The sequence below is a fragment of the Streptomyces malachitofuscus genome (assembly GCF_055571035.1).
Map to the genome: position 1 here is coordinate 135,361 of NZ_JBVIGA010000004.1, position 113,182 is coordinate 248,542.

The following is a 113,182-nucleotide window of genomic DNA, read 5'->3' on the forward strand; positions in this document are numbered from 1 at the left end:
AAGGGGGGGGGGGGGGGGGGGGGGGGGGGGGGGGGGGGGGGGGAGGGGGGGGGGGGGGGGGGGGTGTGGGTGTGGGGGGGGGGTGGGGGGGGGTTTGTTTTCCCCCCCCCCCCCCCCCCGCGGCCGTTCCGCCCCGCGGAACGGCCGCGCACGGCCGCCTGGGCTACTTCTCGGTCACCCCGGCCGAATCGAAGGTCGCCACCTCGTGCATGGCCCGTGCCGTGCTCTGCACGAGCGGGAGGGCCAGCAACGCGCCCGTGCCCTCGCCGAGGCGGAGGTCGAGGTCGACCAGCGGGCGCAGGCCCAGCTTGTTGAGGGCGGCGACATGGCCGGGCTCCGCACTGCGGTGGCCCGCGATGCAGGCGGCCAGGACCTCGGGGGCGATGGCCCGGGCCACCAGCGCGGCGGCACCGGCGCTGACGCCGTCCAGGATCACCGGCGTACGCAGCGAGGCCCCGCCGAGGAGCAGGCCGACCATGGCCGCGTGCTCGAAGCCTCCGACGGCGGCGAGGACGCCGAGCGGGTCGGCCGGGTCCGGCTGGTGGAGTTCGAGGGCGCGGCGGACGACCTCGGTCTTGCGGGCGAGGGTCTCGTCGTTGATGCCGGTGCCGCGGCCGGTGACCTCGGCCGGGTCGGCGCCGGTGAAGACGGAGATGAGGGCGGCGGACGCGGTGGTGTTGGCGATGCCCATCTCGCCGGTGAGCAGCGCCTTGTTGCCGGCCGCCACCAGGTCCCGGGCGGTCTCGATGCCGACCTCGATGGCCTGCTTGGCCTCCTCGCGCGTCATCGCGGGGCCGGTGGTCATGTCGGACGTGCCGGCACGGATCTTGCGCGGCAGCAGTCCGGGCGTGGCCGGGAGGTCGGAGGACACACCGACGTCGACGACGCAGACCTCGGCGCCCACCTGTGCGGCGAAGGCGTTGCAGACCGCTCCCCCGCCGAGGAAGTTGGCCACCATCTGGGCGGTGACCTCCTGCGGCCAGGGGGTGACGCCCTGGGCGTGCACGCCGTGGTCGCCGGCGAAGATCGCGACGGCCGCGGGCTCCGGGATGGGCGGCGGGCACTGGCGGGACAGGCCGGACAGCTGGGCGGAGATGATCTCCAGCATGCCGAGCGCCCCGGCCGGCTTGGTCATACGCTTCTGACGCTCCCATGCCTCGCCGAGGGCCTTGGCGTCGAGCGGGCGGATCTGCGCGACGGTCTCGGCGAGCAGGTCGTGGGGGTCCTCTCCGGGCAGGGCGCGTCGGCCGTACGTCTCCTCGTGCACGACCCAGGACAGGGGGCGGCGCTTGGACCAGCCGGCCTGCATCAGCTCGGGCTCGGCCGGAAATTCGTCGACGTAGCCGACGCACAGGTAGGCGACGACCTCCAGGTGCTCGGGCAGCTCCAGTGCGCGGACCATCTCGCGCTCGTCGAAGAAGCTGACCCAGCCGACGCCGAGGCCCTCGGCGCGGGCGGCGAGCCAGAGGTTCTCCACGGCGAGCGCGGAGGAGTAGGGCGCCATCTGCGGCTGGGTGTGGCGGCCGAGGGTGTGTCGTCCGCCGCGGGTGGGGTCGGCGGTGACGACGATGTTGACCGGGGTGTCGAGGATGGCCTCGATCTTCAGTTCCTTGAACTGCTTCGCCCTGCCCTTGGGGAGGGACTTGGCGTAGGCGTCGCGCTGGCGCATGGCCAGTTCGTGCATCGCGCGCCGGGTCTCGGCGGAGCGGATGACGACGAAGTCCCAGGGCTGCGAGTGGCCCACGGAGGGTGCGGTGTGGGCGGCCTCCAGGACGCGCAGCAGCACCTCGTGCGGGATGGGGTCGCTGCGGAAGCCGTTGCGGATGTCCCGGCGCTCGCGCATGACCTTGAGCACGGCCTCGCGCTCGGCGTCGTCGTAGCCGGGGGCGGCCGGGCCGGCGGGCGGTGCCGCCTCCGGCTCCACGCCGGCGCCCTGGGTGTCCAGGTCGTCGGGATCCTGGGCGAGTTCGGGGTCGGGCGTGGCCGGTGCGGCGTCGGCGCCGGCCTCGTGGGGCTCCTCCGCGGGGACGGTCACGCCCTGCGGCGGGGTCGGCGCGAGCTGCGGTGCGGTGGGCACCGTGCCGTCCACGGGGACGAACCGGCCGAGGGGCTGGTCCGGCCCGGGCACGAGGGGGACGGTGCCGGGGAGGGGGGTGTCGGGGTTCTGCTGGGGGCCCTGCACCGCATCGGGAACGGGGGCGGCGGGAGCGTCCGGGAGGTCGGCCACGGGCGCGGGAGCCTCGGCGGTGGGCGGGGCGACGGCTTCGTCGGCCGTCGTTCCGGGGACGGCTTCGACGGGCTCCGGTGCGGCCGGGGCCGCCTCCGCCGCGGCCGCCGCCGCGGCCGCCGGCTCCGGCCCCGTCTCGGCCGCGGGTGCGGTGGTGACGTCCGGCACGGCGACGAAAGCTCCGGGGGGCACGGCGGTGTCGGCGAGGGCCGCGTGGACGGGCTGCGGTGCGGCGGTGTCCGGGGAAGGTGCGCTCCCGGGGGCCGGTGCCTGCGGTACGTCGTCGGCGTGGGCGTACTCCGCCGCGGCGGTCTCGGCGACGGTGTCCGCGTCCGGCACCTGGGCAGCCCCGGGCTCCTCGGCCACCGGCTCCCCGGCCACCGGGGCGGGCTCCGGCGCGCCGGGCACGTGAGCGGCGTGCGGCTCCTCCGTCACCGGGGCGGTCTCGGGCACCGTCGCCTCGACGGGTACCTCCGGCTGCTGGACGGCGGGCTCCGCTCCCGGTACCTGAGCGGCGACGGGCTCCTCGGGCACCTGGGCGGCCTCCGCGACCCCGGTCCCGTCCGGCGTCGGCAGAGCCGCGCCCGGTACCTCGGCGTCCTGGGGGGCTTCGGCGGCAGCGACCGCGTCGGCCGCGGCTTCCGCCGGCCGGCCGGAGTCCGGCGTCCCGACCGCTCGGACCTGCTCCGGCGCCACCGACTGGACTGGCTCCGGCGCCGCATCAGCCGCGGACGGAACCTCGCCCGTGCCGGGCGCCTCGGCGGCCCCGGAACCCTGCGCGTACTCCGCCACGGCGGCCTCCGCCGCAACCCCGGCGGCCGGGACGGCCCCCGCAACCGGCTCTTCGGACCCCGCACCCGGCACCTCGCCGGCCCCCGGCGCCCCGGAACCCTGCGCGTACTCCGCCACAGCGGCCTCCGCCGCAACCCCGGCGGCCGGAACGCCCTCCGCACCCGGCACCTCGGCGGCCGGAGGCGCCGGTGGCACCTCCGCGTACTGCGCCGCGGGCTCGGTGACCGCGACGCCCGCGCCCTCCGTGTCCTGTGCCGCGACCGCCTCCGTCGCGACGCGGGTGACGACCGCCTGGGCCGCGTCGACCGGCTCCACCTGCGGAACAACCGTTTCGGCAGCCGGCGCCCCCGCACTCACCGTGGCCTGCGTGCCCCAGGGCGCCGCCGCCTGCGGTGCGGCCGCCTCCCGCGCGCGCGGGATGTCGAGGTACTCGGGGCCGAGGGTCGGCGGGCCCGCCTGGCGGGTCGGCAGGTCCGCGGGGCCGCGGTCGGCGAGGGAGCGGACCGGGCTGGCGGAGACGTCGGGGATCGGCGGGCCGAGGTGCAGCGGGCGGCGCGGCGCGGCCGGCGCGGTCTGCTGCCGGTCCGGTTCGGGAAGCCGGACGCCGCCGAGGTCGACCGAGCCGCTGTCGCGGCCGGCTGTCTCGTGCGGGCCCGGTTCGTGCACGGTCTCCACGACCGGCTCGGGTGCGGGCGGGGCGATCTCGTTGCCCCACGCGCCCTGGGCGCCGGGCAGCAACAGATCCTCGTCCTCGGCGGGACTGTCGGAGAGGTAGGTGTACGCGTCGGGCGCGGGGACGCCCGGCTGCTCCACCATGCCTGCGTTCTCCGGCAGTCCCTCGCCCGGGACCTGGCCGGTGTCGGTCATGCGTACCCCTCGCCCATCGGTTAGTGCTCCTACGACCAGCTCACCCGGAACGGCGCACCCGACCGCCCCACACTGAAGAACGAGCGTGCGTCCCCAGCGGCACGAACGGCCCGCCCGAAAAAGGCGACAAAGCCATTCACTGGCATTGTCGCGGTCGCACGGCCGTCGCGTCAGCTTGATCGGCGACGGTTCCGCTGTGGACTGCGCCACGTTGCGCGTCCTCCGGTTCCCGCCGTACCACGACCCACCCCAAAACGGGCGCGTTTTCCGGACATTGGCCGACGAAGCGTCGGGCGTCCGGCGCGGTACAACGATCGGCCAGCCTACCCCGCGCGGTACGACATTCCGATCACGGGGACCGTCATCGGATCAGTCGCCGCGGGCGGGCAGCACCCCGCTGAGCAGGAACGCGACACTCCGTTCCTTCTCCGTCCAGGCGCGGGTGTCGAGTTCGACGGACTGCAGCAGGGCGCACTCGACCTGGTAACCGTGTTCCGTCAGGTTCCGGCCGATGAGTTCGGCCTCGTCCCGGGTGGCGGCGTGGGCGACGATGCGCTGCGGGCGGCGGTCCGCCACGGCGGAGACCACGGCCGCTCCCCCGCCGCCGACCCGGACCACGTCGGGCTCCGGGAGGTTCTCCAGTACGTGCGGAGCGGTGCCGTGGACGATCTGGAGCTGGACTCCCTGCCGGCGGGCGGTCGAGTCGGTGCGGGCGCAGGCGTGCGGGTCGCTGTCGACGGCGATGACGGCGGCGCCGGCCCGGGCGGCGTCGGTGGCGAAGGCGCCGCTGCCGCAGCCGATGTCCCAGACGAGGTCGCCGAGGCGCGGACCCAGCCGGGCGAGTTGGGAGGTGCGCAGGGGTTCCCGTTCGCCTTCGCCGAGTTCACCGCCGTACTCCTCGTCGGGCAGCGTCCAGCCGCGCGGGCCGCGCGAGGGGTCGCGTCCGGCGATCCAGCCGCCGGATTCGCCGGCTCCCGCCCGGCCGCCGATGACGATGACGACGTTGGGGTCGCGCCAGGTGTGGTCGGCGGCCTTGTCGGAGGTCACGACGCTGACCTGCTCGCGCGGGGTGCCGAGTTCCTCGCAGATGACGAAGGTGCGGTGGATCCCCTCCATGAGGAGGCCCAGCTCGGCGGGGCCGGCGCCGGGTGAGGTGAGGACCGCCACTTTGGTGTGGGCCCGGCAGACGTTCACCGCGCGGCGCAGGGTGCGCGGGTGTGCGACCACCACGTGGGCGTCGTCCCAGGGCATCCCGGCGCGGGCGAAGGCGGCGGCGACGGAGGAGACGGCGGGCACGACCTCGACCTCCAGGCCGAACTCCGGTGCGCGCAGGGTCCGTACGACACCGAAGAAGCCGGGGTCGCCGTCGGCGAGGACGACGGCCGTGCCGCGGTGCGCCGCGATACGTCGGGCGGCGAGGGCGACGGACCCGAGCCGGATGCGTTCGGCGCCGGCGGGCACTTCGGGAAGAGCCAGATGGTGGGCGGCGCCGGCCACCAGCGTGGCGGCGCCCAGCGCGGCGCGGGCCGCGTCGGTCAGCGGCGAACCGTCCCAGCCGATCACCGTGACCCGGTCGGCCATCGTCGTCAGTCTCCTGAGGTCTGCGCAGGTCGTCGTCGGCTGTCCCGCCCGGGGGCGGTCGCTTGAGATTACCTGGTACGGCCACGAACCGCTTCGGCGGAGGCGCCGGCAGCGGGTCCCCGGGATGTCAGTTCCAGTCCGTGTAGGTGGTGAACCCGCCGGTGTCGGCCAGTTGACCGTCCGCACCCTCGATGTCCTCGGGCAGCAGGCTCCACACGATGTAGTCGGTCCGTACGTCGCTCCAGCCGCCGTCTTCGGTGCGGACACGGGCTATGCAGGCGTTGCGCAGCACGCCCTCGCTGATGCAGCCGATCCTCTGGGCCACCTGCTGGGCCGCGGTGTTGTCGGCGGCGGTGCGCAGTTCGATCCGTTCGAGTTTCTGGTCGCCGAAGAGCCACTGTGCGGTGGCGAGCGCGGCCTCGGAGGCATAGCCCTCGCCGCGCGCCCACGGGGCGACGATGTACGACAGTTCGGTCGACCGCACCTGCCAGTTCGTCCTGGTGAGCCGGATGACGCCGACCAGGCGCTGGGTGAGGAACTCGGTGACGGCGAGGTCGAGCCCGTGGCCGGCCGCGCGCCGGGCGGGGGCGTCCTCGGTGATCCAGGTGCGGGCGGTCCGTTCGTCGAAGGGCTGGGGAACGGCGGTCCAGGCGGCGACCTGTTCGTCGTTCATCATCGCGGCGAGGGCGGGGACGTCGTCCGTGTCGAGGGGACGCAGCACCAACCGCTCCGTGCTGATGGAGATGTCGGGGAAGGTGCTCGTCATGCGCCGCTCCGTAACCTGAGGAACCGTCGGGTGCTGCTGAACTGCCCAGCATGCAGCATGAAAGCACCGAACCGCACCATGGGGCCCGCTCCCTGCGCAGGGAGGGGCCCCGACGGGCGGCGGGTGGGCCGGATCAGAAGGACGCGAGGACGGAACCGGCGTACTTGTCCTCGATGAACTTCTTCACCTCGGGGGAGGTGAGGAGCTTCGCGAGCTTCTTCACGCGCGGGTCGTCCTCCTGGCCCTCCTTGACGGCGAGGAGGTTGCTGTTCGGGTTGTCCTTGGCCTCCTCGAGGACGAGGGCGTCCTCCGCGGGCTTGAGGTCGGCCTCGATGGCGTAGTTGCCGTTGACGACCGCCGCGTCGACGTCCTCCAGGGAGCGGGGCGTCTGGGCCGCCTCCAGCTCCTTGAAGGTGAGGTCCTTGGGGTTCTTGGTGATGTCGGCGGGGGTCGCGGCGGTGCCGACGCCGTCCTTGAGGGTGATCAGCCCGTTGGCGGCGAGCAGCTGCAGGGCACGCCCCTCGTTGACCGTGTCGTTCGGGATCGCGACGGTCGCGCCCTTCTTCAGCCCGTCGGCCTTGTCGACCTTGTGGGAGTAGAGGCCGAGCGGCTCCAGGTGGACGTCGACGACGGACACGATGTGGGTGCCGTTCTTCTTGTTGAAGTCGTCGAGGTACGGCTGGGTCTGGAAGAAGTTGGCGCCCACGGAGCCGTCCTCGGTGGCCGTGTTCGGCGTGACGTAGTCGGTGAACTCCTTGACCTCGAGGTCGAGGCCGGCCTCCTTGGCCAGGTTGTCCTTGACGAAGGTGAGGATCTCGGCGTGCGGCACGGGGCTCGCGGCGACGATCAGCGGGCCGGAGGTGTCGGAGGCGGCGTCCTGGCCGGATCCGCAGGCGGTGAGCCCGAGGGTGAGGGCTCCGGTGGCGAGGACGGCGGTGGTGATCTTGGCGGTGTTACGCACGAAAAGTGCCTTTCCTTGGGTGGTGCGGTGGTGCGACCCCGGGGTGCGGGGAGTCTGGGGGAGTTACGCGACCTTGCCCACGTCGGCCGCGGCGGGCTCCTCGGCCTTGAGGAACCGCAGCTTCGGGCCGGGGCCGGAGCGGGCGCCGCGGCGGTGCCGGGCGCGGGCCGCGAGGTCGCCGGCGAACTGGATGACGGAGATGACCACGGCGAGGATCGCGACGGTGATCCACATCAGTTCGCTGTCGAAGCGCTGGTAGCCGTAGCGGACGGCGAAGTCGCCGAGACCGCCGCCGCCGACGGCACCGGCCATGGCCGAGTAGCCGATGAGGGCGATGACCGTGGTGGTGGTGCCGGCGATCAGGGAGGGCAGCGACTCGGGGACGAGGACCTTGCGGACGATGGTCCAGGTGTTGCCGCCCATGGCCTGCACGGCCTCGACGAGCCCGTGGTCGACTTCCCGCACGGCCGTCTCCACGAGGCGGGCGAAGAAGGGGATGCCGCTGATGGCGAGCGGCACGATCGCGGCCTCGCTGCCGATGGACGTGCCCGTGACCCAGCGGGTGAAGCTCGTCAGGGCGACCATGAGGATGATGAACGGCATCGAGCGGCCGATGTTCACGATCTGCCCGATGACCTTGTTCACGACGGTGTTCTGCAGCAGTCCGCTCTTGTCGGTGAGGACGAGCAGGATGCCGAGCGGGAGGCCGCCGGCGACGGCGATCAGGGTGGACCAGCCGACCATGATCAGCGTCTCGATACACGCCTGTTCGAGCAGCGGCTGCATCTCGGACCAGGTCACTTGGCCCCCTCCTTCACCAGCGCGGGCCGGTCACTGTGCACGATGTCGATCTGCAGGCCCTGTTCGCGCAGGAAGCCGACGGGTACGACGTTGTCCTCGTAGCGGCCGGGCAGTTCGATCCGCATCCGGCCGACCTGGAGGCCGCCGACGGTGTCGATGGCGGCGCCGAGGATCGATATGTCGATGTTGTAGGTGCGCGACAGCTGGGAGATGACCGGCTGGGTCGCGCTGTCGCCGTGGAAGGTGACGTCGAGGACGGTGCGGTCGTCGCCGGAGGCCTCGCCGCCGACCGGGAAGAGCGCGGAGGCCAGCTCCGAACCGGGGGTGGCGAGCAGGTCGCTGACCGTGCCGGACTCGACGATGCGGCCCCGGTCCATGAGGGCGGCCGAGTCGCAGACCTGCTTGACGACGTCCATCTCGTGGGTGATGAGCAGGACGGTGAGGCCGAGCCGGCGGTTCAGGTCGCGCAGGAGCTGCAGGATCGAGCGGGTGGTCTCCGGGTCGAGGGCGCTGGTGGCCTCGTCGGAGAGCAGCACCTCGGGGTCGCCGGCGAGGGCGCGGGCGATGCCGACGCGCTGCTTCTGTCCGCCGGAGAGCTGGGCGGGGTAGGCCTTGGCCTTGTCGGCGAGGCCGACCAGGTCGAGCAGTTCCAGCGCCTTGCGGGAACGTTCCTTCCCCGAGGTGCCGAGGATCTCCAGGGGCAGTTCGACGTTGTCCTGCACGGTGCGCGAGGACAGCAGGTTGAAGTGCTGGAAGACCATGCCGATCCGGCTGCGTGCCTGCCGCAGTTCCCGGCCGGCGCGCGGACCACGCCCGGCGAGGGCGGTGAGGTCCTGGCCGGCCACGGTCACGGTGCCCGAGGTGGGGCGTTCCAGCAGGTTGACGCAGCGGATGAGAGAGGACTTGCCGGCGCCGGACTGGCCGATGACGCCGTAGACCTCGCCTTCGCGGACGTGCAGGTCGACGCCGTCCAGGGCGGTGACCTCGCGGCCGCGTGAGCGGTAGACCTTGGTCAGGCCCGAGGTGGTGATCACGTGGGTATCCGTCACTGTCGAGTGCGCGGCGCGTCGTGGGCGCCGGGCACGAGGCATTCAGGGTCGAAAGCAGCCGGGCGGGCACGGCTCTCGCGGGACACGGCGGAGGGAACCGTGGCGGAACGTGCGCGCGGGGGGCGTGGGCCGGTCACGCATGCGGGCCATGCGGACGGGCGCGAGCGGGCTCTCGCTTCGGGGCGCGAGGCTCAGATGGTGCGGGGGCCCTCTAGAAGGCGCACATTCGGCACTGGCACATACAACGAGCACCGGGCGTCATGGTCGCCTCGGTCGCAGGAATGCGGTCGCTCGTCGTGGTCATGCGATCAGTAAAGCAGACGTTTGGTCCTTACCTGTCCCGGCTGTCCGGATGCTGGACAGCCGTGGACAGCAGTGCGCGCACGTCAGGGACGTACGGAGATCTCCACTCCCCCGTCCGTGACCAGTACGGACAAGGCCGAGAGGTCCCCGACCACCAGGTCGGCGGTCAGCTCGTGCGCCGGGTGGGTTGTGGCCAAGGCCACGGTGGTCATGCCGGCGGCGCGGCCGGCCTGCAGTCCGGCGGGGGCGTCCTCGAAGACGACGCAGTCGGCGGGGTCGACGCCCAGGGTGCGGGCGGCCAGGAGGTAGGGCTCGGGGTCGGGCTTGCCGCGGGTGATGTCGTCGGCGGCGACGAGGGTCTTGGGCAGGATGCCGACGGCGTCCAGGCGGGCATCGGCCAGCCGCCGGGTGGCGGAGGTCACCACGGCCCAGCGCTCGGCAGGCAGGGCGTCGAGGAAGTCCCGGGTGCCCGGCAGCAGGTGCACTCCCCCGTGGCGGACGTCCTCCACCTCCAGGTCCTCGATCCGCGCGACGGCCTCCGGCACGACATGGGCGGGCAGCAGGTCGGCGGCTATCTCGGCGGCCGGCCGGCCGTGCAGCTCGATCCGCCCGAACTGCTCGGCCGTGATGCCGTACTCGACGGCCCACCGTGTCCAGCACCGGTTGACGGACTCGATGGAGGACACGAGGGTTCCGTCGTTGTCGAACAGCAGGGCACGCGCATGAATGGTCATGCCATCGACCCTACGGGGCCGCGGGACCGCCCGCGCAAGGCGTCGGCCCGTGCCGTCCCGGGGGCGGGCGCACCGGGGCTTTTCCTGCGTAATAAGGTCGCTGGCATGCTTGATGTCCTGACGGTGGTGACCGGTGTCGCCGCGTTGTTGCTCGCCGCCTGGTGCGGGTGGGCCGCCTACCGTGATCAGCCGACGAAGGACTGGCACTTCATCGGGATGGCCGTGGTCACGCTGCTGGCGCTGGTCCAGCTGATCGTCGGGATCGTGCAGCTGGCCCGGGGCGAGAAGCCGGAGCAGGGCACGACGATCTTCGTGGCGTATCTGCTCGGCTCGTTCGCGTGCGTCCCGGCGGCGGGTTTCCTGTCGCTGGGCGAGCGCTCGCGCTGGGGATCGCTGACGGTCTCCGCGAGCGGAGTCGTGCTGGCCGTGCTCGAGGTGCGGCTGTACGACATCTGGGGAGGCTGAGATGGCCGCGACGCAGGACAAGCCGCAGCGGACACGGCTGATCGGCGGGCCCGGACTGCTGCTGGTGTGGCTGTACGGGGTGATGGTCGTCGGCGCGGTGTCGCGCTCCGCGTACCAGATCGCCACCGAGTTCGACCGGGCGCCACTGGCGTACACGCTCTCCGCGCTGGCCGGAGTGGTCTACGGCTTCATCACGTACACCCTGGTCCGCGGCGGGGAGACGGCCCGCAGGGCGGCGCTGGTGTGCTGCGCCGCCGAGCTCGTGGGCGTACTGACCGTCGGCACCTGGACGCTGGTGGAGCCGTCCGCCTTCCCCGACGCGACCGTGTGGTCGGACTACGGGATGGGGTACCTCTTCATTCCCGTGCTGCTGCCCCTGACCGCCGTGTACTGGCTGCGCAAGGCGCGGCCGCGGCCCGGGGTCTGATCAGGCGGTCGTCGCGTACGCCTCCGCCTTCTTCTCCAGGACGATCATCGGCACGCCGTCCGCGCCCTGGGACGTGCCCACCCGCTGGTAGCCGACCCTGCTGTACAGGCGCAGGTTGCTCTCGCTGCGGTGCCCGGCGTGCAGCCGGAACGTCCGGGCTCCGCGCTCGCCGGCGAGGGCGGCTTCGGCCGCCTTCAGCAGACGGGCGCCGATGCCGTGCCCCTGGAGGCGGGGGTGGACGCAGAGCTTGCCGATCGCGGCGGCGCCGTCCTCGGTGATCCTGCCGTGCACCGAGCCGACGATCTCGTCGCCGAGCCGGGCGACGAAGACGCAGTCGCCGGCGACCTCCTCGCGCACCGAGTCGAGGGTCTGGACGAGGGGGTCGATGCGGTAGTTGCCGTAGAGGGCCGCTTCGCTCTGGAAGCACAGGTACTGCAACCTGAAAATCTGCTCCGCGTCCTGCCCGGCCGCCGCAGAGATGGTCACGCTCATGCCCATGTGCGCACGCCTCCCGCTCACCTGATCACCTGTCGTCCCTCACTCCTATCCCCGTCCTCAGCGCGCCGCAACCTCCGGTGTGAGCAAACGACGCAGACATCCCAGGCATCTGGAACGTTCCGGACCGAGACTGCCTTGTGAGATACCCAACTCCCCTGCGATTTCCCGGTATGTCGGATCTCCCGGGGACAGCAGCGCCTCCATCAGCCGCGGGCAGCGGCCGGGCAGCCGGCGGACGGCGTCCCGCAGGGCGTGGCGGCGGGCGGCGGCGAGTGCGAGGCGTTCGGGATCGTGCCGGCCGGCGTCCGGGGGCTCGCCGGTCAGCGCCGTTTCCCGGCGGGCGGTACGGCGGGTGCGACGGGCCTCGGTACGGACGGCCCGGCGCAGCCAGCCCGGCGGGTCCGGCGGCGGGCCGTCCGTACCGAGGCGCTCCATCAGGCGCAGCCAGACCGCCTGTTCCAGGTCGCCCGGTTCGGCCCCGCAGCCGGGCGCCTCGGCCGCGGCCTCCGCGCTGAGCAGCGGGCGGAGGGAGTGGACCAGCTCGTACGCCAGGACCGGCTCGTGTGTCATACGCGCAACGACTCGGCCGCCCCGGGCGGGGTTGCCCGGGGCGGCCGGTGGTTCACCCCTACCGGGGCGGAGCGCCTCAGCCGTTGACGAAGTCCTCCCGGGCCAGCAGGCCGGTGTCCGGGTGGTCGGTGAAGACGCCGTCGATGCCGGTGGAGAAGTAGGTCCGGTAGGCGCCGAAGACGTCACCGTAGGCGTCGGGGTCGGTGCCCTTGCGGAAGTCGGCGGGCAGGAAGGGGTTCTCGTTGCGCATCGTGTAGGGGTGCAGGATCAGACCGGCCCGGTGGGCGTCGCGGACCAGGGTGGTCGGTTCGGTGAGCCTGCCGCCCGCGTCGCGCGGGATGACCAGGTCGAGGGTGGGGCCGATGCCCTGCGCGTAGGAGGCGATCTCCCGCAGGCCCTTGGGGGTGATGAGGTCGGCGACGGTGCGCGGGTCGCCCGACTCGACGAAGTCCCAGGGGCGGCTGTCGGCGCCGGACAGCAGGACCACGAGCGGGTTGTCCACGAGCCTGCTGAGCCGCTGGACTCCGGTCGGCTCGAACGACTGGAGGATGACCGGCGAGTTCCTGCGGTGCTTTCCGTGCTTGCGCAGGATTCCGGCGACCCGCTCCTCCAGACCGAGGCCGAGGCCACGGAAGTAGGTGGGGTGCTTGGTCTCGGGGTAGATCCAGACCTGCCTGCCGCGCTTGCGGGTCTGCTCGTCCTGCCAGCGCAGCACCTCCTCGAAGGTGGGGATCTCCCAGCGGCCGTTGTAGAGGGTGTTGTGCGGGCGGTTGGCGGGGATGCGCTCGACGGCGCGCAGCCGCTTCAGCTCCGCGAGGGTGAAGTCCTCGGTGAACCAGCCGGTGACGGAGACGCCGTCCAGCGTCTTGGTGGTCCGCCGGCCGGCGAACTCGGGGTGGTCGGCGACGTCGGTGGTGCCGCCGATCTCCGGTTCGTGCCGGCAGACGAGGTGACCGTCCTTGGTGGGCACCAGGTCGCCGGCCTCGACGACGTCCGCGCCCATGTCGAGGGCGAGCTGGTACGAGCCGAGGGTGTGCTCGGGCCGGTACCCGCTGGCCCCGCGGTGGCCGATGATCGTCGGGACGGGAAGGCTCCGCAGCCCTCTGCCGCCGCCGTGCCGGGCGTCGGCGGCCCTCGCCGTGCCGCCCAGACCGAGGACCGTTCCGGAGGCGCCCAGGACCGCCGCGCCGAGCAGGGCACGCCGCCCGGTCCCGCCCGTCTGTTCGTTCGACTCCCGCGTTGCCATGAGTGTCCTCCTGGTGTCGGCTCGTCCGGTGCGGGCCGATCGTAGGTGGGTGTCGATGACCTTCGGGAGACCCCGGGCCGAACACACGGGTGACGTTGAATGGCGTACGCCCCTCATGCGTATGACGTACGTCTGTCGTATTCCTGCGGGGATGTGACGGCTCGTCCGGTTGGGCCGGCCGAGGGCGGGCACGCGTGCGGGGTGCCGGTCCGGCGAGGTGCGTCACAGCGTGACGGCCGTGTTGCGCGCCGCCGCCGGACAGGGCACCGCAGGTGAACCCGGGTCAAGAGTGAGTAAGACCTCGGTGAACTCCCCTGCGCCCGATGTGCGCAACCCCCCGGGCCGCGAGTAATGTCCTCACCTGCACAGACTCATACGGCATTCGTCGACGTCCGCTTCCCACCGGAGGGCCCGTTGTCCCGCTTCGCGCTCATCAAGGCAGTGCTCGGTCCGATCATGCGCCTGATGTTCCGCCCACGGGTGGAGGGCGCGGAGAACATCCCCGGCGATGGTCCGGTGATCCTGGCCGGCAACCATCTCACCTTCATCGACTCGATGATCCTTCCGCTCGTCTGCGACCGCCAGGTCTTCTTCATCGGCAAGGACGAGTACGTCACCGGCAAGGGCCTCAAGGGGCGGCTGATGGCGTGGTTCTTCACCGGGGTCGGCATGATCCCCGTCGACCGCGACGGCGGCCGGGGCGGGGTGGCGGCGCTGATGACGGGGCGCCGGGTGCTGGAGCAGGGCAACGTCTTCGGCATCTACCCGGAGGGCACCCGCTCCCCCGACGGCCGGCTGTACCGGGGCCGTACCGGCATCGCGCGGCTCACCCTGATGACCGGCGCCCCCGTGGTGCCGTTCGCCATGATCGGCACGGACAAGCTCCAGCCCGGTGGCGCGGGCCTGCCCCGGCCCGGCAAGGTCACGGTCCGCTTCGGCGAGGCGATGGAGTTCTCCCGCTACGAGGGCATGGACCGCGACCGCTACGTCCTGCGTGCGGTGACCGACTCGGTGATGGCCGAGGTGATGCGGCTGTCCGGGCAGGAGTACGTCGACATGTACGCGAGCAAGGCGAAGGCGGCGTAGCGCCTGCTCGGCACGGGGTACGGAAGGGCTTGGGTTGCCTGTCGGGTGCGGGTGATCTGTGGTTGATCGCGCAGTTCCCCGCGCCCCTTGGGTTCGTGGTCCAGACGTTGCCTTCAGGTGCCCGCTTCTAGATCCGCTGGTCGCGGAGCATGAACCAAGAGGCGACCGACGCTGCCAGCAGGACCGTTGCCCCCACGCCCGCGGCGAGGGTGAGGCCCTCGACGAAGGACTGGCGGGCCGCGTCCAGCATCGGCTCGGCGACGCCCGCGGGCAGCCGGGACGCCGCCTCCACCGCGCCGCCCAGCGACTCGTGGGCCTCCGCCGGGGTGCCCGGCGGTCCGCCGAAGCCGCGGTACACACCGGTCACGATGGAGCCGAGTACGGCGATGCCGAGGGCCGCGCCCAGTTCGTACGCCGTCTCGGAGACGGCGGAGGCCGCGCCCGCCTGTTCCTGGGGCACGCTGGAGAGGATCACGTCGGCGGTCACCGTGAAGGAGAAGCCGGCGCCCGCACCGACCACCAGCAGGGCCGCCCCGAGCAGGGGGTAGCCGGTGGACTGTCCGATCACCGTCAGCGCGGCCAGCGCCAGACCGATGGCGGCCAGTCCCCCGGCGACGACCGAGCGCACCGAGAACCGCCGCGCGACCCGCCCCGCGACCAGTCCGGCCGCCACCGCGCCGATCGCGGCGGGCAGTTCGGCCAGCCCCGCCTCGAACGGGCGTCGTCCCTGGACAAGTTGCAGGTACTGCGACAGGAAGAACACGAGCCCGGACAGGCCGAGAATGGTGAGCAGATCGGCCAGTACGGCACCGCTGAACCCGCGATGGCGGAACAGCCGCATGTCCAGCAGCGGGGCCGGCAGGCTGAGCTGACGACGGACGAATCCGTGGAGCGCGGCCGCGCCCAGCAGCCCGGCGGCCGGTACGGACCAGCCGAAGCCATGGCTCGCGGCCTCCTTCACCGCGTAGACGACGCCGACCATGCCGACCAGGGACAGGACCACGCTGATCAGGTCCCACGGTCCGGGGTCCGGGGTGCGGGACTCGGGGAGCAGCTTGATGCCGACGGCCACCAGGACGGCCATCACCGGCAGGTTGATCAGGAAGACCGAGCCCCACCAGAAGTGCTCGAGGAGGAAGCCGCCAAGGATCGGCCCGACGGCGGTGCCCGCGGAGGCGGTCGCGCCCCAGATGCCGATGGCGAGGCTGCGCTCGCGGGGGTCGTGGAAGAGGTTGCGGATCAGCGCCAGGGTGGCCGGCATCAGGGTCGCTCCGGCGACACCGAGCAGGGCCCGGGCGAAGATCATCAGTTCGGGCGTGTGGGCGTAGGCGTTGAGCACGGATATCGCGCCGAAGGCGGTGGCGCCGTAGAGCAGGATCCGCTTGCGGCCGATGCGGTCGCCGAGGCTGCCCATGGAGACGAGCAGGCCGGCGATGACGAACGAGTAGACGTCACCGATCCACAGCAACTGGCTGCCGGTGGGAGCGAGGTCCTCGCTGATGTACGGGGTGGCCAGACCGAGGACGGTGGCGTCGACGGCCACCAGCAGCACGGCGAGCACCAGGACGGAGAGCGCGAGCCACCGGCCCGGGCGCTTCGTCTCCTCGGCCGGTGTCCCGGGCCGCAGGACGCTGGTCATGATTCCTTCCTTCGCGCCGGGTCGCCCTGGCGTCGTACACCGCCGAGCAGCAGCTCGACGATCATGTGGGTGAAGTCCTTGGGGGCGACACGGCCCTCGGCGACCGCCCAGGCGGCGGAGGCGAGCAGTCCGTAGAGGGCCTCGGTGAGCCACGCCGGGGTGAGGTCGATGCGGAACTCGCCGCTCGCCTGGCCGCGCCGGAACAGGTCGGCGATGCGCTCGTCGATCGCGGCCCAGCCCTGGTTCTGTTCCTCGCCCTCGAACAGCTGGTTCTCGCTGTAGAGGAAGGCGAGCAGACCGGCGTGCGGTTCGACCTCGGCGACCAGGCGGCGCACGGCATCGGTGGCGGGTCCCTCGTCGGGCCGGGCCGCCTCCAGGGCGGCTTCGCACTCCGCGATGCCGAGCGCCTCCAGCGCCCGTACCAGCGCGTCCCGCCCGGCGAACTGCCGGTGCAGGGTGGCGCGGCTGATCCCGGCGGCCCTGGCGACCTCGTCCATGGTCGCGGTGGATTTGCGGGTCAGCAGGGCGGCGGCGCTGCGCAGCACGTGGTCACGATCGACAGCCATGAGACGACAGTACCGCATATGAGACATCAACGTCTCATGCACGTCTCACATGTCTCATGAAGGTGGTGCTTCCGTGGTGCGGTGGCTCAGTGCCAGGGCAACTGTCCGCGCCGCTCCCAGTAGGCCTCCGGCTCCTCGGACAGGGCGGCGAGGCGCGACGTCTGCTCCTCGGTGAGGTCGACGACGGCGGCGTGCAGGTTGCCGGCGAGCTGGGTGGTGGTCGCCGCTCCCGAGAGGACGACGCCGGCCCACTGCTGCCGCAGGATCACCGCGAGGGCGACGGCGTCGGGGCCCAGGCCGGTCTCGTCGGCGACGGCGCGCAGGGCCTCGGGGGCGTTCGGCGAGGACAGCCGGCCGTTGGCCATGCCCTCCTTGACGATCACCGTGAGTCCGGCGTCGTGTGCCTCGGCCAGCGCGGGTCCGGCAGAGGTCTCCAGCACGTTGTAGGTGGACTGCACGGTACGGAAGAGGGGTTCGCCGTCGACCGTGACGGCGAGGGCGGCGCGGATGGCGTCCGCCTGGGCCGGGCCGCTGGTGGAGAAGCCGACGGTGAGTCCCCGGTCCGCGGCCTCCGCGAGGCGGGCGTGCAGCTCCTTGTCGGTGAGGGCCGGGCTGTCCGGGGTCACCGAGTGGATCTGGTAGAGGTCGAGCCGGTCCCCGAGCAGCGCCTCGGACTCGGCGCGCTGACGCTCGAACGCGGCGAGCGAGTGGTCCTTGACCTCGTGCCGCTCGGCGTCGGTGGACCAGTCGGCGGTGTAGGTGTAGCCCCATTTGCTGCCGATGACGACGTCGTCGGCGTCGGTCCGCTTCTTCAGCCAGTCGGCCAGGAACTCCTCGGAGCGGCCGTAGGAGCGGGCGGCGTCGAAGTAGCGCACGCCCTGGGCGTAGGCGGCGTCGAGGAGTTCGTGGGTGCGGGTGCGCAGCGCCTCGACGCTGCGGTTGTCTCCGAGGTCGTCGTCCCGGCCGAGGTTGATGTAGCCGGGGCGGCCGACCGCGGCGAGGCCGAGGCCGATGTGGCAGGTGGGGGTCGTCGCTGTTGCCAGTCGGGCGAAGGGCATCGCGGGCTCCGTTGGTCGGGACCGGATCTGCGTTCCGACCAACGTAACCCGTGGTGCGCTCGGGTCCGCCCAAGGGCTCGGTTCGTTCGGTTGTTTCGCGAGCGCGGGTGCCCTGCGGCCTGTCGCGCCCACGCGGCGGAGCCGCACATCGACACAGCCCCGCGCCCCTGCGGTCGGCTGCCCCTGAGGGAGTTCGTCAGCTCTGGTTCTTCGCCCTTGCCCAGGCGTGCTGGGCCGCCACGTCCGCCTTCACCTCGGCCAGCTGGACCGCGACCGCGCTCGGGGCCGTACCGCCCCTGCCGTCGCGGGAGGCGAGGGCACCCGGGACGTTGAGGACCGTGCGCACCTCCGGGGTCAGGTGGGCGGAGATCTTGGCGAACTGCTCGTCGGTCAGGTCGTCCAGTTCCTTGCCCTCGGACTCGGCGACCTTGACGCACTCGCCGGCCACCTCGTGGGCGACGCGGAACGGCACGCCCTGCTTGACCAGCCACTCGGCGATGTCGGTGGCGAGGGAGAAGCCGGCCGGGGCCAGTTCCTCCATCCGCTCGCGGTGCACGGTGAGGGTGGCCATCATGCCGGTGAAGGCCGGGAGCAGGATCTCCAGCTGGTCGATGGAGTCGAAGACCGGCTCCTTGTCCTCCTGGAGGTCGCGGTTGTACGCGAGCGGAAGCGCCTTGAGCGTCGCCATCAGGCCGGTCAGGTTGCCGATGAGCCGGCCGGACTTGCCGCGCGCCAGCTCGGCGATGTCCGGGTTCTTCTTCTGCGGCATGATCGACGAGCCGGTGGAGAAGGCGTCGTGCAGGGTCACGAAGGAGAACTCCTTCGTGTTCCAGATGATGACCTCCTCGGCGATCCGGGAGACGTTCACGCCGATCATCGCGGTGATGAAGGCGAACTCGGCGACGAAGTCCCGGGAGGCGGTGCCGTCGATGGAGTTGGCGGCACTGCCGTGCTCGAAGCCGAGGTCCTTGGCGACCGCCTCCGGGTCCAGGCCGAGGCTGCTGCCCGCGAGCGCCCCGGAACCGTACGGCGACACCGCCGTGCGCTCGTCCCACTGGCGCAGCCGCTCGGCGTCCCGGGACAGCGCCTGGACGTGGGCGAGCACATGGTGGGCGAAGAGCACCGGCTGGGCGTGTTGGAGGTGGGTGCGGCCGGGCATGGCCGCGTCCGGGTGCGCCTCGGCGAGGCCGGTCAGCGCGTCCTGGAGGTCGGCGATCAGGCCGCCGATGACGCGGGCGTGGTCCCGCAGGTACATGCGGAAGAGAGTGGCCACCTGGTCGTTGCGGGACCGGCCGGCGCGCAGCTTGCCGCCGAGGTCGGGTCCGAGCCGCTCCAGCAGGCCGCGCTCGAGGGCGGTGTGGACGTCCTCGTCGGCGATGGTGCCGGTGAAGGAGCCGTCGGCGACGTCCGCTTCGAGCCGGTCGAGACCGTCGATCATGCGGGTGAGCTCGTCCTCGGTGAGCAGGCCCGCCTGGTGCAGCACGCGGGCGTGGGCTCGCGAGCCGGCGATGTCGTAGGGCGCGAGCCGCCAGTCGAAGTGGACGGACGCGGACAGCTTCGCCAGGGCCTCGGCGGGACCGTCGGCGAAACGGCCGCCCCAGAGCCGTACGTCACCGCTGTTGCTGCTCACTACCTGTGCTCCTCGAAGATGGTGATGTAAGCGCCCCGGAGGGGGCGCGGGGAACTGCGCGACCGGCCACAGCCGCCCCGCACCGCTCCACCGCGCCGCGATCGGAACGCTCAGCCCAGATCCCGCTTCGCGGCGATCTTCGCCGACAGACTGTAGATGTCGATGAACCCCTTGGCGGCGGCCTGGTCGAACGTGTCGCCCGTGTCGTACGTCGCCAGGTTGAAGTCGTACAGCGACGACTCGGAACGCCGGCCGGTGACGACGGCGCGGCCGCCGTGCAGGGTCATCCGGATGTCGCCGTTGACGTGCTGGTTCGCCTCGGCGATGAAGCCGTCCAGGGCGCGCTTGAGCGGGGAGAACCACTGGCCGTCGTAGACCAGTTCGCCCCAGCGCTGCTCGACCTGCCGCTTGTAGCGGGCGAGCTCGCGCTCGACGGTGACGTTCTCCAGCTCCTGGTGGGCCGTGATCAGGGCGATGGCGCCGGGCGCCTCGTACACCTCGCGGGACTTGATGCCGACGAGGCGGTCCTCGACCATGTCGATCCGGCCGATGCCCTGGGCGCCGGCGCGCTCGTTGAGCTGCTGGATCGCCTGGAGGACGGTGACGGGCTTGCCGTCGATGGCGACCGGCACACCTTCCTTGAAGGTGATGACGACCTCGTCGGGCTCACGCGCCACGGCGGGGTTCTGCGTGTACTCGTACACGTCCTCGATCGGCGCGTTCCAGATGTCCTCGAGGAAGCCGGTCTCGACGGCGCGTCCGAAGACGTTCTGGTCGATGGAGTACGGGGACTTCTTGGTGGTCGCGATCGGCAGGCCCTTGGCCTCGCAGAAGGCGATGGCCTTGTCACGGGTCATCGCGTAGTCGCGGACCGGGGCGATGCACTTGAGGTCGGGCGCGAGGGCCACGATGCCGGCCTCGAAGCGGACCTGGTCGTTGCCCTTGCCGGTGCAGCCGTGGGCGACGGTGGTGGCGCCGTGCTTCTGCGCGGCGGCGACGAGGTGCTTGACGATCGTCGGCCGGGACAGCGCGGAGACCAGCGGATAGCGGTCCATGTAGAGGGCGTTGGCCTTGATCGCCGGGAGGCAGTACTCGTCGGCGAACTCGTCCTTGGCGTCCGCGACCTCGGCCTCGACGGCGCCGCATGCGAGGGCGCGCTTGCGGATGACGTCCAGGTCCTCGCCGCCCTGGCCGACGTCGACCGCAACGGCGATGACCTCGGCGCCCGTCTCCTCGGCGATCCAGCCGATGGCGACGGAGGTGTCCAGACCGCCTGAGTAGGCGAGTACGACGCGCTCGGTCACGGGTTTCTCCTCACAGTGCATTCGCTGATATGCATGAGTATGCAGGAGTCCGCATGATTCGTCAATTCACCCGCGCGGGAGCCGCGGTTTCGGCCACGGAGCGGGGGAATCACGCCGGCCTTGAACGGATGAAACCGCTTTCCCGTACCCCTCACCAGACGCAGGCGCCGCGTCGATCCAGTCGAGACACCCCCGACCGAGTGAGGCTTTCGCATGTCCAGGGCTCTTCCGAAGTACAACAAGCGCCGCGTCGGCCTCGTCGGCGGTGCCGCCGCGGTGGCGCTGACCGGCGCGGTGATCGCCGGCACGGCACTCGCCGGCGAGTCCTCCGGCGACGGCGCCGACCCGGACGCCCGGACGCTCGCGGGACCGGGCACGATCTCCTGCCCCGAGGTGGCACCGCGGCTTCCCGACGTCCCCGCCTCCGCCCGCGCCGAGGTCGACCGCAACCTCGGCGACCTCGACCGGCAGATCACCGAGGCCAACCGGCGACTCGTCGACACCGTCGGCCAAGGCGGACCCAACTTCGTCCAGAACGCCATCCTCGGCCCCCTGGAGGACAAACGCGTCGCCGCCATCAACCGCATCGCCACCGCCATCGGCCGCACCGCCGAACGCCCCGCGGGCCTGGACTCCCTGGCCGCCTGCACGCTCACCAAGTGAGCTGACAGGCGCTGTGGCCGCCCCGTGCATGCGCCGGCCGGGGCGGCCACGCTTTCCGCGCGGCCCGTGGCCGGGAGTCCGCGCGGACAATTCCTTAGACAAACGAAAGGCCTACGCCCATAATCGTCGTACATGGGAAAGACCTATGAGCGCATCGACGGCCGCCTCCGCACGTTCATCGAGGAACAGCCGGTCTTCTTCACCGCCACCGCCCCCCTGTCCGCCGACGGCACGGTCAATCTCTCCCCCAAAGGGCTGAAGGGATCCTTCGTGGTCCTCGACGAGCTCACCGTGGCCTACCTCGACTTCGCCGGCTCCAACGCCGAGACCATCGCCCATCTGCGCGAGAACGGCCGCATCACCCTGATGTGGTGCGCCTTCCAGGGACCCCCCAACATCGTGCGCGTCCACGGCCGCGGCGAGCCCGTCTTCCGGGACGACCCCCGCTTCGCCGGGCTGGTCGCCCGCTTCCCCGACATCGACCACACCCCGCACGGCCTGCGCGCCGTCGTCGTCGTGACGGCCGAGCTGATCCGCGACACCTGCGGGTACGCCGTGCCCTTCATGGCGTACGAGAAGGAACGCGACCTGCACGAGAAGCGGTTCGCGCGGGAGGACGACGCCTCGCTCGACGCGTACTTCACCAAGAAGGAGCACATCGCGACCAGCCTGGACGGACTGCCCGGGTTGCCGTTGCCGCTCCCCCCGTCCACCGTCTGAGCCATGAGCCCCGGTGTCGCCCCCGCAGCCCTCCTCCTCTCCCTGTCCCTGCTGCCGAGCGGCGCCGGCGGCCCGTCGGCGCCGCTGCCGGACCGGATGGCGGACACCGGGGGCGGCACCCAGCTCATCACCGCCGTGGCGCCGGCGACCGGCTCGACGTCCGGCACCCTCACCTGGTGGGACCGCAGGGACGGACGCTGGGTGGCGGCCGGTTCCGCACCGGCCCGCTTCGGGGCGAACGGGCTGGCCGAGGGCGCGACGCGGCGGCAGGGTACGCACACCACACCCACCGGGCTGTACGGCCTGCCCTACGCCTTCGGCATCGAGGCGGCCCCGCGCGGAACGACGTACACCTACCGTCCCGTCCGCCCGAACTCCTGGTGGTGCCAGGACAACGGCTCACGCTCCTACAACCGCTGGACCGAGCCCCGGGCCGCCGACTGCCGCGCCACCGAGGCCGAGCACCTGATCGCCTACCGCGCGCAGTACGCCCACGCCCTCGTCGTCGACTTCAACTACCGCCGTCCGGTGCGCGGCCGGGGCGCCGGAATCTTCCTGCACGTCAACGGGCGCGGGGCGACGGCGGGGTGCGTGTCCGTGCCCAGGGAGACGATGCGCACGATCCTGCGCTGGGCCGATCCGGGGCGGGCCCCGCACCTCGCGATCGGCACGACGGACGGACGCACGGCGATCACCCGGTACTGAACCTGGAATTCCTCTGAACGCGCAGGCGGTGCGGCACGTATCTGTGGGCCAAGGGTCAAGTCCACGGAGGAACCGTGACCACCACGCTCGCCGGCGGCCGTGCCGCCCGCCGCCAGACGATGCGCCGCATCCGTCCGCGCCGCTCCCCCGCCGTCCCCCTGCTGCTCGCCGTGGGCGCGGGTGCGGTGGCCGTGCTGTGGTTGTGGTGGACCAACACACCGTCCATCGCGGACACCACCGGGAAGATCATCGCCGCGGGCCGGATCACCGGGCTGCTCGCCGGCTATCTGATGGCCCTGGTGGTGCTGCAGATGGCGCGGGTGCCCGCCCTGGAGCGGCGGGTGGGCTCGGACCGGGTCGCCCGCTGGCACGCGATGAGCGGCCGCTACACCGTCAGCCTGGTCATCGCGCATGTCTTCCTCATCATGTGGGGCTACGCCCGTCAGGCGGGCAGGAGCCTCGGCGACATCGTCGGGCAGACCATCACCTCCGTCAACACGCTGCCGGACATGGGCAAGGCCGCCATCGGCACCGGTCTGCTGTTCCTGATCGCCTTCCTCTCCGTCGGCCCGGTCCGGCGCCGGCTGCCGTACGACGGCTGGTACCACGTGCACCTGCTGACCTACGCGGCGGTGTTCCTGACGTTCTGGCACCAGATCACCACCGGCAACGAGTTCGCCGTCGAGCCCGCCGCGAAGACGTTCTGGTACGGGCTCTACGGCGTCGTGACCGCGCTGGTCCTGTGGTACCGGATCATCACGCCGGTGCGGCTCAACCTGCGGCACCGGATGCGGGTCGCGGCGGTCATCGAGGAGACGCCGGGCATCGTGTCGGTGCTGATCAGCGGGCGCAGGCTGCACCGGATGGGTGCGGAGGCCGGGCAGTTCTTCCGCTGGCGGTTCCTGGCGCCCGGGATGCGGTTCAGCTCCCACCCGTACTCGCTGTCGGCGGCACCCCGCCCCGACATGCTGCGGATCACCGTGAAGGCGATCGGCGACCACAGCTCCCGGCTGCGCGAGCTGGAGCCCGGCACCCGGGTGTGGGCCGAGGGCCCCTACGGGGCGCTGACCGCGCAGCGCCGCAGCCGCGGCAAGGTGCTGCTGGTCGCGGGCGGGGTCGGCATCACCCCGATGCGCGCACTGTTCGAGACGCTGCCCGGCGCCGCCGGTGACATCACCCTGCTCTACCGGGCCAACAGCACCCAGGACCTGGCGCTGTGGAGCGAGCTGGCCAAGATCGCCGACGAGCGGGGCGCGCGGCTGATGTACGCGGTGAACAGCCCCGACGGGGAACGCCCCGACATCTCGGCGGAGAGCCTGCAACGGAAGATCCCGGACGTCGACCGCCACGACGTCTTCATGTGCGGGCCGCCCGGGTTCGCCCAGTCCGTGTACGACGCACTGCGCGGCGCCGGGGTCCCCGCCCGCCGTATCCACCACGAGTCGTTCGAGATGTGAGCGACGGGTCATCCACCCGGGTCATCCACACCCATCAGGAGCTTGAGAAGCGATGAGGAAGAGTCACCCCGTCCGGCGCGCCGTGCTCGCGACCGCCGCCACCGTGTCCGGGATCGTGCTGCTGCTGTCGCTCAAGCCGGCGTCCGATCCGGGCTCGGCCGAGGCGGCGGGCGGCGCGGCCCCGCCCGCGGCGGCCCAGTCGCCGCAGGGTGGTTCCCAGCCCATCGGCGACGGCACGGTCACCGGAGACGCGGCGAGCACCCAGTACGGCGCGGTGCAGGTCCGGCTGACGGTGAGCGGCGGGAAGATCACCAAGGCCGAGGCCGTGCAGGCCCCCAAGGGCGGACAGAGCGACCAGGTCACCTCCAACGCCGTACCCAGGCTCAACCAGGCGGCCGTGGCGGCGCAGAGCGCGGAGATCGACGCGGTGTCCGGGGCGACCTACACGAGCGCGGGGTACAAGAAGTCGCTCCAGTCGGCGCTGGACAAGGCGCGGGCGGCCGGGACACCGGAATCCGGCGCGGGTGACGGCGGGGGCGGCGGCAACGCCGGTGAGGCGCAGGCGCGCACCGTCACCGGGGACGCGGCGCAGACGCAGTACGGGCCGGTGCAGGTCCGGGTCACCGTCAGCGGCGGGAAGATCACCAAGGCCGAGGCCGTACAGGCCCCCAAGGGCGGACAGAGCGACCAGGTCACCTCCAACGCCGTACCGAAGCTCAACCAGGCGGCGGTGGCGGCCGGCAGCGCGGAGATCGACGCGGTGTCGGGTGCCACGTACACGAGCGCCGGGTACAAGCAGTCGCTCCAGTCGGCACTGGACAAGGCCGGTGGCTGACACGGTGGCCGAGCCGGCCGAGGCTCCCGCCGCGGTACGTCATGCGGAGGAGACGATGGGGACCGTCTTCTCCCTCGACGTCCGCGGCGGGGAACCGGATGTGGTCCGCGCGGCCCTGGAGGAGGCGGTCGCGGGGCTGCACCGGGTCGACGAGGTGTTCAGCACGTACCGCGACGACAGCCAGGTCTCCCGGCTGGCGCGCGGTGAACTGCACGTCGGGGAGTGCGATCCCGAGGTCGCCGAGGTGCTGGAGCTGGCGGCGGAGGCGGAGCGGGTGAGCGACGGCTGGTTCAGCGCGCGCTACCGGGGGAGGCTCGACCCGACCGGGATCGTCAAGGGCTGGGCCACGGAGCGGGCCGCGCGGCGGCTCGCCGCGGCGGGGGCGACGGGGGTGAGTGTCAACGGCGGCGGCGACGTGCAGCTGTTGGGGGCGCCGGGAGCGGGGCGGCCGTGGCGGGTGGGGGTGTCGGATCCACTGCGGCCGGGCGGGCTGGCGGCGGTCGTCTCGGCGGCCGGGGCGGACGAACTGGCCGTGGCGACGTCCGGGACCGCCGAACGGGGGGATCACATCGTCGATCCCCGTACGGGGCGGTCGGCAGTGACGGATCTGGTGGCGGTGACGGTGGTGGCGCCACGGCTGACGTGGGCGGACTGCTGGGCGACGGCGGCGTTCGCGATGGGGGCGCGGGACGGGTTGCGGTGGCTGGAGTCGTTGCCGGACGTCGAGGGGCTGCTGATCACCGCGGGTGACGAGGTGCGGTGTACGGGGGGCCTGGCGGGTTGGCTGGGCTGACCGGCACGGTTGGCTGACCGGTGCTTCAGCCGAGGGAGGGGCGTTTCACTCGGCGGCGTTCGCCGGGCGCCTCCCCCACTCTCGACTTCTCCCCCACCCTCGGCTGCGCTCGGGCGGGGGTACCCCCATCGCCCTGGGGGTACCTCCCAGGCCCTCAAGGCACTGGGGGAGGCACGGCTGCCCGCAGCTCAGCGTCCTGGGGGCGCGGGGAACTGCGCGATCGGCCACCGACGGGCCGCGGCCGCGCTGCCACCCCTCCCCGCCCCCGCGGAGCGCTCAGTGGCCGTTCTGTGACGCCAGTCGCAGCAAGTGGTCGGCCAGGGCCTGACCCCCCGTCGGCTCGCGGCTGATCAGCAGCAGCGTGTCGTCACCGGCGATCGTGCCGAGGATGTCGTGGAGTTCCGCCTGGTCGATGGCCGAGGCCAGGAACTGGGCCGCACCCGGCGGGGTGCGCAGCACGACCAGGTTCGCCGAGGCCTCCGCGGAGATCAGCAGCTCCTGCGAGAGCCGCCGCATCCGCTCCTCCTTCGCCGACTCCCCCAGCGGCGCCCGGGGGGTGCGGAAACCCCCCTCGCTCGGCACCGCGTAGATCAGGTCGCCGTCGTTGTTGCGGATCTTCACCGCGTTCAGCTCGTCGAGGTCCCGCGACAGCGTCGCCTGCGTGACGCTCAGCCCGTCGTCGGCGAGCAGCTTGGCCAGCTGGCTCTGCGACCGCACCGGCTGCCGGTTGAGGATGTCCACGATCCTGCGGTGGCGTGCGGTGCGCGTCTGCGGCACGGCAGGTCCGGCGTGCTGGCCCTGGTCCTGCTCCTGGCTCATCGTCGTCTCATTCTCCGGATCGTCCTTCCCCGCCCGCCGTACCGGCCTCGTCCAGGATGCCGGGCAGCGCCCCGAGGAAGGCGTCCACCGCGTCGTCCCCGAGGGTCAGCGGCGGCATGAGCCGTACGACATCGGGGGCCGGCGCGTTCACGAGGAAACCGGCGTCCTGGGCCGCCTGTTGCACCTGGGGTGCGAGCGGCTCGGTGAGCACGATACCCAGGAGGAGGCCCGCGCCCCGGACATGGTCGATCAAGGCGTGGCCGAACGCCTCGATCCCGTCGCGCAGCTTCTCCCCCTGCCGCTTGACGTTCTCCAGCAGCCCGTCGTTCTCGATGGTGTCGAGAACGGCGAGTCCGGCGGCGCAGGCGACCGGGTTGCCGCCGAAGGTCGTGCCGTGGTGGCCGGGTGCCAACAGGTCCGCGGCCCGGCCGAAGGCGACCGTCGCGCCCAGCGGCAGTCCGCCGCCGAGGCCCTTGGCCAGCGTGACGACGTCGGGCAGCACGCCCTCGTGCGCCTGGTACTCGAACCAGTTGCCGGTGCGGCCGATGCCGGTCTGCACCTCGTCCAGCACGAGCAGCGCTCCGGTGGCCGCCGTGATCGCGCGGGCCGCCTTCAGGTACCCGGGCGGGGGCACCACCACGCCGTTCTCGCCCTGGACCGGCTCGATGATCACCAGCGCCGTGTCCTCGGTGACCGCGGCGGCCAGCGCCTGCGCGTCGCCGTACGGGACGTGGGTGACGTCCCCGGGCAGCGGCAGGAAGGGTTCCCGCTTGGCGGGCTGGCCGGTGAGGGCGAGGGCGCCCATGGTGCGGCCGTGGAAGCCGCCGTCGGTGGCGACCATGTGGCTCCGCCCGGTCAGCCGGCCGATCTTGAAGGCGGCCTCGTTCGCCTCGGCTCCGGAGTTGCAGAAGTAGACCCTGCCGTCCCGGCCGAAGAGCTGCACGAGCCGTTCGGCGAGCGCGACGGGCGGTTCGGCGACGAACAGGTTGGAGACATGGCCGAGGGAGGCGATCTGACGGCTCACGGCCTCGACGACCGCCGGGTGGGCGTGGCCGAGCGCGTTGACCGCGATGCCGCCCACGAAGTCGGCGTACTCCTTGCCGTCGGCGTCCCACACCCGCGCGCCCTCGCCGCGCACCAGCGGCAGTCGCGGGGTGCCGTAGTTGTTCATGAGCGCGCCCTGCCACCGCTGCGTCAGCTGTTCGTTGCTCACGACTTCCCCTGTTCGTCGGGCATGACCATGGTGCCGATGCCCTCGTCCGTGAAGATCTCCAGCAGGATCGAGTGCTGGACCCGGCCGTCGATGACGCGGGCGGTGGTCACGCCGTTGCGTACGGCGTGCAGACAGCCCTCCATCTTCGGCACCATGCCGGACGACAGCTCCGGCAGGAGTTTCTCGAGCTGGGACGCGGTGAGGCGGCTGATCACCTCGTCGCTGTCCGGCCAGTCCTCGTAGAGTCCCTCGACGTCCGTGAGGACCATGAGGGTTTCGGCGCCCAGTGCCGCAGCGAGTGCCGCAGCCGCCGTATCAGCATTGACGTTGTAGACATGGTGGTCGTCCTGGCTGCGGGCGATCGAGGAGACGACCGGGATGCGGCCGTCGGCGAGCAGCGCCTCGATCGCGCCCGTGTCGATCTCGGTGATCTCGCCCACCCGCCCGATGTCGACCGACTCGCCGTCGATCCGGGGCCGGTGCTTGGTGGCGGTGAGGGTGTGCGCGTCCTCGCCGGTGAGGCCGACGGCGAGCGGTCCGTGCCGGTTGAGCAGCCCGACCAGTTCCCGCTGCACCTGTCCGGCGAGCACCATGCGCACGACGTCCATGGCGTCCTCGGTGGTGACGCGCAGGCCCGCCTTGAACTCGCTGACGATGCCGTGCCGGTCGAGCGCGCGGCTGATCTGCGGGCCGCCGCCGTGCACGACGACCGGCTTGAGGCCGGCGTGCCGCAGGAAGACGACGTCCTGGGCGAAGGCGGCCTTCAGCTCCTCGTCGACCATGGCGTTGCCGCCGAACTTGATGACGACGGTCTTGCCGTGGTGCCGGGTCAGCCAGGGCAGCGCCTCGATGAGGATCTGCGCCTTGGGCAGCGCGGTGTGCTTGCGTGTGGCGGTCATGAGGAATAGGCGCTGTTCTCGTGGACGTAGTCGGCGGTGAGGTCGTTGGTCCAGATGGTGGCGGTGGCGTCGCCGGCGGCGAGGTCGGCGACGATGTGCACCTCGCGGTAGCGCATGTCGACCTTGTCGCGGTCCTCGCCGACGCCGCCGTTCTTGCACACCCAGACGCCGTTGATGGCGACGTCGATCGCGTCGGGCTCGAAGGCTGCCTGCGTGGTGCCGATCGCGGAGAGCACCCGGCCCCAGTTGGGGTCCTCGCCGTGGAGGGCGCACTTGAGGAGGTTGTTGCGGGCGATGGAGCGGCCCACCTCGACGGCGTCGTCCTCGGTCGCGGCGTTGACGACCTCGACCTTGATGTCCTTGCTGGCGCCCTCGGCGTCGCGGATGAGCTGCTGTCCGAGGTCGTCGCAGACGGCGCGGACGGCCTCGGCGAACTCCTCGTACGGCGGGGTGGTGCCGGAGGCGCCGGAGGCGAGCAGCAGCACGGTGTCGTTGGTGGACATGCAGCCGTCGGAGTCGACGCGGTCGAAGGTGACCCTGGTCGCCGCGCGGAGGGCTTTGTCCAGGGTTTCGCTGTCGACGTCGGCGTCGGTGGTGAGGACGACGAGCATGGTGGCGAGACCGGGGGCGAGCATGCCCGCGCCCTTCGCCATGCCGCCGACGGTCCAGCCGTCCTTGCTCACCACCGACGTCTTGTGGACGGTGTCGGTGGTCTTGATGGCGATGGCGGCCTTCTCACCGCCGTGCTCGGAGAGCCGGCCGGCGGCCGTCTCGACTCCGGGAAGCAGCTTGTCCATGGGGAGCAGGACGCCGATGAGCCCCGTCGAGCAGACGGCGACCTCGCCCGCGCCGACCCCCAGCACCCCGGCCGCCTTCTCGGCGGTGGCGTGGGTGTCCTGGAAGCCCTTCGGTCCGGTGCAGGCGTTGGCGCCCCCGGAGTTGAGGACGACGGCGGCCAGCCGGCCGCTCTTGAGCACCTGCTCGGACCAGAGGACGGGGGCGGCCTTGACGCGGTTGGAGGTGAAGACGCCGGCGGCGGCGCGGCGGGGGCCGTTGTTGACCACGAGGGCCAGGTCGGGGTTGCCGTTCTCCTTGATCCCGGCGGCGATGCCCGCCGCCGTGAATCCCTTTGCTGCCGTCACACTCACGGCGCAACTCCGATCGTCGTCAGCCCGGTGGTCTCGTCGAGACCCAGGGCGATGTTCATGCTCTGGACGGCACCGCCCGCGGTGCCCTTGGTCAGGTTGTCGATGGCGCTGATCGCGACGATCCGGCCTGCGGCGGCGTCGTACGCGACCTGCACCGCCACGGCGTTGGAGCCGTACACGGAGGCGGTCGCGGGCCACTGTCCCTCGGGGAGGAGGTGGACGAAGGGCTCGTCGGCGAAGGCCTTCTCGTACGCGGTGCGCACCGCGTCGGCGGTGACGCCGGGCGCGGCCTTCGCGGTGCAGGTGGCGAGGATGCCGCGGGGCATCGGCGCGAGGGTCGGTGTGAAGGAGACGGAGACGCGCTCGCCGGCCGCGGCGCTGAGGTTCTGGATCATCTCGGGGGTGTGCCGGTGTCCGCCGCCCACGCCGTACGGCGACATGGAGCCCATGACCTCGGAGCCCAGCAGGTGCGGCTTGAGGGCTTTGCCGGCGCCGGAGGTTCCGGAGGCGGCGACGATCACCGCCTCGGACTCGGCGAGTCCGGCGGCGTACGCCGGGAAGAGGGCCAGGGAGACGGCGGTGGGGTAGCAACCGGGCACCGCGACGCGCTTGGACCCCTCCAGCGCGGCGCGGGCACCCGGCAGTTCGGGCAGGCCGTAGGGCCAGGTGCCGGCGTGCGGCGAGCCGTAGAACCGGACCCAGTCGTCGGGGTCCCGCAACCGGAAGTCCGCGCCCATGTCGATCACGAGCACGTCCTCGCCGAGCTGTTCGGCGACGGCGGCGGACTGCCCGTGCGGCAGTGCGAGGAACACGACGTCGTGTCCTGCCAGGACCTCGGGGGTGGTCGGCTCCAGCACGCGGTCGGCGAGCGGCAGCAGATGCGGCTGGAGCGCGCCGAGCCGCTGTCCGGCGTTGGAGTTGCCGGTCAGGGCGCCGATCTCGACCCCGGGGTGGGCCAGGAGCAGACGCAGCAGTTCTCCGCCCGCGTATCCACTCGCTCCGGCCACTGCGGTACGTACGGTCATGGAACCTCCTCCTGGACGGCATGACTATACGCAGGACCGCAGTTTTATGCAACGCCATGCAGGGTGGCCGCCGGGCCCTCGGCCGCCGGTCGGAGGGTGCCTCCCCCGGCGGGCGGAGGCGGTCACGCCCTGCGGAGGACGTGCGGCGGCGGGGCGGCCGCGACGATCGGGACGTACCCGCATTCCGGAAGCTCATCGATCGGAGCCATGTCGTGCCGAAGCCGGTTCTGTGCGCCGTCGCCGTTGTCGCTCTCGTCGCCGCGGTGGCTGCCCCGGCCGTCGTACCGCCGTCCGAGCCGCCGCCGGCCGCCGCGGAGACGGTCCGGGTGACCGTCCACGCCGCCTCCGGTGCGGGCGGCTTCCCCGCCCCGTCCTGGGACGGGAATCCCGGCTGACGAGGTGCGGGGCGCCGGCCGCCGCCCGCACGGGGGTGGGGCGGCGGCCGGCCGCTTCCGCGCTATCCCTGCCGGAGCCTGAGGAAGGTCACCGAGTTCGCCGGGAAGGTGTACGTGAAGGTGTCCGCCACGCCACGGAGGACGGAGGTCACCGGGGTGACCGGGGTGTCCGTCTCCGTGTTCACCGCCTCCGGGTCGGCGGCCAGGGTGGTCACGCGGGCCGTGGGGGCGACCTTCGCGCCGCCGAGGTCGATCGCCGTGCGGGCCTCGGCCGGCTGAGCGTTGACGACCTTGACGATCAGGTCGCCGGTCTTCGCGTCCCGGGTGACGACCTGTCGGAACGGCTCGGCCGGCTTGTCGTCGGTGAAGCTGCCCCATTCCTGTCCGTCGAGGTAGAGGGTCACCTGGCGGCCGCGCACCTTGATGTCGATGTCGTAGGCGCGGCCCGTCTCGATCGACCCGGCCTTGGCGACGAGGGTCGACTTGCCGCCGTCCACGGCGTGCTCCACGGCGGACTGCGTGTTGTTCCAGCCGCCGAGGTTCCACCAGTAGTGATTGCCGGTGTCCTGGACGCCGAAGGCGACGAGGAAGCCCTCCTTGCCGTCCAGCTTGGTGGCCCGCACATGCAGGTCGTAGTCGTGCCAGGCCCGGTCACCGGCCGTGACCAGCGTGTTCTCGGCGGCCTCGTCGGTCTGGACGTACCGGCCGTCCTGGACGCTCCAGCTGCCGCCGCCGCTGTGGGTCCACTGCGCGGCGTCGCCGGAGAAGTCGTCGGTCAGGAGCGTCGCCCCGTCCGCCGAGGTCACCGACACGTCGTCGTACGCGGCGCTGGTCGCCCATGTCGACAGCCCGACGGCGCCGGTGATCGGGCCGCTGACGTCGGGCGTCGTGCTCGCCCGCGAGGGGACGACCCGGTCACCGGCGTTGGTCATGAACAGCTTCTGGACCTCGTAGTTGGCCGAGCCCCAGGACGCGTGGTTGTTGAACCAGATCATGTCCGGCGACCACTGGACGTAGTCCTCGTTGGCGAGCAGCGGCGCGTAGGAGGCGAGCTTCACGATGTCCGCGTTGCGCTCCAGGCCGGTCATGAACGCGGCTTCGGCCAGACCGTTCCTCCAGGCGTTGCCCTGGGAGGCGTACTCACCGAGGAAGACCTCGGGACCGCTGCGGTCGTAGGAGTCGTAGCGGTCGTTGTTCCGCAGGAACCACTGCGGGCTGTTGTAGTAGTGCTCGTCGACCATGTCGACGTCGCCCTCGCGGCTGAGCTGCCAGGCGGTGTCGAAGGTGTCGCCGGAGTCGTCGGGGCCGGAGTTGGCGATGACGGTGATCTCCGGGTGTTCGGCCTCGATGGCGGCCCGGAACCGCTGGAAGCGGGCGAAGAACTCCCGGGGCAGGTTCTCCTCGTTGCCGACGCCGATGTGGGTGAGGCCGAAGGGCTTGCGGTGGCCCATCCCGGCGCGCACCCGGCCCCAGGCGGAGTCCGCCGGGCCGTTGGCGAACTCGATGAGGTCCAGGGTGTCCTGGATGTGCCGCTTCAGCAGGGCCTCGTCGTCGGTGGCCCGGTTCTGGCCGCAGCCGGTGACGAGCGCCGGGACGACGGGCAGCGGCATGGCGCCGATGTCCTCGGCGAACCGGAAGTACTCGTAGTAGCCGAGGCCGTAGCTCTGGTTGTATCCCCAGAAGTTGGCGTTGGTGGCACGCTCCTCGACCGGGCCGACGGTCTCCTTCCACTGGTAGGCGCGCTTGCGCTGCCAGCCGGAGGCCTCGCTGTAGTCCTCCATGGACCCGGTGTTGACCAGGCAGCCGCCGGGGAAGCGGAGGAAGCCCGGCCGCAGGGCGGCGATCTTCTCGGCGAGGTCCTTGCGCAGTCCGTTCGGCTGGTTCCTGTAGGTGTCGCGCGGGAACAGCGACACCATGTCCAGGGCCGCGGCGGAGGAGGCGGCGACGGCCAGTCGGCCGCGGTTGCTGGTGCGGGTGGAGGTGAACGTCGCCTCGCACTTCGCCCAACCACCCTCGACGGCCACCTTGCGGGCGTCCGCGAGGGGCCCGGCCGCGTCCTTGAGCGTGACGGTGAGGCGGGTGCCGCCCTCCGCGCGGGCCCAGACGGAGAACTCGTAGCGCTTGCCGCGCTCCACCCGGATGCCCGTGTTGTAGCCGGTGTTGGTGACGGAGGACCCCGCGCCGAGGGTGAGGTAGGCGCGGTTGCGTTCGTGGAGCCGGCCGGAGTCGTTCACCACCTCGGCGGTGCCGCCGACCGTCCAGGAGGTCAGGGGCGTGTAGGAGCCGTTGTCGGCGGTGGAGTACTCGAAGGACCGGTTCTGCACGAGTTCGGCGTAGAGGCCGCCGTCGGCGGCCCGGTTGATGTCCTCCAGGAAGACGCCGTACAGCGTGTCGTCGATCGCCGCACCCCGGGCGTCCGGGTCGACGGTGATCGTGTAGTCGGTGACGTCCCCGGCGTGCGCGGGGGCCGGGACGAGGGCGGCGGCCGTCAGCAGGGCGGTGGCGGTGAGGCCGATTCTGCGACGGGCGCGGTGCCGGGCGGTGCGTGACATGGATACTCCGCGGCTCTGTGGGAGGGGGAACACGAGCGAGTCGTTCGGTATATCGGCCAATGGTCAGCACTTCGAACGGCAAGATAGGGAGGAGGCAGGAGCACGTCAATGGGTCGTGCACGAGCGGAGACCACGCGGGAGCGGGGCGCAATGGGCGAGTTCTGGCCGGTACCCGAGGTGCTGACCTACCTGGAAGGCCACTGGCGGGCGGAGCGGACCGTGCGGGATCTGGCGAGCGGCGACGAGGGCCGCTTCGAGGGGACGGTCGTTTTCGGCCCGCTGGAGGGCGGCGGCCTGCTGCACCGGGAGTCCGGCGACTTCACCTGGCACGGCGTCACCCGGCCCGCCGAGCGGACCCTGCGCTTCCTGCCCGGGCCGGACGGTACGGCGGACGTACGGTTCGCGGACGGCCGCCCGTTCCACGGCCTGGACCTGACGACGGGCCGGTACGTCGCCGACCACCCCTGCTCCGCGGACCTCTACCGGGGCGAGTTCACCGTCCGGGACGCCCGGCACTGGCGGACGGTCTGGCGCGTACGAGGTCCCGCCAAGGACCTGGAGCTCACCACCGACTACGCGCGCGTCGGCTGAGCGGGGACCCCTTCCAGACGCAGGCTCCAGCGGCCCGCCCGGCCGGTGACGCTGATCGTCGACAGCGAGCGGACGTCGATGCTCCAGTACGTGGCGGGCGGCGCCTTGAGCACGTACACCAGGGCCGCGCGGATCACCGAGGGCTCGGCCACGGCGACGACCCGGCAGCCGTCCTCGACCGGCCGGGTGTCGAGCCAGCCGCCGACGCGGCCGATGAAGTCCATCAGCGACTCCCCGCCGTACGGGGTGGCACGCGGGTCGGCGAGCCAGGCGTCCACGGACTCCGGCTCACGGGCCATCGCCTCGCCCAGGGTCAGCCCCCGCCACCGGCCCATGTCGCAGTCGCGCAGGGCCAGCTGCACCAGCGGTGCGTAGCCCAGCCCCTCTCCGGTGGCGCGGCTGCGCGGGGCCGGGGAGCAGTAGCGCAGATCGGCCGCCGCGAGCGGCAGCAGCTCGGGCGCGGCCCGTTGCACCTCGTTCCATCCGGCCTGGTCCAGCGGCCGGAGGTCCTCGAAACGCTCGGCGAGCACCGAGGAGCTCCCCGCGGCGGCGACGAACGTGACCCGAAGTGCCATGCCGCGATCGTCAGTCGCCGGAGTCGACAGGTCAAGGGGTGCCGTCCCGCCGTCACTCCAGGTGGCCCCCGCCTTACCGACTGGTATGTACGCGCCGGACAAGTCGCCCGAAACGCCGCCCCGCCGGTCTCACTCGAAGGCGAGCGCGAGGTAGTGGTCGGGCCGGTCCAGCGGGCGGAACCCCAGCTTCTCGTAGACGGAGTGCGCGTCGTGCGTGGCCAGCATGACGCGCTTCGGCCCGTGGCCCCGCAGTTCCTCCCGTACGGCCGCGACCAGCGCGGTACCGATCCCCTTGCCCCGTGCCGAGGGGTCGACGTACACATCGCACAGCCAGGCGAACGTCGCCCGGTCGGTGACGACTCTGGCGTAGGCCACCTGGTCCCCCGAGACCGTCTCGTAGACGCCGAAGTTGAGCGAGCCCCCGATCGCCCGGTCCTGCTTGTCCCGGGACCGGCCCAGCGCCCAGTACGCGTCGCTGGACAGCCACCGGTGCACCCGGGCGGCGTCGATCCTGGCGGGGTCGGCGGAGATCTCGTAGCCCTCGGGCAGGCGCGGGGTGTCGGTCATGGCGGGATGCTCGCAGGCCGGGCGGGCCGGCGTCGAACACTTATCCCAGCACCTCGTCGCAGGCGGTGCGCAGCCGCCGGACGCCCTCGGCGATCTCCCCGGTGCCGGCCACCGCGGCGAAGCTCAGGCGGAGGTGCCCGGCGGGGGGTTCGGCGCTGAAGTAGGGGCGGCCGGGGGTGACGGCGACGCCCGCGCGCAGGGCGGCGGAGGTCAGGGCGGGCTCCGCCGCGCCTTCCGGCAGCCGCAGCCACAGGTGGTAGCCGCCGGACGGGATGTGCGGCAGGGCGAGTTCGGGCAGCCGCAGGCGGAGGGCGGCCGTCATGGCGTCCCGGCGGGCCCGCAGCTCGGCGGAGATCGTGCGCAGATGGCGCGGCCAGGCGGCCGAGCCGACGAGTTCCAGCGTGGCCTCCTGCAGAGGGCGGGGCACGAAGAAGGTGTCCACGACCTGGATGGCCCGCAGCCGCTCCAGCACCGGACCATGCGCGGCCAGGGCACTGACCCGGAAGCTCGGCGAGGTCGCCTTGGTGAGCGAGCAGACGTGCACCACCACTCCGTCCGGGTCGTCGGCGGCGAGCGGTCGCGGCAGCGGGCCCGCGTCCTCGTGCACCAGACGCCGTACGAAGTCGTCCTCGACGACGAACGCGCCCGCCTCGCGGGCGATGCGCAGCACGTCGCCGCGCCGGTCCGGGGCGAGCACGGCGCCGGTGGGGTTCTGGAACAGCGGCTGGCAGACGAACACCCGGGCGCCGGTCGCGCGGAACGCGTCCGCGAGCAGCGCGGGCCGTACGCCGTCCGCGTCCACCGGGACGGGCACCGGGCGCAGTCCGGCCGCACGGGCGATGGCCAGCATGCCCGGATAGGTGGGCGACTCGACGAGGACGGGCGCACCCGGCGGCGCGAGGGCGCGCAGGGCGGTGGTGAGCGCGGACTGTCCGCCCGACGTGACGAGCACCCCGGCCGCCGTCACCGGGCCGCCGACGCTCCGGGCGAACCACTCGCGCAGCTCCGGCAGCCCTTCCATGGGCGGCCGGCCCCAGGCGCCCGGCCGGCGCCCGGCCCGGGACAGGGCCGCCGCCATCGCCCGCTCGGGCTGCAGGGAGGGATGCAGATAGCCGCCGTTGAACTCGATCACTCCCGGCGGCGGCGCGGCCAGCGAGACGAGCACGCCGGAGGCGTCCACCGAGCGCGGCACGAGGTCGCCGGCGCCGTCGGCGCTGAGGGCGACCTCCTGCCAGGAGGTGTCACCGGCGGGAGCGGCCGAGGCGCGGGGCCGGGCACGGAAGGCTCCGGCGCCGGGCCGGGTGACCACGAGCCCCTCGGCGGCGAGCATCGCCAGGGCCCGGGAGACGGTCACGGGACTCACCCGGAACCGCTCCACCAGGGCACGGCTGGACGGGAGCTTTCCACCGGGAGAGTAGCGGTCCAGCTCCCGCCGTAGCTTCTCCGCCAGGTCACCCACACTGCTACGCTCATGCATGAGAGCACAGAGTAGCGCTACTACCGCCCCTTCGATAGCAGTCACCGCTCCTCGGGACCACGGCGGCTTCGGCACCCTCCAGGCCGCCCTGGGCGTCATCGCCTTCTCCCTCACCTTCCCGGCCACCGCCTGGGGCCTCGAAGGCTTCGGCCCCTGGTCGCTGGTGGCCGTACGCAGTGTGCTCGCGGCGCTCATCGCGGGCGGCTGTCTGCTGGCGCTGCGCATACCGCCGCCGGACCGCAGGCACTGGCCGGGACTCGCGGTGGTGGGCGCCGGAGTGGTGCTCGGCTTCCCGATGCTGACCACCCTGGCGTTGCAGACCTCGACCACCGCGCACGCGGCCGTCGTGGTGGGCCTGCTCCCGCTGACCACGGCGCTGCTGTCCGCCCTGCGCGTCGGCTCCCGGCCCTCGCGCACCTTCTGGGTGGCGGCCCTCGCCGGAGCCGCCGCGGTGGTGGCGTTCACCGTGCAGCAGAGCGGCGGCGCCCTGACCACGGCCGACCTGTATCTCTTCGCGGCCCTGCTGGTCTGCGCGGCCGGCTACACGGAGGGCGGCCGGCTGGCCCGGGTGATGCCGGGCTGGCAGGTGATCGGCTGGGCGCTGGTCCTCTGCCTGCCGCTCACCCTCCCCGCCGCCGCGGCCGCACTGGCCCTCGAACCCGTACGGCTGACCGCCCACAGCGTGACCGGCCTGCTGTGGGTGGCGGCGGGCTCCCAGTTCCTGGGGCTGATCGTCTGGTACCGGGGCATGGCATCCATCGGCATTCCCAAGGCGAGCCAGTTGCAGCTCGCCCAGCCGCTGCTCACACTGGTGTGGTCGGTGCTGTTGCTGAACGAGCACCTGACGGTGGCCGCCCCGCTGACGGCCGCGGCGGTGCTCGTGTGCATCGCCGTGACGCAGCGGGCACGCGGTTGAGAGGAGGCCCCGATGCGCGCAACCGTGGGTGACCAGCTTGTCCAGCACGGCAGGGTGGTCGGCCAGCACGACAAGGTCGGAGAGATCGTCGAAGTGATGGGCGAGGAGGGGAACCCGCCCTACCGCGTCCGCTTCGAGGACGGCCACGAGGGCGTGTGCTCACCCGGCCCGGACACGGAGATCCGGCACAGGACCCCGCAGCACTGAGTCAGCGCGGAGGTTCCGCGGACCGGCCGTAGTGGTCGGTGACCACCCGTGCCATCGCCCCGGTCGGGTCGGCCGCCACCTCACGGGCGGCGAAGAAGACGTGCCCGCGCACCTGCGGGTACGTCCCGGCCAGGGTGAGATGGCGCGACAGCTCGGCCGGGTCCTGCCAGGCCGCGGGCTGCGCCGGGTCGCCCGCCTTGTACAGCGCCTCACCGGCGTAGAGGCGCGTCCCGGATTCCCGCACGACGTCGGCCCACCAGCGGACGAGTTCGGCGTAGTCGGCGGGGGCGAAGCCGATGTGCCAGTACAGCTGCGGGCAGATGTAGTCGATCCAGTTCTCCCTGGCCCACCTGCGGGTGTCGGCGTGCAGGTCGTCGTACGTCTGCACGCCCGCGCGGGTGGCGGAGCCCCGCTCGTCGGTCTCGGCGTTGCGCCACACCCCGAAGGGGCTGATGCCGAAACCCGTGCCGGGCCGGATCGCCCTGATCCCGGCGGCCATGTCGCGCACCAGCCGGTCGACGTTGTCCCGCCGCCAGGCCGCGCGGTCCGGGAAGTCTCCGCCGTGGGTGTCGTAGGCCAGGTCGTCGTCGAAGGTCTGGCCGGCCACCGGGTACGGATAGAAGTAGTCGTCGAAGTGGACCGCGTCGACCGGATACCGGCGCACCGCGTCCAGCATCGCCTCCCGCACGAAGGCGCGGACCTGCGGCAGTCCCGGGTTGTAGTAGAGCTTGCCGCCGTACCGGACGACCCAGTCCGGGTTGCGGCGGGCCGGGTGGGAGGGGGCGAGCCGGGCAGGGTCGGCGTGCATGGCCACGCGGTACGGATTGAACCATGCGTGCAGTTCCAGACCGCGGGCGTGGGCCTCCTCCACGGCGGTGCCCAGCGGGTCCCAGCCGGGATCGGCGCCCTGGGTGCCGGTGAGGTACTGCGACCACGGCTCGTGCGGCGAGGGCCACAGCGCGTCGGCGGTGGGCCGTACCTGGAGGACCACGGTGTTGAGCCGGGCACGGACGGCGGTGTCGAGGAGGGCGGTCAGCTCCGCACGCTGCCGGGCGGCGCCGAGGCCCGGCCGGGAGGGCCAGTCCCGGTTGGTCACCGAGGCCACCCACATGCCCCGCATCTCCCCGGTCGCCGCACCTGCGCCCCGCCCCGGGCCGCCCGAGGCTCCGGGGCCCGGCCGGGGTGCGGCGGAGGCCCGGGGGACCGTGGCCAGCGCGGCCAGCGCCATCGCCGTGAAGCCCCTGCGTGAGACCGGCCCCATCACGCCCCCTCGCCACCCCTCGAAACAGCTGGTCGGCTACTGTCTCCCGGCCAGGATGCCCCACCCCCGCGATCGATCATCGATACTTCGGAGTAACGTGCACGAACGGAGCAGGCGCCGGGACCCGGCACCCTGCCACAGCCGTAAGCAGTAGCGAAAGGGACGATGTGACCGACATCGAACGCGTCGGAGTGGTGGGCTGCGGTCAGATGGGCGCGGGAATCGCCGAGGTGTGCGCCCGGGCCGGACTGGACGTCATGGTCGCCGAAACCACCGGCGAAGCCCTCGAGATCGGCCGTACCCGGCTGTTCAACTCCCTGTCGAAGGCGGCCGAGCGCGGCAAGATCACCGAGGACGAGCTGGCGGCCACGCAGGCCCGGCTGAGCTTCACCACGGACCTCGGCGAGTTCGCCGACCGTGACCTCGTGATCGAGGCCGTGGTCGAGAACGAGCAGGTCAAGACCGAGATCTTCCAGGTCCTCGACCAGGTGGTGACCCGGCCGGACGCGATCCTGGCCTCCAACACCTCCTCCATCCCGCTGGTGAAGCTGGCGGTCGCCACCTCGCGGCCCGACCACGTCATCGGCATCCACTTCTTCAACCCGGCCCCGGTGCAGAAGCTCGTCGAGCTGATCCCGGCGCTCACCACCTCCGAGGGCACGCTGAGCCGGGCCCAGGTCTTCACCGAGAAGGTGCTGGGCAAGCACGCGATCCGCGCCCAGGACCGCTCCGGCTTCGTGGTGAACGCCCTGCTGATCCCGTATCTGCTCTCCGCGATCCGGATGTTCGAGTCGGGCATCGCCAGCCGCGAGGACATCGACAACGGCATGGAGATGGGCTGTGCCCACCCGATGGGCCCGCTGAAGCTGTCCGACCTGATCGGTCTGGACACGGTGGCCTCGGTCGCGTACTCGATGTACGAGGAGTACAAGGAGCCGCTGTACGCCGCTCCCCCGCTGCTCCAGCGGATGGTCGACGCGGGCCGGCTGGGCCGCAAGAGCGGCTCCGGGTTCTACACATACGGCTGAAATCCCACGGCCGGGAGTCAATTGGGGCGAAGCCCATGTGGCCGCGCCGTCCGGCGGGCAGGATGGCACGGTGCTTCCACCAAGGACGGCCTGGTCACGCCTGGCGATGTTCGGCTGCTCGTTACTGGCTGCCGTGTATGTGACGGGCTTCTACCTCAGCTCGGCGGACGGGGCGTTGCTGTCCGCGCAGATCGCCGAGGGGCGGATCGACCGGCTGTCGTCCTATCAGCTGGGCGGACTGGTGGCCGGTGTGATCGCCACCGCACTGGTACTGTCTGCCGTCCTGGCCGCCGTTCCCCAGGGCGTCCAGGACAGCAGGTCGTACTGGCGTGTCACCCGACTGCTGCGGACGTGGCACCGCCGGCGGCGGGACCAGTTGCGGCTGCAGTGGTCACGGCAGCGACGACGGGTCGAGGCCGACATCGCGTTACGCGGTCCCGTGTGGTGGTCCGGCACCCCCAACGACCAGGCGGAGCGCACGATCCGGGTGGACCGGATGGCCGAGACGCTCGCCGTCCGTTATCCGACCGACGACGCCCTGGTCCAGGCGACCGTGGTGGGCAATGTGCTCGCCGCCGCGCGCCAGCGGATCGAGGACGTCTACGCGCTGGACGTCCTGCTCAGCTGGCCGCGCCTGTACCCGGTACTGAGCCGGCGGATGCGCTCGGCGGCCGCCATGCAGCGCGCCGCTCTGGACGCGTCGGTGTCGGCGTGGGCGCTCGCCCTGCTGGTGCTGTGCGCGGTCCTGCCGGCGAACCTGGTGTGGGACAAGTACGACGTGCACGCCTGGGCGGCTCCGGCCGCGGTGGTGATCGCGGCCCGTATGGCGGCGGTACGGGCCGCGGTACGGTACGCGACCACCGTGCGGGTGGCCTTCGACCTGCACCGGTTCGACCTGTACGAGGCCCTTCACCTGCGCGCTCCGGCCGATCTGGGCGAGGAGCAGGAGACCAACCGGGCCCTGTCCCGGCAGTGGCACCCGTACGGAGCGGCCCGGGTGCGGCACCCGGCCCGGACCGGGGGCGTGCCGCGCGTGCCGTCGCCGGCCGGCCCGGACGAGGCGTGGTGGCATCTCCCGGACGGTGACGTGACCGTGGGACGGGGTACCGCGGCGCCGGGCCGCGCCACGGCGGAGGACGACGCGGACGACGCGTGGTGGGTGACGGTGGGGGACGACGACGCGTCCGCGTCGCGCGTCGGGATGCCGGACCCCCCGCCTCCCCCGCCCGTTCCCGGGGCCCAGGGGCCGGTCTGGACGCAGCCCCCGTCGGGGGACGAGCACGGGGCGCGGACGGTGCCCGGGTCACCGGCGGACGGGGAGACCGGACCGGACGGGGCCGAGACGCGGCAGAGCACCACGGAGGCGGAGCAGGCCGCGCAGAAGACGGAGGAGGACATCCAGAACCTCGCCTCCGCCGCCCGTGTCGGCGCGACCCTGGCCGCGGGCGGGACGATCGCGGCCGGAGTGACGAGCGGCGTGGTGGCGACCGGTGGACTGGGCACCGTGGCGGGCGGGGTCATCCTCTCCGCGGTCGCGACCTGGCTGAGCCTGCAGAAGTCGAAGAACGCCCCACCGGTCCCCGACACGGACGAATCCCCCCTGCCCGCCCTCGGGTACGAGCACCGCGAGCCCGGCCCGTCGCTGCGGATCGAGGACTCCAGCCTGCGCAAGGCGCTGGATCCGCCGGCGCCCGTGGCGTTCCGTGGCGCCGTCGCGGTCACCGTGGAGGACGCGGTCGGGGCCGAGGTCGTCGACGGAGAACCGGAGTGGCGGCTGCGGCCGGGGCGGCCCGCGTCCCTCGTCGTCCTCCTCGGCCTGGGTGCCATGGAGCAGGGCGCCCCGCAGGCGCTGCTGGACGACGCCCCGGGCATCGCGGACGAGATGCTGGTGGTGGCGGGCCGGTCCGCGGGGCTCGTGGAACTGGACGTCGTGCTGGACGCACCGTTCCTCGCCGTGACGCCGGGCCGGCACACCGTGCGTCTTCGGCAGGGCACGGACGGAGCCACCGGAGGCACCCGGTGCCGGCACACGTCGGCGCTGACGGCCCAGGAGCCGGGCACGTACGACATCCGGGTCGCGGTGTACGCGTCGGGCCGGCTGGTGCAGGCACTGCCCGTGACCGTCGTCGTCGAGGACGGAGACGCCGACGGCTCGGCCTCTTCCGCCGGACGCGAGCGGCCTGAGGACCTCGTGTGACACGCCAGGCCGGATCACCGAACGTCACGATCGCCGCCCACGGTGACCGGAGCGGTCACCGGTTCCTGCTCACCGGGCCGGACGAAGCGGAGGAGCCGCTCATCCTGGAGGTGGCCGACGGGGACGTGCTGCGCCACTGCACCGCGGGGTTCGCCCGGAGCGTGCAGCGCACGCGGGCGTTCTGGCTGCGGCCGTCCCGTCTTCCGCTCCAGGACGCCGGTTCGTCGCTCCAGCAGCTCGCCGCCGCGGGGCGCGTGCTGCTGACCAGCGTGCTGCGCAACGCCCGGGAGATCCATGACGAGCTGGGGGTCCGGATGCGCCGCTGGTGCCCCACCTGGGGGGACGAGGACGGAGTCGTCCCGGTCCTCCATGTGCAGGCGGGCACACCGCAGTGGCTGCCGTGGGAGCTGCTGCCGCTCTTCGACCTCCACTGGAACGACCGCGTCGGGGACCACACCGAGCTCTGGCGGGCCGCCCGGATCTTCCCCGGACTGAGCACCGTGACGGAACGCGCCATGGAACGGCCGGGACAGGACGTGGGGCTGCGGGTCTCCGGTGGACGGCTGCCCCTGCGCTACCTCTGGCACGCGGGGTATCCCGGTGCGCAGGGCGAGTTGGGCTTCTTCCGCAGCCGTCCGGCCATCGCGCTGGACGGACCGTATCCGGGGGACGACGAGCCGTACCCCGGGCTGCATTCGTTCGCCCGGCATCTGGCGGACCCGGGGCTCGGCCCGGACGGCCGGCGGATGAATCACCCGCACCAGGTGCTGCACATGTCGTGCCACACCACGGTCACCGGCGACCACGGCGAGGCGGCCGGCAGGCTGGTGTTCCACCTCTCGTCCACGGCGGAGAGCGAGAGGGCGGTGGACGTGGAGGTCCACAAGGTGCTGTCCGACCTGATCCCGGCCTGGGCCGCGGCGCCCAGGACCGTCGGCGGGCTTCCCCTCGTCTTCCTCAACGCCTGTTCGACCGCCCTCCATGATCCGCTGACCCTCCGGTCCCTCATGGAGCCGTTCGTCAAGAACCGCAACCCGAGTGTGATCGGCACGGTGGCCCAGCTGCCGGACCGGATCGCCGAGTACTTCTCCCGGAGGTTCTACGAGGCACTGCTCGGCGGGCGGACCGTCGGCGAGTCCCTGCACACCGCGAAGTGGGACCTGCTGCAGACCCGGCGCAACCCCGTCGGGCTGCTGTACGCCCTCTACGGTGTCTCCACCCTCCAGGTGACGCCCGTGCCGGTGTCGGCGGCGTCCTGATCCCGGTTCTCCGCACAGCGAGGAAAGGCAGCACGATGCAACAGGTCAGCAGTGTTCCGGAGGCGTTCTGGAACGAGATCCGGGGGCGCAACGAGCGGCTGCCGGTGTGGCTTCCCGGCACGCCCATGGAACTGGGTGACGTGGGACGCTTCACCGGCAGCGGCTGGACCAAGTTCACCACGCTGGAGAGCCTGGGCGTGTCCGCACGCCCGGAACCGGAAGGCACGATGGGTGACTTCGAGTACGCGTCCCACGACGGGGTCCGCCGTACCGGTGCCCTCTCCGGCACGGCCGAGACCGCCGTCGCGGCCGGCCGGGGCGCCGTCACCTACAGCTTCGAACGGGAGGGCTCCTTCGTGTTACGGGCCACCGGGGCGACGGTGCACCGGCTGGCGGACCTGCTCGATGTGGAGGAGGCCGTGCTGGAGCTGTACCGGCGCAAGCAGTGGAAGCGGGACTGGGTGGTGGTGACCGAGGTCGTGATGAGCGGGCCCAGCCTGGTGCTCGTGTCCGCGGGGCGCCAGGCCAGCGTCACCGTGCGGATGAGCGGCGACACCGCGGTCGTCCCCGGGGCCCCTGGCGTGGCGGGCGCGGCGGCGAGGGCGCGGTTCGCGGTGGAGGAGCCGAGCAACATGGCGGCGAGCTTCGACGGCCCGGAGCGTACGGCACTGCTGTGGCGCGGCTTCCACGTCTCGGATCCGCTCTTCCGGAGGCCCCGGTTCGTCGAGCGGGGGGGCGGGGACGGTCCCGGTGCGGGCCAGGAGGGCGGAGGCCTCGCCGACGGGGCAGGGCCCTCCCAGGAGCCGTACTGCGAGGAGGTCGGGCACCTGCTGGACCTGGCGGAAGCGGGAGGCTGACGCGGGTACCGCCTCCCGCTCCCTCGGTGACCGGGGCCGCGTGTCAGCGTCCGTCCTGGCCGAGCCGGAGGTGGTGCAGCAGGAGTAACGCGGCGGCCATGTTGGCGGCCGGGACCTCACCGGCGGCGACCAGGTCGGGGACCACCTTCAGGGGCACCCACTCACGGCGGTCCGACTCGAAGTCGTCCACTGGGTGTCCTACGTACTCGCCCTCGCCGGCCCAGTAGATGTGGTGCCGGGCGTCGGTGAGTCCGTTGGACGGCTCGACGCTCATCAGGTGGTGCAGGGGTCCCGGCCGCCAGCCGGTCTCCTCCTCCAGCTCCCGTGCCGCGGCCCCGGCGATGTCCTCGCCGTCCTCGACCACGCCCGCCGCGAGCTCCCAGCCCCAGCTGTCGGTGATGAAACGGTGCCGCCACAGCAGCAGGACCTCGTTGGCCTCGTTCACCACCGTGGCCACGGCGACCGGCCGCAGCCGTATGAGGAAGTGGTCGAGGTGCCTGCCGTCCGGCAGTTCGACATCAGCGAGATTGACGCTGAACCAGCGGTTTGAGTACACAGGCTGTTCGTTCTGTTTCGTCCACTGCATGGTTCTGCCACCTTCCGACGGGTCAGGGGCAATATCGCAGCAGCACCCCTCCCGGCAGCAGGCGCACGGGAGGCCGCCCGCGGCGCAGGGGAAGGCGCGGCGGAGGCGCACGGCGGGCGGCGGCGTCCTGAACTGCGCACGTGCGGACGGGTTGTCAGAGCGGTACCCGCAGCGCCCCGTCGATGAGTTCGGCCGCCTCGGCCGTGCCCGAGCAGCCGCTGCGCACGAGGTGCTCGCGCACCGCGCGCAGCCGGTCGCGCAGCCGCTGCGACTCCATTCCCCGGGCCTGTTCGGCCATCTGCACCGCGATGACCACCGCCTTGTCGGCATTTCCCTGACGCAGTTCGATGGTGCTCAGCATGGCCAGCCGGTGCACCCGGCCCCGGTCGTGCGCCGGGTTGTCCACGGCCGCCGCGGCGTGCTCCCCGGCCGCCGCCAGCTCGCCGAGGCTCAGCAGTGCCTCCGCCACCTGGACGTTGACCAGTCCGGGCTGGACGTAGCCGGTCTCGTCGGGTTCGTAACCACGCCGGATGCGTTCCGCGGACTGCTCGGCCCGCCGGATGCAGGACAGGGCGCTCGAGCCGTCGCCGAGGTGGGCGTAGGCCTTGGCCTGCATCGCGTACAGGTCGGAGGCGAGCGCCGGGGTGATGTCGGCGCCGGCGGCGCGCAGCGCGGCCTCCGCGAAGGCGACGGCCTGCCGGTACTCCCGCATGAACAGCGACTGGTTGACGAGCAGCGCGATCACATAGGCACCGAGCCCTCGGTCCCCGCTCGCCTTCGCCAGCCGGAGCGCCTGGTGGAAGTAGCGCTGGGCCAGACCGTGCGCGTCCGAGTCGTACGCGCAGATGCCGGCGATGGCGACCAGACCCCCGGTGGCCCGGTGCAGCTGACGGCCGGTGGCGTCGGTGTAGCTGCCGCGCAGCAGCGGTGCGGCCTCGGTGTTGAGGAAGCCGACGATCCGGGAGCGGGTCGCCATGCCGCCGGCCTTGCGGTACATCTGCTCGTAGTGGGTGCGGGCGGCACGCAGCATGTCGAGGTCGCCGGGGGTGACCCGGTGCCGGCCGCCACGGGAGACGTCCACGTCCTCGGGCGGGTTCTCCCACTCCCACACGGGCATCACGGCGGGCGTGCCGGTGACCGCGGGCGCGCCGATGATGTGCGGGCGGCGCTGCTGGTCGGAGCGCCACAGCGCGGTGGCCCGCTCGACGAACCCGGAGAGGGAGCCGGTGTGCGGGACGGCCGGTTCGCCGGGCACACCGAGTCCGATGTCGTCGAGGGTGACCTGGCGTCGCAGCCGGGCGGCGAGCACCTCGCAGATCAGGTCGGGCACCTGTCCCCGGGGACGCTGTCCCTTCAGCCACCGCGCCACGGCGGTGTGCTCGTATCTGAGGGCCAGACCACGGGCCCGTCCGGCCTGGTTGACGTGCGCGGCGAGGCCGGCGTGCGAGATCCCGGCCTCGTCCAGGATCGCGTCGAGCAGAGTATTGGGCTGCATGCGGGCCCCCCGGTGGCTCAGTGCGGACAGGTTAGTGGCTGACCGTTCACACGGGGTGTGAACGGAGTGCTCGGATCCGTAGTGTGCGCGCACTGTCGCGGAGAGTTTCCAACCGGTTGACTGAATTGCCTCGAAAGAGGCCGGCCGGGCCGCCGGCTCCCCCTCGTACAGTGCGGCGGCCCGTTTGCGCGCCGTCCGCCCGGCTGCCTGCCCGACACTCCGTGGCGGGGCGGACGGCCCCGCCGGCGGAACCGGAGGAAGCCGCGGCGGGGCCCGTCGGAGACCGGGTCACTCCGTGGAAGCGGAAGGCAGCCGGCCGGTTCCGGGACGGGCGGGCGGTCCCGCGGGAAACCGCAGGGGGTCGGCGGAGGTCCGGGCGCAGGGGCGCAGTTCCGGGACGGGGTGCCGGGCATGCCGCTCGTTCCTGAGGACCAGCAGCGCCACGTCGTCCTTGAGCGGGCCGACCGAGTGCCGCAGCAGCGCCGCGAGGACCTTTCCCAACACCGCCTGGGGCGTGGGAGGACGGGCTCGAGCGGCCTCGGTGAGGATCTCCGGCAGCGGGAAGAAGCGGCCCTCGGCGTCCCGGGCCTCCTCGGCCCCGTCCGTGTGCAGGACGAGGGCGTCGCCGGGCAGCAGGCGTCCGCAGGGAACGACGGACAGGTCGGACGGCAGCGGGAAAGGGCCGAGGGGCGGGAGCGGATCCGTGCGGGCGAGCGGTTCGGCCCGTGCCCCGGTCAGGAGATGCGGCCAGGGATGCCCGCAGTTCAGGGCCCGCATCTCACCGTCCGGGAGCATCTCGAGCAGCAGTACGGTGACGAACTCCTCGCCCGCCTCGGGGTCCGCGGTGCCGCCCGCCGGGTCGTGCCCGTCGTGGGCCCGCTCCCGCAGGTGCCGCGCCATCGCCCGCTCCAGCCGGCGCAGCACCCCGGCCAGCTCGGGCTCGTCGTGGGCCGCCTCGCGGAAGCTGCCGAGGACGGCGGCGACGGTGCGTACGGCGCCGAGGCCGTGTCCGCGGACGTCGCCGATGACGGCCCGCACACCGTGCTCGGTGGCGACCACCTCGTACAGATCGCCGCCGATCCGGGCTCCCCGGTCGGCGGACAGATGGACGGCGGCGACGGCCAGCCCGTCGACCCGCGGCGGCGGTGGCCTCAGCACCACGCTCTGCGCGGCCTCCGCGATCCTTCGGGCCCGCCGCAGTTCGCGCAGCAGTCCGCGCCGGACGTGCATCACGAGGCCGGTCCCGATCGCGCACAGGACGGCGCTGCTGACCAGCCGGGCTCCGAGGGCGTCGTCCCGGGCGAGCGGGCAGGTCAGCCGGTAGGCGACCGCGGCGGCGCCCCAGGCCGTGGGTACGGCGAGGGTGAGCGCCCGTGAGACGAGCCGGGGTGGCACCCTGCGGGAAGCCCCGGGCTTGAAGCGGATCATGCCGATGGCCCCCCATATAGGCCCGGACAGCGCAGACCGGCCTCGAGAGGCCGGTCCGATTCTGTCGACCGCATGACCCGATCCGGACGTATCGCCCGGAATAGTCACCCGAACGAGTGAGGTGACCCTGGATGGCGTCGCCCCCGCTCCTCGAACGCCGGAGGGGCTGACACACCAGCCCGTCCGGCATTCGAGGACGAGGCCCGTTCAGGGCCGAAAGGGGGAGGCTGAGGGGCGTCAGCTCCTCAGTACCGCGCCGGTGCGGTCGGTCGCCAGGGCGACCGCCGCTTCGCGGGCCGCCGACGCCTCGTCGACGGTCAGCGTGCGGTCGTCCGCGCGGAAGCGCAGCGCGTACGCCAGGGACTTGCGGCCCTCGCCCAGCTGCTCGGCGTTCTCGTACACGTCGAACAGGCGGATGGACTCCAGCAGCGCCCCCGCGCCCTCGCGCAGCGCGGCCTCGACGTCCGAGGCCGGCACGAACGCGTCGACGACCAGCGCGACGTCCTGGGTGGCGACCGGGAAGGTGGAGATGCCCGGCGCCTGCGGGGTGCCGTCGCCGACCCGCTCCAGGACGTCCAGGTCCAGCTCCATCGCGCAGCTGCGCGCGGGCAGACCCAGGGTCTTCAGGACGCGCGGGTGCAGCTCGCCCGCGTGGCCGACGACGCGCTCGGCGCCGTCGACGGTGACGGTCAGCTCGGCGCAGCGGCCCGGGTGCCACGGCCCGTACTGGCCCTTGCGGATGCCCAGTTCGGCACCGGCCTCGCGGGCGACGGTCCGGGCGGCCTCCACCGCGTCGGCCCAGTCGGCCGGACGGCCCTTGCCCCACCAGCCGGCCTGCTCACGGGCGCCGGCCAGCACCACGGCGACGTGCCGGGGCTGCTCGGGCAGCGCCGCGTTCAGCGCGGCGATGTCGTCCTCGCCGGGCCGGCGGTCGACGGGCAGGTTCGCGGCGACCGTCCGCTCGTCGTGCGGCCGGAAGACCAGGCCGGTCTCGAACAGCGCGAGGTCGTGCGAGCCCCGGCCGTCGTTGCGGCGCAGCGCGCCGAGCAGTCCCGGCAGCAGCGAGGTCCGCAGGGCGGGCTCCTCGTCGCTGAGCGGGTTGACGAGCTTGACGACACGGCGGGCCGGGTCGTCGGCCTCCAGACCGAGCTGGTCGAAGACCTGCTCACTGACGAACGGGTAGTTCGGCGCCTCGACGTAGCCGGCCCCGGCGAGCGCGCGGCCGACGCGGCGGTGCAGCCGCTGGCGGGCGGTCAGGCCCCGGCCGGCGGGCGGCCTGGGCAGGGTGGAGGGCAGGTTCTCGTAGCCCTCCAGCCGGATGACCTCCTCGGCCAGGTCGTTCGGGTCGGTGAGGTCGGGCCGCCAGGACGGCACGGTGACGATCAGCTCGTCCTGCCCGTACACGTCACAGCCGACCTCCTGGAGGCGGCGTACGACGGTCTCCCGGCCGTACGCCACACCCGCCACCTTGTCCGGGTGGTCGGCGGCGAGGGTGATGGTGTGCGGTGCGGTCGGCGCGATGACCTCGGTGACGCCGGCCTCGGCGGTGCCGCCCGCGAGCAGCACCAGCAGGTCCACGGTGCGCTGCGCGGCAGCGGCGGCGGCCTGCGGGTCCACTCCGCGCTCGAAGCGCCGGGAGGCCTCCGAGGACAGCTTGTGCCGGCGGGCGGTGCGCGCGACGGACACCTGGTCGAAGTGGGCGGCCTCGATCACCACGTCGCTCGTCGCGTTCTCGGCGTCGGCGTGGTCCGCGATCTCGGTGTCGGCGCCGCCCATGACGCCCGCGAGTCCGATGGGGCCGCGGTCGTCGGTGATGACGAGGTCCTCGGCGTGCAGCTTCCGCTCGACGCCGTCGAGGGTGACGATCTTCTCGCCCTCCTCGGCCCGGCGTACGCCGATGGTGCCCTGGACCAGGTTGCGGTCGTAGGCGTGCAGCGGCTGGCCGAGTTCCATCATCACGTAGTTGGTGACGTCGACGGCGAGCGAGATGGGGCGCATGCCGACCTTCTGCAGGCGTCGCTGCAGCCAGATCGGGGAGCGCGCCTCGGGGCTGAGGCCGGTCACCGTGCGGGCGGTGAAGCGGTCACAGCCGGCCGGGTCGGAGACCTTCACCGGGTAGCCGAAGGCGTTCGGTCCCGGCACGTCGAGCAGCGCCGGGTCACGCAGCGGCAGGCCGTAGGCGATGGCGGCCTCGCGGGCGACGCCCCGGATGGACAGGCAGTCGCCGCGGTTGGCGGTGACGGCGATGTCCAGGACCTCGTCGACCAGCTCCAGCAGCTCGATGGCGTCCTTGCCGACCTCGGTCTCGGGCGGCAGCACGATGATGCCGTGGCTGCCGTCGTCGCCCATGCCCAGCTCGTCGCTGGAGCAGATCATGCCGTGGGAGACCTTGCCGTAGGTCTTGCGGGCGCTGATCGAGAAGCCGCCGGGCAGGGTGGCGCCGGGGAGGACCACGACGACCTTGTCGCCGACGGAGAAGTTCCGGGCGCCGCAGACGATCTCCTGCGGCTCACCGGTGCCGTTGGCCTGACCCACGTCGACCGTGCAGAAGCGGATCGGCTTCTTGAAGCCCTCCAGCTCCTCGATGGTCAGCACCTGGCCGACGACGAGGGGCCCCTTGAGGTCGGCGCCGAGGTGCTCGACGGTCTCGACCTCCAGCCCGGCCGAAATGAGCTTGGCCTGTACGTCACGGCCGGTCTCCGTCGCCGGCAGGTCGACGTACTCCCGCAGCCAAGAAAGCGGGATCCGCATCAGATCTCCATCCCGAACGGCCGGGTGAACCGGACGTCACCCTCGACCATGTCTCGCATGTCCTCGACGTTGTGGCGGAACATCAGCATCCGCTCGATGCCGAACCCGAAGGCGAAGCCGCTGTACTTCTCCGGGTCGACGCCGCAGGCGGTGAGCACCCGCGGGTTGACCATGCCGCAGCCCCCGAGCTCGATCCAGCCCTCGGACGAGCAGGTGCGGCAGGGCCGGTCGGGGTTGCCCACGGACGCGCCCTTGCAGACGTAGCAGAGCATGTCCATCTCGGCGCTCGGCTCGGTGAAGGGGAAGAAGTTCGGCCGCAGCCGGGTCTTCATCTCCGCGCCGAACAGCGACTGGACCATGTGGTCCAGGGTGCCCTTGAGGTCCGCCATGGTCAGACCCTCGTCGATCGCGAGCAGCTCGACCTGGTGGAAGACCGGGGTGTGCGTGGCGTCCAGCTCGTCGGTGCGGTACACCCGGCCGGGGCAGATCACGTAGACCGGCAGCTCCCGGTCGAGCGCGGAGCGGATCTGCACGGGCGAGGTGTGGGTGCGCAGCACGACGCCGGACTCGGTGCCGCCCTGAGGGCCCTCCACGAAGAACGTGTCGGCCTCGCCCCGGGCCGGGTGGTCCGGGCCGATGTTGAGGGCGTCGAAGTTGAACCACTCGGCCTCGACCTCGGGGCCCTCGGCGACCTCGTAGCCCATGGCCACGAAGATGTCCTCGATGCGCTCGGAGAGCGTGGTGAGCGGGTGCCGGGCGCCGGCCGGTACGCGGTCGTGGGGCAGTGTGACGTCCACGGCCTCCTCGACCAGGACGCGCGTGTCGCGCTCGGCCTCCAGCTCGGCCTGGCGGGCGGCGAGGCCCTTGCTCACGGCGCCGCGGGCCTGGCCGACGCGCTTGCCCGCGTCCGCCTTGGCGTGCGGGGGCAGGGCGCCGATCTCGCGGTTGGCCAGGGCCAGCGGGGAGGTGCCGCCGGTGTGGGCGACCTTGGCCTCCTGGAGCGCGTCGAGGGAGTCCGCGGCGGCGAAGGCGGCGAGCGCCTCGTCCCGCATGCGCTCGATCTCTTCCGGTTTCAACGCCTCGACCTCGACAGGGTCGTACGACTTATTCGGTGCCGACATCTCTTCCCGTGCTTCCGATTGGCTGGCTGATGGTCCCCGTCATCGACTCGTGGACGACTCGTCCGTCGCGCGTCTTGGTGTCGTCGCGGCTTTCGTCCTCGGGACGCAAAGGTGCCAAAGGCCGAGTCTAACGGGGTGAGGGAACGCGAAGGCGCCCGTGGGGGCCGTCGGCGTCTCAGGTGAGATACGCCGGTGCCGCCACGGGCAACGTAAATCGGAACTGGGCGCCGCCGCCGGAGGCGCGTCCGACCGTGATGGCGCCGCCGTGGGCTTCGACGATGCCCTTGACGATGTACAGCCCGAGGCCCGTCCCACCGCGCTTGCTGCCCCGCCAGAAGCGGGTGAAGACGCGGTTCATGGACTCCTCCGGAATGCCGGGCCCCTCGTCGCTCACCGTGACCGACGTGCCGGCGTCCTCCCGTTCGCGCGGGGACGCCGAGGGCGTGATGTCAATCGTGACGGTTCCCTCGCCGTGGCGCACCGCATTTTCCAGCAGGTTGCTCAGCACCTGGTCGACCTTGTCGGGGTCGGCCCACAAATCGGGCAGCGGGTGCTCCACGCGCAGCAGGAAGCGGTCGGCCGGCTGTCCCGCGGCGACGTAGGCCTGGATGTGGCGTCCGACGGCGGCCCCGATGTCGACGGGCTGGCGGCGCACCTCCAGGCGTCCGGAGTCGATGCGCGATATGTCGAGCAGCTCGGCGATGAGCCGGGTGACGCGGTCGGCGTCGGCGTCGACGGTCTCCAGCATCAGCCGCTTCTGGTCGTCGGTGAACCGTTCCCACTTGGCGAGCAGGGTGGCGGTGAAGCCCTTGACGGAGGTGAGCGGCGAACGCAGTTCGTGGGCGACGGTGGCGATCAGCTCGGCGTGGCTGCGCTCGGTGCGGCGCCGGGCCTCGGTGTCACGCAGGGTGACGACGACCCGGCGGACGGGTCCGGTGGGCCGGGTGCGGACGTAGCGTGCGGAGACGAGGACCTCGCGGCCGCCGGGGAGCAGCAGATTGCGTTCGGGCTGGCGCACGCGGATGGCGAGACCGCCGTAGGGGTCGGTGAGCTGCCACCAGCGGCGGCCCTCCAGGTCCTCTAACGGCAGGGCGGTCTCCAGACTGCGTCCGAGGGCCTGTTCGGCGGGTACGGCCGTGATGCGCACGGCAGCCGCGTTGAAGCAGACGACACGTCCGTTCTCGTCGGCGACGACGAGCCCGTCGGGCAGTTGGTCGGGGTCGATGCCGAGTTCGGCGAGATCACCGGGCCGGGGCGCGGGCGGGCGCGCGGCCCGCTGTGCTCCCGGTGCGCTGCTCGTGCCGACGCTCATCCCCGTACCCCACCTCTCCGAACTTCCTCGGGGCGCCCCGTGCTCGGGACCGGCCGAGAGCTTGGGGAGGGTCCCCGGGCTGGTCAGCCTACTAGTTCATGGTGACGGAGCGGCACCCTCCGGCGGCGCGCTGTGCACGTGCCGACGCGTAGAGACATACGGCGGCGGCGGTGGCCAGGTTCAGACTCTCCGCTTTTCCGTGGAGGGGAACGCGGACGACGGCGTCGGTGAGGGCCCGGGTCTCCTCGGGAAGTCCCCAGGCCTCGTTCCCGAACACCCAGGCGGTGGGGCCGCCCATGGTGCCCTTGTCGAGCTCGTCGTCGAGGTCCCGGTCACCGGCGCCGTCCGCGGCGAGCAGCCGCACGCCCACGTCCCGCAGTCCCGTGACGGCCTGCTCGACGGGGACGCCGACGGCCACGGGCAGATGGAACAGGGAGCCGACGGAGGCGCGTACGGCCTTGGGGTTGTACAGGTCGACGGAGGCGTCGGTGAGGACGACGGCCTCGGCTCCGGCGGCATCGGCGCACCGCAGCACGGTGCCGGCGTTCCCCGGGTCGCGTACGTGTGCGAGGACGGCGACCAGCCGGGGCCGGGCGGCGAGGATCTCTCCGAAGGGCGTGTCCAGGAACCGGCAGACCCCAACGAGGCCCTGGGGCGTGACGGTGGTGGAGATGTCGGCGACGACCTGCTCGGAGGCGAGGTGGATCCGGGCGCCGGCGGCCCGTGCGGCCCCGATGATGTCGGCGTACCGCTCGGCGGCCTCGGGCGTGGTGAACAGTTCGACGAGCGTCGCGGTGTCCCCGCTCCGATGCCCGGCGGCCTCCCGCACGGCCTGCGGCCCCTCGGCGAGGAACAGCCGCTCCTTCCCCCGGAAGTTCCGCTTGCCGAGCCGCCGGGCGGCAGCGACACGGGAGGAACGGGGGGAGATCAGCTCGGGGCTGACGGAGGGCATCTTCTTCGTCACCTTCGGGAGTACTCGACACACGGCGGTGCAACTCCCCGGGGGCGTGGGGAACTGCGCGATCGGCCACCACGGGCCCGCAGCCGAACAGCCGCGGCCGACGACCACAACGACAGGACCCGCAAGCATGGAAGCCTGCGGGTCCTACACTCACGTCCGGCTCAGAGCGAGCGCAGCGTCACGCGGCCTTCGGCGCGTTGACGTCCGCCGGCAGCGCCTTCTGCGCCACCTCGACGAGCGCGGCGAACGCCGTCGCGTCGTTGACGGCCAGCTCCGCCAGGATCTTGCGGTCGACCTCGACGTTCGCGGCCTTCAGACCCTGGATGAAGCGGTTGTACGTGATGCCGTTGGCGCGGGCAGCGGCGTTGATGCGCTGGATCCACAGCTGGCGGAAGTCACCCTTGCGCTTCTTGCGGTCGTTGTAGTTGTAGACCAGCGAGTGGGTGACCTGCTCCTTGGCCTTGCGGTACAGGCGCGAACGCTGACCGCGGTAGCCGGAGGCCTGCTCGAGGATCGCCCGGCGCTTCTTGTGGGCGTTGACTGCCCGCTTGACGCGTGCCACTTGTTAACTCCTTGTAGCGGGGCCGTGGTTGTCCTCACACGGCCCGGAAACGATTGGGTCCCGGTGTCGGTGGATCAGGCGCTGGGCGCCCGACCTCACTTGCCGAGAAGCTTCTTGATCTTCGCGGCGTCGCCCGGGGCCATCTCGGCGTTGCCCGTGAGGCGACGCGTCACGCGGGACGACTTGTGCTCGAGCAGGTGGCGCTTGCCGGCGCGCTCGCGGAGCACCTTGCCGGAGCCGGTGATCTTGAAGCGCTTGCTGGCACCGCTGTGCGACTTGTTCTTCGGCATAGCGCCGTTCTCTCCTCGTCGGTGGCGCTCCGGTGCCCGGTCACGAAAACCGGGCACGGTGGAGCGTCGTACTTGTTTCGGATACTCCTGGGGCTGTCGCCCCGGGGGTCACGCCTCGGCGGGAGCCTCGGCCGGAGCCTCGGCGTCCGCGGCGCCGGCGTCCGCGGCGTTCTGCGACTTGCCGGGGTTGGCCTTCGCCTCCGCCTTGCGGGCTTCCTGCGCCTGACGGGCCTCGGCCATCGCCTCGGTCTTCTTCTTGTGCGGACCGAGAACCATGATCATGTTGCGGCCGTCCTGCTTCGGGTTCGACTCGACGAACCCGAGGTCCTGGACATCCTCCGCGAGACGCTGCAGCAGCCGGTAGCCGAGCTCCGGCCGGGACTGCTCGCGACCACGGAACATGATCGTGATCTTGACCTTGTCGCCCTGCTTGAGGAACCGGACGACGTGACCCTTCTTGGTGTCGTAGTCGTGCGGGTCGATCTTCGGCCGGAGCTTCATCTCCTTGATGACCGTGTGCGCCTGGTTCTTGCGCGCCTCACGGGCCTTCATGGCCGACTCGTACTTGAACTTCCCGTAGTCCATGAGCTTGCACACGGGCGGACGGGCGTTCGCCGCGACCTCGACGAGGTCGAGGTCGTACTCCTGCGCAAGCTCCAGGGCCTTGGCAAGCGGAACAATCCCGACCTGCTCGCCGCTGGGACCGACAAGTCGCACCTCGGGAACGCGAATCCGGTCGTTGATGCGGGGCTCGGCGCTGATGGATCCTCCTCGGTAGCACCACGCGACGGTCTGGCGGACAGCCGCGTAACGTCTGTGTTCGTTAGACCTAACCGCGCCGAGGCAAAGAAAATGCCCCGGACGATCACAGGCGGGGCTCCTCGAACTACCGGAGCACCGCCGCGACGGCCGCGGGGCGCGATTTCGGGCGGACGCCGCCTCGGGGACGACACCGCCTGACCGGTGACCCGCCGCCCTGAGGGCGGCCAGGTGGGAGTTCGAAGCCTCCACTTGTGGGCCGGGCTCGCGAGCCAAGAGGCATACGGGTCCGACCGGTCGTTACACAAGGTTAGCAGCTCCCGGTGAGGTGCACCAACCGGCCGTCTCCCGACTCCTGGCGTCGGGGGGCGGCCCGGCTGCGCCTATCGTGTGGGGCATGAGTGACACCTCCCCCTCGGAGACCCCCGAGACCCCCGGCAACCCCGACTTCGACGCCATGGCCCGCGACATCGCCGAGGTCCCGGCGGTCGAGGTGATCGTGACGGTCGCCGTCAATCTGATGAGCGCCGCCGCCGTGAAGCTCGGTCTGACCGAGGAGGGCGACACGTTCAAGGACCTGGACGAGGCACGCAAGCTGGTGCACGCGCTGGCCGGTCTGCTGGACGCCTCGGCGACCGAGATCAGTTCCTTCCACGCGGCGCCGCTGCGCGACGGCCTGAAGTCGCTCCAGCTGGCCTTCCGCGAGGCGTCCCTCGTCCCGGACGAGCCGGGCAAGGGACCGGGCGAGAAGTACACGGGCGCGATCTACGGCTAGGACGCGCACCCAGGATTTCAGGGACGTACGTACAGGGGCTCGCCGGGTGGCGTTGCCTCGGCCGGCAGGACTGCCAGGTCGAGGCCGCGCACCAGGCGGGCCCTCAGTGTTTCGTCGGCGGCGAGCCGGCGGGCCACGGCCCCGGCGGCCTCGCCGACGGGTGCGGCGGGGTCGAGCACGAGGGCGAGGGTGCCGTCGGCCTGTCCGGGCCCGAGGTGGGCGCGCAGCACGGCGGGCTCGGCGGCCACGGCGGCCCGTACGGCCTCGACGACGGCCGGGTCGGCGAGCGGGTCGGTGCTGGTACGGCCCTCGGCGAGGGCGAGAAGCGTGGGCCCGGTCAGTTCGAACGGCACGGGGCCGGACATGTCCAGGACCACCGTGTCCGCCTTCTCGTGCGCGGCGGCCTGCAGCGCCTGGTGCAGCGGTACGGCGACGGGGCGGGCGGACGGATCCCAGCGGGCGAGCGACTCGACGGACGTGAAGGCGGGCAGAGCGGTGCGGCCACCGGCCTTCAGGGTCGGTACGGCCATGTCGCTGGTCTTCTCGCGGCGCAGCCCGTTCTCGTCCTCCTCGACCTCGCCGAGCAGGGCCACGACGGGGACGAGCAGGCGGGCGTCCTTCAGGGCCTCCAGGACGGGACGGACGGCGTTGCCGTCCTCCGCCCAGGCGGCGAGCGCGGCGCTCAGCCGGGGATCGGCGGTGCCGTCGTCGTCGCGGAACGGGGAGTCGGGGATGTTCTTGTTCGCCACGGTCACCGACCCTATCCGTCGTCCGTGACAGGCTCGGCTTCGGCTTCGGGTTCTTCGACGGGACGGAAGGAGACACCGGTGGGGTGCGGGGCGAGGGTGTCCGTGGCGGCGGTGGACCTCGGTTCCGGGGAGACGGTCTCCCGCGGGGGCGGGGTGTTCGTCACGGCGAGCGTCGTCAAGGTCGACATCCTGGCGGCCGTGTTGCTCGGCGCGCAGGACTCGGGGCGGGAGCTCACCGGGGTGGAGCGGGCGTACGCGCGGGCGATGATCGTACGCAGCGACAACGCAGCCGCGTCGGCCCTGTGGGACGGCATCGGACGGGCGGCCGGGCTCGACGCCGCGAACGCCCGCTTCGGCCTGACGCGGACCGTGGGCGGCGACGGCACGCTGTGGGGGCTGACCCGCACCACGGCCGAGGACCGGCTGGTGCTGCTGCGGCAGCTCTTCGGCGAGGAGTCCGAGCTGGGCGGGGACGCGCGCGCTTGCGCACGGGGGCTGATGGAGCAGGTCGTCCCGGAGCAGGCGTGGGGTGTGCCCGCCGTCGCGGACGCGGGCACGGCGCGGGCGGTCAAGAACGGCTGGCTGCCGCGCGACGCGACGGGGCTGTGGGTCGTGAACAGCATGGGGTGCGTCACGGTCGGCGGGCGCGCGTACCTGGTCTCGGCGCTGTCCGACGGCAACGCGTCGAGGGAGCGTGGCGTGGCCCTGGTGGAGGCCGCGGTGACCGCGGCGCTCTCATGAGCGCACGCGACCCCCGAGGCCGCGGGCAGTCGTGCCGCAGGGCGGCACGGGTGGGCGCGACGGCACCCGCAAGCACCGGGCTGCGCACCCCACCCCCGGCCCGCCCGCACGCACAGGGCTAGAAGCCCTCGCGGTCCGGGCGGCGGGTGCGCCAAAGAACCACCGTGGCGACGAGCAGGACGCCGCCGACGCTGCCCGCGAGCGGGGCCGCCCAATCGGCGGTGCCGTCGTCGGAGCCGTCGGTGTCCGGGCCGGGACCGAAGTACTTCTCCCCGTAGGCCGCGGACTTCAGGCCGTCCGGCTTCAGCCGGGCCGCCTCCTTGATCGCGGCGGCCGGGTCGACGAACCCGAAGCCGCGCGAGTCGTCGCGGCCGTCGGCGGGGGCGTTGCGGGCGGTGTCCTCGAGGAGTCGCTTGATCTGGGCGGGGGTCAGGCCGGGGTGGGCCGACTTGACCAGGGCGACGGCGCCGGAGACGAACGCGGCGGCGGCGCTGGTGCCCCAGCCCTCGTAGTACTTGTGGTCGGGGTCGGCGATGATCACGTCGACCCCGGGTGCGCTCACCGTGGCGTACCAGCGGCGGGTGGAGAACGGGGCGCGGGTGCCGTAGCGGTCCACGGCGGTGGCGGTGATGACGCCGGGGTAGGCGGCCGGGTAGGAGATCCGGTCGCCCTTCTCGCCGCCGTTCCCGGCGGAGGCGACGACGGCCACGCCCTTGCGCAGGGCGTACTGGATGGCCTCGTCCTCGCCGGGTTCGGGGTGCGCGGAGGCGGAGTCGTCGCCGAGGGAGAGGTTGATGACGTCGGCGCCGTTGTCGGCGGCCCAGCGGATGCCCTCGGCGAGGGCGTTGCCGCGGGTGCTGCGGGCCTTGGCGCGGGAGGAGTCGCCGTCCTCCAGGATCACGCGCACGGGCAGGATCTTCGCCTCGGGCGCGATGCCCATGACACCGTCGGCGTTGCCGGGGCCGTGTCCGTGACCGGCGATGATGCCGGCCATGGCGGTGCCGTGGCGGGCCCAGGCGCGGTCGCCCTCCTTCGCCCCGAAGCCGACCAGGTCCTTGCCCTCGAGGACGTTGCCGTCGAGGTCGGGGTGGTCGGCCTCGACGCCGGTGTCGAGGACGGCGACGGTGACGCCCTCGCCCTTCGTCGTCTGCCAGGCCTGCTCGGTGTGCATGGCCTCCAGCGACCACTGCCGCACGCGGATGCCGTCGGCGTGCGCGGGGGCGGCGGGCAGGACCACGAGTGCGGCGGCGAGGAGGGTGCCGAGGGCCGCGGCGGGACGCCGGCCGGTGACGGGCCTCATGACGGCTGCTCCGTGGCGGTGCCGGCCCGCTTGCGCAGGCCGCGTTCGACGCGGTCGGCGAGGCCCTGTGCCTCGTGGCCGAGGCCCGCCTGGGCGGGTGCGCCGGTGGCTCCGGACTCCATGGCGTCCTCGGCGGGTTGCGGGGTGTCGACGGTGCGTCCGTCGGCCCAGCCGGAGACGGCGTAGACGACGACGGGGGCGTCCGTGAGGACGGAGATCGTCCAGGAGGCACGCTGTCCGGCGCCGAAGCCGGCGGCTGCGGTGCCCTTCGCCGCGTACGGCAGGGGCAGCAGGTCGGTACGGCGGTCCAGCCGTTCCTTCTCGAAGCGGCGGGCGAGGGAGGTCATGCCGGCGGCGTCGGCCTCGGTGAACAGCAGGCCGACGGTGGTGACATGGCTCTGGGTGGCGTCGGTGTAGGTGGCGCGCAGCAGGCGTTCGCAGCCGACGGGGTCGAGGACCTTGCGCAGCAGGGGGTCGAAGGCGCCCCGGCAGCCGCTGTCGGGGGCGACGGCGATACGGGTCCACGACCGGTCGGCGTCGCCGGGTCCGGCGCCCTTGCCCTGCACGGTGGGCGGGAACAGCTGGTCGACGGGGACGTTGTGCCACAGGTCCCCTGCGGCGGCGAACCCCTGCCGGGCGCCGGCCCCTTCGGAGTCGCCGGCGACCCAGGCACCCGTGACGGCACCGCTGATGAGCCCCGTCCCGAGGACGAGACAGGCCGCGGCGGCCATGATCTGCGAGCGGCTCCGCCGTCCGAAGGGCCGCCGTCGAGCGTCCTCGTCGAACCGCTCCGGCTCCCCGAACGACACGAAGGCCGGCTGCCCGCCGCCGGGGGCGCCGCCCGGTGACATGGGGGCGCTCCAGGACAGCGAGGGGTCGGGAGCGCCGCCCCGGCCCGCCGAGGTGTCACCGGGCGCGGGCCGCCGGGCGGGGTCGGCCGAGCCTCCCGGGGTGCCGCCCGGGCGCCCGCCGGGTGCCGGCCGGGGCGGGCCCGCGGGGTCGGCGGGGACGGGGCGCAGCCGGGTGGTGGTCTCGGACGCGGTTTCGGAAGGGGCGCCCGGAGGGGCCGCGGCGGGCCGGTGGGCGGGCTGCGGCGGTACGGAGGGCGGGGCGTCCGGGGTGTGCAGGCCCCGGCCGACGGTCGGCGGTGCGTCGGGGAAGCGGGCGGAGGCTCGCGGCGGCGGGGGCGCCACGGGGGCCGTCCCGCCCTGTGCACGGCTCCCGGGCGTCGAGGCACGCGGTCGCGGCGGGGCCGCGTCCTCCTGTCCCGCCGACACGGCAGTCGCTCCGGCGCGCCGCTCTCCCCCCTCACCGGAAGGGCTCGCGGACCGGGGCCCGCCCGCCGTCGGACCCCGCCTGCCGGTCCCGTTCGTGGCGTCGCCCCGGACGGCCGACCCGCCGTCGGCGCGGCCGCCGGCACGGGCCGGACCCGAAGGTGCGTCAGGGCCGTCCGCCTCCACGGTCCGGCCACGCACGGACTCACGAACGTCGAAGGAGCCACCCGGAGAGCCTCGGCCGGCCTCGCCCCGGGCGGCCCGCCCGCCGTCGGCACGGTTGTCGGCACCGGCCGGTCGGGCGCCGGACCGGTCGGCGGGCCGGCGCGGCGCGGACGTGCCGTGGAGTCCGTCTCGACCGTCCGTGCCCACGGGCCGGCCGTTCGCGGGCTCACCGGGTTCGAAGGCGTTGAAGCCGGACTCGGGAGAGCGCAGGCCGTGGGAGCCGGTCGTGCCGTGGCGGCCGTCCGTGGTCCCGGCGGGTGAGGGCGCGGGCTCGCGGTTCTCGGGCGTGTCCGGTCTCCGGTCGTGGGGAACGCCGGGTGCGCCGTGAGGTGCGCGGGTGTCGAAGGCGCCCGGGCCGCCCGAGGTCCGGCCCTGGGGGGCGGGGTCCGCGGGGGCGGGGCCGGACGGGGCCGGCGGGTGGGCGGGGCGCGGAGGGACGGTGGGGCGCGGGGGGAGGGAGGCGCGACGCGCTTCCGTGCTCATGCACCCCCCGTTTCCTCGTGCCCGGGCCCGTTGCTCGTGCGCGGGCCGGTGTGCTGCCGCCAAGGGCCCGGCACGGACTCGTCCCGGGCACAGATACCCGCACGGACGGCGCGTCATCCCGCCCGGGCGTCCGGGCCGGCCCCGTTCCGCCGTGCGTGCGCGTCACTCTACGGCGTGGTCCGCCTCGAACGGGAACCAGTCCGCAGGCCCGCGGCATCTGCCCGGAACGTCCCCCTACCCTGCGGTAATCCTGTCTGGCAGGCTGCGGTCATGACTGCGCGCGCCGCCGACCGGGCCCGTTACGACCGGGCCACCGCCCAGCTCGACGCCCCTCTCGCGATCGTGGATCTGGAAGCCTTCGACGCCAATGCCGACGACCTGGTCCGCAGGGCCGGGGGCAAGCCGGTCCGGGTGGCCAGCAAGTCCGTGCGCTGCCGTGCGCTGCTCGAACGGGTCCTGGCGCGGGACGGTTTCGCGGGCATCATGTCGTTCACGCTCGCCGAGTCCCTGTGGCTGGCCCGCTCCGGTTTCGACGACGTCCTGCTGGCCTATCCGTCCGCGGACCGCGCGGGGTACGCCGAACTCGCCGCCGATCCCAAGCTCGCCGCCGCCGTCACGGTCATGGTCGACGATCCGGCGCAGCTGGACCTGATCGACGCGTCCCGCGGGGGCGGCGACGAAGTGGTGCGGGTGTGCCTGGAGTTGGACACCTCGCTGAAGCTGTTCGGCGGGCGGGTGCGGGTCGGTGCGCGCCGTTCTCCGCTGCACTCCGCCGCCCAGGTCGCGGAGGTCGCGCGCGCGGTGGCCCGGCGGCCCGGTTTCAGGGTCGTCGGGATCATGGCGTACGAGGGTCATGTGGCCGGTGTCGGCGACGCGGTGGCCGGGCATCCGCTGCGGTCCCGTGCGGTCCGTCTGATGCAGGCCGCCGCGCGCCGTGAACTGGCCGAGCGGCGGGCGGCGGTGGTGCGGGCGGTGCGGGAGATCGTGCCGGATCTGGAGTTCGTCAACGGCGGGGGAACGGGCAGTGTGCAGCACACCGCCGCGGAGGACGCGGTGACCGAGATCGCGGCCGGTTCGGGGCTGTACGTGCCGCGGCTGTTCGACAACTACACGTCGTTCCGGGGGCGTCCGGCGGCCCTGTTCGCCCTGCCCGTCGTGCGGCGGCCGGGGGTCGGCGCGGTGACGGTGCTCGGCGGGGGCTATCCGGCCTCGGGGGCGCCCGGCGCGGACCGGCTGCCGGTGCCGTATCTGCCCGAGGGGCTGCGGTACGACCCCCAGGAGGCGGCCGGCGAGGTGCAGACCCCGCTGCTGGGCCCGCCCGCCGACGATCTGCTGATCGGCGACAAGGTGTGGTTCCGGCACGCCAAGGCGGGCGAGCTGTGCGAGCGGTTCGACGCGCTGCGTCTGGTGGAGGGCGACGTGGTGAAGGCGACGGTGCCGACGTACCGCGGCGAGGGTCGCACCTTCCTGTAGCGGCTCAGGGCGTGGGGCCGATGCTGCTGCCGACGCCGCCGCCGGAGTCCGCGTCGGTGACCGACCGGATGCCCTCGGTGATGCGGTCCATGTCGGTCAGGGGCGGGGCGTCCTGGCCGGCGTCGATGACGTAGCGCACGACGACCGGTGACTCGGTGCCCACGCTGGACGGGAACACCATCGACTGCACATGCCCGCCGGGGCCCTCGCCGGTGGTGACGCGCCAGCGCACGAAGTACCCGGCGCGGCCCGCCACGGCGACCGGGCCGGACTTCACGACGTCGTGGGACTTCACGCCGCCGTACGGCTGCTGGCCGAGGGCGTCCTCGCCGAAGCCCTCCTCGGCCGCGTCGGAGATGTCCTTCTTGGCGAGCGCCTCGGGGGAGGTCTCGTCGGTCTCGGTCACGGTGCGGGAGATGACGAGGCCGTGGCGGCAGACGGAGCCCTCGCCGGGGCAGTCGTAGGTGCCGTCGGTGGTCATGACGACGTCGTCCTGGGAGACGTGCTTCGGCCGGACCCAGCCGTCGAGGAGCGGGAAGGTGATGCCGTTGAGCTGGTCCTCGACGACGTCCGGGTCGGCGGTTGCGGGCTCCGACGTGGGGGGTGACGGGGGCGGCGGTTCGGTCGTGGAGGCGGTGGCCGTCGGGCCGGTCCGCGGCCGCGGTTCGCCGTCGTCCCCGCGGAGGAACACCGCGCCGGTGACGATCGCCCCGACGAGCACGGCGGCGGCGGTGGTCAGGGCGACCGTCCTCGCGCGGCCGGTGCCCGCCGTGCCGCCGGTTGCGCCCGTGGACGGGGCCGGCGGCACGGTGGGCGTCTCCGGCGGGCGCCGGTGCTCGGTCCAGGCCGTGCCGTCCCACCAGCGTTCCAGGTGCGGGGCGTGCGGGTCGCGGTACCAGCCGGGCGGGGGCGTCATGCTCATCCGGGCACTGTAACGACGCGCCCTACAGGGGCGTGACGTACGCCCCCGAGATCCCGCCGTCCACGAGGAAGTCGGTGGCGTTGACGAAGGAGGAGTCGTCGCTGGCCAGGAACGCGACGGCGGCGGCGATCTCCTCGGCCTCGGCGAACCGGCCGACCGGGATGTGCACCAGCCGGCGGGCCGCGCGCTCGGGGTCCTTGGCGAACAGTTCCTGGAGCAGCGGGGTGTTGACCGGTCCGGGGCAGAGGGCGTTGACGCGGATGCCGTCGCGGGCGAACTGGACGCCGAGTTCGCGGGACATGGCGAGGACGCCGCCCTTGGAGGCGGTGTAGGAGATCTGGCTGGTGGCCGCCCCCATCCGGGCGACGAAGGAGGCGGTGTTGATGATGGAGCCCCTGCCCTGGCGCCGCATGTAGGGGATGGCGGCCTTGCAGCACAGGTAGACGGAGGTGAGGTTGACCTCCTGGACCCGCTTCCAGGCCTCCAGCCCCGTCTCCAGGATTGAGTCGTCGTCGGGCGGGGAGATCCCGGCGTTGTTGAAGGCGATGTCGACGCTGCCGTAGGTGTCGTCCGCGGCCTTGAACAGCGCTTCGACCCGTTCGGGGTCGGTGACGTCGACGTTCACGAAGGTGCCGCCGGTCTCCTCGGCGGCCGCCTTGCCGCGGGCCTCGTCCACGTCCCCGCAGACGACGTGGGCGCCCTCGGAGGCGAGCCGGCGGGCGGTGGCGAGCCCGATGCCGCTGCCCGCTCCGGTGACGACGGCGGTGCGGCCGACCAGGCGGCGGCAGATGGTCTCTTCACTCATGTGCTCTCAGGCCTCCGTGCTGATGAAGACGTTCTTGGTTTCGGTGAAGGCGGCGAGCGCGTCGGGGCCGAGCTCGCGGCCGACGCCGGACTGCTTGAACCCGCCGAAGGGGGTCCAGTAGCGGACGCTGGAGTGGGAGTTGACGGACAGGTTGCCCGCGCGCACCGCCTGCGAGACGCGCAGGGCGCGGCCGACGTCCCGGGTCCAGATCGACCCCGAGAGCCCGTAGTCGGTGGCGTTGGCCAGGCGTACGGCGTCGGCCTCGTCGTCGAAGGGGAGGACGACGGCGACGGGGCCGAAGACCTCCTCGACGGCGACGGGTGCCTGTGGGTCGACGCCGGTGAGGACGGTGGGCGGGAACCAGTGGCCGGGGCCCTCGGGGGCCTTGCCGCGGATGCCGTCGAGGCCGTCGGTGACGTAGGAGCGGACGCGGGCGAGCTGGGCGGCGGAGATCAGCGGGCCCATGTCCACGGTCTCGTCGGCCGGGTCGCCCACCCGGACCGCCTCGATCGCGGGGGCGAGCAGTTCCAGGAACCGGTCGTGCACGGAGCGCTCGACGAGGATGCGGGTGCGGGCGCAGCAGTCCTGTCCCGCGTTGTCGAGGAAGGACATGGGGGCGGCGGCCGCGGCGGCCTCCAGGTCGGCGTCGGCGAAGACGATGTTGGGGCTCTTGCCGCCGAGTTCGAGGGTGACGCGCTTGAGGCGGTCCGCGCCCCTGGCCCACACCTGTTTGCCGACGGCGGTCGACCCGGTGAACACGATCTTGGCGACGCCGGGGTGTTCGACGAGGGCGTTGCCGGCGACCGGGCCGTGTCCGGGGAGGACCTGGAACAGGCCCTCGGGCAGTCCGGCGGTGAGGGCGAGCTCGGCCAGGCGCAGGGCGGTGAGGGGGGTGGTCTCGGCGGGTTTGAGGAGCACCGCGTTGCCTGCGGCGAGGGCGGGTGCGGTGCCCCAGGCCGCGATGGGCATCGGGAAGTTCCAGGGGGCGATGACGCCGACCACGCCGAGCGGTTCGGGGAAGGTGACGTTCACGCCGCCGGCGACGGGGATCTGGCGGCCGGTGAGGCGCTCCACTCCCCCGGCCGCGTAGTCGAGCAGGTCGCGGACGTTGCCCGCCTCCCAGCGGGCGTTGCCGAGGGTGTGGCCGGCCTCGCGGACCTCCAGCCGGGCCAGTTCCTCGAGGTGCTCGTCGACGGTGACGGCGAACCGGCGCAGCAGCCGGGCCCGGTCGCCGGGCGCGAGGGCGGCCCAGGCGGTCTGCGCGCGTGCGGCGCGCACGACGGCGGCGTCGACGTCCGCCGGGGTCGCGGCGGGGACGGTGGCGATGACCTCCTCGGTCGCGGGGTTGTGTACCTGGAGCTCAGGGGGCTGGTCGGGCAAGGAGGGCCTCACATGCGTTCGAAGGAGCGGCGCAGCTCCCAGTCGGTGACCGCGGCGTCGAAGGCGTCGATCTCGACGCGCGCCATGTTGCGGTAGTGCGCGACGACGTCGTCGCCGAAGGCCGCCTTGGCGATCGCGCTGTTCTCCCACAGCTCGGCCGCCTCGCGCAGGGTGGTGGGGACGTGCTCGTAGTCGCCGGTGTAGGCGTTGCCGGGGCAGGGCTCGGGCAGTTCCAGCTTCTGCTCGACGCCGTACAGCCCGGCGGCGACCATGCCGGCCACGGCGAGGTGGGGGTTGACGTCGCCGCCGGGCAGCCGGTTCTCGAAGCGCAGGGAGCGGCCGTGGCCGACCACGCGCAGGGCGCAGGTGCGGTTGTCGCGTCCCCAGGCGACGGCGGTCGGGGCGAAGGAGCCCGGCTGGAACCGCTTGTAGGAGTTGATGTGCGGGGCGTAGAGCAGGGAGAACTCACGGAGCGCGGCGAGCTGCCCGGCGAGGAAGTGGCGCATGACCTCCGACATGGCGTCCGGCTCGTCGGCGGAGTCCGGCATGACGGTGTCGCCGGCCGCGTCCGTCAGGGAGAGGTGGATGTGGCAGGAGTTGCCCTCGCGCTCGTTGTACTTGGCCATGAAGGTGATCGAGACGCCCTCCTGGGCGGCGATCTCCTTGGCGCCGGTCTTGTAGACGGCGTGCTGGTCGCAGGTGACCAGGGCCTCGTCGTAACGGAAGGCGATCTCGTGCTGGCCGGGGTTGCACTCGCCCTTGGCGGACTCGACGGTGAGTCCGGCCGCGGCCATCTCGTTGCGGATGCGGCGCAGCAGGGGCTCGATGCGTCCGGTGCCGAGCACGGAGTAGTCGACGTTGTACTGGTTGGCCGGGGTCAGGTTCCGGTAGCCGGCGTCCCAGGCCTGTTCGTAGGTGTCGCGGAAGACGATGAACTCCAGCTCGGTGCCGGCCTGGGCGGTGTGGCCGAGCGCGGCGAGCCGGTCCAGCTGGCGGCGCAGTATCTGCCGCGGGGCGGCGACGACCGGGGTGCCGTCGGCCCAGGCGAGGTCGGCGACGACCAGGGCGGTGCCCTCGTTCCAGGGGACGCGGCGCAGGGTGTCGAGGTCGGGGTACATGGCGAAGTCGCCGTAGCCGGTGTCCCAGGAGGACATCTCGTAGCCGTCGACGGTGTTCATGTCGGCGTCGACGGCGAGCAGGTAGTTGCAGCCCTCGGTGCCGTGGTGGAGCACCTCGTCGAGGAAGAAGCGCGCGGCGAACCGCTTGCCCTGGAGTCGCCCTTGCATGTCGGGAAAGGCCAGGACGACAGTGTCGATCTCACCGCCGGCGACGAGGGCGTGCAGCTCCTCGACGGTCAGCGGGGGTGTGCGGTCTGCCACGGGAGGGCCTCCTCGGGCTTCTTCGGTCAGCCGGGAGCCATAAGGTATTGCGGAGAACCTTTGCTTGGGAAGGGGGCACGGCGATATGCCGGAAGATGCGGTCGGCGCGGTGGGTGACCGCCTGGCGCCGGTGCTGCGGCAGGTCCGCGCGGGCAACGGCTTCGAGGAGGCGCTGGAGCAGATTTTGCAGGTCGTGCGGCTGGGGCTGGTGGCGGGTGGGGAGCGGCTGCCGGCCGAGCGGGAGCTGGCGGAGCGGCTGGGGATCAGCCGGGTGACGCTGCGCGAGGTGCTGAAGGTGCTCCAGGACCAGGGTCTGGTGGAGTCGCGGCGCGGCCGGTACGGCGGCACGTTCGTGCTGCCGCGCCCGACGGACACGGGCGAGGAGGAGCTGCGGCGGCGGATCGCCGAGGTGGACATCGAGGACGTGCTGCGCTTCCGGGAGGTGCTGGAGGTGGGCGCGGCGGGGCTGTGCGCGGCGCACGGGCTGACGGACGAGCAGGCGGCGCGGCTGCGCGAGGCGCTGTCCGGCACGCAGGACGCCCCGCTGGGCGACTACCGGAGGCTGGACACGCTGTTCCATCTGACGCTGGCGGAGCTGTGCGGCTCGCCGACCCTGACCGCGCAGTACGCGGCGGTGCGGGCGGCGGTGAACGACCTGCTGGACTGCATTCCGCTGCTGGTGCGCAACCTTGAGCATTCCCAGCAGCAGCACGCGGCGCTGGTCGAGGCGGTGCTCGAGGGGGACGCGGACGGGGCGCGGGAGATGATGCGCGAGCACTGTGCGGGAACGGCGGCGCTGCTGCGGGGCTTCCTGGCGTGAGCGCGGGGAGCGTGACCCGAACGGGCGAGGTTGAGGGCGCGGCACCGGGGAGAGGCTTTACCGCGGTTTAACGCACGGGTCTTGCGCTCACGCCGTTCACCCCACGAAGGTATGGGCCCACAAAGGTCTGGATCCGTTCCATTGCCCCCCTTCTTGCCACCGCCCCCTGGGGAGTCGCCCCGTGAGCCTTCCATCCGCATCCCAAGAACCCGCCGGTGAGCCGGACGACTACCTGGAGCGCAGAAAGCTGCGCCGCGGCAGCGCCGGCTGGCTGCTGCTGACCGGCCTCGGTGTCGCCTACGTCGTGTCCGGCGACTACTCGGGCTGGAACTTCGGCCTGGCCGAGGGCGGCTTCGGCGGCCTGGCGATCGCCATGGTGCTGATGGGCGCCATGTACACCTGCATGGTCTTCGCCCTGGCCGAGCTGTCCTCGATCCTGCCCACCGCCGGCGGCGGCTACGGCTTCGCCCGCCGTGCCCTCGGCCCGTGGGGCGGCTTCCTCACCGGCACCGCGATCCTGATCGAGTACGTCCTGGCCCCGGCCGCCATCTCCATCTTCATCGGCGACTACGTCGAGTCGCTGGGTCTGTTCGGCCTGGAGTCGGGCTGGCCGGTGTATCTGGCCTGCTTCGTCATCTTCATCGGCATCCACCTGTGGGGCGTGGGTGAGGCACTGCGGTTCAGCTTCGTCGTCACGGGCATCGCGGTGGCGGCGCTGGTGGTCTTCGCGCTGGGCGCCCTGCCCGAGTTCGACGCGTCCTCGCTGGACGACATCCCGGTGGACGCCTCCGCCTTCGGCGCGAACTCCTGGCTGCCGATGGGGCTGCTGGGCATCTGGGCGGCGTTCCCGTTCGGCATGTGGTTCTTCCTGGGCGTGGAGGGCGTACCGCTGGCCGCCGAGGAGACCAGGGAACCGGCCCGTACGCTGCCCAGGGCGATCCGCTGGTCCATGGGCATCCTGGTGGTGCTGGCGGTCATGACCTTCTTCGCGGCCGCCGGGGCGCGGGGCTCCTCCGCGGTCCAGGACGCGGGCAACCCGCTGGTGGAGGCGCTCCAGCCGGGCGGAGAGGCGACGACGCTCAGCCGGATCGTGAACTACGCGGGCCTGGCCGGGCTGGTGGCGTCGTTCTTCTCGCTGATCTACGCCGGTTCGCGCCAGCTCTTCGCACTGTCCCGCGCGGGCTATCTGCCGAAGTTCCTGTCCCTCACCAGCAGCCGCAGGGCGCCGTACCTCGGTCTGCTGGTGCCCGGTGCGATCGGTTTCGCGCTGGCCGCCGGGACCGGCAACGGCGCGCGCATGCTGAACATCGCCGTCTTCGGCGCGACGATCTCGTACGCGCTGATGTCCCTCTCCCACATCGTGCTGCGCCGCCGGGAGCCGGAGCTGCCGCGCCCCTACCGGACGCCCGGCGGCGTGCTGACCTCGTCGGTCGCCCTGGTCCTGGCGTGCGCGGCGCTGGTGGCGACGTTCCTGGTCGATGTGACGGCGGCGTTCATCGCGCTGGCCGTGTACATCGTGGCCGTTGCCTACTTCGGCCTGTACAGCCGCAAGCATCTGGTGGCCAAGGCGCCGGAGGAGGAATTCGCGGCACTGGCGGCGGCCGAGGCAGAGTTGGCTCGGGACTGACGGCAGAGGGAGGTGCCCGGAGTGACGGCCAGGCCACTGATCGGCATCAGCACGTACGCGGAGTCCGGTGTGCGCTGGGGTGTGTGGCAACTGGACGCCGCGCTGCTGCCGGCCGGCTATCCCCGGCTGGTGCAGCGGGCGGGCGGACTGGCCGCGATGCTCCCGCCGGACGCGCCGGAGCGGGCGGCGGCCACCGTGGCCCGCCTCGACGGCCTGGTCGTCGCGGGCGGTCCGGACGTGGAGCCCGTCCGCTACGGCGCCGAGCCCGACCCGCGCACCGGGCCGCCCGCCCGGGCACGGGACGCCTGGGAGCTGGCGCTGATCGAGGCGGCCCTGGACCGCGGGGTCCCGCTGCTCGGCATCTGCCGGGGCATGCAGCTGCTGAACGTCGCCCTGGGCGGCACGCTCGTCCAGCACCTCGACGGGCACGCGGAGGTGCCGGGCGTCTTCGGCCGCCACCCGGTCAAGCCGGTCCCGGGAACGCGCTACGCGGCCGCCGTCCCCGAGGAGACCTCCGTGCCGACCTACCACCACCAGTCGGTCGACCGCCTGGGCACCGGCCTGATCCCGTCCGCCCACGCGGAGGACGGCACGGTGGAAGCCATCGAACTCCCCAGCCGCCACTGGGCCCTGGGAGTCCAATGGCACCCGGAAATGGCAGAGGATCTCCGCGTCATGCAGGCCTTGGTGGCCGCCGGCCTGGCAGCTGACCGCTGACCGCTGGCCGCCTCCGCGGGCAGTCCTGCCGCTGAGACGGCACGGTCCGGCGCAGAGGCACCCCGCAAGCACCGCCTCCGCGGGCAGTCCTGCCGCTGAGACGGCACGGTCCGGCGCAGAGGCACCCCGCAAGCACCGCCTCCGCGGGCAGTCGTGCCGCTGGGGCGGCACGGGTGGGCGCGACGGCACCCCGTAGGCGCCGGGCGGCGCGACACCCCCCGGCCGGCACCAGCGCCGGGCACCGGCGAACTCCGCTCACCCCCGCGTCAACGACAACAAATCCCGCGCCGGCCCGGCAGGGCGGTGCCCCGCCGTCCACACCGCCCGCAGATCCCGCGCCAGCGCAACCCCCTGCACAGGAATCCGCACCAGCCGCCGCGTGGCCAACTCCTCCCCCACCGCGAGTTCACTCAGCACCGCCGGCCCCGCACCCCCCACCGCCGCCGCCTTCACCGCAGTGGTCGAGGACAGCTCGATCAGCGGCCGCGCCAGCCCGCCCAGCGCGGCATCCAGCACCTGCCGCGTCCCCGACCCCTCCTCCCGCAGGATCAGCTCGGTGGCCGCCAGCTCCTCCGCGGCCAGCGGCCGTCGCCGCCGCGCCCACGCGTGCGACGGTGCCGCCACGACGATCAGCCGGTCGTGGGCGATCACCGCGGAATCCAGCCCCGTCGGCACCGTCAGCCCTTCCACGAAGCCGACGTCCGCCTCTCCCGACAGCAGCCGCTCCGCCACCGCTGCGGAGTTCCCCGCGAGCAGCGACACCGCCGTGTCCGGCCGCTGTGCGCGCAGCGCGAGCAGCCAGCCGGGGAGCAGGTACTCGGCGATCGTCATGCTCGCCGCCACCCGCAGCCGCGAGTCCCTGCGGTCCCGCAGCGCCTGCGCACCCGCGTCGAAGGCCTCGGCCGCCTCCACGATCCGCCGCGCCCAGTCCGTGACCAGCGCCCCCGCGTCGGTCAGCCGCGAACCCCGCGGTGAGCGGTCGACCAGGGCCACGCCCAGCTGCCGTTCCATCGAGCGGACGCGACTGCTCGCCGCGGGCTGGGTGATGCCCAGCTCGCGTGCCGCCCCGCCCAGACTCCCCAGCCGCGCCACCGCCAGCAGCAGCTCCAGCGCCCCGAGGTCCGGCACTCTGTGGGCCAGCGACCCGGCACTCGCCGGCCGGCCGTCGGCATGGTCTTCCGCCTTGCTCATAAGCCCAGCTTATGTGGGACGTGCTGCGCGCAGGGCGCGGCCCAGCACCGCCGGCGCCTCGGCCAGCGAGGGCCCGTACCAGGTGAGGTGCCGGCCGCTGACCAGCGCGCACGGCAGCCCGGGGAACGCCTCCGGGCCGTCGTCGGCGGTGAACCGGTACGGCTCGTCGGGGAGGACGACGAGGTCCGGTTCGGCCCCGCGCAGTTCGTCGAGCGGCACACGCGGATAGCGCTCCGGATGGCCCGCGTACAGCTGCCGGACGCCGAGCCGGGAGAGCAGGTCGCCGGCGAAGGTGTCCCGGCCCAGCACCATCCAGGGGCGCCGCCAGACGGGCACGACCGCGGTCCGGCGGTGCGGGGGCGGTGGCAGGTCCGCCCAGGCGGCTTCGGCCTCGTCCAGCCACCGGGGCCGTGCCGCCACCCCGCAGGCCGTGAGCACCCGGGACAGCTCGTCGAAGGCCTGCGGCAGCGTCCGCACCTCCGTCACCAGCACGTCGAGGCCCGCCGCGCGCAGGGCCGTCAGATCGGGCTCGCGGTTCTCCTCCTCGTTGGCGATCACCAGATCGGGGGCGAGAGCGGTGATCCGGTCCACCTTCGGATTCTTCGTACCGCCGACGCGTACGACGTCCAGCCCCGCGGGATGCGTGCACCAGTCGGTGGCACCGACGAGGGAGCCGGGCGCGGAGCGGGCCACGGCCTCCGTCAGCGAGGGGACGAGGGAGACCACCCGGACGGGACGGCTCATCGGCGCGGTTGGTCCCGCAGCGCCTCGATGTGCTCGGCGACGGCGACGACCAGCAGGCGCGTCTCGGGCACCGTGGCCCGCCAGCGGTGCCGGACGCCTCCGGTCAGGTAGAGGGTGTCGCCACGGCCGAGGCGGTAGGCGCGACCCTCGGCCTCGATCTCCACGGCGCCGTCCGACACGTACATCAACTGGTCGTTGCGGAACTGCAGTTCACGCCCGGCATCATGGTCGCCGGTGTACTCGGAGGCGTGCATCTGGTGGTGCCCGCGCACCAGGGAGCGCACCTGGGGTCCCTCGCACGGCTCGGTGCCGTCGGCGCGGACGACGTCCACGCTGCACGCGGGGTCGGCGGCGGCGAGGAGTTCCACGGCGGTGGTGCGCAGGGCGTCGGCGACCTTCTCCAGGGAGGCCTGGCTGGGACGCGCACGCTCGTTCTCGATCTGGCTCAGGAACGGGACCGACAGGCCGCTGCGCTCGGCCACGACGGCGAGGGTGAGGTCCAGCGCGCGGCGGCGCCGCCGCACGGCCGCGCCCACGCGCAGGGGCTGTTCCTTGTGGTCGCCCATCGCTCCGGCTCCCTCCTCGCCGATCGTCCCGCACCCCGTGCGCGGCGTCGCCGGCGCACCTGATGAGTTGTCTGCACCCTACGCATGTTCGGCAAACCGTTTCAGGCGCCTGTCACGTCGCCCTCATCCGAGGCCGGTACCGACCTCACAGTTCGCGCCAGCCACCCGGCGGGCCCCTCGGTTCCCCACGCAAGCGAAAAGGGGTGTTCCCGCCATTGTTCCCCTTCCTCGGCGGAAGGTCACGGGGAGGTCCGGGCAGGGCTTCGCGCTCTGTGGTTGTCCGGATTCTTTTCGTGTTCCTGTTCGGCCCCGACATGCGCGTGGGGCGGGCCCGGCCGCCCGCGAGGGCAGGTCCGGGCCCGCCCCACGCGGCGGCCGGTACGGCGGTTACTGCGGCGTCATCCGCTCCACCATGTCCGGGTGCTCCTCGAGCCAGGCGGCGACGGCCTCCTCCTCGTGGCCCTGGCCGCGGTTCTTGATCTCCGCCTCCAGGCTGCCCAGCTCCTCCTCGCTCATGTGCCAGCCCTTGATCCACTCCGTGAGCTGCGGGTACTGCTCGGGGAACTTCTTGCTGGCGATGGTGCGGATCGTGTTGCCCTCACCGAAGGCCTTCTTGGGGTCCTTCAGCTTGGTCAGCTCGTACTCGCTGTAGGCCCAGTGCGGCGACCACAGGGTGACCGCGATCGGCTCCTTCTTGGCGAGGGCGCGCTTGAGCTCGGCCAGCATCGCCGGCGTGGAGCCGTCGACGACCTCGTACTCGTCCTCCAGGCCGTAGCCCGGCATGACCTCGTTCTTGAGCAGCTGCATCTCACCGGTGCCCGGCTCGATGCCGATGATCCGCCCGTCGAAGAGGTCGGCCTTGCCCTTGAGGTCCTCGAGCGACTTGACGTCCTTGACGTAACTGGGGACGGCGATCTCCAGCGAGGTGGGCTCGTACCAGGTGCCCAGGTCGGTGAGATTGTCCTTGCTCTTGTCCCAGTAGTTCTTCTGCGCGTACGGCAGCCAGGCGTCGAAGTTGAGGTCGAGGTCCCCGGACGCCAGGCCGGTGTAGACCGGGCCGACCTCCATCTGCTTGAGGTTCAGCCGGTAGCCGCGCCGCTCCAGGACGTTCTTCCACAGGTAGGTGACGGCGATGTCCTCGTCCCAGGGGAACCAGGCCACGTCCAGCGGCCGCTTCGCCTCGGCGGGGGTGTCACCGGATCCGGACCCGACCGGGGCCAGCTCGTCGACGACGCCCGGGTTGGCCTTCAGCCAGGTGCGGACGGCGTCCTGCTGCTTGCCCTTGCCGGCCTTGTTGATCTCGGCCTCGAGGCCGGTGAGCTGCTCCTCGGTCATCGAGAAGTCCTTCAGCCACTTCCCGACGACCGGGTTGTCACCGGCGAAGCCCTTGCGGGACACCAGGTGCACGCCGTCGCCCTTGCCCCAGGAGCCCTTGGGGTCCTTCAGCTTCTTCAGGTCGTAGTCGCTGTACGCCCAGTGCGGCGACCAGAGCGTGACGACGACCGGTTCCTTCTTGCTGTAGGCGCGCTTGAGCTCGGCCAGCATCGCCGGCGTGGAGCTGTCGACGACCTCGTACTCCTTGTCCAGGCCGTAGTCCCCGAGCACCTTGTCCTTGAGCAGGCCCATCATGCCGGCGCTGGACTCGATGCCGGTGATCTTCCCGTCGAACGTGGCGGCCTTGCCCTTCAGGTCCTCCAGGGAGTCGACGTCCTCCATGTACGCCGGGACGGTCAGCTCCAGCGACGTCTCCTCGTACCAGGTGCCGAGGTCGTCGAGCTGCTTGCCGTACTTCTTCCAGTACGCCTCGTGGGTGGTGGGCAGCCAGGCGTCGGTCTGGAAGTCGACGGTGCCCTGCGCGAGCGCGGTGTAGAGCGGTCCGGCCTCGAACTGCTTGGCCTCGACCTCGAAGCCGCGCTGCTCCAGGATCTCCTTCCACAGGAAGGTGGAGGCGACACCTTCGTCCCACGGGATGTAACCGATGCTGATCTTCTTCCCGTCGCCGACCTTCTTGCCGTCGGCTGCGGTGCTCTGGCCGTCGCTGCCGCCTCCGAAGAGGCCCATGCCGCCCGCGACCAGCGCGAGGACGACGACGCCGATCACGGCGACCTGCGGACGCGGCCGGTAGGACCAGATCTTCAAGCCCTGGGTGGCGCGTGCCTTGGCGGCGGCGCGCCGGCCGAGCGGGGAGACATGGGTGCCCAGGGCACTGGTCATCCGGTCCAGGTAGATCGCCAGGATGACGATGGCGATGCCGGACTCGGCGCCGAGGCCGATGTTCAGCTGGCCGATGGCCTCGATGACCGCGCCGCCCAGGCCGCCGGTGCCGACCATGCCCGCGATCGCGGCCATGGACAGGCCCAGCATGATGACCTGGTTGACGCCCGCCATCACCGTGGGCAGCGCCAGCGGGAGCTGGACGCGCAGCAGGGTGTTGCGCGGGGTGGTGCCGAACGCCTCGGCGGCCTCCACCAGTTCCTTGTCGACCTGGCGGATGCCGAGCTCGGTCATGCGCACGCCCGGGGCGAGCGCGAAGATCAGGGTGGCGACGATGCCCGGGGCGGAGCCGGTCCCGAAGAACAGGATCGCCGGGATCAGGTAGATCATCGCGGGCAGCGTCTGCATGAAGTCCAGGACCGGCCGGACCACGGCACTGACCCGGTCCGAGCGGGCCGCCCAGATGCCCACCGGCACCGATATGACCAGCGCGATCACGGTGGCGACGATGACCAGCGCCAGCGTCACCATCGAGTCCTCCCACAACTCCATGGAGTCGAGGAAGGCGAAGCCCAAGAAGGTGAGGACACCGGCGAAGGTGCCGCGCAGCCAGAAGGCGATGACCGCGAAGATGCCGCAGAGGATCAGCGGTGCGGGGGCCTGGAGGACGGCGTTGACTCCGTCGTAGGCACCGGTGAAGACGGCCTTGAAGAAGTCGAACAGCCAGCTGACGTTGTCGAGCAGCCAGTCGACGGTGTTGTTGACCCAGTCGCCGAGCGGAATCCTAGGCACGGGCCATCACCTTCTCGCCGCCCTTGTCGCGCGGGGTGTCGCAGACCCCGGGGTCGGACTCCTCGTCACCGAGGAAGCCGACGAGACGCTGCCGGGGCACGACCCCGACGAGTGCGTCCTCCGTGTCGAGCACCGCGACGGGGTGCGGTACGCGGGCGCTGATCGCGCACAGATCGGTGAACGGTGTGTCGGGCGACGCGGTCTCACAGCCGCAGTCGGCCTCGTCGCCGCGCACCTCGCGGTCCATCACCGCGCCGGCGGTCAGCACACGGGAGCGGTCGACGTCCTGGGTGAAGGAGGCGACGTAGTCGTTGGCGGGCCGGATCAGGATGTCCTGCGCGGTGCCGATCTGCACGATGCGGCCGTCGCGCATCACCGCGATGCGGTCGCCCAGGCGCATGGCCTCGTTGAGGTCGTGCGTGATGAAGACGATCGTCTTCTTCAGCTTCTTCTGCAGTTCGATCAGCTGGTCCTGCATGTCGCGGCGGATCAGCGGGTCGAGCGCGCTGAAGGACTCGTCCATCAGCAGCAGGTCGGCGTCGGTGGCGAGTGCGCGGGCCAGACCGACGCGCTGCTGCATACCGCCGGACAGCTCGTCGGGCCACGACTTCTCCCAGCCGGCCAGGCCGCACAGGGCGAGCGCCTCGTCGGCGCGGCGTTCGCGCTCGGCGCGGGGCACGCCCTGCACTTCAAGACCGTAGGCAGCGTTGTCACGGACGCTGCGGTGCGGGAAGAGCGCGAAGTGCTGGAAGACCATGCTGATCTTCTTGGAGCGGACCTGGCGCAGTTCCCGGTCGGACAGCGCGGTCAGGTCCTGGCCGTCGAAGCGTACGTGTCCGGCGGTCGGCTCCAGCAGGCCGTTCAGCATCCGCAGCAGGGTCGACTTGCCGGAGCCCGACAGGCCCATGACGACGAAGATCTCGCCCGGCTCCACGGTGAACGACGCGTCGATGACGGCGGCGGTGACGCCGTCGGCGCGCAATTCCTCCCGGTCTGCTTTCTTCTGGCGCAGTCGTTCGACCGCCTGGTCCGGTCGTCTGCCGAACACCTTGAACAGATGCTCGGCCTCAAGCCTGGATGACACGCGTACCTCTTGTCTCGACGGCAAATGACAGGAGCGACGCCCGGCGGGCGGCTCACGCGGCCCACAACAGTTGAATCTGTAACCGGCATCGCTCCGGGGCCGCGCCTCCCCGGTTTTGCACAGGGCAAACGTGTTCGTGCGCCGCCTCACAGGAGGCGCGTAGTACGCAACCCGTTGCGTACTACGCCTCGGTGGGTGGGGTGGGGGTGCTTTCTTACGGAGTGCTGTCGGTGCCGTGCGGCATGATGCGGGGCGTGACCGGACGACTGATGCTGCTCGACACCGCCTCCCTGTACTTCCGCGCCTACTTCGGCGTCCCCGAGTCCGTCCGGGCCCCGGACGGCACACCGGTGAACGCCGTGCGCGGACTCCTCGACTTCATCGACCGCCTGGTGAAGGACCACCGGCCGGACCACCTGGTGGCCTGCATGGACGCCGACTGGCGCCCCCAGTGGCGGGTCGATCTGATCCCCTCCTACAAGGCGCACCGGGTCGCCGAGGAGCGGACCGAGGGACCGGACGAGGAGGAGGTGCCCGACACGCTGTCACCGCAGGTCCCGGTCATCGAGACGGTGCTCGACGCGGTCGGCATCGCACGCGTGGGGGTCGCCGGGTACGAGGCGGACGACGTGATCGGCACGTTCACCGCCCGGGCGACCGGACCGGTGGACATCGTCACCGGTGACCGCGACCTGTACCAGCTGGTGGACGACGCGCGCGGCGTGCGCGTGCTGTATCCGCTCAAGGGTGTCGGCACGCTCCAGGTCACCGACGAGGCCGCCCTGCGCGAGAAGTATGGCGTGGACGGCAAGGGGTACGCGGACCTGGCGCTGCTGCGCGGCGACCCGAGCGACGGTCTGCCGGGCGTGCCCGGCGTCGGGGAGAAGACGGCGGCCAAGCTGCTGGCCGAGTTCGGCGACCTGGCCGGGATCCTGGCGGCCGTGGACGACCGGCAGGCCAAGCTCACGCCGACGCAGCGCAAGCGTCTGGATCTGGCGCGGCCGTACCTCGCGGTCGCTCCCAAGGTCGTCCGGGTCGCGGACGACGTGCCGCTGCCGGACGTCGACACGTCGCTGCCGCGGGCTCCGCGCGACCCGGGGGTGGTCGAGGCCCTGGGCGCCCGCTGGGGGCTGGGCGGCTCGCTGCAGCGTCTGCTGATGACGCTTTCGGCGTGAACCGCGCGATCGAGGTGCTAACTTAGGTTTACCTAACTCATCCGGCTGGGAGGCACCTCATGGCAGAGCGACCGGGACGCGCCGCGCGCACGCCGCACACCGCCGAGGTCGTCCGCACCGAGCGGCTGACCCCGCACATGCAGCGTGTGGTGCTCGGGGGTGAGGGCCTGGCCGGCCTTGCGGCGGACACCTGCACCGATCACTACGTCAAGCTGCTGTTCCCGGCCGCGGGGGCCACCTACCCGGAGCCCTTCGATCTCCAGCGCATCCGCGAGGAGTTCCCGCGCGAGCAGTGGCCGGTGACGCGGACGTACACCGTGCGTCAGTGGGATGCCGAGCACCGTGAGCTGACCCTGGACTTCGTGGTCCACGGGGACGAGGGGCTGGCCGGGCCCTGGGCGGCGAACGTGCGCCCGGGCGAGATCGTCCGCTTCCTCGGACCCGGCGGCGCGTACGCACCGGACCCGGCCGCCGACTGGCATCTGCTGGCCGGTGACGAGAGCGCGCTGCCCGCGATCGCGCGTTCGCTGGAGGCGCTGTCCGATGGTGCCCGGGCTTTCGCCTTCGTGGAGGTCTCCGGGCCCGAGGAGGAGCAGAAGATCGACTCCGACGTGGAGGTGCGCTGGCTGCACCGCGGGGGCCGGCCCGTGGGCGAGGCGCTGGTGGAGGCCGTCCGGGGGCTGGACTTCCCCGAGGGCCGGGTGCACGCCTTCGTCCATGGCGAGGCGCACTTCGTGAAGGAGCTGCGCCGGCTGCTGCGGGTGGAGCGCGGCATCCCGCGCGAGGACCTGTCGATCTCCGGCTACTGGCGGCTCGGCCACAACGAGGACGGCTGGCAGGCCTCCAAGCGCGAGTGGAACTCCCGCATCGAAGCCGAACAGGAGGCCTTCCCGGCCTCCGCCTGATCTACGCCCACTGCAGCGCCTACGGAGGGTGGGTGGTGCGGGGGCGGGGCGGGGGTGTCCGTCCTCGGACCGGCGCGACTGTGCCCGCTGGTGGAGGCGAGGGCGCGGACGCGCCGGCCACTGCGGGCGAACACCCCCACCCCGCCCCCTCCCCGCCGTAGGCGGCTGCCCCGCGGCCACCCGCCGCCGTCGGTCGCGGGCAGCCGTGCCGCCACCCCGCATGCGCCGGGGCACGTGACCCAACCCCGGTCAGCCCCCGCACGCGGCCAGCGTTGGGGCGCTGGGCCGCGTAACCCACCCCCGGCCCACACCCCCGCGGGCCGGTCGGGTGAACTCTTGCTCGCCTGCCGGGAGGCACGGCGTGGCGAGTGCGTCCGAGACGCCGTCCTGCCCCAGGATCCGGCCGCGTGGCACACACCTTCGACGAGCTCGTGGCCAAGCAGCGCGCCGCGGACGAGGCACACGCGCGGGTCCAGCAACTGCGGGACACTTACGGCTCCAGCACCCGGACCAAGTGGAGCGGGCACCAGACCGCCACCTGGGAGACCGCCCGGCGCGCCTGGCGCGACCTCGCCCGTGACGTCCGCGTCGCCGTCGCCGAGTACGCCCGGGCCGAGGGCAGACCGCTGCACGAGATCGAGACGGAGCTCAGGCGGGCGGCGGACCAGGGCTGACCGCCCCGTACGCTTGCTCCATGTGAGACGCAGACGGCCCATCCCGCCCTCTCCCCTGCCGCAGCGCGACGGTGTGGACCCCGTGCGGGTACGGCTGCCCGCCGGGGACGGGTGGGCGACGGTGCGGGAGCACCTGGTGCAGCGGTTGTCGGCCGGGGCCGGCGTCGTGGACGGGATGTTCGCCGCGGGGCTGATCGTCGGGGCGGACGGAGAGCCCGTACCGGCGGACACACCGTACGCACCCGGGATGTTCTTGTGGTTCCACCGCGAGCTGCCCGCCGAGGTGCCCGTGCCGTTCCCGTTGGAGCTCGTCCACCGGGACGAGCACATCGTCGTCGTCGACAAGCCCCACTTCCTGGCCACCACCCCGCGCGGCAGCCATGTCGCCCAGACCGCGCTGGCCCGGCTCCGCCGTGAGCTCGGCATACCCCAACTGGGCGCCGCACACCGTCTCGACCGGCTCACCGCGGGCCTGGTGCTGTTCACGGTACGGCCCGAGGAGCGGGGCGCCTACCAGACGCTGTTCCGCGACCGTCTGGTGCACAAGGAGTACGAGGCGGTCGCGCCCCACGACCCGGCGCTGGACCTGCCCCGGACGGTACGGAGCCGGATCGTGAAGGAGCGCGGGCCGCTGACCGCCCGGGAGGTCGAGGGCGAGCCGAACGCCGTGACCCGGGTCGAAGCCGCGGAGGCGCGCGCGGACGGCCTCGGACGGTACCGGCTGGTGCCGGGCACCGGACAGACCCATCAGCTGCGGGTCCACATGAACGCCCTCGGTGTACCGATCCTCGGCGATCCGCTGTACCCCGAGGTGACTGCCCCCGTACCGGCCGGTGACTTCCGGCGCCCGCTGCAACTGCTGGCACGGACACTGGAGTTCACCGACCCGGTGACGGGAGTGGAGCACCGGTTCACCAGCGGCCGGACGCTCGCCGCCTGGACGTCGTACGAGGCGTGGGCGGCCGGTCAGTAGCCACGCCACCAGCGCAGGAAGCGCTGCCACGCGTTCCGCGGCGGGGCGGGTTCCGTCACCGGAGGGGGCGGTGGCAGCGGCACGGGCGGTTCCACGGCCGTGGGGAGCGGCGCCGGTTCGGCGGCCGCCACCGGTCGCGGAGCCGCACCGATGTGCCAGTCCCGCTGCACGGGCGCGTCGTTCTCGTGGGTGGGCCGCTTCCTCACGTCCTGCTGCGGCCGGGGCGTGAAGTGGACCGGCAGCTCCACGAGGTGCCGCGAGGCGATGGACTCGGTGAAGGACAGCTCCTCCTCGTCGACGCTGAGCTCCACGTCCGGCAGCCGCATCAGCAGGGCGTCCACGCCGACCTCGGCGATGGTACGGCCGATGTCCTGGCCGGGGCACTCGTGCGGGCCGCCGCCGAAGGCGAGGTGGGAGCGGTTGCCCTGCATGTCGGCGGTCGGGTCGGGGCGCACGCGCGGGTCGACGTTGGCCGGGGCGGGCGCGAACAGCAGCGCGTCCCCCTTGCGGATGCGCCGGCCGCCCAGCTCCGTGTCCTGCTTGGCGTAGTAGGCGAAGATGGTGCTGAACGGCGGTTCGTCCCAGAGTAGTTGCTCCACCGCCTGAGGCACGGTCATCTGGCCGCCGTTGAGCTGGGAGCGGAAGCGCGGGTCGATCAGCACCTGGCGCAGCACGTTGGCCAGAAGGTTGGCGGTGGCCTCGTAGGCGGCGATCAGCACCACCCTGAGGTGCTGGCTGACCTCCTCGTCGGTCAGTCCGGCCGGGTGGGCGATGAGATGGCCCGCGAAGTCGTCCATCGGCTCGACACGGCGGCGGGCGGTGAGGCGTTGCAGCGCCCCCATGATGTACGCGTTGCTGGCGATGGCGGTCTCGGTGCCGCGGAGCATGTCGCGGGCGGCCTGCACGATGCGGTCGTTGTACTCGTCGGGCATGCCGAGCACCTGGCACATCACGGCCATCGGCAGATGCTCGGCGTACTGGCCGACCAGGTCGGCCTCGCCCGCCTCGCAGAACCGGTTGACGACCCGCTGCACGCTGCGGTTGACGTGCCGGCGCAGCCCGCGGAAGTCGGTGGCCGCGACGGCGGCGTCGATGGCGCCGCGCAGCCGCAGGTGTTCGTCGCCCTCGGCGTGCGCGCACATCGGCTGCCAGGCGATGTGCGGCATCAGCGGATGGTCGGGCTTGACCAGGCCCTCGGCGAGCGCGGACCAGATGCGGCTGTCCTTGCAGTAGTGCGCGGGGGTGCGGACCAGTTGCTGGCTCTCGGCGTGGCCGAGGACCACCCACATCGGCACGTCGTCATGGATCAGCACGGGCGCCACCGGGCCGTGTTCGGCCCGCAGTTCCTCGTACAGCTTGCGCAGGTCCTCCGACGTGTGCAGCCGGGCATGTCCGCCGGGGCCCAGGCCGTGCGCGGGGCAGCCGGGGGGCGGCCCGGGCCGGGGGCCGTCCGTGCCGGTCGGGGAGTCTCCCGTCAGGGAGTGGGATTCAGGCGTCACAGTGGCGCTCCGGAAGGGGAAGCAGAAGCAGGGGGTCGTGGGGGACGGATCCCGGGATCAGGTGAGCGAGCCCGTCATGGCGAGGGAGTGCAGGAACCGCATCAGGGTCATCAGGACGTCGCGGCTGGAGGCACGGCGCCGCACATCGCATTCCATGATGGGGATCTGTTCGGACAGGTCGAGGGCGGCCCGCAGGTCGGCGACGGGGTAACGCGGGGCGTCGGGGAAGGAGTTGACCGCGACGACGAACGGCACTCCGCGTTCCTCGAGCCGCCCCATGACGTCGAAGCTGACCTCGAGGCGTCGGGTGTCGACGAGCACGACCGCGCCGAGCGCCCCCTCGAACAGCCCGTTCCACAGGAACCAGAAGCGCTCCTGGCCAGGTGTGCCGAAGAGGTACAGCACCAGCTGGTCGGTGATCTTGATGCGTCCGAAGTCCATGGCGACGGTGGTGGCCGTCTTGGACGCGGAACCGAAGTTGTCGTCGACCCCGATGCCGGCCTGGGTCATGGTCTCCTCGGTGGTCAGCGGTTTGATCTCACTGACCGAACCGACCATGGTCGTCTTGCCGACGCCGAAACCGCCGACGATGACGATTTTCACCGCGGCCTGTGCCGTGTGCGGCAACTGATCCTCGGCCCGGGGTCCCGGGATGGTCTCAGAGCCTTTGAAGTCCATGCATCACCGCTTCGAGAAGGGAACGGTCGGGGAGCGCCTTGCGGACGATGGGCGAGCGCGCCTGGACCAGTTCCGCCGTCAGCATCTCGGTGAGCAGCACGGTCACCACGCTGAACGGCAGGCTGAGGTAGGCCGACAGTTCGGCCACGGACAGGGGGGCGACGCAGAGCCGGAGCAGCGCCGCCTGCTCGGGGGTGGCGGAGGGCGGGGGGTCCGGGGATCGGGCCACGATCAGCGTGACGAGGTCGATGTCCGCCCGTTCGCCGTCCGGTCCGGCGACGACGTACAGCCGCTCGGGGTTGCCGCCCTCGCCCTCCTTCCTGGCGGGTCCGGCCGGCTGCGGAGGGGGTCCGCCCTGCGGGGAGCGCCTCTGGCGTTGCGGAGGAGTCATACGGTCTGCCCGTTCCGTCGCGGCGGACTGGTCAGATGGGCGCCGATGCGGACGACGAGGTCGCGCATCATGCCGCCCATGCGGCCGGGTTCGCAGGTCATGTCGGAGAGCACCGCGAGATAGGCGTTGGCGCCGGCCGCCATGAGATAGAAGTAGCCCTCGTTGATCTCGATGAGAACCATCTTCATCTCGCCGTCACCGTGCGGGAGTTCCTGGGCGACGGCTCCGGCGAGGCTCTGTACGCCGGCGCAGGCGGCGGCGACCCGGTCGGCGGCGTCCGGTTCGCCGCCGTAGCGGGCGATGCGCAGCCCGTCGGCGGAGAGCACCACGATCATCTCGACGCCGGGTACGCCGTCGGCGAGCTCCTTGAGCATCCAGTCGAAGTTGGCTCGTTGCTGAATCACTTGAGGTCCCCCTCCTCCTCGGCCTCGGTGCGGGCCGGTTCGTTGATGAGATGCAGGTAGGCGGTCGGATTCCGGGTGAAGTCGGTGGGGTGGACACCCGGGTCGAGGTCCTTCTTCAGGCCCTCCCAGAAGGCGTCGACCCACAGGCCGGGTTCGCGGTCGTTCTGCTTCTTCTCGGGTTCGGGCGTGGCCCAGATGTCGCGGTACTCCTCGCCCCGCTCCTTGGCCTCCCGCTCGGCCCGTTCGGCGGCCGCCTGCTCGGCGTACCGCTGGGAGAGCGGGGTCTTCACCCGGCTGCGGCGCTGCGGCAGGCCGCCCGCGGTCCACTCGGTGACCTCGGGGACGTCGTCCTCCATGGAGACCGTGTCGGGGATGCGAGGGCTGGTGGGGCGGCGCTTCTTGGGTGCGCGCTCCGGGCCGGGGAGGGCGTCGACCGGGCGGGGCACGGCGGTCGCCCCGATGCCGTGGGCGAGACCCACGCCGGGCTGGTCGGTGATCATCTCGCTCGGTACGACGAGGACGGCGCGGACGCCTCCGTATGCGGAGGCGCGCAGCGAGACCTTCATGTCGAACGCGGTGCACAGCCGGCCCACGACGGCGAGGCCGAGGCGCGGGTTGGCGCCGATCTCCTGGAGGTCCACGCCCCGCTGGGCCTGTTCGAGGATGCCCTCGATGCGTGCCCTTGCCTGTTCGTCGAGGCTGACTCCGGCGTCCTCGATCTCGATGGCGACGCCCGTCTGCACCTCGGTGGCGGTGACGCTCACCTTGGAGGTCGGCGGGGAGTAGCGGGTGGCGTTGTCGAGGAGTTCGGCGGCGGCGTGGATGACGGGCTCGACGTAGATGCCCTTGATGTTGATCTTGGCGATCGACTTCAGGTCGATACGGCGGTACTCGAGGATGCGGGACATGGCGCCGCGCAGCACGCTGTAGAGCGCGACGGGCTTGGGCCACTGGCGTCCGGGCCGGCCGCCGCCGAGGACGGAGATGGAGTCCGCGAGGCGGCCGATCAGCGCGGTGCCGTGGTCGATGCGCAGCAGGTCGTCGAAGACCTCGGGGTTGCGGCCGTGGTCCTCCTCCATCTCGCGGAGTTCCTTGGCCTGCTGGTGGACGATCGCCTGGACGCGGCGGGCGATGCTGACGAAGGAGCGCTGGGCGGAGTCGCGCAGGTTCTCCTCGTCGTCGATGATCTTCAGTGTGGTCCTGAGCAGGGTGATCTGGTACTTCGGCAGGTCGCGCCAGGCCGGGTTCAAAGCGGGCAGGGCGCGGATCACCTCGTCGGGGTCGTGGCCGCTGTGCAGGTGGTCGAGGGCCGCGGGCATGACCTGCTGGGCGAAGTACTGCGTCTCCGTGTCGTGAGAGGCGATCCGGGCCTCCAGATACGCACGGTGACGGTCGTATGCGGCTCGGGCCTCCCTCAGCGTGCGGCCGCGGCGCACCGCCTCGGCTGCGGCGGCGGTCACCAGCAGGGTCGCGACGGCGCCGCACACACCGACTGCGGTCCGGGCGGGCTCCGTCACCAGGGCGACGGCGGCTCCGGTCGCCGCGGCCATCACTATGGCCGGCAGCAACAGCACGCGTGCATAGGAAAGTTGGACACTCGCCATGTGAGCCCTCTGTAGCGAATCGACTGATGGTCGGGGAACGTGCGCATAGGGGAACAAGCGCACGAATTCAGCTCAACTCGGTGCGCTGCGGGCGAGCTTAGTCCGACGGGATCATCGCCATGTCATATTCAGCAAGTGCCGGAAATGGCCCCTGGGACAGGAGTACGCTCGGGGCCATTTGCACGGTGAGCCGCCGTTCGAACACCGTGCGTCACGGAGTACGGGCGTACGAAAATCACTCACCGTCACGGGTGAGGAAGGCCCTGCGGCAACCCGATCCTGCCCACGAGGACGGCCGGCCATGCGGCCGGCGAGGGCGCACGGGACGCGAAGGCCCGGCGCGCGGGGAGCGCACCGGGCCTTCGCGTGGTGTCGGAGCGGGCGGTCAGCCCACGGAGGAGTAGGCGACCACGCCGCGCAGCAGTCCGTCGACCGCCTTCCGGGCGTTCCTGGCGACCGTCGAGCCCTCCGCGGACGGTGCCGCCGCCGAGATCTGGCCGAGCACGTCGATGACCTGCTTGCACCAGCGCACGAAGTCACCGGCGGGCATCTCCACCTCGCGCAGCACCTCGTCCAGGCCCTTGCCCGAGGCCCACATGTAGGCGGCCCAGGCGAAGCCGAGGTCGGGCTCGCGCTGCCCCACACCCTCCGTCTGGCTGATCCTGAAGTCCTCCTCCAGGGCGTCCAGCCGGCCCCAGATGCGGACCATGTCGCCGAGTGCCGCCTTGGCCTTGCCCGAGGGCAGCTTGGGCGCCATCGCGTCGTCGGAGACCCGGGCCTCGTACACCAACGCCGACACGCACGCGGCGAGTTCGGCGGGGGCGAGACCTTCCCAGACGCCCTCGCGCAGACATTCGCTGGCCAGCAGGTCGAGTTCGCCGTACAGCCGGGCCAGCCGCTTGCCGTGCTCGGTGACCTCGTCGCCGCGCAGATAGTCCATCTCGGTCAGCAGCGCGACGATCCGGTCGAAGGTACGGGCGATGGTGTTCGTCCGGCCCTCGATACGGCGCTCCAGCTGCGAGGTGTCGCGCATCAGCCGGTGGTAGCGCTCGGCCCAGCGCGCGTGGTCCTCGCGGTCCTGGCAGCCGTGACAGGGGTGCGCCCGCAGCGCCTTGCGCAACCGCGCGATCTCGCGGTCGTCGGCCGCCTGGGAGCGCTTCTTGCGGTGCCGGTCCACCGTGATATGCCCGGCCTTGGTGCGCAGCGCGGAGGCGAGGTCCCGACGCGACTGCGGGGAGCGCGGGTTGAAGGACTTCGGGATCCGCATCCGCTCCAGCGCCTCGACCGGCACCGGGAAGTCGATCGACGCCAGCCGCTTGACCTGCCGCTCCGCGGTGAGCACCAGCGGGCGCGGACCGTCGGCGTACTCGTAGCCGCGGTGGCCGTTGGAACGGCCCGCGGGCAGCCCCGGGTCGAGGACCAGCGCCAGCCCCGCGTACTTGCCGGTGGGCACATGGATGACGTCGCCCGGCTTGAGCTTCTCCAGCGCGACGGCGGCCTCCGCGCGGCGCTGCGCCGCGCCCTGCCGGGCCAGCTCGTTCTCCCGCTCCTTCAGCTCACGGCGCAGGCGCGCGTACTCCTCGAAGTCGCCGAGGTGGCAGGTCATGGAGGCCTTGTAGCCCTCGAGACCCTCCTCGTTGCGCTGCACCTGACGGGAGATGCCCACGACCGACTTGTCGGCCTGGAACTGCGCGAAGGACGTCTCGAGCAGTTCCCGCGAGCGGTGCCGGCCGAACTGCTCGACCAGGTTGACCGCCATGTTGTACGACGGCTTGAAGCTGGAACGCAGCGGATACGTACGCGTCCCGGCCAGTCCGGCCAGGTGGTCGGGGTTCATGCCGCGCTGCCACAGCACGACCGCGTGACCCTCCACGTCGATGCCGCGCCGGCCGGCCCGGCCGGTCAGCTGGGTGTACTCGCCGGGGGTGATGTCGGCGTGCTGCTCGCCGTTCCACTTGACGAGCTTCTCCAGCACCACCGAGCGGGCGGGCATGTTGATGCCGAGGGCGAGGGTCTCGGTCGCGAACACGGCCTTCACCAGGCCGCGCACGAACAGCTCCTCCACGACCTCCTTGAAGGTCGGCAGCATGCCCGCGTGATGGGCCGCGATGCCGCGCTCCAGGCCCTCCAGCCACTCGTAGTAGCCCAGGACATGGAGGTCCTCGGCCGGGATGGAGGAGGTGCGCTCCTCGACCAGGGCGCGGACCCGGGCCCGCGCCTCCTCGTCGTTGAGTCTCAGGCCCGCGTACAGGCACTGCTGGACGGCGGCCTCGCAGGCGGCGCGGCTGAAGATGAAGGTGATGGCGGGCAGCAGACCCTCGGCGTCCAGCCGTTCGATGACCTCCGGCCGGCTCGGTGTCCACACCCGTGAGCGCTGGCGGCGCTCCCGCTCCCGGTCGGCCTCCCGCGTGTTGCCCCGCCCGCGCCGGCGGTCGGACCAGGACGGGCGGCTGGCCTCCAGGCGGGCCATGCGGGTCAGGTCCGGGTTGACGGCCCGCTTCCCGCCCTCGGCCTCCTCGAACAGGTCGTATATGCGCCGGCCGGCCAGCACGTGCTGGAACAGGGGCACGGGCCGGTGCTCGGAGACGATCACCTGGGTGTCACCGCGGACGGTGTCCAGCCAGTCGCCGAACTCCTCGGCGTTCGACACCGTCGCCGACAGTGACACCAGGGTCACGGACGCGGGGAGGTGGATGATCACCTCCTCCCAGACGGCGCCGCGGAAGCGGTCGGAGAGGTAGTGCACCTCGTCCATCACCACGTGACCGAGGCCGAGGAGGGTCTGCGACCCGGCGTAGAGCATGTTCCGCAGCACCTCGGTGGTCATCACGACCACCGGGGCGTCGGAGTTGACGCTGTTGTCGCCGGTGAGCAGGCCCACCTTCTCCGCGCCGTAGCGGCGGCACAGATCGGCGTACTTCTGGTTCGACAGGGCCTTGATGGGTGTCGTGTAGAAGCACTTCTTGCCCTGCTGGAGGGCGAGGTGGACGGCGAACTCGCCGACGATCGTCTTGCCGGAGCCGGTGGGCGCGGCGACCAGCACGCCCTTCCCCGCCTCGAGCGCCTGGCAGGCCTCGATCTGGAAGGGGTCGAGGCCGAAGTCGTACATCTCGCGGAAGGAGGCGAGCGCGGTGGCCTGCTCGGCAGCGCGCCTGCGTGCTGCCGCGTACCGCTCGGCCGGTGAGAGATCCTCTGTCATCGTGCTTTCGAGCGTACCGGGCCGCACCGACAACAGGACGATCAATATCGACAACCGTCCCGGTGAGCGGCCGGAGCCGCCCCGTTCAGGGGCCCACCACCCGCAGGGCGCCCGGCACGCACCGCGCGGTGAGCGGCAGCGGTCCCACCGGTTCCCCGTCCGCGTACCCGGTGACCTGTTCCGCGGCCAGCTCCACGGTCGCCGCGCGCAGCACGGTGATCGCGGGATGGTCGACGTGCGTTCCCCGGTACACCCGCGGGAAGACCCGCAGCAGCGTGGCCCGGCTGCACTCCCCCACCACCGTGATGTCGAACAGCCCGTCGGTGAGATCGGCTCCGGGGCATATCCGCATGCCGCCGCCGTACGACGGCCCGTTCCCCACGGCCACCAGCGTCGCCTCGACCTCGCGGACCTCGCCGCCGTCGAGGGTGATGCGGTACGGCAGAGGGCGGAAGGCGGCCAGCTCGGCGACCATCGCGAGGTCGTACTTGAAGCGGCCGAGGGGCATCCGCATCCGGTTGCCGCGGTCGTTGACCCGGGAGTCGAAGCCCGAGGCGAGCACGGCGCCGAACCAGCGCTCCCCGATGCGGCCGAGATCGATGTCGCGGACGCGGCCGGACTTGAGGGCGTCGGCGATCATCCGCCCGGCGGCGGCCGGTTCCCGCAGGGGCATCCCCAGCGCGCGGGCGAAGTCGTTGCCGGTCCCGGCGGCGACCAGCCCGAACGGGGTGCCGGTGCCGACGACGGCCTGCAGGGCGAGGTTCGCCATGCCGTCGCCCCCGACGGCGATCAGGGCGCCGGTGCCGTCCTCGATGGCGGCGCGCGCCCGGGACAGGGCGTCCTCGGGATCGTCGCCGAGGACGGTCCGCACCGAGAAGCCGGCGTCCCGCAGCGCGGCGGCGGCCGGCAGCGCCGCGCGGGCGCCCCGGCCACGGCCCGCGGTGGGGTTGACGAAGAGGGTGATCTCGCTGGTCACGGGAGTGACCCTATGAGCTGCGCGGCGTTCCTCAGGTCACGTCGTCATAACCGTTGACCCGGTCCTTCGTGGTCTGCTCAGGCAGGGCGGCCACGGACTCAGCCGGTTCGACGGACTCGGGTGTGAGATCCAGCTCGGAGGCCTCGTCGTCGGCGGGGCCCGCGGACTCCCTGCGGGCGCGCCGTCTGTCGTTGAGCAGCGAGAATCCCACGGCAACGAAGTAGAGGACGACGATGGGCCCGGAGAGCGCGATCATGCCCACCGGGTCGGTGGTGGGCGTGGCGACCGCGCCGAAGACGAAGACGCCCATGACGACACCGCGCCACCAGCCGGCCATGCGGCGGCCGGAGACGATGCCGACCATGTTCAGCATGATGAGCAGCAGCGGGAGCTCGAAGGCCAGACCGAAGACCAGCACCATCCGGATGGTGAAGTCGAGGACCTCGTCCAGCGAGAGGATGTTGGCCGATCCCCCCGGCGTGAGGCTGAGCAGCACCTTGATGCTGACCGGGAGGATGACGTAGGACAGGAAGGCGCCGCCGACGAACAGCGGAACCGCCGCCGAGACGAAGACATAGGTGTACTTCTTCTCGTGCTTGTGCAGCCCGGGGGCGACGAAGGCCCAGAGCTGGTAGAGCCAGACGGGGCTGGAGACGATCAGGCCGGCCATGAGGCTCACCTTGATCGTCGTGGTGAACGGCGACGTCAGTGTGTTGAAGGAGACGATGGCGCAGTTGCCGCCGTCACTGTTCGCCAGGTCCTCGCACTTCGGCACCGGCTCGGCGAGGAACTGCATGAGCTGCTCGCTGTAGAACGCGGCCGCGATCGACACGACGACGACCGCGAGGACGGCCTTGGCGAGCCGGTTGCGCAGCTCACGCAGGTGCTCCACGAGGGGCATGCGCCCCTCGGGATCCCTCTCCTGATTGCGGGCAGACTTGAGCAACCCACGTTCCCATCTCGTGCGGCGGGCCGGCGGTCACCGGCCCTGCGTCAGCGCTTGGTCGTGTCCGTCGGCTCCGTGACCGGGCGGGAGCTGGTCACGTCGCCGGGGGCCGCCTGGATGGTGCGCTGCGCCGGGGGCTGCTCGCCGGTGGCCGGCGGGTCGGCGGGGGCGGCGGACTTGTTGTCGTCCTTCATCGCCTTCGCCTCGCTCTTGAGGATGCGCGCGGACTTGCCGAGCGAGCGCGCCATGTCCGGGAGCTTCTTCGCACCGAACAGCAGGATGATGACGACGAGGATCAGAATGATCTCGGTAGGTCCGAGCCGTCCCATAAGTCTTTACCTTCTCACCGAGGCGGGTGGGTGGGTGGCTGTCCGACCGGTCGGACAGGAGTCCGAACGACGGTGCTGACAGCGATCGTAACCCTCAGGGGTAAACGTCCGGCAATCCCCGCGCGTACTCCCGTCTGCGGCCCGTGCCTCGTTCTCCGAACCGCGACCAGCAGCGTACCTGCCGCCCCCCACACGGTGACAGAGCACGCCCCTCGCCAACCACGAGCACCACCACCGCATCCGCGGGCAGTCCTGCCGCTGGGGCGGCACGGGTGGGCGGTGGGGGTACCTCCCGCTCGAGCGAAGTCGCGAGTGGGGGGAGGCACCCCGCAAGCACCCCGCCCCGGCACCGGTCACACCGAAAAACCGCGGCAGCCGCTCAGAGCGCTTCCGCGGACCTCGCCGCCCCACTGGCCGCCCGCTCCAGCTCCTCCGCCGCCCGCCCGATCCGGCGAGCCGACTCAGTGACCTGCCTACCGAGCCGCTCCGCCTCGACGAAGACCCGGACGGCGAGCACCCCGAGCACCACAAGACCCAGGAACCCCACGGCAACCGCGAACATCGGCCAGAACATAGGGCGAGCCTAGACCGTCGAGTGCAGCCGCAGTGTCCGGACCCCACCGCCGGTCAGCAGCTCCACGATCCGCTCCCCCGCCGGCTTGCGGACGGCAGCCCCGCACCGGGGGCAGGTGAAGGAGTAGAACGTGGTCCGGCTGCTGGCCCCGATGGCCAGCCGCAACGCGCTCGCGGCGAGCTCGAAGCGCTCCCGGCAGTCCGGACAGCCCGCCCGGAACATCACCGGGGCGACGCTTCTCATCCCGGCGAACGCGGACGCCGCCGTCATGCCCCGCGCTCCGGGGTTCGCCGACTCACTCAAAGCCCTCGCTCCTGCCTGTCGTCCCGGCCGCCTCGACCCCGTCGTACGCCGCCAGTGCCTCGCGGGCCGCCTGACGGGCGCTGCCGGCCAGCTCGGGCGGCTCGACTATGCGGCCGTCGCGGCCGAGCCGCAGCGCCAGCCGTCTGAGCGAGGCGGGATCGGGCGTGCGCAGAGTGATACGCAGTCCGCCGTCGGGAAGCTCATCCGCGCTGTCGTGCGGGTAGTACTCGGCAACCCAGCGCCCGCCCGGCGCGACCTCGACCACCACCTCCGGGTCCTCGGCGGCGGGCTGCACCAGTCCTTCCGACAGGTCCCGCAGCTCGACCTCGGGCGGCGCGGACGGCTCGTCGAGGATCCGGATCTCGGCGACCCGGTCGAGCCGGAAGGTGCGGCGCGCCTCGGAGCGGCGGCACCACGCCTCGACATAGGTGTGACCGACGCTGACCAGGCGGATCGGGTCGATCTCCCGCTCGGTGACCTCGTCGCGCGCGGGCGAGTAGTAGCGGATCCACAGTCTGCGGCGCTCGGCGATGGCCCGGTCGACGTCCGCGAACACGCCGCCCTCGGACTCGAAGGTCACCGAGAGACGGGAGCTGGCGCCCGCCACCTCACCGGCCGCGGTCTCCACCTTGGCGGTGGCGCGCAGCAGCGCCTGCCGGTCGCTCTCGCGCAGTCCGGGCAGCGTGGCCACCGCGCGGGCGGCGACCAGCAGGGCGGTGGCCTCGTCGGCGGCCAGCCGCAGCGGCTCGGCGGCGTCCGCGCCGAGGGCGGCCGGGTTGTGCCACCAGATGCGCTCGCCGTCGGTGTCGATGTCCAGCAGGTCACCGCCGCGGAAGCTGGTGCCGCACATGGGCAGCACATCGAGGTCGGAGACCAGCTCGTCCTCGGTGATGCCGAAGGCCCGCGCCACGTCCTCGACCCGGGCTCCGGGGCGTTCCCGCAGATACGTCACCAAGGAGAGCATCCGCCGGGTCTGGTCGATGGCGTTCACGGGCCTGACCGGTTTGCCTGCCACGTCTTGTCCGCTCCCCCTCAGCCCTTGGCCACGGCACGCAGCCGGTCCACCACGTCGGCCCGCAGCTCCGCGGGCTCCAGGACCACCACATCGGGCCCGAACTCCACCAGCCAGGCATCCAGGCCGTGGCCGTACGGAATCTCCAACTCGTCCCAGCCGTCACCGAGTTCCCGGACCGAGGTGGCCTTCGCCCGAAGGGGGTAACCGGCGTCGGAGCGCAGCCGGATGCGCGCCGAGCGGTCGGCGGTCTCCCCGGCCCAGCTCGCCACGGTCTCCCGCACGGTGACGACGTCCGGCACCGGGACGGTGAACCGGCCGCTGCGCGAGCGCACCTTGCCGGTGATCCGGGAGAGCCGGAAGACCCGCTCGGCGCCCCGGTCGCGGTCCCAGCCGGCCAGGTACCAGTGCCCGCGCCAGCACTCCAGCGCCCACGGTTCGACGTGGCGCTGCTCGGGCTGGGCGGCGTTGGCCTTGCGGTAGTCGAAGACGACAGCCCGACGGTCACGGCAGGCCAGCATCAGCGGCTCGAACGCCGCCTCGTGCACGGGGATGCGCGGTTCCAGGGCCCCGTGGGCGCCGTACGGGTCGACGTCCTCCGGGAGGCCCGCCGCGCGCAGCTTCTGCAGGGCGCCGCTGGCGGCTCCGGCGAGCCGGGCCTGTTGCCACACCTTGGCGGCGAGTCCGAGGGCGGCGGCCTCCTCGGCGTCGAGGGTGATGGGCGGCAGCCGGTTGCTGTCGCGGCGGGCGAGATAGCCGGTCTCCCCGTCGAGGTTCTCGACGGTCTCGATGACCAGTCCGAGTTCGCGCAGATCGTCCTTGTCGCGCTCGAACATCCGGTTGAAGGAGTCGTCGGACCCGGCTTCGAGATAGGCCTCGATGGACTCCCTCAGCTCGCGCTTGCTGAGCGGCCGCCGGGTCCCGAGCAGACACAGCGCCAGATTCATCAGCCGCTCGGCCTTGGCAATCGCCATCGACGCGTTTCGCCTCCCTATGGTGCTTACGACCGATGACCGTACCGTCCCGAGGTGGCGGGGTAAAAGCCGAGGGCCCATGCCCGGACAGGCATGGGCCCTTGACGATCGACTCCGGTCGGATCAGACGCCGAGCAGGTCGACCACGAAGATCAGGGTCTCACCGGGCTTGATCGCCGGGGTGGGGCTCTGGTTGCCGTAGGCGAGGTGGGCGGGGATGGTCAGCTGACGACGCCCGCCGACCTTCATGCCCTGCACGCCCTGGTCCCAGCCCTTGATGACCCGGCCGCCGCCCAGCGGGAAGCGGAAGGGGGTGCCGCGGTTCCAGCTGGCGTCGAACTCCTCGCCCGTGCTGAAGGCCACGCCGACGTAGTGAACGGTGACGGTCTGGCCGGCCTGCGCCACCTCGCCGTCGCCCTCCCAGATGTCCTTGATCTCGAGGTCCGCCGGGGGCTCGCCGCCCGGGAAGTCGATCTCGGGCTTGTCGATGCTCACGTCTAAAGCTCCTGCTTGTCTGCGGAAAGGCGAACACGCACAGTCTTACATCCTTACGACGTCACAGCTTCGCGAGGATGTCGACCGAGAAGACCAGCGTGGAGTCCTTCTTGATGTCGCTCCCCTGCGGCGGGTTGTCGCCGTAGCCCAGCTCCGGGGGGATGACGATCAGGACCCGGCTGCCGACCTTCTTGCCGGTGAGCCCCTGCGCCCAGCCCTTGACGACCTGCTGGAGCGAGAACGACGTCAGCTGCCCCCGGCCATAGGTGGAGTCGAACTCCTTGCCGCCGTCCCACAGCACGCCCTTGTACTGGACGAGGACGCTGTTGTCGGCGCCGACCTCCTCGCCGTCGCCCTCCAGGATGTAGCTCGACACGAGCTTCTTCGGCGGGTCGGTGTCGGGCACCTCGATGGAGGGCGCCTTGCCGTCGGTGTTGGTGCCGACCTTGGGCAGGTCCTTGTTGTCCTGGGCCACCTCACTGCCCTTGGCGGAGCTCTTGGCGTTGAACGTGTCCTGCACGTCGACCACGAACACCAGGGTGTCGGTGCCCTTGATACCCGCCTGCTCGTTGCCCTGCTCGCCGTAGCCCCAGGTCGGCGGTACGGCCATCTGGACGCGGCTGCCGGTCTTCTTGCCGGTGAGCGCGTAGCGCCAGCCGTCGATGATGGTGCCCTGGGCGAGCTGGATGGCCAGCGGGGTCTTGCGGTCGTAGGAGTTGTCGAACACCTTGGCGGTGCTCCACACCTGGCCCAGGTAGTTGGCGACGATGAAGTCGTTCTCGGCGACCGTCCTGCCGCCGCCCGCGATGACCGTCTTGACCGCGAGGTCCTTGGACGGGTCACCGGTGCCCTTGGCGACCGTCGGCTTCTCACCGAACTTCGTGCCCGCCGTGATGGCCGGCAGCGGTCCGTCGACGATCTTCGGCGACGGCGCGGCGGACGTCTCCGGCGCCGACGGCGACGCGCTGTCGCTGGCCTTGTCCGAGTCGGACCCGTCGTCGCCGCACGCGGCGAGGGTGGCCAGTCCAGCAGGAACGGCAATGAGAAGTGAGCGTCGGCGCACGGTGGGGGCCTCGTAATCATCGATCTTGTGGATGGCGTCCGCGCAACTCTACGGCGTGAGAAGGGCGCCGCACTGTGTAACGTGCGGCGCCCGTGTGACGTTCCGGGGATTCCGGGGTCCCTGACGGAACGCGTGTCTCACATTCCGGCGATCAGCTTCTCCACCCGCTCGTCGACCGAACGGAACGGGTCCTTGCACAACACGGTGCGCTGGGCCTGGTCGTTGAGCTTGAGGTGCACCCAGTCGACGGTGAAGTCGCGGCGCTGCTCCTGGGCGCGCCGGATGAAGTCGCCCCGCAGTCGGGCGCGAGTGGTCTGCGGCGGTACGGACTTGCCCTCGAAGATCTTCAAATCATTGCAGATCCGGGCGGCTTGTCCCTTCTTCTCCAGCAGGTAGTAAAGACCTCGCCGACGGTGGATGTCGTGGTAGGCGAGGTCTATCTGCGCGACCCGGGGGTGCGACATGGTCATGTTGTGCTTGGCCCGGTACCGCTCGAGGAGCTTGTACTTCATGACCCAGTCGATCTCGGTGCCGATGCGGTCGAGGTCCTCGGACTCGATCGCGTCCAGCGTACGGCCCCACAGCTCGAGCACCTGCTCGACGGTGCCGGTGCGGATGCCGCGGCGCTCGCAGAAGTCCAGCGCCTTCTCGTAGTACTCGCGCTGCACCTCCAGCGCGGATGCCTCCCGGCCGCTGGCCAGACGCACCTTCCTGCGCCCGGTGATGTCGTGGCTGACCTCGCGGATCGCCCGGATGGGGTTCTCCAGGGTGAGGTCACGCATCACGGTGCCCGCCTCGATCATGCGCAGCACCAGGTCGGTGGCGCCGACCTTGAGCAGCATGGTCGTCTCGGACATGTTCGAGTCGCCCACGATGACGTGCAGGCGGCGGTAGCGCTCGGCGTCCGCGTGCGGCTCGTCACGCGTGTTGATGATCGGCCGGGACCGGGTCGTCGCCGAGGAGACGCCCTCCCAGATGTGCTCGGCGCGCTGGCTGACGCAGTAGACGGCGCCGCGCGGCGTCTGGAGCACCTTGCCCGCGCCGCACAGCAGCTGCCTGGTCACCAGGAACGGGATGAGGATGTCCGCGAGCCGCGAGAACTCCCCGTGCCGGGCCACGAGGTAATTCTCGTGGCAGCCGTAGGAGTTGCCGGCGGAGTCGGTGTTGTTCTTGAAGAGGTAGACGTCGCCCGCGATTCCCTCCTCGTGCAGGCGTCGTTCGGCGTCCACCAGGAGTCCTTCGAGAATGCGCTCGCCGGCCTTGTCGTGGGTGACCAGTTCGGTCACGTTGTCACATTCCGGTGTTGCGTATTCGGGATGTGACCCCACGTCGAGATAGAGGCGGGCGCCGTTCCGCAGAAAGACATTGCTGCTTCGGCCCCATGACACGACACGGCGGAAGAGGTACCGCGCCACCTCGTCAGGCGACAGGCGGCGCTGTCCCCTGAACGTGCACGTGACGCCGTACTCGTTCTCCAGCCCGAAAATGCGGCGGTCCATGAGGGAACATTACGCCCGATCCCCCGAGCTGAAACGAGGTTCGAGGGCACGGTTCGGATCATTTTCGGAACGAGCCGCAACCACCGCCCTCCCGGCGGGAGCTGCCATTACCCGACTCGTGGCGATCAAAACCACCAGGGACACGCCACCCGCGGCACCGGGCACGGCGAAGCCCCACAGTGCCCCGCCCGTCTCGACCACCGGACCGGTGAGGCCCGTGCCGACCGACGCGCCGACGGTGAAGGTCGTCACCAGCCAGGAGAAGGCCTCCGTGACGGTCCCGCGCGGCGCGTGCCGGTCGACGAGCACGAACGCGCAGGCGATCGCCGGCGCCAGGAAGAGCCCGGCGACGACGGTGAGCAGCGTCATGGCCGGCGGACCGGGCATCAGCATCAGCGGCAGGTAGCACAGCGCCAGAAGGGCCACGATCACCTGCAGCCGCCGCGCGGGCTCGCCGGCCCACTGCCGCGCCCCGTACGCCACACCGCCGATCAGGGCGCCCAGCCCGATGCCCGCCATCAGCCAGCCGTACACGTGGTCGCCGCCGTGCTCGTCCGCGTACGTCATGGCCGCCACGGTGATGGACCCCAGCGCCATGCCCACCGCCAGAAAGGCGCCCAGCAGTGCGAGGAGCCCCGGCGAGCGCAGGGCACCCAGCCAGTGGGCCTCGCGGGGCGCCGACCGCCAGGCGCGCGAGGGCGGCGAGAGAACGACGGAGAGCGCACCGAGCACCCCGATGGCGTTCAGCACGAGCAGCGCGGCCTGGGCGGACCACAGCGAGGCGCACACCGTCACCAGCAGCGGTCCGACGGTGAACATCACCTCCTGGGCCACGGCGTCCATGGCGTAGGCCCGGTGGACGTGGTCCTCCTTGGGCAGTACGGAGGCCCACAGCGCCCGCAGCCCGCCCTCCAGCGGCGGTGTGAAGAGGCCCCCCGCGGCGACGGCTCCGTAGGCCACCGCCGGCGGCTCGGTTCCCACGAAGGCGAACAGTGCCATCGCCAGCGCGGAGAGCACGGCGGCGGGCAGCTGCACCCGCGGCTGCCCGCGCAAATCCACCAGCCGTCCCAGCACGGGCTGTCCGACGGCGTTGGCGACGCCGTACACGGCCGCCAGGGCACCGGCGAGGCTGTACGTGCCGCCCTCGGCGCGCACGAACAGAACGATCGCGATAGCGGCGGTCGCGTTGGGCAGCCGCCCCACGAGGGTGCCGACCAGCAGCCGGGAGGCGTGCCGTGCCCGGAGGATCTCCAGGTATCCCGTGGCCATGCCGGCTCCTCCGCTGGAAGTTTTACGTATAACTACGGCTTCCATACGTACCATGTCGGCTGTCCACCAGTCCAGACGAAGGAGCGGCCCGACGATGCCCCGAGCCGGCACCCGCCCCACGAGCCGGGACGTCGCCCGGGCCGCCGGCGTCTCCCAGGCCGCGGTCTCCCTGGTCCTCGGCGACAAGTGGCGCGGCCGGGTCTCCGAAGCCACGGCGGAGCGCGTCCGCGAGGCCGCGCGCACCCTGGGCTACCGCCCGAACCTGGCCGCCCGCAATCTCCGCCTGGGCCGCACCCGTACGGTCCTCCTGGTCGTCCCCGCCCTCACGACGGAGTTCTTCGCGGGCGTCTACACCGGGGCCGCCCGAGTGGCCGCCCAGCACGGCTTCGGCGTGGTCCTCTATCCGTCCCCCGAGGGCATCGGCCCCGCCCGCGACCCCTTCGCGTCCGCCCAGTCGGCCCTGGACGGCGTGATCGCCTCCTCCATGGCCGCGGAGGCCCTCACCGCGATCCGCGGCGACCAGCTCCCGCTGGTGATGCTGGACAGCGACCCCGGGGGCAGCGTGGGCGCGGCGACGGTCAACCTCGACATCGCGGACGGTGTCCGGCAGGTCACGGACCACCTGCTCGGCCTGGGCCACCGCCGCTTCCTGCACCTGGCGGCGGACGTGGCGTCCTGGACGTTCGAGGTGCGCGCACGGGAGCTGGCGGCGCGGCTGCGGGCGGTGCCGGGCGCGTCGTTGCGCACGGCGCGGGCGCCGATCTCCATCCGGGGGGCGGAGGCCTCCGCGGAGGCGGCGCTGTCGTTGACGCCGGACCGGGCGACCGCGGTCGTCTGCGACGACGACCAGCTGGCGGCGGGCGTGTACAAGGCGGCACGGCGGCTGGGGCTGCGGGTGCCGGAGGAACTGTCCGTCACCGGGATCGACGATCTGGCGCTGGCGACGGCGATCGATCCGGAGCTGACGACTGTGCGGCTGGATGCGGAGCTGTTCGGGGAGCGGGGGATGGGGGCGTTGCTGGCCGTGCTGGAGGGGCGTGATCCCTCGGCCAGCGACATCCCGGTCGACCTGGTCGTACGCGGCTCAACAGCGAGGGCACCAGGCTGAAGCGGCGGCCCCACGCGCCCCCGGCACCTGAACGCCGGCCCCCGTGGGCCCCGGCCCCCCCCGGGGGGTGTTTACGCAGCCCGGCGCCGGCGGGGTGCCTCCCCCACCGCCCACCCGTGCCGCCCCAGCGGCTCGACTGCCCGCGGAAGGCGGGAGCGGCGGTGCGGGGGCGGCAGGGGACCGCCTGCGGCGGGGAGGGGACGGGGTGGGGGTGTCCGCCCGCAGTGGCTGGCGCGTCCGCACCCCGCACCCCACCAACAAGCCCCATCGCGCCAGTCCGAGGACGGACACCCCCACCCCGGCCCCGCACCACCCACCCACCGCGGGCGCTACGCGCACCCCCACCCCACCCGCACCTGCGCCGCAGGCGTAGGACGCGCACCCCCACCGCAGGTGTTACTCGACGTCTCCGCCGGAGTCCGTGTCGGCCTCCGTGTCGGTCTCCGCCTCGGAGGCCGTCTCCGCGCCGCCCGCCTCCAGCAGACGCGCCAGCTGCCGCCCGCCAATCCGCTTGAACTTCCGCTTCTGCGGCCGCGTCCGGTCCAGCACCGCCACCTCCAGCCGCTCCGCGGGAATCTCCCGCTCACTGCCGTTGGTGTCCCGCGACAGCGACTGCACCGCCAGCTTCAGCGCCTCCGCCAGCGTCATCCCGTCCCGGTGCCGCTGATCGAGGTACCCGCTGATCTGCTCCGCGTTGCCGCCCACGGCCACCGAGCCGTGCTCGTCCACGATGGACCCGTCGTGCGGCAGCCGGTAGATCTGGTCCTGCTCCGGGGTCTCCCCGACCTCGGCGACGACCAGCTCCACCTCGTAGGGCTTCTCCCCCACACTCGAGAAGATCGTCCCCAGCGTCTGCGCGTACACGTTCGCCAGACCCCGGGCCGTCACATCGTCCCGGTCGTAGGTGTAGCCCCGCAGATCGGCGTACCGCACGCCCCCGATCCGCAGATTCTCGTACTCGTTGTACTTACCGGCCGCGGCGAACCCGATCCGGTCGTAGATCTCGCTGAACTTGTGCAGCGCACGGGACGGGTTCTCGCCGACGAACACGATCCCGTCGGCGTACTGCAGCACAACAAGGCTGCGACCACGGGCGATGCCTTTCCGGGCGTACTCCGCCCGGTCCGCCATCGCCTGCTGGGGTGAGACATAGAACGGCGTCGACACCGGTTATCCGTCCCTTTCTGTCGAAGTCACTGGACCACCCTGAACAACCAAACCGCAACCGCTCGCGCCGCTCCTACAGCAGCGAGGCCCGCGGACCGTCCGGCTGCTCCAGCCGCCGCTCCAGCACCGACCGGGCGATGTCGGACGCCTCGTCCTCGGTGAGCCGGCGGAAGCCGTCCTCGGTGATCACGGTGACGATCGGATAGATCCGGCGGGCGACATCGGGACCACCGGTCGCCGAGTCGTCGTCTGCCGCGTCGTACAGCGCCTGCACCACCAGCGTGGTGGCCTCGGCCTCACTCAGGTCGTCCCGGAACAGCTTCTTCATCGCACCGCGCGCGAAGACGGAGCCGGAACCGGTGGCGGCGTATCCCTGCTCCTCGGAACGCCCGCCCGTGACGTCGTAGGAGAAGATCCGCCCCTTCTCCCGGTCCACGTCGAACCCCGCGAACAGCGGCACCACGGCCAGGCCCTGCATGGCCATGCCCAGATTCGAACGGATCATCGTCGACAGCCGGTTCGCCTTGCCCTCCAGCGACAGCTGCGCGCCCTCGACCTTCTCGAAGTGCTCCAGCTCCAGCTGGAACAGCTTCACCATCTCCACGGCCAGCCCCGCCGTACCGGCGATGCCCACCGCGGAGTACTCATCTGCGGGGAACACCTTCTCGATGTCCCGCTGCGCGATGACGTTCCCCATCGTGGCCCGCCGGTCACCGGCGAGCACGACGCCGCCCGGGAAGGTCACGGCCACGATGGTGGTCCCGTGCGGCGCTTCGATCACGCCTTTCACGGGCGGCAACGACCTCTTGCCCGGCAGCAGTTCCGGCTGGTGCTCGGAGAGAAAGTCCATGAACGAGGAAGACCCTGGCGTCAGGAAGGCAGCCGGCAGACGCCCGGTGCTACGAGTGTTGGCTTCCACGAAGTTCCTTCCAGGTAGGCAGCTGCCCGACGAACAGCGTCGGGATCATCTCCCAACTTGCCGATGGCCGAATTGCAGTTGAAGCACGGTACGCCACGGACCCTACCCGTCCCACGGCAATGATCCACATATTCGACGAAGCCTTTCGGGCTGCTCCCGCAGCACGAACGGCGGCTCCCACAGCGCGAACGCTGCCCGCGGCCGGCCCATCCCGGTCCGCGGACAGCGCCCCACGCCACTGTGGGTTCTCACCCCGAATGTCACCCGGGCTCTCGCCCGGAACGCCACCGGATCCTTCGATGATCCGAAGGCTACTGGCCACCCTTTTGAACGAAGGACCTCACGAAGTCCTCGGCGTTGGCCTCGAGGACGTCGTCGATCTCGTCCAGGACGTCGTCCACGTCCTCGCTCAGCTTTTCCTGCCGCTCCTTGAGGTCCTCCGAAGCCTGCGTCTCCGCCGCCTGCTCCTCGACCTCCTCGGTGGACCGGGTGGCCTTCTGCTGTCCGCCGCCGGTGTCCTTGGTCGCCATCACCCTCACCCCGCTCGGTTCGCCCGACACACTTGCTCGGTCAAGATCAGACCCTACAAGCCGGGTCCGACAATGCCCCCGCAGTTGCTCCAACGTACGGGGACCACCTCGATGATTCCCGGACCCGGCGTTTTCCACCCTGTCCGGCCGGCCCTTCCCGGGGTACCCCGATACCCGCTCAGTTCCCCGACAACACCCTGACCAGGTCCTCTGCCGTGCGGCAGCGGTCGAGGAGCTCCTTGACGTGATTACGCGTTCCGCGAAGCGGTTCCAGGGTTGGGACCCGCTGGAGCGAGTCCCGGCCCGGCAGATCGAAGATCACCGAGTCCCAGGAGGCCGCCGCGACATCGTCCGCGTACTGCTCCAGGCACCGCCCGCGGAAGTACGCACGGGTGTCCTCAGGAGGCGCCGTGCGGGCCCGCTCGACCTCGCCCTCGTCCAGCAGCCGCTTCATGCGCCCGCGGGCCACCAGACGGTTGTACAGGCCCTTCTCGGGGCGCACGTCGGCGTACTGCAGGTCCACCAGGTGCAGCCGGGCGGCGTCCCAGTCCAGGCCGTCCCTGCGGCGGTAGCCCTCCATGAGCTCCCGCTTGGCGACCCAGTCCAGCTCTCCGGCCAGGCTCATCGGGTCGTTCTCCAGCCGGGTGACCGTGTCCTCCCAGCGGGCCAGCACGTCCTTGGTCTGGTCGTCGGCGTCCGCCCCGAACCGCTCCTCCACGTACTTGCGGGCCAGCTCGAAGTACTCCATCTGGAGCTGCACCGCGGTCAGCGTCCGCCCGCTGCGCAGCGTGACGAGCCGCTTCAGCGTGGGGTCGTGCGAGACCTGGTGCAGGGTCCGCACGGGCTGGTCGACCGCCAGGTCCACCGCGATGAAGCCGTCCTCGATCATGGACAGCACCAGAGCCGTCGTGCCCAGCTTCAGATACGTCGAGATCTCGGACAGGTTCGCGTCTCCGATGATCACATGCAGCCGCCGGTACTTCTCGGCGTCGGCGTGCGGCTCGTCGCGTGTGTTGATGATGGGCCGCTTCAGCGTCGTCTCCAGGCCCACCTCGACCTCGAAGTAGTCCGCGCGCTGGCTGATCTGGAACCCGTGCTCGTGGCCGTCCTGCCCGATGCCCACGCGGCCGGCGCCGGTGAAGACCTGGCGGGAGACGAAGAACGGCGTCAGGTGGCGCACGATGTCCGAGAAGGGGGTCTCCCGCTTCATCAGGTAGTTCTCGTGCGTCCCGTAGGAGGCGCCCTTGTTGTCGGTGTTGTTCTTGTAGAGGTGGATCGGCTGGGCGCCGGGAAGCTGGGCCGCCCGCTCCGCCGCCTCGGCCATGACCCGCTCCCCGGCCTTGTCCCAGAGGACGGCGTCGCGCGGGTTCGTGACCTCGGGCGCGCTGTACTCCGGATGGGCGTGGTCCACGTAGAGCCGCGCGCCGTTGGTCAGGATGACGTTGGCCAGGCCGATGTCCTCGTCGGTGAGCTGGCTGGCGTCGGCGGCCTCACGGGCGAGGTCGAAGCCTCGCGCGTCCCGCAGAGGATTCTCCTCCTCGAAGTCCCAGCGGGCCCGGCGGGCCCGGTGCATCGCCGCCGCGTAGGCGTTCACGATCTGGGACGAGGTGAGCATGGCATTGGCGTTGGGGTGGCCGGGGACGGAGATCCCGTACTCCGTCTCGATGCCCATTACTCGCCGTACGGTCATGCGGCCCTCCTTGCCCGGCGGCGTCCCCGGTCGGGGGCGCTGCTGTACCGCTGGCGCTCCGGTGCGTGTGCGGTGCCCGTCCCCGCACTGCGCGACTCGGCGGTACGGACGAGCCTAGAACGCCTTCGCCCTGGTGGGGAGATCATTTGCGTCATTGCTGTGCTCCAGCCGTGGCCCCGAAAAACAGTCGGCTGCGGGTACCCCGCTGAGGGCACCCGCAGCCGCCCTGGCTTTTACAGGTACTGACCGGTATTCGCCACGGTGTCGATGGAGCGTCCGGTGTCCGCGCCCTGCTTTCCGGTGATGAGCGTACGGATGTACACAATCCGCTCGCCCTTCTTTCCGGAGATACGGGCCCAGTCGTCCGGGTTGGTGGTGTTGGGCAGGTCCTCGTTCTCCTTGAACTCGTCCACGCAGGCCTGGAGCAGGTGCGAGACGCGGAGACCCTTCTGGTTCTTCTCCAGGAAGTCCTTGATCGCCATCTTCTTGGCGCGGCCCACGATGTTCTCGATCATGGCGCCGGAATTGAAGTCCTTGAAGTACAGGACTTCCTTGTCGCCGTTGGCGTAGGTGACTTCCAGGAAGCGGTTCTCCTCCGATTCGGCGTACATCTGTTCCACCGCGGTCTGGATCATGCTCTGGACCGTCATGGACTTGTCGCCGGCGTGCTCGGTGAGGTCGTCGCCGTGCAGCGGGAGACGTTCGGTGAGGTACTTGCCGAAGATGTCCTTGGCCGCTTCGGCGTCCGGGCGCTCGATCTTGATCTTCACGTCCAGACGGCCGGGCCGCAGGATGGCGGGGTCGATCATGTCCTCACGGTTGGAGGCGCCGATCACGACCACGTTCTGCAGGCCCTCCACGCCGTCGATCTCGGCGAGCAGCTGCGGGACGATGGTGTTCTCCACGTCCGAGCTGACGCCGGAGCCACGGGTGCGGAAGAGGGACTCCATCTCGTCGAAGAAGACGATGACGGGGGTGCCCTCGCTGGCCTTCTCCCGGGCCCGCTGGAAGACCAGGCGGATCTGCCGCTCGGTCTCGCCGACGTACTTGTTCAGCAGCTCGGGGCCCTTGATGTTGAGGAAGAAGCTCTTGCCGGCGGCCTGGCCGGTGACCTCGGCGACCTTCTTGGCCAGCGAGTTGGCGACGGCCTTGGCGATGAGCGTCTTGCCGCATCCGGGGGGCCCGTACAGCAGCACACCCTTGGGCGGCCGCAGTTCGTGCTCCTTGAACAGGTCCGGGTAGAGGTAGGGCAGCTCGACCGCGTCGCGGATGGCCTCGATCTGGTTGCCGAGGCCGCCGATCTGCTCGTATCCGATGTCGGGGACTTCCTCGAGGACGAGCTCCTCGACCTCGCTCTTCGGTACCACCTCGTAGACGTAGCCCGAGCGGGGCTCCATGAGCAGGGCGTCGCCGGGGCGGATGGTGACGTCCAGCAGCGGCTCGGCGAGCCGTACCACCCGCTCCTCGTCGGTGTGCCCGAGCACCAGGGCCCGCTCGCCGTCCTCGAGGATCTCCTTGAGGGTGACGATGTCGCCGACGCGCTCGAACTCCATGGCCTCGACCACGTTGAGCGCTTCGTTGAGCATCACTTCCTGGCCGCGCCTGAGCTCCTCGAGCTCGACGCCGGGGCTGACGTTCACCCGCAGCTTTCTGCCGCCGGTGAAGATGTCGGCCGTGCCGTCCTCGTTCGCCGTGAGGAAGACACCGAAGCCGGCCGGGGGCTGTGCGAGCCGGTCGACCTCTTCCTTGAGGGCCACGATCTGGTCACGGGCCTCACGGAGCGTGCCCGCGAGTCGTTCGTTCTGGGCGGACACGCCGGCCAGGTTGGTCTGCAGCTCGACGATCCGCTCTTCGAGAATCCTCGTGTGTCGCGGAGAGTCGGCGAGCTTGCGTCGCAGGACGGCGATCTCCTGCTCAAGGTAGGCGATCTGCCCGGCCGGGTCGTCGGACCCGCGTCCCGGGCGGATGCCGCGGTTCATGTCGTCGTCGTGGGCTGCCACGGTCCTCACCTCCTCCAAGGGGAGCTGGACGCTTCCAGACCCTACCTGGGCGGGTGTCGATTGAAACCCCTAGATCACAAAGACGGTCGGGGTGTGTCCGATCTTCACCCTTGCGCTCTCCCTCACGCCAGGGGAATACCCACCGAAGATGATTGGAACCCAGGCGAAGGTAGGGTCGAGGTGTTCAACACCCGTCGGAGCTGGCCGGATTCCCGCTCGGCCCGGCGCTGGAAACGGCAGGAGAGATGAGCGTGCAGCAGGATGCCGGAGTCGGCGGCGAGGCCCTGGAGGTCTGGATCGACCAGGACCTGTGTACCGGCGACGGCATCTGCGCCCAGTACGCGCCCGAGGTGTTCGAGCTGGACATCGACGGCCTGGCCTATGTGAAGAGCCCGCAGGACGAGTTGCTGCAGGACAGGGGCGCGACAACGCCTGTGCCGCTGCCGCTCCTCACGGATGTGATCGACTCCGCGAAGGAGTGCCCGGGCGAGTGCATCCACGTCCGCCGGGTGTCGGACGGGACCGAGGTCCACGGGCCGGACGCCGGGTGACCGTTATGGCACGGCGCGTCACGACTGTCTGATTTCTCACACTCCGGGGTCGCGCACCCCGACGCCCGCCCGCGCGCGGGTCACACGCTCCTGGCTCCGGACGGGGCGGACCGCACGAACGACCCGTCCGCCCACCGCCACTTGACGCTCTCGCGCACATCGGGACAGCAACTGGGCACGTCCTCGGACGAGTAGCCGAGGAGGGTGGCGGTGACCTCCCCGTCGCGTACGGCGAAGTCGTCGACGTTGGTGCGGTCCTGGGGGTCGGCGAGGGTGGCGACCACGCGCGGCGCGGTGCCGGCGGCGGCCCGGGTGATGACGTACACGCCGTCGGGCGGGGTGCCCATGGGGGCGTCGCAGTGCACCACCGCGACCGTCTCCGGCCGCCCGTCGCCGTCGAGGTCGCCGGATGCCTTCTTCTTCACCACCGTCTTCACCGGGCCGCAGTCGAGGGGGAACTCGACGGCCGCCGGGTCGGGCGGGGCGATGTGCGCGGGGGCGCTCTTCGTCTGCGGGTCCGGAGGCGGGGCCGCGGTCGCGGCGTCGGGCCCCAGGACGGAGGAGAGCGCCACGACACCGGCGAGGGCCGTGGCGGTGGCGACCCAGTGGATCGGGCGTGCGTGCGTGTGAGCGAGCTCCGGGACGGCGGATGGCTGCACGAGGAGTGTCTCCTGTGAGGGCTGTGCCGGTGGGGGTGGCCAGCATCGTGCCACACGTCACAGTTCGGGGGGAACGGCGGGGTGTGCGGTTTCGGTGGGGAGAACCGGAAGTCAACGCGAAAGCGCCGTGGCGCAGTTCCGAGCGGTTGTCGGGAACTGCGCCACGGCGCCCGTACGTTGTGGGGGCGACGGACCGCGTCAGCGGGCGGCGCCTCCGTCGGCGTTGGGGCCGGCGTAGTCCTCGCCGTAGGCGCCCTTGGCGGGGCGGCGGCGGCGCATGGGCGGCTCGACGCCGTCGGCGAGGCGGCGGGCGGTGAGCAGGAAGCCGGTGTGGCCGATCATCCGGTGGTCCGGGCGGACGGCCAGGCCCTCGATGTGCCAGTTGCGGATCATCGTCTCCCAGGCGGTCGGCTCGTTGAAGCAGCCGATCTCGCGGATGGACTCGACGGTCCGGGCCAGCTGGGTGGTGGTGGCGACGTAGCAGCAGAGGATGCCGCCGGGGACGAGCGCCTTGGAGACGGCCTCCAGGCACTCCCAGGGAGCGAGCATGTCGAGGATGACGCGGTCGACGTCGGTGTCGGACAGGTTGTCCTGGAGGTCGCCGACGGTGAGCTGCCAGGCGGGGTGCGGTCCGCCGAAGTAGCGCTCGACGTTCTGCCGGGCGATGTCGGCGAAGTCCTCGCGGCGCTCGTAGGAGTGCAGCATGCCCCGGTCGCCGATGGCGCGCAGCAGGAAGCTGCTGAGCGAGCCGGAGCCGACGCCGGCCTCGACGACGCGCGCGCCGGGGAAGATGTCGGCGAAGGCGAGGATCTGCCCCGCGTCCTTCGGGTAGACGACGGCTGCCCCGCGGGGCATGGACAGGACGTAGTCGGGGAGCAGGGGGCGCAGCGCGAGGTAGGCGACGTTCCCGGTGGTGCGGACAACGCTGCCCTCGGGAGCACCGATCAGTTCGTCGTGGGGGAAGGAACCCTTGTGGGTGTGGAAATTCTTCCCGGCCTCGAGCGTGAACGTGTAGTGGCGGCCCTTGGGGTCGGTCAGCTGAACCTGGTCCCCGACCTTGAAGGGCCCGCGCCTGCGGGCGGCACCGGTCGGTTCGGACATGTGACCAGCCTACCGTTCCCCGGGGCCCGTCCCGACCGTGGGCGCCCGGTGCGGGTCCGCGTGGCCGCGCGCGGTTCGCCGCGCCGTTTCGGGGCCCGGTTCAGCTGGGCCGTGCCATGGCCTTGACGAAGGCTCGTTCCACGTCCGCGGCGGACAGGACGCCGTAGATCTCGCCCGTCTCCTCGACCACGAGGTACTCGGTGGCCGGTGCCGCGCGCAGGGCGTCCAGGAGGTCCTCTCCGGCGAGCTCCGCGGAGACGCGCATGCCGTCGGTGAGGTCCTGGGCGAGGCCGCTGACCGGGACCCAGGGGCGGCGGTGTTCGGGGACGCCGACGATGGCCGCCTCACGGACCAGGGAGAGGGGCACGCCGTCGGCGTCGACGACGACCAGGGCCCGGGCCCCGGCGGCGTTGGCGCGGCGCAGGGCCTCGGAGAGGGGGGTGTCGCTCTCGACGGGTACGGCGCGGCGGGTGAGCGTGCGGGCGCGCAGCTCGGGCAGGTGTTCCCGCAGCCGGGCCATGCGCAGGCTGTTGCCGGCGCCGGTCCAGATGATCGCGGCGAGGATGGCGGCGAGCAGGGCGTCCAGGACGGTGTCCATGCCGACGTTGTCGACGGCGTCGGAGCCGAGGGCCCCGGACTGGGTGAGCAGCGGCAGACCGATCAGGACGGAGACGGCGAGGGCGCGGCCCACCCAGGCGGCGGCGATGGTGCCGGTCATCGGCTTGCCGCTGATGGCCCAGACGACGGCGCGGAGCATGCGGCCGCCGTCGAGGGGGAGGCCGGGCAGGAGGTTGAAGACGGCGACGATGAGGTTGGAGATCATCAGGCCGGCCAGCAGCACCCCGGGGACGCTGCTGGGGTCGACCGCGAGCAGGGCCAGGTAGAACAGGCCGGACAGCACCAGGGAGAGCAGGGGGCCGACGAAGGCCAGCACGAACTCCCGGCCGGGTGTCTCGGCCTCCTTCTCGATCTCGGAGACACCGCCGAAGAACTGCAGCTGGATGCGGCGCACCGGCAGTTTGAAGCGGAGGGCGGCGAGGGTGTGGGCGAGCTCGTGGACGAGCACGGAGGCGTAGAAGGCGACCGCGAAGAACAGGGAGACCAGATAGCTGGCGGCGCCGAGTTCGGGCAGGACGCGGTCGATCTGTCCGCCGAAGACCCAGGTGATGAGGATGGCGACGAGGAACCAGCTGGGCGCCACGTACACGGGTACCCCGAAGGGCCGCCCCATCAGCAGTCCGCCCCGCTTCCGCTCCTCCGGTCGCTGCGGGCCGGGGCCCTGGCCGCCGCCGGAGTGGGCCGGCGTGCGGTGGGCGTGGTGCCGTGCCTCGGGGGCGCCGGCGGGCGGAGCGGCCGGCGCGCCCTGGCCTGCGGCGGGGACGTCGGGACGGTCGGCTCCGGGCGGCGCGCCCTCCTGCGGCCCGGGCGTGGGGCTCGGGTCCGCGGGGGCGGTGTGGTCGGTGGCGTCCGCGCCCTGGGCGCCGTGACCGGCCTCGGCGGGAGGTGACGGGGGTCCGGCCGTGCGGGCGTCGTCGGCGGGCGGTGAGGAAGGTTCCTGCGCGCGGGTGCCGTCGGCGGGCTCGGCCGGGGGCGTGGGGTGTGCGCCGGTCCCGGGGAGGGCGTCGTCGGTGGCCGGGGCCTGGGGCCCTGTGCGGTCGGCCGACTCGTCGTTGCCGGGCCGCGGCTGCCCGCGCCCGCCGCTTACATCCACCGGTGTCCCCTCGTTCGCTGCGTATCCCGCGCCTGCCGGACGGGAGGTCTCACGTCGATGGTATGCGGCGATCGCCGCCCGTTCCGCCCCGGCACCCCTGTCTCTACCCCCTCCTTCCCCTTCTCTCCCTTCGGTCACGCCGCACTGTCGGTGGTGGGCCGTAAGGTCTGTGGTCATGGAGACGAGCACCGAGGGCGCGGCGCGGCCCGACAGCAGCGCGGTCACGGCGGGGACGGCAGTGGACGCGGTCGTGGTGACCGGGGCTTCCGTCATACCGCCGGCGTCGCTGTCCCCTTCGCGTGCGAGCGACTTCATGCAGTGTCCGCTGCTGTACCGGTTCCGGGTGATCGACCGGCTGCCGGAGAAGCCGAGCGAGGCGGCGACCAGGGGCACGCTGGTGCACGCGGTGCTGGAGCGGCTCTTCGACGCCCCCGCGGCCGAGCGCACCGCGCCGCGGGCGAAGGCGCTGGTCCCGGGCCAGTGGGACCGGCTGCGCGAGACCCGCCCGGAGGTCGTGGAGCTGTTCGCCGACGACCCGGACGGCGAGCGGCTCGCCCGCTGGCTGACGGAGGCGGAGACGCTGGTCGAGCGCTGGTTCGCGCTGGAGGATCCGAGCCGGCTGGAGCCCGCGGAGCGGGAGCTGTTCGTCGAGGCGGAGCTGGAGTCGGGGCTGCGGCTGCGCGGCATCATCGACCGGGTCGACGTGGCGCCCACCGGCGAGGTGCGGATCGTCGACTACAAGACGGGCAAGGCCCCCCGCCCGGAGTATGCCGAGGGTGCCCTGTTCCAGATGAAGTTCTACGCGCTGGTCGTCTGGCGTCTGAAGCAGGTGATCCCGCGCCGGCTCCAGCTCGTCTATCTGGGCAGCGGTGACGTGCTGACCTACGACCCGGTGCGCGCCGATCTGGAGCGGGTCGAGCGCAAGCTGCTCGCGCTGTGGGACGCGATCCGGCTGGCGACGGAGACGGGTGACTGGCGTCCGCGTCCGACGAAGCTGTGCGGCTGGTGCGACCACCAGGCCCACTGTCCGGAGTTCGGCGGCACTCCCCCGCCGTATCCTCTCCCCGTGAGGGCGGCTGAGTCGGGCGGGGGCCATCAGGGCAGAATGGGGCCGGACTAGCGAAGGAGACTTACGTGGCCATCCGCGTCCTACTGGTCGACGACCAGCCGCTGCTGCGCACCGGGTTCCGGATGATTCTGGAGGCCGAGCAGGACCTCGCGGTCGTCGGCGAGGCCGGAGACGGCCTCCAGGCCCTGGACCAGGTGCGGGCGCTGCAGCCCGATGTGGTGCTGATGGACATCCGCATGCCGCGGATGGACGGGGTGGAGGCGACCCGGCAGATCACCGGGCCCGAACGGAACGGGCCGGCGAAGGTGCTGGTGCTGACGACGTTCGACCTCGACGAGTACGTGGTGGAGGCCCTGAAGGCGGGGGCCAGCGGCTTCCTGCTGAAGGACGCCCCGGCCAATGAGCTGGTGCAGGCGATCCGCGTGGTGGCCGCCGGGGAGGCGATGCTCGCGCCGAGCATCACGCGCCGGCTGCTGGACAAGTACGCCACGCATCTGCCCTCCGGTGACGAGCCCGTGCCGGACACGCTGCACACGCTGACCGAGCGTGAGGTGGAGGTGCTGAAGCTGGTGGCGCGCGGGCTGTCCAACGCGGAGATCGCCGCCGATCTGTTCGTCAGCGAGACCACCGTGAAGACGCATGTCGGTCATGTGCTGACCAAGCTGGGCCTGCGCGACCGGGTGCAGGCCGCGGTCTACGCCTACGAGAGCGGGCTGGTGCGCCCCGGCGCGCAGTAGCCGCGACAGGTGCGACAGGACGAGGGCGCCCTCCCGGCCGGGAGGGCGCCCTCGTCGTGCTCGTGCGGCGTCAGCTCTTGCTGAGCTCCCAGAACCGGAACACGGTCGAGGCGTCGAGGCAGTACTCCACGCCGTACACACCGTCCTGGACGACCGCGTACTGCTTGGCCTGCCAGACCGGGAGGACGGGGATGTCCTCCGCGACGATGTCCTGGACCCGGCCGAAGTCCTTGTCGGTGGCGGCGCGGTCCCGCTGGGCGGCGGTGCGCGGGAGGAGTGACTCGGTGATCGTGCTGTTGTCGTAGTGGTTGTCCAGCACGTTGCCCTCGCCGAAGAAGGGCCCGGTGAAGTTGTCGGCGTCCGGGTAGTCCGGGACCCATCCCTTGACGTAGACGCCGTACTTGCCGGCGGCGATGTCCTTCTCGTACTGGGCGAAGGGGACGGACTCGACGTCGGCGTCGAAAAGGCCGCTGGCGTTGAGCTGTCCGGCGATCGCCTGCAGTTCCTGGTCGGTGGCCGGGCCGTAGCGGGACGGGGTGGACCACAGGGTCAGCTTCACCTTGCCGCTGATGCCCTCCCTCTCCAGTGCCGCGGCGGCCTTGGACTTGGAGGGGCGGGCGCCGTAGGTGTCGAAGAAGGCCGTGTTGTGGCCCGCGACACCGGCGGGGATGATCGAGTAGAGCGGGGTGGCGGTGCCCTCGTAGACGTCCCGGATGAGGGCGTCGCGGTCGAGGAGATGGGCGATGGCCTTGCGTACGCCGGGCTTCCCGGCGACCGGATCGTCCATGTTGAAGACGAGGTGCTGGACCTCGGCGCTGCTGCCTTCGACGACGTCGATCCCGCCGGTGCCGCGGTCGGTCTTCTCGATGTCGGCGACGGCCTGGGCGGTGAGACCGCGGTAGGCGATGTCGACCTCGGCCTCCTCGACGGCCCGCTGCAGCCCCTTCTGGTCGCCGTGGAAGAACTCCAGCGTCACACCGGAGTTCTTGGGCTTCGCGGTGCCCCGGTAGTGCTCGTTGACGGAGAACACGGCACGGTCGTTGCCGAACGACTCCAGCTTGTACGGGCCGGAGCCGACCGCTTCGCCGTCCTCGCGGAGTCCGTTCGCGTCGTACTCGCGGTGGTCGACGATGGCGCCGGCGCCGGAGGCGATCTTGCTGGGGAAGGTGGCGTCGGCGGTGTTGAGCTCGAAGACGACCGTCTTCTCGTCGGGGGTGCTGACGTTCTCCAGCGTGGGGAACATGACCGCCGGCCCGTCGGGGTCGTTGATCTTCAGCATGCGGTCGAAGGAGAACTTCACGTCCTTCGAGGTGAGCGGGTCACCGTTGCTGAACTTCAGCCCGTCCCGCAGGGTGCAGGTGTAGACCTTGGTGCCGGTGCCCGAGAAGGCGCAGTTCTCGGCGGCGTCGGGCTGCGGCTCGGTGGCTCCCTTGGGGAAGCTCAGCAGCGACTGGAAGACGTTGTTGAACAGCAGCCAGGAGCCGGGATCGTAGCCGGAGGCCGGGTCGGTGGCCAGGACGTCGTCGGACATCCCCACCACGATGCCGGAGCCGTCGGCTCCCGTGCCGTTCTCGGTGCCACAGCCGGTCAACAGGCCGGAGGCCAGCCCTGCCACGAGGGGCAGGACCGGCCACTGGTTGCGCAGGTTCACGTGCTTTGCCTTGTCGTTCTGTGTGCCCGGAGCAGGTGGACGCTCCGGGCACCGTGCAGGTCCGTCAGCCGCTGGCGCCGCGTCCGAGCTCC

105 protein-coding genes and 1 pseudogene (1 of these 106 cut by a window edge) are annotated in these 113,182 nt (G+C 72.0%); 31 read left to right on the plus strand and 75 right to left on the minus strand.

Features of this window, described 5'->3' with window-relative positions; translation table 11 throughout:
• Positions 1–163 precede the first annotated feature (163 nt).
• The 7 genes from cobT to ACZ44S_RS07355 form a co-directional block, all read right to left on the minus strand.
• Positions 164–3,886, minus strand: coding sequence for a nicotinate-nucleotide--dimethylbenzimidazole phosphoribosyltransferase (gene cobT, locus ACZ44S_RS07325; protein WP_466925451.1), 3,723 nt, complete (start codon positions 3,884–3,886; stop codon positions 164–166).
• Positions 3,887–4,255: 369 nt separating this feature from the next.
• Positions 4,256–5,467 carry a precorrin-6y C5,15-methyltransferase (decarboxylating) subunit CbiE gene (gene cbiE / locus ACZ44S_RS07330; RefSeq protein ID WP_466925453.1) on the minus strand — a complete coding sequence of 404 codons (1,212 nt, stop codon included), beginning with the start codon at positions 5,465–5,467 and terminating at the stop codon, positions 4,256–4,258.
• Between the two features lie 127 nt (positions 5,468–5,594).
• Positions 5,595–6,233, minus strand: a complete 639-nt coding sequence (locus ACZ44S_RS07335) for a GNAT family N-acetyltransferase (RefSeq protein WP_466925454.1) — start codon at positions 6,231–6,233, stop codon at positions 5,595–5,597.
• A gap of 133 nt (positions 6,234–6,366) precedes the next feature.
• Positions 6,367–7,194 (minus strand): MetQ/NlpA family ABC transporter substrate-binding protein, encoded by an 828-nt coding sequence (locus ACZ44S_RS07340; RefSeq protein WP_466925456.1) that lies wholly within the window; start codon positions 7,192–7,194, stop codon positions 6,367–6,369.
• Positions 7,195–7,257: 63 nt separating this feature from the next.
• Positions 7,258–7,995 carry a methionine ABC transporter permease gene (locus ACZ44S_RS07345; RefSeq protein WP_466925459.1) on the minus strand — a complete coding sequence of 246 codons (738 nt, stop codon included), beginning with the start codon at positions 7,993–7,995 and terminating at the stop codon, positions 7,258–7,260.
• Complete coding sequence (locus ACZ44S_RS07350; RefSeq protein ID WP_466925462.1) at positions 7,992–9,029, minus strand: methionine ABC transporter ATP-binding protein; 1,038 nt, start codon at positions 9,027–9,029, stop codon at positions 7,992–7,994. Before ACZ44S_RS07350 ends, ACZ44S_RS07345 begins: the two co-directional genes overlap by 4 nt.
• Before the next feature lie 401 nt (positions 9,030–9,430).
• Positions 9,431–10,081: an HAD family hydrolase gene (locus tag ACZ44S_RS07355; protein ID WP_466925465.1), complete on the minus strand. Its 651-nt coding sequence runs from the start codon at positions 10,079–10,081 to the stop codon at positions 9,431–9,433.
• A 105-nt stretch (positions 10,082–10,186) separates the two neighbouring features.
• On the opposite strand from ACZ44S_RS07355, the gene ACZ44S_RS07360 reads away from it, so the two are divergent.
• Complete coding sequence (locus tag ACZ44S_RS07360; protein ID WP_466925467.1) at positions 10,187–10,546, plus strand: hypothetical protein; 360 nt, start codon at positions 10,187–10,189, stop codon at positions 10,544–10,546.
• A 1-nt stretch (position 10,547) separates the two neighbouring features.
• Entirely contained in the window at positions 10,548–10,973 is a 426-nt protein-coding gene (locus tag ACZ44S_RS07365; protein WP_466925469.1) for a hypothetical protein, read from the plus strand.
• On the opposite strand, the gene ACZ44S_RS07370 is transcribed toward ACZ44S_RS07365, so the two are convergent.
• From ACZ44S_RS07370 to ACZ44S_RS07380, 3 genes are all read right to left on the minus strand, one after another.
• On the minus strand, positions 10,974–11,471 hold the full coding sequence (locus tag ACZ44S_RS07370; protein WP_466925960.1) for a GNAT family N-acetyltransferase: 498 nt from the start codon (positions 11,469–11,471) through the stop codon (positions 10,974–10,976).
• A gap of 57 nt (positions 11,472–11,528) precedes the next feature.
• The gene (locus ACZ44S_RS07375) at positions 11,529–12,041 is read right to left on the minus strand and encodes an RNA polymerase sigma factor (protein WP_466925472.1); all 513 of its coding nucleotides are present in this window, start codon (positions 12,039–12,041) and stop codon (positions 11,529–11,531) included.
• 76 nt (positions 12,042–12,117) lie between these two features.
• Positions 12,118–13,287, minus strand: a complete 1,170-nt coding sequence (locus ACZ44S_RS07380; RefSeq protein ID WP_466925474.1) for a glycerophosphodiester phosphodiesterase — start codon at positions 13,285–13,287, stop codon at positions 12,118–12,120.
• 414 nt (positions 13,288–13,701) lie between these two features.
• Here ACZ44S_RS07380 and ACZ44S_RS07385 point away from each other — a divergent pair, with 414 nt between their 5' ends.
• Positions 13,702–14,373 carry a lysophospholipid acyltransferase family protein gene (locus ACZ44S_RS07385; RefSeq protein ID WP_466925476.1) on the plus strand — a complete coding sequence of 224 codons (672 nt, stop codon included), beginning with the start codon at positions 13,702–13,704 and terminating at the stop codon, positions 14,371–14,373.
• A gap of 127 nt (positions 14,374–14,500) precedes the next feature.
• Here the strand turns inward: ACZ44S_RS07385 and ACZ44S_RS07390 are convergent, their stop codons facing one another.
• The 5 genes from ACZ44S_RS07390 to ACZ44S_RS07410 form a co-directional block, all read right to left on the minus strand.
• Positions 14,501–16,012, minus strand: coding sequence for an MFS transporter (locus tag ACZ44S_RS07390; RefSeq protein WP_466925479.1), 1,512 nt, complete (start codon positions 16,010–16,012; stop codon positions 14,501–14,503).
• Entirely contained in the window at positions 16,009–16,578 is a 570-nt protein-coding gene (locus ACZ44S_RS07395) for a TetR/AcrR family transcriptional regulator (RefSeq protein WP_466925482.1), read from the minus strand. The genes ACZ44S_RS07390 and ACZ44S_RS07395 overlap by 4 nt, the downstream gene beginning before the upstream one ends.
• A gap of 86 nt (positions 16,579–16,664) precedes the next feature.
• Positions 16,665–17,636: an aldo/keto reductase gene (locus ACZ44S_RS07400; RefSeq protein WP_466925484.1), complete on the minus strand. Its 972-nt coding sequence runs from the start codon at positions 17,634–17,636 to the stop codon at positions 16,665–16,667.
• Positions 17,637–17,832: 196 nt separating this feature from the next.
• Positions 17,833–19,266 (minus strand): argininosuccinate lyase, encoded by a 1,434-nt coding sequence (gene argH / locus ACZ44S_RS07405; protein WP_466925486.1) that lies wholly within the window; start codon positions 19,264–19,266, stop codon positions 17,833–17,835.
• 110 nt (positions 19,267–19,376) lie between these two features.
• On the minus strand, positions 19,377–20,570 hold the full coding sequence (locus ACZ44S_RS07410; protein WP_466925488.1) for an argininosuccinate synthase: 1,194 nt from the start codon (positions 20,568–20,570) through the stop codon (positions 19,377–19,379).
• Between the two features lie 213 nt (positions 20,571–20,783).
• Between ACZ44S_RS07410 and ACZ44S_RS07415 the strand changes: the two genes are divergently transcribed.
• From ACZ44S_RS07415 to ACZ44S_RS07440, 6 genes are all read left to right on the plus strand, one after another.
• Complete coding sequence (locus ACZ44S_RS07415) at positions 20,784–21,233, plus strand: hypothetical protein (RefSeq protein WP_466925490.1); 450 nt, start codon at positions 20,784–20,786, stop codon at positions 21,231–21,233.
• Positions 21,234–21,365: 132 nt separating this feature from the next.
• Positions 21,366–21,953 (plus strand): pyridoxamine 5'-phosphate oxidase family protein, encoded by a 588-nt coding sequence (locus ACZ44S_RS07420; RefSeq protein WP_466925492.1) that lies wholly within the window; start codon positions 21,366–21,368, stop codon positions 21,951–21,953.
• Between the two features lie 3 nt (positions 21,954–21,956).
• Complete coding sequence (locus tag ACZ44S_RS07425; protein ID WP_466925495.1) at positions 21,957–22,658, plus strand: L,D-transpeptidase family protein; 702 nt, start codon at positions 21,957–21,959, stop codon at positions 22,656–22,658.
• A gap of 74 nt (positions 22,659–22,732) precedes the next feature.
• The gene (locus ACZ44S_RS07430; RefSeq protein ID WP_466925497.1) at positions 22,733–24,115 is read left to right on the plus strand and encodes a ferredoxin reductase family protein; all 1,383 of its coding nucleotides are present in this window, start codon (positions 22,733–22,735) and stop codon (positions 24,113–24,115) included.
• 52 nt (positions 24,116–24,167) lie between these two features.
• The gene (locus ACZ44S_RS07435; RefSeq protein WP_466925499.1) at positions 24,168–24,950 is read left to right on the plus strand and encodes an FMN-binding protein; all 783 of its coding nucleotides are present in this window, start codon (positions 24,168–24,170) and stop codon (positions 24,948–24,950) included.
• A 55-nt stretch (positions 24,951–25,005) separates the two neighbouring features.
• Positions 25,006–25,743: an FAD:protein FMN transferase gene (locus tag ACZ44S_RS07440; protein ID WP_466925962.1), complete on the plus strand. Its 738-nt coding sequence runs from the start codon at positions 25,006–25,008 to the stop codon at positions 25,741–25,743.
• Between the two features lie 276 nt (positions 25,744–26,019).
• Here ACZ44S_RS07440 and ACZ44S_RS07445 read toward each other — a convergent pair whose 3' ends face one another.
• Genes ACZ44S_RS07445 through argC form a run of 5 tightly spaced genes read right to left on the minus strand, consistent with a single transcriptional unit; the run spans position 26,020 to position 30,847 of the window.
• Positions 26,020–26,562 carry an arginine repressor gene (locus ACZ44S_RS07445; RefSeq protein ID WP_190166363.1) on the minus strand — a complete coding sequence of 181 codons (543 nt, stop codon included), beginning with the start codon at positions 26,560–26,562 and terminating at the stop codon, positions 26,020–26,022.
• A gap of 7 nt (positions 26,563–26,569) precedes the next feature.
• A complete protein-coding gene (locus ACZ44S_RS07450) occupies positions 26,570–27,775 on the minus strand; it encodes an acetylornithine transaminase (protein ID WP_466925503.1) in 1,206 nt (401 codons plus the stop codon).
• The gene (gene argB / locus ACZ44S_RS07455; protein WP_466925505.1) at positions 27,772–28,674 is read right to left on the minus strand and encodes an acetylglutamate kinase; all 903 of its coding nucleotides are present in this window, start codon (positions 28,672–28,674) and stop codon (positions 27,772–27,774) included. Before argB ends, ACZ44S_RS07450 begins: the two co-directional genes overlap by 4 nt.
• Positions 28,671–29,822: a bifunctional glutamate N-acetyltransferase/amino-acid acetyltransferase ArgJ gene (argJ, locus tag ACZ44S_RS07460; protein ID WP_466925507.1), complete on the minus strand. Its 1,152-nt coding sequence runs from the start codon at positions 29,820–29,822 to the stop codon at positions 28,671–28,673. Before argJ ends, argB begins: the two co-directional genes overlap by 4 nt.
• A complete protein-coding gene (gene argC / locus ACZ44S_RS07465) occupies positions 29,819–30,847 on the minus strand; it encodes an N-acetyl-gamma-glutamyl-phosphate reductase (protein WP_466925509.1) in 1,029 nt (342 codons plus the stop codon). The genes argJ and argC overlap by 4 nt, the downstream gene beginning before the upstream one ends.
• A 212-nt stretch (positions 30,848–31,059) precedes the next feature.
• On the opposite strand from argC, the gene ACZ44S_RS07470 reads away from it, so the two are divergent.
• Positions 31,060–31,242, plus strand: a complete 183-nt coding sequence (locus tag ACZ44S_RS07470; protein ID WP_466925511.1) for a hypothetical protein — start codon at positions 31,060–31,062, stop codon at positions 31,240–31,242.
• Positions 31,243–31,304: 62 nt separating this feature from the next.
• Here the strand turns inward: ACZ44S_RS07470 and ACZ44S_RS07475 are convergent, their stop codons facing one another.
• Positions 31,305–33,794 (minus strand): alpha-L-arabinofuranosidase C-terminal domain-containing protein, encoded by a 2,490-nt coding sequence (locus tag ACZ44S_RS07475; RefSeq protein ID WP_466925514.1) that lies wholly within the window; start codon positions 33,792–33,794, stop codon positions 31,305–31,307.
• A gap of 150 nt (positions 33,795–33,944) precedes the next feature.
• Here ACZ44S_RS07475 and ACZ44S_RS07480 point away from each other — a divergent pair, with 150 nt between their 5' ends.
• Positions 33,945–34,385 carry a DUF6314 family protein gene (locus ACZ44S_RS07480; protein ID WP_466925965.1) on the plus strand — a complete coding sequence of 147 codons (441 nt, stop codon included), beginning with the start codon at positions 33,945–33,947 and terminating at the stop codon, positions 34,383–34,385.
• On the opposite strand, the gene ACZ44S_RS07485 is transcribed toward ACZ44S_RS07480, so the two are convergent.
• The 3 genes from ACZ44S_RS07485 to ACZ44S_RS07495 form a co-directional block, all read right to left on the minus strand.
• Entirely contained in the window at positions 34,367–34,960 is a 594-nt protein-coding gene (locus ACZ44S_RS07485; protein WP_466925516.1) for a histidine phosphatase family protein, read from the minus strand. The two genes, ACZ44S_RS07480 and ACZ44S_RS07485, sit on opposite strands and share 19 nt — an antisense overlap.
• 129 nt (positions 34,961–35,089) lie before the next feature.
• Complete coding sequence (locus ACZ44S_RS07490; RefSeq protein ID WP_466925519.1) at positions 35,090–35,527, minus strand: GNAT family N-acetyltransferase; 438 nt, start codon at positions 35,525–35,527, stop codon at positions 35,090–35,092.
• Positions 35,528–35,567: 40 nt separating this feature from the next.
• Positions 35,568–37,004, minus strand: coding sequence for an aminotransferase-like domain-containing protein (locus ACZ44S_RS07495; RefSeq protein ID WP_466925520.1), 1,437 nt, complete (start codon positions 37,002–37,004; stop codon positions 35,568–35,570).
• Between ACZ44S_RS07495 and ACZ44S_RS07500 the strand changes: the two genes are divergently transcribed.
• Positions 37,003–37,920: a DMT family transporter gene (locus ACZ44S_RS07500; RefSeq protein ID WP_466925522.1), complete on the plus strand. Its 918-nt coding sequence runs from the start codon at positions 37,003–37,005 to the stop codon at positions 37,918–37,920. The genes ACZ44S_RS07495 and ACZ44S_RS07500 overlap by 2 nt on opposite strands.
• 12 nt (positions 37,921–37,932) lie before the next feature.
• Positions 37,933–38,127 (plus strand): DUF1918 domain-containing protein, encoded by a 195-nt coding sequence (locus ACZ44S_RS07505; protein ID WP_466925525.1) that lies wholly within the window; start codon positions 37,933–37,935, stop codon positions 38,125–38,127.
• 1 nt (position 38,128) lies between these two features.
• On the opposite strand, the gene ACZ44S_RS07510 is transcribed toward ACZ44S_RS07505, so the two are convergent.
• Positions 38,129–39,388, minus strand: coding sequence for a glycoside hydrolase family 10-like protein (locus ACZ44S_RS07510; RefSeq protein WP_466925526.1), 1,260 nt, complete (start codon positions 39,386–39,388; stop codon positions 38,129–38,131).
• Between the two features lie 167 nt (positions 39,389–39,555).
• On the opposite strand from ACZ44S_RS07510, the gene ACZ44S_RS07515 reads away from it, so the two are divergent.
• The 4 genes from ACZ44S_RS07515 to ACZ44S_RS07530 all read left to right on the plus strand — a co-directional run bounded on the left by ACZ44S_RS07515 (position 39,556) and on the right by ACZ44S_RS07530 (position 44,729).
• A complete protein-coding gene (locus tag ACZ44S_RS07515) occupies positions 39,556–40,416 on the plus strand; it encodes a 3-hydroxybutyryl-CoA dehydrogenase (RefSeq protein ID WP_190166350.1) in 861 nt (286 codons plus the stop codon).
• Positions 40,417–40,486: 70 nt separating this feature from the next.
• Positions 40,487–42,613 (plus strand): hypothetical protein, encoded by a 2,127-nt coding sequence (locus ACZ44S_RS07520; RefSeq protein ID WP_466925529.1) that lies wholly within the window; start codon positions 40,487–40,489, stop codon positions 42,611–42,613.
• Entirely contained in the window at positions 42,610–43,872 is a 1,263-nt protein-coding gene (locus ACZ44S_RS07525) for a CHAT domain-containing protein (protein WP_466925531.1), read from the plus strand. The genes ACZ44S_RS07520 and ACZ44S_RS07525 overlap by 4 nt, the downstream gene beginning before the upstream one ends.
• Before the next feature lie 35 nt (positions 43,873–43,907).
• Positions 43,908–44,729, plus strand: coding sequence for a hypothetical protein (locus tag ACZ44S_RS07530; protein WP_466925533.1), 822 nt, complete (start codon positions 43,908–43,910; stop codon positions 44,727–44,729).
• Positions 44,730–44,772: 43 nt separating this feature from the next.
• Here the strand turns inward: ACZ44S_RS07530 and ACZ44S_RS07535 are convergent, their stop codons facing one another.
• The 10 genes from ACZ44S_RS07535 to infC all read right to left on the minus strand — a co-directional run bounded on the left by ACZ44S_RS07535 (position 44,773) and on the right by infC (position 55,997).
• Entirely contained in the window at positions 44,773–45,315 is a 543-nt protein-coding gene (locus ACZ44S_RS07535; protein ID WP_466925536.1) for an NUDIX hydrolase, read from the minus strand.
• Positions 45,316–45,469: 154 nt separating this feature from the next.
• Positions 45,470–46,810: a transcriptional regulator gene (locus ACZ44S_RS07540; protein ID WP_466925537.1), complete on the minus strand. Its 1,341-nt coding sequence runs from the start codon at positions 46,808–46,810 to the stop codon at positions 45,470–45,472.
• A gap of 288 nt (positions 46,811–47,098) precedes the next feature.
• The gene (locus ACZ44S_RS07545; protein ID WP_466925540.1) at positions 47,099–48,238 is read right to left on the minus strand and encodes a PP2C family protein-serine/threonine phosphatase; all 1,140 of its coding nucleotides are present in this window, start codon (positions 48,236–48,238) and stop codon (positions 47,099–47,101) included.
• A gap of 237 nt (positions 48,239–48,475) precedes the next feature.
• Positions 48,476–50,989 carry a phenylalanine--tRNA ligase subunit beta gene (pheT, locus tag ACZ44S_RS07550; protein WP_466925542.1) on the minus strand — a complete coding sequence of 838 codons (2,514 nt, stop codon included), beginning with the start codon at positions 50,987–50,989 and terminating at the stop codon, positions 48,476–48,478.
• Positions 50,989–52,110 (minus strand): phenylalanine--tRNA ligase subunit alpha, encoded by a 1,122-nt coding sequence (gene pheS, locus ACZ44S_RS07555; RefSeq protein WP_466925543.1) that lies wholly within the window; start codon positions 52,108–52,110, stop codon positions 50,989–50,991. The genes pheT and pheS overlap by 1 nt, the downstream gene beginning before the upstream one ends.
• Before the next feature lie 175 nt (positions 52,111–52,285).
• Entirely contained in the window at positions 52,286–53,422 is a 1,137-nt protein-coding gene (locus ACZ44S_RS07560) for a sensor histidine kinase (RefSeq protein ID WP_466925546.1), read from the minus strand.
• Positions 53,423–53,513: 91 nt separating this feature from the next.
• Positions 53,514–54,374, minus strand: a complete 861-nt coding sequence (locus tag ACZ44S_RS07565) for a TrmH family RNA methyltransferase (RefSeq protein WP_466925548.1) — start codon at positions 54,372–54,374, stop codon at positions 53,514–53,516.
• Between the two features lie 187 nt (positions 54,375–54,561).
• Positions 54,562–54,945 carry a 50S ribosomal protein L20 gene (rplT, locus tag ACZ44S_RS07570; RefSeq protein ID WP_004933571.1) on the minus strand — a complete coding sequence of 128 codons (384 nt, stop codon included), beginning with the start codon at positions 54,943–54,945 and terminating at the stop codon, positions 54,562–54,564.
• Positions 54,946–55,040: 95 nt separating this feature from the next.
• The gene (rpmI, locus tag ACZ44S_RS07575) at positions 55,041–55,235 is read right to left on the minus strand and encodes a 50S ribosomal protein L35 (protein WP_003977225.1); all 195 of its coding nucleotides are present in this window, start codon (positions 55,233–55,235) and stop codon (positions 55,041–55,043) included.
• Positions 55,236–55,343: 108 nt separating this feature from the next.
• On the minus strand, positions 55,344–55,997 hold the full coding sequence (infC, locus tag ACZ44S_RS07580; RefSeq protein WP_190166399.1) for a translation initiation factor IF-3: 654 nt from the start codon (positions 55,995–55,997) through the stop codon (positions 55,344–55,346).
• 394 nt (positions 55,998–56,391) lie between these two features.
• On the opposite strand from infC, the gene ACZ44S_RS07585 reads away from it, so the two are divergent.
• Positions 56,392–56,769 (plus strand): DUF1844 domain-containing protein, encoded by a 378-nt coding sequence (locus ACZ44S_RS07585; protein ID WP_037932414.1) that lies wholly within the window; start codon positions 56,392–56,394, stop codon positions 56,767–56,769.
• A gap of 17 nt (positions 56,770–56,786) precedes the next feature.
• On the opposite strand, the gene ACZ44S_RS07590 is transcribed toward ACZ44S_RS07585, so the two are convergent.
• Positions 56,787–57,518, minus strand: a complete 732-nt coding sequence (locus tag ACZ44S_RS07590; RefSeq protein ID WP_466925551.1) for an SseB family protein — start codon at positions 57,516–57,518, stop codon at positions 56,787–56,789.
• Between the two features lie 102 nt (positions 57,519–57,620).
• Between ACZ44S_RS07590 and ACZ44S_RS07595 the strand changes: the two genes are divergently transcribed.
• A complete protein-coding gene (locus tag ACZ44S_RS07595) occupies positions 57,621–58,259 on the plus strand; it encodes a serine hydrolase (RefSeq protein WP_466925554.1) in 639 nt (212 codons plus the stop codon).
• Between the two features lie 118 nt (positions 58,260–58,377).
• On the opposite strand, the gene mycP is transcribed toward ACZ44S_RS07595, so the two are convergent.
• Complete coding sequence (mycP, locus tag ACZ44S_RS07600) at positions 58,378–59,559, minus strand: type VII secretion-associated serine protease mycosin (protein WP_466925557.1); 1,182 nt, start codon at positions 59,557–59,559, stop codon at positions 58,378–58,380.
• Positions 59,556–60,752: a hypothetical protein gene (locus tag ACZ44S_RS07605; protein ID WP_466925559.1), complete on the minus strand. Its 1,197-nt coding sequence runs from the start codon at positions 60,750–60,752 to the stop codon at positions 59,556–59,558. The genes mycP and ACZ44S_RS07605 overlap by 4 nt, the downstream gene beginning before the upstream one ends.
• A gap of 1,059 nt (positions 60,753–61,811) precedes the next feature.
• Between ACZ44S_RS07605 and ACZ44S_RS07610 the strand changes: the two genes are divergently transcribed.
• Complete coding sequence (locus ACZ44S_RS07610) at positions 61,812–63,014, plus strand: amino acid deaminase/aldolase (RefSeq protein WP_466925562.1); 1,203 nt, start codon at positions 61,812–61,814, stop codon at positions 63,012–63,014.
• Positions 63,015–63,018: 4 nt separating this feature from the next.
• Here ACZ44S_RS07610 and ACZ44S_RS07615 read toward each other — a convergent pair whose 3' ends face one another.
• From ACZ44S_RS07615 to ACZ44S_RS07630, 4 genes are read right to left on the minus strand one after another with little or no spacing between them, the layout of a single operon-like run.
• Entirely contained in the window at positions 63,019–63,930 is a 912-nt protein-coding gene (locus ACZ44S_RS07615; RefSeq protein ID WP_466925968.1) for a DUF2510 domain-containing protein, read from the minus strand.
• 28 nt (positions 63,931–63,958) lie between these two features.
• On the minus strand, positions 63,959–64,741 hold the full coding sequence (locus ACZ44S_RS07620) for a 3-oxoacyl-ACP reductase (RefSeq protein ID WP_466925565.1): 783 nt from the start codon (positions 64,739–64,741) through the stop codon (positions 63,959–63,961).
• Positions 64,742–64,747: 6 nt separating this feature from the next.
• Positions 64,748–66,121 carry an aldehyde dehydrogenase family protein gene (locus ACZ44S_RS07625; RefSeq protein ID WP_466925568.1) on the minus strand — a complete coding sequence of 458 codons (1,374 nt, stop codon included), beginning with the start codon at positions 66,119–66,121 and terminating at the stop codon, positions 64,748–64,750.
• An 8-nt stretch (positions 66,122–66,129) separates the two neighbouring features.
• Positions 66,130–67,500: a glutamine synthetase family protein gene (locus ACZ44S_RS07630; protein WP_466925570.1), complete on the minus strand. Its 1,371-nt coding sequence runs from the start codon at positions 67,498–67,500 to the stop codon at positions 66,130–66,132.
• An 85-nt stretch (positions 67,501–67,585) separates the two neighbouring features.
• On the opposite strand from ACZ44S_RS07630, the gene ACZ44S_RS07635 reads away from it, so the two are divergent.
• From ACZ44S_RS07635 to ACZ44S_RS07645, 3 genes are all read left to right on the plus strand, one after another.
• Positions 67,586–68,320 carry a FadR/GntR family transcriptional regulator gene (locus ACZ44S_RS07635; protein ID WP_466925572.1) on the plus strand — a complete coding sequence of 245 codons (735 nt, stop codon included), beginning with the start codon at positions 67,586–67,588 and terminating at the stop codon, positions 68,318–68,320.
• Between the two features lie 181 nt (positions 68,321–68,501).
• Positions 68,502–69,947 (plus strand): ethanolamine permease, encoded by a 1,446-nt coding sequence (gene eat, locus ACZ44S_RS07640; RefSeq protein WP_466925575.1) that lies wholly within the window; start codon positions 68,502–68,504, stop codon positions 69,945–69,947.
• A gap of 21 nt (positions 69,948–69,968) precedes the next feature.
• Positions 69,969–70,664 carry a gamma-glutamyl-gamma-aminobutyrate hydrolase family protein gene (locus tag ACZ44S_RS07645; RefSeq protein WP_466925577.1) on the plus strand — a complete coding sequence of 232 codons (696 nt, stop codon included), beginning with the start codon at positions 69,969–69,971 and terminating at the stop codon, positions 70,662–70,664.
• Between the two features lie 255 nt (positions 70,665–70,919).
• On the opposite strand, the gene ACZ44S_RS07650 is transcribed toward ACZ44S_RS07645, so the two are convergent.
• The 5 genes from ACZ44S_RS07650 to ACZ44S_RS07670 form a co-directional block, all read right to left on the minus strand.
• Entirely contained in the window at positions 70,920–71,855 is a 936-nt protein-coding gene (locus ACZ44S_RS07650; protein WP_466925580.1) for a LysR family transcriptional regulator, read from the minus strand.
• Between the two features lie 9 nt (positions 71,856–71,864).
• The gene (locus tag ACZ44S_RS07655) at positions 71,865–72,599 is read right to left on the minus strand and encodes a helical backbone metal receptor (RefSeq protein ID WP_466925583.1); all 735 of its coding nucleotides are present in this window, start codon (positions 72,597–72,599) and stop codon (positions 71,865–71,867) included.
• Positions 72,596–73,165 (minus strand): helix-turn-helix domain-containing protein, encoded by a 570-nt coding sequence (locus tag ACZ44S_RS07660; RefSeq protein WP_466925585.1) that lies wholly within the window; start codon positions 73,163–73,165, stop codon positions 72,596–72,598. Before ACZ44S_RS07660 ends, ACZ44S_RS07655 begins: the two co-directional genes overlap by 4 nt.
• Positions 73,166–73,552: 387 nt before the next feature.
• Positions 73,553–76,171 carry an ABC transporter permease/substrate binding protein gene (locus tag ACZ44S_RS07665; RefSeq protein ID WP_466925588.1) on the minus strand — a complete coding sequence of 873 codons (2,619 nt, stop codon included), beginning with the start codon at positions 76,169–76,171 and terminating at the stop codon, positions 73,553–73,555.
• Positions 76,164–77,255: a quaternary amine ABC transporter ATP-binding protein gene (locus tag ACZ44S_RS07670; protein ID WP_466925590.1), complete on the minus strand. Its 1,092-nt coding sequence runs from the start codon at positions 77,253–77,255 to the stop codon at positions 76,164–76,166. The genes ACZ44S_RS07665 and ACZ44S_RS07670 overlap by 8 nt, the downstream gene beginning before the upstream one ends.
• Positions 77,256–77,500: 245 nt before the next feature.
• On the opposite strand from ACZ44S_RS07670, the gene ACZ44S_RS07675 reads away from it, so the two are divergent.
• The 4 genes from ACZ44S_RS07675 to ACZ44S_RS07690 all read left to right on the plus strand — a co-directional run bounded on the left by ACZ44S_RS07675 (position 77,501) and on the right by ACZ44S_RS07690 (position 80,982).
• Positions 77,501–78,430 carry a 5'-3' exonuclease gene (locus tag ACZ44S_RS07675; RefSeq protein ID WP_466925969.1) on the plus strand — a complete coding sequence of 310 codons (930 nt, stop codon included), beginning with the start codon at positions 77,501–77,503 and terminating at the stop codon, positions 78,428–78,430.
• A 59-nt stretch (positions 78,431–78,489) separates the two neighbouring features.
• Positions 78,490–79,335: a siderophore-interacting protein gene (locus ACZ44S_RS07680; protein WP_466925591.1), complete on the plus strand. Its 846-nt coding sequence runs from the start codon at positions 78,490–78,492 to the stop codon at positions 79,333–79,335.
• A 407-nt stretch (positions 79,336–79,742) separates the two neighbouring features.
• The gene (locus tag ACZ44S_RS07685) at positions 79,743–80,009 is read left to right on the plus strand and encodes a hypothetical protein (RefSeq protein ID WP_466925593.1); all 267 of its coding nucleotides are present in this window, start codon (positions 79,743–79,745) and stop codon (positions 80,007–80,009) included.
• A 22-nt stretch (positions 80,010–80,031) separates the two neighbouring features.
• Positions 80,032–80,982, plus strand: a complete 951-nt coding sequence (locus ACZ44S_RS07690; RefSeq protein ID WP_466925594.1) for an RluA family pseudouridine synthase — start codon at positions 80,032–80,034, stop codon at positions 80,980–80,982.
• Here ACZ44S_RS07690 and ACZ44S_RS07695 read toward each other — a convergent pair.
• The 17 genes from ACZ44S_RS07695 to ACZ44S_RS07775 form a co-directional block, all read right to left on the minus strand.
• Entirely contained in the window at positions 80,976–82,481 is a 1,506-nt protein-coding gene (locus ACZ44S_RS07695; protein WP_466925597.1) for a cytochrome P450, read from the minus strand. The two genes, ACZ44S_RS07690 and ACZ44S_RS07695, sit on opposite strands and share 7 nt — an antisense overlap.
• Before the next feature lie 57 nt (positions 82,482–82,538).
• Positions 82,539–83,159 (minus strand): GTP-binding protein, encoded by a 621-nt coding sequence (locus tag ACZ44S_RS07700; protein ID WP_190166319.1) that lies wholly within the window; start codon positions 83,157–83,159, stop codon positions 82,539–82,541.
• Positions 83,140–83,550, minus strand: a complete 411-nt coding sequence (locus ACZ44S_RS07705) for a DUF742 domain-containing protein (protein WP_466925601.1) — start codon at positions 83,548–83,550, stop codon at positions 83,140–83,142. The genes ACZ44S_RS07700 and ACZ44S_RS07705 overlap by 20 nt, the downstream gene beginning before the upstream one ends.
• Entirely contained in the window at positions 83,547–83,954 is a 408-nt protein-coding gene (locus tag ACZ44S_RS07710) for a roadblock/LC7 domain-containing protein (RefSeq protein ID WP_125507959.1), read from the minus strand. The genes ACZ44S_RS07705 and ACZ44S_RS07710 overlap by 4 nt, the downstream gene beginning before the upstream one ends.
• A complete protein-coding gene (locus tag ACZ44S_RS07715; protein ID WP_466925604.1) occupies positions 83,951–85,558 on the minus strand; it encodes a sensor histidine kinase in 1,608 nt (535 codons plus the stop codon). Before ACZ44S_RS07715 ends, ACZ44S_RS07710 begins: the two co-directional genes overlap by 4 nt.
• 385 nt (positions 85,559–85,943) lie before the next feature.
• Positions 85,944–88,802: a DEAD/DEAH box helicase gene (locus tag ACZ44S_RS07720; protein ID WP_466925606.1), complete on the minus strand. Its 2,859-nt coding sequence runs from the start codon at positions 88,800–88,802 to the stop codon at positions 85,944–85,946.
• A gap of 40 nt (positions 88,803–88,842) precedes the next feature.
• Positions 88,843–89,733: a diacylglycerol kinase gene (locus ACZ44S_RS07725; RefSeq protein ID WP_466925608.1), complete on the minus strand. Its 891-nt coding sequence runs from the start codon at positions 89,731–89,733 to the stop codon at positions 88,843–88,845.
• Positions 89,734–89,764: 31 nt separating this feature from the next.
• Positions 89,765–90,634, minus strand: coding sequence for a twin-arginine translocase subunit TatC (gene tatC / locus ACZ44S_RS07730; RefSeq protein WP_466925610.1), 870 nt, complete (start codon positions 90,632–90,634; stop codon positions 89,765–89,767).
• Positions 90,635–90,726: 92 nt separating this feature from the next.
• Positions 90,727–91,008: a Sec-independent protein translocase subunit TatA gene (gene tatA / locus ACZ44S_RS07735; RefSeq protein ID WP_073933654.1), complete on the minus strand. Its 282-nt coding sequence runs from the start codon at positions 91,006–91,008 to the stop codon at positions 90,727–90,729.
• A 379-nt stretch (positions 91,009–91,387) separates the two neighbouring features.
• The gene (locus ACZ44S_RS07740) at positions 91,388–91,582 is read right to left on the minus strand and encodes a hypothetical protein (protein ID WP_190166313.1); all 195 of its coding nucleotides are present in this window, start codon (positions 91,580–91,582) and stop codon (positions 91,388–91,390) included.
• A 9-nt stretch (positions 91,583–91,591) separates the two neighbouring features.
• A complete protein-coding gene (locus ACZ44S_RS07745; protein WP_006132302.1) occupies positions 91,592–91,852 on the minus strand; it encodes a hypothetical protein in 261 nt (86 codons plus the stop codon).
• A gap of 25 nt (positions 91,853–91,877) precedes the next feature.
• Positions 91,878–92,900 carry a helix-turn-helix transcriptional regulator gene (locus ACZ44S_RS07750; RefSeq protein WP_466925613.1) on the minus strand — a complete coding sequence of 341 codons (1,023 nt, stop codon included), beginning with the start codon at positions 92,898–92,900 and terminating at the stop codon, positions 91,878–91,880.
• A 17-nt stretch (positions 92,901–92,917) separates the two neighbouring features.
• Positions 92,918–93,871 (minus strand): helix-turn-helix transcriptional regulator, encoded by a 954-nt coding sequence (locus tag ACZ44S_RS07755; protein WP_190166310.1) that lies wholly within the window; start codon positions 93,869–93,871, stop codon positions 92,918–92,920.
• 123 nt (positions 93,872–93,994) lie between these two features.
• A complete protein-coding gene (locus ACZ44S_RS07760) occupies positions 93,995–94,366 on the minus strand; it encodes an FKBP-type peptidyl-prolyl cis-trans isomerase (RefSeq protein ID WP_030835713.1) in 372 nt (123 codons plus the stop codon).
• 61 nt (positions 94,367–94,427) lie between these two features.
• Positions 94,428–95,429 (minus strand): FKBP-type peptidyl-prolyl cis-trans isomerase, encoded by a 1,002-nt coding sequence (locus ACZ44S_RS07765; RefSeq protein WP_466925616.1) that lies wholly within the window; start codon positions 95,427–95,429, stop codon positions 94,428–94,430.
• A gap of 137 nt (positions 95,430–95,566) precedes the next feature.
• Positions 95,567–96,928 (minus strand): Pup--protein ligase, encoded by a 1,362-nt coding sequence (gene pafA, locus ACZ44S_RS07770; protein WP_142196373.1) that lies wholly within the window; start codon positions 96,926–96,928, stop codon positions 95,567–95,569.
• Positions 96,929–96,937: 9 nt separating this feature from the next.
• Positions 96,938–98,197, minus strand: a complete 1,260-nt coding sequence (locus ACZ44S_RS07775; RefSeq protein ID WP_466925619.1) for an MFS transporter — start codon at positions 98,195–98,197, stop codon at positions 96,938–96,940.
• Between the two features lie 94 nt (positions 98,198–98,291).
• On the opposite strand from ACZ44S_RS07775, the gene ACZ44S_RS07780 reads away from it, so the two are divergent.
• Positions 98,292–99,305, plus strand: coding sequence for a LacI family DNA-binding transcriptional regulator (locus ACZ44S_RS07780; protein ID WP_466925622.1), 1,014 nt, complete (start codon positions 98,292–98,294; stop codon positions 99,303–99,305).
• 396 nt (positions 99,306–99,701) lie between these two features.
• Here ACZ44S_RS07780 and prcA read toward each other — a convergent pair whose 3' ends face one another.
• The 6 genes and pseudogenes from prcA to arc form a co-directional block, all read right to left on the minus strand.
• Complete coding sequence (gene prcA, locus ACZ44S_RS07785; RefSeq protein ID WP_466925625.1) at positions 99,702–100,472, minus strand: proteasome subunit alpha; 771 nt, start codon at positions 100,470–100,472, stop codon at positions 99,702–99,704.
• 73 nt (positions 100,473–100,545) lie between these two features.
• Positions 100,546–101,391 carry a proteasome subunit beta gene (gene prcB, locus ACZ44S_RS07790; RefSeq protein WP_190166305.1) on the minus strand — a complete coding sequence of 282 codons (846 nt, stop codon included), beginning with the start codon at positions 101,389–101,391 and terminating at the stop codon, positions 100,546–100,548.
• Positions 101,343–101,522, minus strand: a pseudogene (locus tag ACZ44S_RS07795) (endonuclease domain-containing protein); the annotation flags it as partial. The gene prcB and the pseudogene ACZ44S_RS07795, both read right to left, overlap by 49 nt.
• Before the next feature lie 180 nt (positions 101,523–101,702).
• Entirely contained in the window at positions 101,703–101,921 is a 219-nt protein-coding gene (locus ACZ44S_RS07800; RefSeq protein ID WP_037932349.1) for a ubiquitin-like protein Pup, read from the minus strand.
• Between the two features lie 178 nt (positions 101,922–102,099).
• Positions 102,100–103,611: a depupylase/deamidase Dop gene (gene dop / locus ACZ44S_RS07805; RefSeq protein ID WP_466925628.1), complete on the minus strand. Its 1,512-nt coding sequence runs from the start codon at positions 103,609–103,611 to the stop codon at positions 102,100–102,102.
• 233 nt (positions 103,612–103,844) lie between these two features.
• Positions 103,845–105,611: a proteasome ATPase gene (arc, locus tag ACZ44S_RS07810; protein WP_466925631.1), complete on the minus strand. Its 1,767-nt coding sequence runs from the start codon at positions 105,609–105,611 to the stop codon at positions 103,845–103,847.
• 245 nt (positions 105,612–105,856) lie between these two features.
• On the opposite strand from arc, the gene ACZ44S_RS07815 reads away from it, so the two are divergent.
• Positions 105,857–106,162: a ferredoxin gene (locus tag ACZ44S_RS07815; RefSeq protein WP_466925633.1), complete on the plus strand. Its 306-nt coding sequence runs from the start codon at positions 105,857–105,859 to the stop codon at positions 106,160–106,162.
• Positions 106,163–106,242: 80 nt separating this feature from the next.
• On the opposite strand, the gene ACZ44S_RS07820 is transcribed toward ACZ44S_RS07815, so the two are convergent.
• The 3 genes from ACZ44S_RS07820 to ACZ44S_RS07830 form a co-directional block, all read right to left on the minus strand.
• Entirely contained in the window at positions 106,243–106,821 is a 579-nt protein-coding gene (locus ACZ44S_RS07820; RefSeq protein WP_466925636.1) for a hypothetical protein, read from the minus strand.
• 198 nt (positions 106,822–107,019) lie between these two features.
• Positions 107,020–107,922: a tRNA (adenine-N1)-methyltransferase gene (locus ACZ44S_RS07825; protein ID WP_466925639.1), complete on the minus strand. Its 903-nt coding sequence runs from the start codon at positions 107,920–107,922 to the stop codon at positions 107,020–107,022.
• Positions 107,923–108,022: 100 nt separating this feature from the next.
• Complete coding sequence (locus ACZ44S_RS07830; RefSeq protein WP_466925642.1) at positions 108,023–109,633, minus strand: site-2 protease family protein; 1,611 nt, start codon at positions 109,631–109,633, stop codon at positions 108,023–108,025.
• Between the two features lie 175 nt (positions 109,634–109,808).
• On the opposite strand from ACZ44S_RS07830, the gene ACZ44S_RS07835 reads away from it, so the two are divergent.
• Both ACZ44S_RS07835 and ACZ44S_RS07840 read left to right on the plus strand, forming a co-directional pair.
• On the plus strand, positions 109,809–110,753 hold the full coding sequence (locus tag ACZ44S_RS07835) for a RecB family exonuclease (protein ID WP_466925645.1): 945 nt from the start codon (positions 109,809–109,811) through the stop codon (positions 110,751–110,753).
• Between the two features lie 14 nt (positions 110,754–110,767).
• Positions 110,768–111,439 carry a response regulator gene (locus tag ACZ44S_RS07840; RefSeq protein WP_037932336.1) on the plus strand — a complete coding sequence of 224 codons (672 nt, stop codon included), beginning with the start codon at positions 110,768–110,770 and terminating at the stop codon, positions 111,437–111,439.
• Positions 111,440–111,509: 70 nt separating this feature from the next.
• Here ACZ44S_RS07840 and ACZ44S_RS07845 read toward each other — a convergent pair whose 3' ends face one another.
• Entirely contained in the window at positions 111,510–113,090 is a 1,581-nt protein-coding gene (locus ACZ44S_RS07845; RefSeq protein ID WP_466925648.1) for an ABC transporter substrate-binding protein, read from the minus strand.
• Between the two features lie 64 nt (positions 113,091–113,154).
• On the minus strand, positions 113,155–113,182 hold the end of the coding sequence (locus ACZ44S_RS07850; protein ID WP_466925650.1) for an ABC transporter substrate-binding protein. It continues 1,580 nt past the right edge of the window; 28 of the gene's 1,608 nt are visible here — the last part of the coding sequence; its start codon lies off the right edge, out of view; its stop codon occupies positions 113,155–113,157.

What these genes read in the sequence shown, in the direction of transcription:
- cobT (WP_466925451.1), bottom strand. Translation starts at nt 3,886, where the DNA reads ATGACCGACACCGGCCAGGTCCCGGGCGAGGGACTGCCGGAGAACGCA.
- cbiE (WP_466925453.1), bottom strand. Translation starts at nt 5,467, where the DNA reads ATGGCCGACCGGGTCACGGTGATCGGCTGGGACGGTTCGCCGCTGACC.
- ACZ44S_RS07335 (WP_466925454.1), bottom strand. Translation starts at nt 6,233, where the DNA reads ATGACGAGCACCTTCCCCGACATCTCCATCAGCACGGAGCGGTTGGTG.
- ACZ44S_RS07355 (WP_466925465.1), bottom strand. Translation starts at nt 10,081, where the DNA reads ATGACCATTCATGCGCGTGCCCTGCTGTTCGACAACGACGGAACCCTC.
- ACZ44S_RS07360 (WP_466925467.1), top strand. Translation starts at nt 10,187, where the DNA reads ATGCTTGATGTCCTGACGGTGGTGACCGGTGTCGCCGCGTTGTTGCTC.
- ACZ44S_RS07365 (WP_466925469.1), top strand. Translation starts at nt 10,548, where the DNA reads ATGGCCGCGACGCAGGACAAGCCGCAGCGGACACGGCTGATCGGCGGG.
- ACZ44S_RS07370 (WP_466925960.1), bottom strand. Translation starts at nt 11,471, where the DNA reads ATGGGCATGAGCGTGACCATCTCTGCGGCGGCCGGGCAGGACGCGGAG.
- ACZ44S_RS07375 (WP_466925472.1), bottom strand. Translation starts at nt 12,041, where the DNA reads ATGACACACGAGCCGGTCCTGGCGTACGAGCTGGTCCACTCCCTCCGC.
- ACZ44S_RS07380 (WP_466925474.1), bottom strand. Translation starts at nt 13,287, where the DNA reads ATGGCAACGCGGGAGTCGAACGAACAGACGGGCGGGACCGGGCGGCGT.
- ACZ44S_RS07390 (WP_466925479.1), bottom strand. Translation starts at nt 16,012, where the DNA reads ATGACCAGCGTCCTGCGGCCCGGGACACCGGCCGAGGAGACGAAGCGC.
- ACZ44S_RS07395 (WP_466925482.1), bottom strand. Translation starts at nt 16,578, where the DNA reads ATGGCTGTCGATCGTGACCACGTGCTGCGCAGCGCCGCCGCCCTGCTG.
- ACZ44S_RS07400 (WP_466925484.1), bottom strand. Translation starts at nt 17,636, where the DNA reads ATGCCCTTCGCCCGACTGGCAACAGCGACGACCCCCACCTGCCACATC.
- ACZ44S_RS07415 (WP_466925490.1), top strand. Translation starts at nt 20,784, where the DNA reads ATGTCCAGGGCTCTTCCGAAGTACAACAAGCGCCGCGTCGGCCTCGTC.
- ACZ44S_RS07420 (WP_466925492.1), top strand. Translation starts at nt 21,366, where the DNA reads ATGGGAAAGACCTATGAGCGCATCGACGGCCGCCTCCGCACGTTCATC.
- ACZ44S_RS07425 (WP_466925495.1), top strand. Translation starts at nt 21,957, where the DNA reads ATGAGCCCCGGTGTCGCCCCCGCAGCCCTCCTCCTCTCCCTGTCCCTG.
- ACZ44S_RS07435 (WP_466925499.1), top strand. Translation starts at nt 24,168, where the DNA reads ATGAGGAAGAGTCACCCCGTCCGGCGCGCCGTGCTCGCGACCGCCGCC.
- ACZ44S_RS07440 (WP_466925962.1), top strand. Translation starts at nt 25,006, where the DNA reads ATGGGGACCGTCTTCTCCCTCGACGTCCGCGGCGGGGAACCGGATGTG.
- ACZ44S_RS07445 (WP_190166363.1), bottom strand. Translation starts at nt 26,562, where the DNA reads ATGAGCCAGGAGCAGGACCAGGGCCAGCACGCCGGACCTGCCGTGCCG.
- argB (WP_466925505.1), bottom strand. Translation starts at nt 28,674, where the DNA reads ATGACCGCCACACGCAAGCACACCGCGCTGCCCAAGGCGCAGATCCTC.
- argC (WP_466925509.1), bottom strand. Translation starts at nt 30,847, where the DNA reads ATGACCGTACGTACCGCAGTGGCCGGAGCGAGTGGATACGCGGGCGGA.
- ACZ44S_RS07475 (WP_466925514.1), bottom strand. Translation starts at nt 33,794, where the DNA reads ATGTCACGCACCGCCCGGCACCGCGCCCGTCGCAGAATCGGCCTCACC.
- ACZ44S_RS07480 (WP_466925965.1), top strand. Translation starts at nt 33,945, where the DNA reads ATGGGCGAGTTCTGGCCGGTACCCGAGGTGCTGACCTACCTGGAAGGC.
- ACZ44S_RS07485 (WP_466925516.1), bottom strand. Translation starts at nt 34,960, where the DNA reads ATGGCACTTCGGGTCACGTTCGTCGCCGCCGCGGGGAGCTCCTCGGTG.
- ACZ44S_RS07490 (WP_466925519.1), bottom strand. Translation starts at nt 35,527, where the DNA reads ATGACCGACACCCCGCGCCTGCCCGAGGGCTACGAGATCTCCGCCGAC.
- ACZ44S_RS07500 (WP_466925522.1), top strand. Translation starts at nt 37,003, where the DNA reads ATGAGAGCACAGAGTAGCGCTACTACCGCCCCTTCGATAGCAGTCACC.
- ACZ44S_RS07495 (WP_466925520.1), bottom strand. Translation starts at nt 37,004, where the DNA reads ATGCATGAGCGTAGCAGTGTGGGTGACCTGGCGGAGAAGCTACGGCGG.
- ACZ44S_RS07505 (WP_466925525.1), top strand. Translation starts at nt 37,933, where the DNA reads ATGCGCGCAACCGTGGGTGACCAGCTTGTCCAGCACGGCAGGGTGGTC.
- ACZ44S_RS07510 (WP_466925526.1), bottom strand. Translation starts at nt 39,388, where the DNA reads ATGGGGCCGGTCTCACGCAGGGGCTTCACGGCGATGGCGCTGGCCGCG.
- ACZ44S_RS07530 (WP_466925533.1), top strand. Translation starts at nt 43,908, where the DNA reads ATGCAACAGGTCAGCAGTGTTCCGGAGGCGTTCTGGAACGAGATCCGG.
- ACZ44S_RS07535 (WP_466925536.1), bottom strand. Translation starts at nt 45,315, where the DNA reads ATGCAGTGGACGAAACAGAACGAACAGCCTGTGTACTCAAACCGCTGG.
- ACZ44S_RS07540 (WP_466925537.1), bottom strand. Translation starts at nt 46,810, where the DNA reads ATGCAGCCCAATACTCTGCTCGACGCGATCCTGGACGAGGCCGGGATC.
- ACZ44S_RS07545 (WP_466925540.1), bottom strand. Translation starts at nt 48,238, where the DNA reads ATGATCCGCTTCAAGCCCGGGGCTTCCCGCAGGGTGCCACCCCGGCTC.
- pheT (WP_466925542.1), bottom strand. Translation starts at nt 50,989, where the DNA reads ATGCGGATCCCGCTTTCTTGGCTGCGGGAGTACGTCGACCTGCCGGCG.
- pheS (WP_466925543.1), bottom strand. Translation starts at nt 52,110, where the DNA reads ATGTCGGCACCGAATAAGTCGTACGACCCTGTCGAGGTCGAGGCGTTG.
- ACZ44S_RS07560 (WP_466925546.1), bottom strand. Translation starts at nt 53,422, where the DNA reads ATGAGCGTCGGCACGAGCAGCGCACCGGGAGCACAGCGGGCCGCGCGC.
- ACZ44S_RS07565 (WP_466925548.1), bottom strand. Translation starts at nt 54,374, where the DNA reads ATGCCCTCCGTCAGCCCCGAGCTGATCTCCCCCCGTTCCTCCCGTGTC.
- rpmI (WP_003977225.1), bottom strand. Translation starts at nt 55,235, where the DNA reads ATGCCGAAGAACAAGTCGCACAGCGGTGCCAGCAAGCGCTTCAAGATC.
- ACZ44S_RS07585 (WP_037932414.1), top strand. Translation starts at nt 56,392, where the DNA reads ATGAGTGACACCTCCCCCTCGGAGACCCCCGAGACCCCCGGCAACCCC.
- mycP (WP_466925557.1), bottom strand. Translation starts at nt 59,559, where the DNA reads ATGAGGCCCGTCACCGGCCGGCGTCCCGCCGCGGCCCTCGGCACCCTC.
- ACZ44S_RS07610 (WP_466925562.1), top strand. Translation starts at nt 61,812, where the DNA reads ATGACTGCGCGCGCCGCCGACCGGGCCCGTTACGACCGGGCCACCGCC.
- ACZ44S_RS07615 (WP_466925968.1), bottom strand. Translation starts at nt 63,930, where the DNA reads ATGACGCCCCCGCCCGGCTGGTACCGCGACCCGCACGCCCCGCACCTG.
- ACZ44S_RS07620 (WP_466925565.1), bottom strand. Translation starts at nt 64,741, where the DNA reads ATGAGTGAAGAGACCATCTGCCGCCGCCTGGTCGGCCGCACCGCCGTC.
- ACZ44S_RS07635 (WP_466925572.1), top strand. Translation starts at nt 67,586, where the DNA reads ATGCCGGAAGATGCGGTCGGCGCGGTGGGTGACCGCCTGGCGCCGGTG.
- ACZ44S_RS07650 (WP_466925580.1), bottom strand. Translation starts at nt 71,855, where the DNA reads ATGAGCAAGGCGGAAGACCATGCCGACGGCCGGCCGGCGAGTGCCGGG.
- ACZ44S_RS07655 (WP_466925583.1), bottom strand. Translation starts at nt 72,599, where the DNA reads ATGAGCCGTCCCGTCCGGGTGGTCTCCCTCGTCCCCTCGCTGACGGAG.
- ACZ44S_RS07660 (WP_466925585.1), bottom strand. Translation starts at nt 73,165, where the DNA reads ATGGGCGACCACAAGGAACAGCCCCTGCGCGTGGGCGCGGCCGTGCGG.
- ACZ44S_RS07675 (WP_466925969.1), top strand. Translation starts at nt 77,501, where the DNA reads ATGCGGGGCGTGACCGGACGACTGATGCTGCTCGACACCGCCTCCCTG.
- ACZ44S_RS07680 (WP_466925591.1), top strand. Translation starts at nt 78,490, where the DNA reads ATGGCAGAGCGACCGGGACGCGCCGCGCGCACGCCGCACACCGCCGAG.
- ACZ44S_RS07700 (WP_190166319.1), bottom strand. Translation starts at nt 83,159, where the DNA reads ATGGACTTCAAAGGCTCTGAGACCATCCCGGGACCCCGGGCCGAGGAT.
- ACZ44S_RS07705 (WP_466925601.1), bottom strand. Translation starts at nt 83,550, where the DNA reads ATGACTCCTCCGCAACGCCAGAGGCGCTCCCCGCAGGGCGGACCCCCT.
- ACZ44S_RS07715 (WP_466925604.1), bottom strand. Translation starts at nt 85,558, where the DNA reads ATGGCGAGTGTCCAACTTTCCTATGCACGCGTGCTGTTGCTGCCGGCC.
- tatC (WP_466925610.1), bottom strand. Translation starts at nt 90,634, where the DNA reads ATGCCCCTCGTGGAGCACCTGCGTGAGCTGCGCAACCGGCTCGCCAAG.
- tatA (WP_073933654.1), bottom strand. Translation starts at nt 91,008, where the DNA reads ATGGGACGGCTCGGACCTACCGAGATCATTCTGATCCTCGTCGTCATC.
- ACZ44S_RS07740 (WP_190166313.1), bottom strand. Translation starts at nt 91,582, where the DNA reads ATGTTCTGGCCGATGTTCGCGGTTGCCGTGGGGTTCCTGGGTCTTGTG.
- ACZ44S_RS07745 (WP_006132302.1), bottom strand. Translation starts at nt 91,852, where the DNA reads ATGACGGCGGCGTCCGCGTTCGCCGGGATGAGAAGCGTCGCCCCGGTG.
- ACZ44S_RS07755 (WP_190166310.1), bottom strand. Translation starts at nt 93,871, where the DNA reads ATGGCGATTGCCAAGGCCGAGCGGCTGATGAATCTGGCGCTGTGTCTG.
- pafA (WP_142196373.1), bottom strand. Translation starts at nt 96,928, where the DNA reads ATGGACCGCCGCATTTTCGGGCTGGAGAACGAGTACGGCGTCACGTGC.
- ACZ44S_RS07775 (WP_466925619.1), bottom strand. Translation starts at nt 98,197, where the DNA reads ATGGCCACGGGATACCTGGAGATCCTCCGGGCACGGCACGCCTCCCGG.
- ACZ44S_RS07780 (WP_466925622.1), top strand. Translation starts at nt 98,292, where the DNA reads ATGCCCCGAGCCGGCACCCGCCCCACGAGCCGGGACGTCGCCCGGGCC.
- ACZ44S_RS07800 (WP_037932349.1), bottom strand. Translation starts at nt 101,921, where the DNA reads ATGGCGACCAAGGACACCGGCGGCGGACAGCAGAAGGCCACCCGGTCC.
- dop (WP_466925628.1), bottom strand. Translation starts at nt 103,611, where the DNA reads ATGACCGTACGGCGAGTAATGGGCATCGAGACGGAGTACGGGATCTCC.
- ACZ44S_RS07815 (WP_466925633.1), top strand. Translation starts at nt 105,857, where the DNA reads ATGAGCGTGCAGCAGGATGCCGGAGTCGGCGGCGAGGCCCTGGAGGTC.
- ACZ44S_RS07825 (WP_466925639.1), bottom strand. Translation starts at nt 107,922, where the DNA reads ATGTCCGAACCGACCGGTGCCGCCCGCAGGCGCGGGCCCTTCAAGGTC.
- ACZ44S_RS07835 (WP_466925645.1), top strand. Translation starts at nt 109,809, where the DNA reads ATGGAGACGAGCACCGAGGGCGCGGCGCGGCCCGACAGCAGCGCGGTC.